We start from the raw sequence: 112,767 nt of genomic DNA, 5'->3' as shown, positions 1-112,767 counted from the left end.
CACGCCCGGGGGCTGGAGCTGCACGCCTGGTTCAACCCCTACCGGGTCGCGAACCACACCGACCCCTCCCGTCTCGTCGCCACCCACCCCGCCCGGGTGCACCCGGACTGGGTGCTGCCCTACGGCGGCAAGCTCTACTACAACCCGGGGCTGCCCGAGGTCAGGAAGTTCGTCCAGGACGCGATGCTGGACGCGGTCAGCCGCTACGCAGTCGACGCGGTGCACTGGGACGACTACTTCTACCCCTACCCCGTGGCCGGCCAGGTCTTCGACGACGACGCCGCCTACGAGCGGTACGGCCAGGACTTCGCCGACAGGGCGGCCTGGCGGCGCGACAACACCGACCGGCTGGTGCGCGAGACCTCCGAACGGATCAAGGAGGTCAGGAGCGGCGTGCGGTTCGGCATCAGCCCCTTCGCGGTGTGGCGCAACGCCAAGACGGATCCGCTGGGCTCCGACACCGCGGCCGGCGTCCAGACCTACGACGACCTGCACGCCGACACCCGCAAATGGGTGAAGGAGGGCTGGATCGACTACATCTGCCCGCAGATCTACTGGAACATCGGCTTCTCCGCCGCCGACTACGCGAAGCTGCTGCCGTGGTGGGCCGAAACGGTCCGGGGCACCGGGGTCGGCCTCTATGCCGGGGAGGCCCTCTACAAGGCCGGCGACCCGGCCCAGCCGGCGGCCTGGCAGGATCCGGCCGAACTCTCCCGGCACCTCGATCTCGCCGCCGGATATCCGGAGGTGGGGGGTCACGTCTACTTCTCCGCCAAGCACGTGAAGACCGACCGCATCGGGGCGATGGCGCGGGTGGTGGCGGACCACTACCAGGCCCGGGCACGCACCCCGCGCTGAACCGGGCGGACCGGCGGCGGTGAGGGGTCGTGCGCCGTGGCGTCCTCCCGGCCGCCGGGCCCACCGCCCGCTCCGGTCACGTCGCCATGACAGTGCTGCCCGGACCCCGGCCGGGCGCTGTCCTGGCAGCACTGTCCGGGCAGCACCGCCCGGACGGACGCGTGCGCCGGGAACCACTCGTGCCCCCGGCGCACGCGCGCTCTACCGCTTCCGGTCCTCCGGGGCGGTGTGCTGGACGACGCTGTCGGGGCCCGGGGACCTGATCGATTCGTGCCCGTCCTCGAAGCGCAGACGGTACGGGGGGCCGCCCCCGTCGCCGAGTACCTCGATGATCTCTGCGACCCGGTCGTGCTGCCCCACGGTCCTGCCGTGCGTCAGCAGCCGGTCGCCGGTGTGTGCCTCCATCGGGAGTGACCTCCTCACGGGTGGCGGTCCATGTCGACAAGTCTATGACCGGACCGGCTTGCCGGCCTCCGTGCCGCGCGCCCCCCGGCCTCCCGCGCGCTGGGTGACGGCGATGCACACCAGGACGGCCACCGCCGCAACCGGCGTGGCGGCGGACACCTCCTCGCCGAGAGCGAGGAACGACCAGACCAGAGTGAGCAGCGGCTGCGCCAGCTGGAGCTGGCTCGCACGGGGAACCCCGATCTCCGCCATGCCCCGGTACCAGACGTACAGCCCGAGGAACGTCGACCCGGCGGCGACCCAGACCAGCCCCACGACCCCGTGCACCGTGAGGCGCACCGGCTCGAACGGCAGGGCCACGGCCGCTCCGGCCACCGCGAGCGGCAGGGAGAGCACGAGGGCCCAGCCGATCACCTGCCAGCCGGGCATCACCCCGGCCAGCCTGCCGCCCTCGGTGTATCCCGCCGCGCAGACCAGCAGCGCCCCGAACAGATAGAGATCGCTCACGGAGAGCTCCCCGCCGCTCTGCTGGACCGTGAACGCGATCACCACCGCCGCTCCGGCGAGGGCCGCGGCCCAGAACGCGCGCGGCGGGCGCGAGCCGGTGCGCAGGGCCGCAAGGAGCGCGGTCGTCAGCGGCAGCAGCCCCACCACGACGGCCGCGTGCGAGCTCGTGGAGGTCTGCAGGGCCAGCGAGGTCAGCAGAGGGAAGCCCACGACGACCCCGCCCGCCACGACCGCGAGACCGGCCCAGTGGCGGCGCTCGGGCACCGGGACCCGTCCGGCCAGCAGGGCGCACCCCGCGATCAGTGCGGCGAGCACGCTGCGCAGCGCCACCAGGGACCAGGGGCCGAAGCTCTCCAGCCCCCACACCGTCGAGGGGAAGGTCAGGGAGAAGGCGAGGACACCGAGCCCGGCGAGCACGACTCCGCTGCCGGGGCCCCGTCGCGAGGCCGGTCGGTCGGCCCTCACCGCTATCGTCATTGTGGATGTAGCGCTATTCTCTGCTGTCATGCATGAGCGTAGCAGTGTGTCCGGACTGGTCACTTGCCTGAAGAGTGAGCTCAACCGCTACTCGCCTGGTGAGAAGCTGCCGTCGAGCCGGGCCCTTGTCGAGCGGTTCAAGGTCAGTCCGGTGACCGTCTCGCGCGCCGTGGCGCACCTCGCCGCCGAGGGGCTGGTCGTCACCCGGCCCGGCTCAGGGGCCTTCCGGGCCGAGGTCCGCGCCGCCGTGCCCGCCCCGGGTGACACCTCCTGGCAGGAGGTGTCACTCAGCGGGGACGCCGGGCCCGAGGTCGTGCCGCGGACCGTCGATGCCTCCGGCGTCCTCGTCACGCTCGCCGCGCCCCCGCCCGGGGTCATCGAGTTCAACGGCGGCTACCTCCACCCCGGGCTCCAGCCCGAACGGGCGCTGGCCGCCGCCCTGGCCCGGGCGGGACGCCGGCCGGGGGCCTGGGGCAGGCCGCCCACCGACGGGCTGGCCGAGCTGCGCGCCTGGTTCGCCCGGGAGATCGGCGGAACCCTCACGGAATCCGACGTCCTGATCACGGCGGGAGGGCAGAGCGCCCTCGCCACCGCGCTGCGGGCGCTCGCCCCGCCGGGAGCCCCCGTCCTCGTCGAATCCCCCACCTACCCGGGCATGCTGGCAGCCGCCCGCGCCACCGGCCTGCGACCCGTCCCCGTGCCGATGGACGCCGACGGGGTGCGCCCCGATCTGCTGGAGGCCGCCTTCGGCGCCACCGGGGCCCGCGTGTTCGTCTGCCAGCCGCTCTTCCAGAACCCCACCGGCGTGATACTCGCGCCGGAGCGGCGCGAGCGGATCGTGCGGGCCGCCCGGGCCGCGGGCGCCTTCGTCGTCGAGGACGACTTCGCCCGCCGCCTCGCGCACGCGGACGCGGGCCCGCTGCCCGAACCGCTCGCGGCCCACGACCCGGACGGTGTCGTCGTGCACGTGCGCTCCCTCACCAAGATCACGTCGCCCAGTCTCCGCGTGGGCGCGCTGGCCGCCCGTGGCCCCGTCCTGGAGCGGCTGCGCGCCATCCAGGTCGTCGACAGCTTCTTCGTGCCGCGCCCGGTCCAGGAGGCCGCCCTCGAACTTGTGGGCTCCCCGTCCTGGGAGCGTCACCTGCGTACCGTGGCCGCCGAACTCGGCAGCCGTCGCACCGCGACGACGGCAGCGGTGCGCGAACGGCTGCCCGAACTCGCCCTCCCGCACGTGCCGTCCGGCGGAGGCAGTATCTGGCTCCGGCTCCCGGGCCCGGTGGCGGGCGAGCCCGCCCTGGTCTCCGCCGCGCTGCGGGCCGGCGTCGCGGTCGCGCCCGGCCGCCCGTACCACTGCGCCGAACCCCCCGCCGGACACGTCCGGTTGAGCTTCGCCGCCGTGTCGGGACCCGCCGAGATCGCCGAGGGGGTGCGCAGGCTGCGCATCGCCGTGGACGAGCTGGGGATGCCGGGCGATAGCCTCCCGGGATGAACGACGACACCTCCGTGCGGCGCCACGAGATCTCCGACGACCCCTCCCGGCTGGACGCCGCCCGTATCCACCACTGGCTGTCCACGGACGCCTACTGGGCTCTCGGCCGCACCCGCGAGCAACAGGACCTGATGATCGCGGGCTCCCTCAACTTCGGCGCCTACGACCCGGCCTCGGGTGAACAGGCCGCCTACGCGCGGGTGGTCACCGACCGCGCGTCCTTCGCGTGGATATGCGACGTGTACGTCGACCGCGAGGCCCGCGGCCAGGGCCTCGGCACCCGGCTCGTCACCGCCGTCCGGGACGAGCTGGCCCCCCTCGGCGTACGCAGGTTCCTGCTGGCCACCAAGGACGCCCACGGTGTGTACGCGAAGCTCGGGTTCACCCCGCTCGCCGAACCGGAGATGTGGATGGCCCTCCAGATCGGCTGAGGCGCGGGCGGCGGCCCCGCGACCGCCCTCTTGACCGGCGCGTCGCCGGGCCCCACGATCGCGCGCATGAGTGTTCGGGTGTCCCTGGTCGCCGCAGCACGCAGCTCCGCCCTCCTCTCCGAGCGTTTCGACGACGACCGGCCGCTGGACCACGCCGGCTGGCGCGAGGTCCAGCTCGCCGCCCACACGCTGGTGCACCTCGGCGCCGCCGAACTGCGCTACTGCTCGCCCACCCCGCGCAGCCGTGCCACGGGCGACGCCCTCGGCTTCGCCCCTCTCGTCCAGCCCGCGCTGCGCGACTGCGACATGGGCCGGTGGCGGGGCCTGACCCTTTCCGAGGTGGCGGCCGGAGAGCCGGCCGGTGTCGACGCCTGGCTGGCGGATCCGCGCTCCGCCCCGCACGGCGGCGAATCCCTGCTCGCCTTCATATCCCGGGTGGGAGGCTGGCTCGACACCCGTCCCCTCCGCGACGGCGCGCTCGTCGCCGTCGCCGAGCCCGCCGTCGTCCGCGCGGCTCTGGTGTACGCCATCAACGCCCCGCCGGCGACGTACTGGAACATCGACGTCCGCCCGCTCTCCGCCGTGACGATCACCGGACTGCCCGGCCGCTGGAGCCTCAGCCTGGAAGCGCTCACGCGCCGGCCCTGACCGCACACCGGGAACAACCCGCCGTACAGCGTCTTCCCGCCAGTCCGACCAGTCGGTATGGTGCGTGGCACCTACGACGAGGAGAGTCTTCCGTGCCGCAGATCCAAGGCCACTGTGACGACCGGTTCACTGCGGTGCGCGACGCGTTCGCGGCGAACTTCGCCGAGCGCGACGAACTGGGCGCGGCGGTCACCGTGCTGGTCGACGGCCGTCCGGCGGTGGACCTCTGGGGAGGCTGGGCCGACGGTGGACGGACCCGCCCGTGGGAGCGGGACACCGTGGTCAACGTGTGGTCCACGACGAAGGGCCCGACCGCGCTCTGCGCCCACGTCCTCGTCGACCGCGGTCTCCTGGACCTGGACGCCCCGGTGGCCGCGTACTGGCCCGAGTTCGCCGCGGCCGGCAAGGGTTCCGTGCGCGTACGCCACCTGCTGTCGCACCGCTCGGGGGTCGTGGGTCTGCGTGATCCGCACACCCTGGCCGAGCTGTACGACTGGGAGCTGACCACGGCCCGGCTCGCCGCCACCGAGCCCTGGTGGGAGCCGGGCACCCGCTCCGGCTACCACGCGATCTCGTACGGCTTCCTCGTCGGCGAGGTCGTCCGCCGGATCACGGGGCTGCTGCCCGGGGAGTTCCTGCGGCAGGAGATCACCGGGCCGCTCGGCATCGACTTCACCGTGGGCCTCCCGGAGAAGGACGCCGGCCGGGTCGCCGAGCTCGTCCAGCCGAAGGCCGTCTCCCGCGCACAGGCCGCGCTCTTCGCCGCCATGGAGCCGATGGCGGTCGCCTCCCTGCTCAACCCGGGCACGGGCACGGCAGCCGCCAACACCCCCGAATGGCGTGCCGCCGAGATTCCCGCCGCCAACGGCCACGGCACCGCCCGCGCGGTCGCCTCCCTCTACGGCATCCTCGCCGGGCGGGGCACCCTCGACGGACGCCGGGTCCTGTCCGAGGAAGCGGCCGAGCGGGTCCGTGAGGGTCAGGGGAGCTGCCGTGACCTGGTGCTGGGAGCGGGCTTCACCCACGAGACCGAGCTGGGTCTGGGTCTGTGGCTGAGCGGCCCGAACGCCTCGTACGGCCCGAACCCGCGCGCCGTCGGGCACGACGGCGCGGGCGGCTCCTGCGGTCTCGCCGACCCGGAGGCCGGGATCTCGCTCGGCTACGTCATGAACAGGATGGGCCCGAACATCGCCGACGACCCGCGCAAGATGGCGCTGATCGACGCGGTCTACGGAGCTCTGTGAGCCGTCGTCTCCAGCCGGCCGGGCGCGCCGGCTCCGGCCGGTACGCGCCGGCCGCGGCCCGGGACCGGTCGCGCGGGCCCGCATCGGCGGACGCGTCTCGTCGCTCCGGCCCCGGCCGTCTGCGGTACCGAGTTTCCTTCGGTACCGGGCCGACTCGGGAACCGGAGCGGGGGCCGAGCTGTGCGGTCGGCGCCTCGTCCGGGAGCCCGCCCGCGGGTAGCTCCCGAGACGACGGGCAGGGGGCGTCCGCTACGGCCGGCGGCGGGGCTTGCCACGCTTGGCGGCGCCGCCCTTGGGGTTCTTGGCGGCGCCTCTGGACTGCTGGGCGCCGGCGGAGCCGCCCCGGGAGCTCTTGCCCGCCGCGGGCTTGCGCGGGGTGCCGCCCTTCTTGTCCGTCCGTCCGGCCTTGGGCTGCGGCGGTGTCGGCGGGCGGCCACGGGTGCTGTTGACGGTCCGCCCGCGGACGATCCCGATGAACTCCTCCACCAGGTCCGTGGTCTTCTCCTCCGGCCAGGACAGCGCGATCCGCGACTCGGGGGCACCGGCCAGTGGCCGGTAGGTGAGGTCCTTGCGGTGGTTCAGCCGGGCCAGCGACTGCGGGACGACCAGCAGGCCCACCCCCGCCGCCACCAGTTCGACGGCGTCCTCGGTCGTGGCGGGCCGTTCGTAGGCGGGCCTCCCCGGCGGACGCTCCCAGCCGAGGGTGTCGTCGAGGGGGTGCAGCACGATCTCCTCGGCGAGGTCCCCGGTGGACAGCTCCTCGACGGCCGTCGCCGCGTGGTCCTTCGGGAGGACGACCACGGTCGTCTCCGTGTACAGGGGGATGGCGCTGAGGTCCGTGCGGTCGACGGGCAGCCGCACGAAACCGGCGTCCGCTCCGCCGTCGCGCAGGAGGCCGGCGGCCTCCGCGGCGGGCACGCCGACGAGGGTCAGAGGAGTGCCGGGCAGCCGCTCGTTCCAGATCCGGACCCACTTGGTGGGGGTCACGCCCGGGACGTAGGCGAGCCGGAACGCGGGGGGTACTTCCGAGCCTGTCACTCCGCCAGGTTACCGGCCGTGGTCGGAGGCGGCGCACACGCTCGATACCCTGGACACCATGACGTCGCACCAGACCACCCAGACGATGAAGGCCGCCACCGCGGCGAAGAAGCTGGGTGTGTACCTCGAAGCCACCCCCGCCGAGTTCCAGGAGGGCGTCGTCTCGCGCGCCGAGCTGAACGCGCTGCAGTCCGACCCGCCCCAGTGGCTGCAGGACCTGCGGCGCAACGGCCCGCACCCGCGGCCGGTGGTCGCCTCGAAGCTGGGTGTCTCCATCGCCGGTCTCGCGCGCGGCGGGGTCACGGAGCCCCTCACCACCGAGCAGATCGACGCACTGAAGCAGGACAGCCCCGAGTGGCTGCTGAAGGAACGCGCCACCCAGGCCGAGGTCCGCGAGGAAGCGGCACGCATCAAGGAGCGCAACGCGGCCCGCTCCGAGCAGGCCGACCGCGACTGAGGTGTCCGCCGGGGCTGCCCGGCCCACGGCCGGGCAGCGGCTGCCGGCTTCTCGGCGCCGGGCATCGCCACCGGCACCCGGCCGTACGGGCGGTGGTCGATGGATCGGGGCGGTGCGGCGGCCGTGCGTGGGGGACGGGACCGGGCAGCACCGTGACGGGTGCGGGCTACTCCCCGATGTAGGCCGCGACCGCCGCCACCGTCGTCGCGGTCACGGTCTCCGGGTCCGCTCCGGATGCGGCGAACGCCCGTCCCCACTCCTCGCCCGAGCGTGCCACGAAGGCCTTCGCCTCGGACGAGAGCTGCCACTGCGCGGCGTCCTCCGGGCTGAGCCCTCCGCCGGCGAGGTGCCATCCGAGCCCCAGGAGCGCCAGGTCCCAGCCGATTCCGACCGCTCCGGGCCCGTACCGGCTCCGGAACTCCTCCGGGACCACGGCCGCGTGCTCCAGCTCGAACACCGTCCGTCCGGCACCCTCCGGCGCCAGGCGGACCTCGACCTCACCGAAGCCGGTGCCGGGACCGGACAGCCAGGACACGCGCAGCCGCTCCGGGGGCACGCACTCGAGGATCTCGCCGTCGGCGTTCCCCTCCAACCGGTAGCTCCCGCCTTCCCGGAGGTCACCGGCCACCGGGAAGAACCAGCGGGCGACGCGCTCCGGTGAGGTCAGCGCACCCCAGACATCGTCCGTTCCGGCCTCGAAGGTGCGCCGCAACAGCACCGTGCCCGCCTCGCCCGACGCCACCCGGCGCGTGCCGACCTGCCGGTGCACGCGGTCGATCACGTCGACGATGTCGCCCACGGCCGTCCACCTCGCTTTTCCGCCTGTCCGCCGTACCCGGTGGGCACTCAGGTCATGTAACCGGAGTTCCGCACGACCCGCCTCGCCGGGCACGCGTGACCGAGTGCCTCAGCCGCCCCGGCCGGCCATGCGGAGCGCTCAGCTCGCGAGGCCCTGCCCGGGTAAGCGTCCAGCGGCGGCGTCACGCGGGGACGCGGAGCGGCGGGTGCTCGAGCACGCGGGGCGTGTACTCGACCAGCTGGATGCGGCCGTCGAAGGTGCGGTGCCCGATCATCTCCAGGGCGACGTCCGGATAACCGTCGTAGACGCGTTCCTCGCCCGTGGCCCCGGTGATCACCGGGAACATCACGACGCGGAAGCGGTCGACGAGTCCGGCTCGCAGCAGGGACCGGCACAGGCTGAGGCTGCCGATCGTGCTGAGGAGCCCCGAGCCGCTCGACTTCATGGCGCGGACCGCCTCGACGGCGTCGTCGCGGACGAGCGTGGAGTTGGCCCACGTCAGCGGCTCCTCGAGTGAGGAGGAGAACACCACCTTGGACGCTTGTGTGAGCTCGTCGACGGACGCCTCCTCCTCGGGCCTGAACTCGTCCTGGCCATCGGGGACCTCGCCTGCGGCGAAGCCCGACATGAGACGGTAGGTGTTCGCCCCCATCAGGTAGGTGGCCCCGGGCTGCTCACCGAGCCACGCGAGGTACTCCGGTCCCTCGAGGCCCCAGAACCCGGGCCACCCCTCTCCCGACGCGTGGCCGTCGAGGGAGGTGATGAAGTCGACGAGAAGCTCCGACATGGTGGTGTCCTTTCCTGGGCTCCTGGGTGTCACGAGCTTGGACCGGCCGGGTGCCACGAACTCATCGGCCGCGCTGTGGGCTAACGAGAAGACCCATGACACCGCACCCGACCGGACCGGCGGAGCGGCACCCGGGAGCGGCCCGGGCCGGCCGTCACGCTCAGCCGGGCCGAGCACGGGGCCCAGGGGCCGACCGAGACGCTCAGTCACAGGACGGCGGTGGGACGGCCGGGAGTGATCTTTGCATAAAACTGCATTGGTGCGTATAGTCATGCCATCGATGAGGAGGAATTCCGATGGTGGTACGTGCGGCAGTGGCGGGAGCGAGCGGTTACGCCGGCGGGGAGCTGCTCCGCCTGCTCCTCACCCACCCACAGGTCGAGATCGGGGCCCTCACCGGCCACTCCAACGCCGGGGAGCGGCTCGGCGCGCTGCAACCGCACCTGAGGCCGCTCGCTGACCGCGTCCTGGAGCCGACCACGGCAGAGGTGCTCAGCGGACACGACGTCGTCTTCCTGGCCCTGCCGCACGGGCAGTCCGCCGCCGTGGCCGGTCAGCTCGGTGACGAGGTGCTGGTCGTCGACATGGGCGCCGACTTCCGGCTGCGGGACCCCGCCGACTGGGAGAGGTTCTACGGCTCGCCGCACGCCGGCACCTGGCCCTACGGCCTGCCGGAACTGCCCGGGGCCCGCGCGGCGCTGGAGGGGTCCAAGCGGATCGCCGTGCCGGGCTGTTACCCGACGGCCGTCTCCCTCGCGCTCTTCCCGGCGTACGCCGCCGGTCTCGCCGAACCGGAGGCCGTCGTCGTCGCGGCGTCCGGGACCTCCGGCGCGGGCAAGGCGGCCAAGCCGCACCTGCTCGGCTCCGAGGTGATGGGCAACATGTCCCCGTACGGCGTCGGGGGGACCCACCGGCACACCCCCGAGATGATGCAGAACCTCGGTGCCGCCGCCGGTGAGCCCGTCTCGGTGTCCTTCACACCGACCCTCGCTCCCATGCCCCGCGGCATCCTCGCCACCTGCAGCGCGAAGGCCAGGCCCGGGGTGAGCGCCGGGTCGCTCCGCGCCGTGTACGAGAAGGCCTTCGCCGACGAGCCGTTCGTCGACCTGCTGCCCGAGGGGCAGTGGCCCGCCACCGCGGCCGTGTACGGATCCAACGCGGTGCAGATCCAGGTCGCCCACGACGAGGGGGCGGACCGGATCATCGTGATCAGCGCCATCGACAACCTCGCCAAGGGCACCGCCGGAGGCGCCCTGCAGAGCATGAACATCGCCCTCGGCCTGCCCGAGGAAACGGGACTCTCCACGATCGGAGTCGCACCGTGAGCGATGCACGCGCAGCCGCCGGGCTGCTGACAACGGCGAGAACCGCGCCGCCGCGCCGCGCGGGCGGAGAAGCGAACGAGGAGATCCAGTGAGCGTCACGGCAGCCAAGGGGTTCACGGCGGCGGGCATCGCCGCCGGAATCAAGGAGAGCGGCAATCCCGATCTGGCCCTCGTGGTCAACAACGGGCCCCGCCGCGCCGCCGCGGGCGTCTTCACCTCCAACCGCGTCAAGGCGGCCCCCGTCCTCTGGTCGGAACAGGTGCTCAAGGGGGGCGAAGTGACCGCCGTCGTCCTCAACTCCGGTGGGGCCAACGCCTGCACGGGGCCGCAGGGCTTCCAGGACACCCACGCCACCGCGGAGAAGGCCGCAGAGGTCCTCAGCGGGCACAGCGCAGGCGAGATCGCGGTCGCCTCGACCGGTCTGATCGGCCTGCTGCTGCCCATGGACAAGCTGCTGCCCGGCATCGAGCAGGCCGCGAAGGCGCTCAGTGAACACGGCGGCGAGAAGGCCGCCATCGCGATCAAGACCACCGACACGGTCCACAAGACCGCGGTCGCGGGCGGCGAGGGCTGGACCGTCGGCGGCATGGCCAAGGGCGCGGGCATGCTCGCCCCCGGTCTCGCCACCATGCTGGTCGTCCTGACCACCGACGCCGACGTCGAAGGCCCCGCGCTCGACGCCGCGCTGCGCGCCGCCACCCGCACCACCTTCGACCGTGTCGACTCCGACGGCTGCATGTCGACGAACGACACCGTGCTGCTGCTCGCCTCGGGGGCGAGCGGAATCACCCCTGAGCCGGCCGACTTCGACCGTGCCGTGCAGAGCGTCTGCGCCGACCTCGCCCGGCAGCTGATCGGGGACGCCGAGGGCGCGTCCAAGGACATCCGGATCGAGGTGATCAACGCGGCGACCGAGGACGACGCCGTCGAGGTCGGCCGGAGCATCGCCCGCAACAACCTCCTCAAGTGCGCCATCCACGGCGAGGACCCCAACTGGGGCCGCGTGCTCTCCGCGATCGGCACCACGAGGGCCGTCTTCGAGCCGGACCGGCTGAACGTCGCCATCAACGACGTCTGGGTGTGCAGGAACGGCAGCGTCGGCGAGGACCGGGACCTGGTGGACATGCGCTACCGGGAGGTCAGGATCACCGCGGACCTCGCGGCGGGAGACGAGTCCGCCGTCATCTGGGCCAACGACCTGACCGCCGAGTACGTCCACGAGAACAGCGCGTACAGCTCATGAGCGCCGCGAGGAAGCACACCGCGCTGCCCAAGGCACAGATCCTCATCGAGGCGCTGCCCTGGCTCACCCGCCACAACGGAAAGACCGTCGTCATCAAGTTCGGCGGCAACGCCATGGTCGACGAGGAGCTGAAGGCCGCCTTCGCCCAGGACGTCGTCTTCCTGCGGCACGCCGGTCTCAAGCCGGTCGTGGTGCACGGCGGTGGCCCGCAGATCAGCGCCCAGCTCGACAAACAGGGTCTGGTCAGCGAGTTCAAGGCCGGGCTGCGCGTCACCACGCCCGAGGCGATGGACGTCGTACGCATGGTGCTGGCCGGGCAGGTCCAGCGTGAGCTCGTCGGGCTGCTCAACCAGCACGGACCTCTCGCCGTCGGTATGACCGGTGAGGACGCCCACACGATCACCGCCACCCAGCACCGCCCCGTGATCGACGGCGAAGCCGTCGACATCGGCCGTGTCGGCGAGATCACCGGCATCGACACCGGAGCGATCCAGGCGCTGCTCGACGACGGCCGGATCCCCGTCATCTCCTCCATCGCCCGCTCCGCCGAGGACAACCACGTCTACAACGTCAACGCCGACACGGCGGCCGCCGCACTCGCCGCCGCGCTGAACGCCGAGACGCTGATGGTCCTCACCGACGTCGAAGGCCTCTACGAGGACTGGCCGAACAGCGACGACGTCATCAGCCGGCTCACGGCCACCGAGCTGGAGAAGCTGCTGCCCGACCTCTCCAGCGGCATGGTGCCCAAGATGCAGGGCTGCCTGCACGCCGTACGCAACGGTGTCGAGACCGCCCGCGTCATCGACGGCAGGGTCCAGCACTCGATCCTGCTGGAGATCTTCACCGACGAGGGAATCGGCACGATGGTCGTGCCCGACACCGCACCCGCCACGGACCACGACGCGAAGGGGGAGTCATGACCGGCAACGAGGAGTTCGCACAGCGCTGGCAAGGCGCGCTGATGGACAACTACGGCACCCCTCAGCTGCCTCTGGTGCGCGGCTCCGGCGCCCGGGTGTGGGACGCGGACGGCACCGAGTACCTCGACTTCGTCGGGGGTATCGCGGTCAACGCGCTCGGCCACGCCCACCCCGCGGTGGTCGAGGCGGTCTCCGCGCAGATCGCCTCCCTCGGGCACGTGTCCAACCTCTACACCGCCGAGCCCCCCATCGCGCTCGCCGAGCGGCTTCTGACGCTCTTCGGGCGGACGGGCAAGGTCTTCTTCTGCAACTCCGGCGCGGAGGCGAACGAGGCGGCCTTCAAGATCGGCCGGCTGACCGGGCGTACGCACATGGTCGCCACCGACGGCGGCTTCCACGGCCGGACCATGGGCAGCCTCGCCCTTACGGGCCAGCCCGGCAAGCGCGCCCCGTTCCTGCCGCTGCCGGGCGACGTCACACACGTGCCGTACGGCGACGTCGAGGCTCTCCGCGGAGCGGTGACGACCGACACCGCGCTGCTGGTCATCGAGCCCGTGCAGGGTGAGAACGGCGTAGTCGTACCGCCGAAGGGCTATCTGGAGGCGGCCAGGGAGATCACCCGGGCCACCGGCACGCTGCTCGTCCTGGACGAGGTGCAGACCGGGATCGGCCGCTGCGGCCACTGGTTCGAGCACCAGGCCCACCAGGGTGTCGAGCCCGACCTGGTGACCCTCGCCAAGGGGTTGGGCGGCGGACTGCCGATCGGCGCCACCGTGGCGTTCGGAGCCGCGGCCGACCTGCTGAAGCCGGGGCAGCACGGCACGACGTTCGGGGGTAACCCGGTTGCCTGCGCCGCCGGCCTCGCCGTGCTGGACACGCTCGCGGCCGACGGGACCCTGGACACCGTGAAGCGGCTCGGTGAGAGGATCAGGGACGGTGTCGAGGGCCTGGGGCACCCCCTGGTCTCCCACGTCCGCGGCTCCGGACTGCTGCTGGGTATCGTGCTCACCGGGCCCCTCGCACCGAAGGTGCAGCAGGCGGCTCAGGGAGCCGGACTCCTGGTGAACGCGCCCGCCCCCGACGTCGTACGGCTCATGCCGCCGCTGATCATCGGTGACGCCGAGGTGGACGCGTTCCTGCGGATTCTGCCGGGAGCTCTCGACGCGGCTTACCGGGACGGACGGTCCGGGGAGTGACGATCCGGAGAATGAGGCGACGACGATGACCGAGGCGCAGGAAACCGACCACGGCGGGCCGTCGGTGCCACAGACCCGCACGGCACGCCACCGCAGGATCGTGGACATCCTGAACCGCCGGCCGGTGCGCTCGCAGAGCCAGCTGGCCAAGCTCCTCTCCGACGACGGGCTGAGCGTCACCCAGGCGACGCTCTCCCGCGACCTGGACGAGCTCGGGGCGGTGAAGATCCGCAACACCGGTGGCGAGCTGATCTACGCGGTGCCGAGCGAGGGCGGATTCCGTACGCCGCAGGCGCCGCTCGGAGGGTCGGCCAAGGAGGAGCGGATGCGCAGGCTCTCGGCCGAGCTGCTCATCTCCGCGGAGGCGTCGGCCAACCTCGTGGTGCTGCGTACGCCTCCGGGTGCCGCCCAGTTCCTCGCCTCGGCCATCGACCAGGCCGAGCTGCAGGCGATCCTCGGCACGATCGCGGGGGACGACACGCTGATGCTGATCAGCCGTGACCCGAACGGCGGCCAGGCACTGGCCGACCACCTGCTGCGGCTGGCGCAGAACGACCGCGGCCCTCAGTAGCGGGTGATCGCGGTCCGACCGGTCGCCGTCCCGACCGCGATGTGCGGACGGCGGGCCGGGTCGGCCCAGGCCAGGATCCGGTCCATGGCGGACGCCGGCACGGACACGCAGCCGGCGGTGGCGCCCCTCCCGTCGACGTGGAGGAAGATCCCGGCACCCCTGCCCCGCACCGGCCGGTGGTAGTTGAAGCCGATGACGAGTGCCCGCGCGTACTGGACGGCGTAGGTCGCGAGGTGCTCGGCCTCGTCGGCGCGGCAGTCGGAGGGCAGCGGGTCCACCCAGCGGTTGTAGGCCCGTGACGCGTTGTCCTGGCACCACCACGCGTCCCCGCCGACCCGGCGGTACGGGTAGCGGGTCCCGGGCGGGGCGGCCTCGATGCCGAAGGCGTACGGCAGGTCGTACAGCCCGGTCGGCGTGGTGTCCGTGCCCTGGGTGCGGGTGGCTCCCTCGGCCAGGCCGTTCGCCCCGAAGCGGGCGGGCGCCGAACCCGCCTCCACCCAACCGCCGCCGCGCCTGTCCCACCAGGTGACCGTGCCCGTGACGGAGTCCGTGCCGGCGGCCTCGGCGGTGATCAGCTGGGTACCGCCGCCCGTGTCGGCCAGCCGCTCCGGAAGAGGCGGCGGACCGGCGGGCCGCGCCGCGAGAGAACCGGCCAGGGCCAGCAGGACCGACACGGCCACCAGGAGTCTGCGCATGCTCCGGACGCTACGGGGCGCGGCGTCCGGCCCCCACCGCGCCTGCTCCGTACGGCCCAGTGCCGAGGCCGCGGACCGTCGCGGGCGTGGTGGCCGGCGTCGGCGGCAGCGCAGGCCCGGCAGCCGTCGCCCCTCGTGGCGAAGTCCGGCCGCGCGCGTGGGGTTCACGGGCCGGGGTACAGCCCTCGCGCGTGAGCGTGCTCCCGCGCCCTCAGAAGCCGTAGTGCCGCGACCCGGGTGGGCCGCGGTACGTCCGGCGTCAGCCGCGCGCGCAGCAGGTCCGCGTCGAGCGTGGCGGCGTACGGCCGCAGGGCGCGGCCCGCGGCACGGACCACGGCGGCCGACGGGTCGTCGAGCAGGGGGCGTATCCGCTCCGGCCGCACCGCGTCGAGCGCGCACAACGCCGACACGGCGTGGGCGCGCACCGCCGGCAGCGGGTGGGCCGTCAGGGGCCACAGCGTCCCGGCGTCCGTCCGCGAGCCGCACTCGCCCAGCCCGGCTGCCGCGGCCGGGTGCCGGGCGGGGTCGGCGCACATCGATCGGTACAGCGGGAGCGGGTCGGTACCGCCCTGCCGGAGCACGTAGCGGGCGCAGGCCCGCACGAGGGCCGACCGGTCGGTGAGGAACGCGGCCGCCTGTCCGTGGCGTCCGGTCCGGCGCAGGCCGGTCACTCCGGCGGAGCGGACCTGGGGCGGCCGCGCGGCCAGGAGGGGCGCCACCACGGTGTCGTAGTCCTCCTCGCCGGCCCCGGCGAGCGCCGCCTCGGCGCAGTGGACCTGGACGCGGCCGTCGTCGTCGGTGGCCGCCCTGCGGGCGAGCTCCGCCCGGGTCAGCAGGCCGCGGCCGACGGCGATGCGGCAGGCCAGCCGGCGCACCGCGCGCTCCTCGTCGGCGAGCAGCGCCACGACGACGGGACCCGGCCCGTCACGCAGCACGTGTTCCAGCAGATCCAGGGTGAAGCCGCCCCGGTCCCGCCGGGACAGGCGAAGGACGAGAGCGGCTGCCGAGGCGAGTTCCGGGCCGGCGGTGTCCGCGAGCACGGCGCGGGCACGGTCGCGCACCGGTGCGGCCCAGTCGGCGCATCGCACCACCAGGAGCGGCAGCAGCCCCGGAGCTCCGGCCGCCCGTCCCAGGGCGGCCTCACGCACCCTGCCGTTGGGGTGGCACAGGGCGAGCGCGAGACGGGACTCGACGGCGGGGGAGGCCGGACCGGCTGCGGACCCCCGCAGCTCGTTGCGCGTCGGGAGCCGGTTGGCGGGGCGCGAGGCCAGAATCCGTACCTCGGCGTCCAGCGCGAGCCAGGCCTCCGGGGAGGCGGTGTCGAGGGCCTCGCGCAGCGGCACCCCGGAGGCGAGCCGTGCGGCCGGTCCTTGCCCGTCACTCATGCGGTCCCCCCGGAGGTGCGTGTGCGTGGAGCCGATCGTAAAGGGCCGCAGCCCTGCGCGTACACGCGATTTCCCTTACTTGACCAGCAGCTTTGACAATCCATACGGTGCACCGCATAGTTATGCTATTCGTGATCGCGCCGTGAGGCGGACGCACACCCCTTGCACCCCCCGAGGAGCACCGCAGTGAGCAACGGCACCGGTAACAGCGACGTACGCCTGTGGGGCGGCCGTTTCGCCGACGGCCCCGCCGAGGCGCTGGCCAAGCTGTCCGCCTCCGTCCACTTCGACTGGCGGCTCGCGCCGTACGACATCGCGGGCTCCCGTGCTCACGCACGCGTGCTGAACAAGGCGGGGCTGCTCACCGACGACGAGCTGTCCCGCATGGCCGACGGGCTGGACTCACTCGAAGCAGCCGTAGCCGACGGCTCGTTCACCGGCACCGTCGCCGACGAGGACGTCCACACCGCCCTCGAGCGCGGACTCCTGGAGCGTCTCGGCCCGGACCTCGGGGGCAAGCTGCGGGCCGGCCGGTCCCGCAACGACCAGGTCGCCACGCTCTTCCGCATGTACCTGCGCGACCACGCCCGGATCATCGGCGGACTGGTCGCCGGACTCCAGGACGCGCTGGTGGGGCTGGCCGAGGCGCACCCCGACGTGGCCATGCCCGGCCGCACACACCTCCAGCACGCCCAGCCCGTGCTCTTCGCCCACCACGTCCTGGCGCACGTCCAGTCCCTGTCCCGGGACGCGGAGCGGCTGCGCCAGTGGGACGAGCGGACAGCCGTCTCCCCCTACGGCTCCGGCGCGCTGGCCGGGTCCTCCCTCGGCCTGGACCCCGAGGCGGTCGCCGCGGACCTGGGCTTCGAACGTGGTTCCGCCGCCAACTCCATCGACGGCACCGCGTCCCGTGACTTCGTCGCCGAGTTCGCCTTCATCACCGCGATGATCGGCGTCAACCTCTCCCGCATCGCCGAGGAGATCATCATCTGGAACACGAAGGAGTTCTCCTTCGTCACCCTCCATGACGCCTTCTCCACGGGCTCCTCGATCATGCCGCAGAAGAAGAACCCGGACATCGCGGAGCTGGCCCGCGGCAAGTCCGGCCGCCTCATCGGCAATCTGACCGGGCTGATGGCGACGCTGAAGGCGCTCCCGCTCGCGTACAACCGCGACCTGCAGGAGGACAAGGAGCCGGTCTTCGACTCCTGCGACCAGCTCGAGGTCCTGCTCCCCGCCTTCACCGGCATGATGGCCACGCTCACCGTCAACCGGGAGCGCATGGAGGAACTGGCCCCGGCCGGCTTCTCGCTCGCCACGGACATCGCCGAGTGGCTGGTCAGGCAGGGCGTCCCGTTCCGGGTGGCGCACGAGGTCGCCGGCGAGTGCGTGAAGGTGTGCGAACAGCAGGGCATCGAGCTCGACGAGCTGACGGACGAGCAGTTCGCCAAGATCTCCGAGCACCTCACCCCGGAGGTGCGCACCGTCCTGAACGTGCCCGGTGCGCTGGCCTCCCGGAACGGGCGCGGCGGCACGGCCCCCTCGGCCGTCGCCGTCCAGCTGGCCGAGGTGAAGGCCGACCTGGTGACGCAGCACGCCTGGGCGACCGCACGCGGCTGATTCCCGGGCATCGCGGGCTACGTTGACGGGAAGGCGTTCGGAACCGACCCAGAGGAGCCCGCGATGCCCTTCGCCCGCCTGAACCGAGCGACCACCCCGACCTCCCACATCGGGCTCGGCCTGGCCGCCGTCGGCAGGCCCGGCTACATCACTCCGCACCGGGACCGCGATCTGCCCGGTGACCGCGGCGCGGACGCCCTGCGCGCCCGCACCCACGAGCTCCTGGACGCGGCCTACGCCCAGGGCGTGCGCTACTTCGACACGGCCCGGTCCTACGGGCGCGCCGAGGAGTTCCTCGCCGAGTGGCTGACCGCCCGCCCCGACGTGACGGACGTCGTCGTCGGCAGCAAATGGGGTTACGCCTACACCGGCGACTGGCGCGTCGACGCCGAGGTGCACGAAGTGAAGGACCACGGAGTCGCCGCCTTCGAACGCCAGCACGCCGAGACGGCCGCGCTGCTCGGCGAGCGGCTGGACCTCTACCAGGTCCACTCCGTGACCGCCGGCAGCCCGGCGCTGAGCGACAAGGGCCTGCACGCGCGTCTCGCCGAGCTGGCCGCCGGGGGCACGACGGTCGGCTTCTCCGCGAGCGGACCCGGCCAGGCCGACGCCATCAGGGCCGCCATGGCCGTGACCGTGGACGGCGAGCCCCTCTTCCGCACCGTCCAGGCCACCTACAACGCCCTGGAGACCTCCGCCGGAGCCGCACTCGCCGAGGCGCACGACGCCGGGCTCACCGTGATCGTCAAGGAGGTCATGGCCAACGGCCGGCTCGCCGGTACCGAGGCACCCGCCGTCGTGCGGGAGATCGGCGCCGAAGCCGGACTGGACGCGGACGCCGTCGCCCTGGCCCTCGTGCTCCACCAGCCGTGGGCGGGAGTCGTCCTGTCCGGCGCGGTCACCGCCACCCAGCTGGCGGCCAATCTGCACGCGCCCCTGCTCGACCTGGACCCGGACCGGCTGGACCGGCTGGCCGCCCTGGTGGAGGAGCCCGAGGCGTACTGGCGCCACCGCGCCTCGCTTCCCTGGACCTGAGCGGCCGTACCCCGGGGCCTCCGGGTCCGCGCCGGTTCACGGGGAGCGGGGTGCCCGCTTCACGCCCAGTCGGCCAGCACCTCGAAATCCGTTCGCACCAGCCCGGCCCAGGGGTCGATCCTCCGCAGCAGGGCCCGCCCCGGATGGTGCGCTGCGACCCAGGAGGAGTCGAGCCCGGTGATCTCGTCGTCGACCCAGGCGAACGGCCTCCCGTCCGCGTAGTCCACGATGTGGCGCGTCTTCCAGTACGTCCCGTCCACCGTGGCGGCGTGCATGGCGGGCCAGTCGATGTACGGCAGCGGGGGAAGGCCCAGGCGCGGGCCGATCCACTCGTTCGCCTCCTCCTTCCAGGTGGTCGCCCAGACCAGTTCGTACCGGTTCGCGAGCGCCAGCAGCTCCTCACCGTGGCCGGGGCGCAGGAGTACGGGCAGCGCCACTCCCGACTTCCACCCGGTCGGCCGCATCCGGTGGACCAGGTAGCCCGCGGGAGGGGTGGCACGGGACAGGGCCGCGTACGGGTTGAGCGGACCGTCGACGTCGATCAGCAGCAGCGGCTTCATGCCGCCATGGTGCCTCCTGGGACACCCGGCGCCCAGGGATGCGCGTGGGACTCTGATGTCTCAAATGGGTTAGTGTCGTCTCATGTCTCTTGATCGCGAGAAGGTGCTGCGCAGTGCCGCCGCTCTGCTGACCCGAAAATCCACGGCGACCATGGACGAGGTCGCCCGGGCCGCGGGAATCGGCCGTGCCACCCTGCACCGGCACTTCGCCGGGCGGGACGCACTGGTCGGAGCGCTGGAAGACCTCGGCATCCGGGAGTTCGAGGCCGCTCTGGACGCGGCAGGGCTCGGCGAGGGCAGCGCCGAGGACGGGCTGCGGCGGCTGATCACAGCCGTCCAGCCCAGCGCGGGACTGCTGTCCTTCCTCGTCACCGAGAACCAGCTCTTCGAGGGCGACGACGTCAACGAGGGCTGGAGCCGCCTCGACGCCCGGGTCTCGGCCTTCTTCAGGCGTGGCCAGGAGCGCGGCGAGTTCCGGATCGACCTCACCCCGGCCTGGCTGACCGAGGCCCTGTACGGCCTGATCGGCAGCTGCGCGTGGTCGGTACAGACCGGCCGGGTCGCCGCGCAGGACTTCCCCCACATGATCGTCGAGTTGCTCCTGGGCGGAGCACGCCGGAGCGTGGAGAAATGAGCAGCACCTTCTCGAGGGCCGGCGTCACCGGCGATCCGCACCATCCGGGACGGTGGATCGCCCTCACCGTGCTCGTCCTGGCCGTGCTGCTGGTCGCCGTCGACGCGACCGTACTCGGCCTGGCCACCCCGTTCCTCAGTGAGGACCTCGAGCCGACCGGCACCCAGCTGCTCTGGATCGGCGACGTCTACTCCTTCGTCATCGCCGGACTCCTGGTCTCGATGGGCAGCCTCGGCGACCGCATCGGCCGCAAGAAGCTGCTGCTGACCGGCGCCACCGCGTTCGGCGCGGTCTCCGTCCTCAACGCCTACGCGTCGAGCCCCGAGATGATGATCCTGGCCAGGGCGCTGCTCGGCGTCGCGGGCGCCACCCTGATGCCGTCCACGCTCGCGCTGATCCGCAACCTCTTCCACGACCCGCGCGAACGAAGCCTCGCCGTCGGCATCTGGGGCGCGATGGCGGCGGCGGGCGCCGCTGTCGGGCCGGTCGTGGGCGGGCTCCTGCTGGAGCACTTCTGGTGGGGATCGGTCTTCCTGATCAACCTCCCCGTGATGGCGGTGCTCGTCGCCGTGGGCATCAGGATGATCCCCGAATCGAAGAACCCGGCGCCGGGCCCCTGGGACCTGCTCAGCGTCGGACTCTCCCTGGTCGGCATGATCGGCGTCGTGTACGCCATCAAGGAGCTGGCCGCGCACGGGGTGAGCCTGCCGACCGCCCTGGTGGCCGTCGGCGGCGCGCTGGCACTCGCCTGGTTCGTACGCCGTCAGCTCAAGCTCCCGGCCCCGCTGCTGGACATGCGGCTCTTCCACCACCGGGGGTTCTCCGGCGCGGTACTGGCCGACCTGCTGACGATCCTCGGCCTGTCCGGCATCGTCTTCTTCCTGTCCCAGTTCCTGCAGCTGGTCCAGGGGCGGGGCCCGCTCGAGGCCGGGCTCGCCGAACTTCCCGCGGCGGTGGGCGCGGTGACCGCCGGTCTGCTGGCGGGGAGGGTCGCACGCCGCTACTCCGTACGGTCCGTGGTGGCCGTCGGGCTGGGCGCCATCGGTGTGTCGCTCGCCGTGGTCACGGTGATCCACAAGGAGACCGGCTACCCGCTGATCGGGATCCTGCTCCTGGTCGTGGGCGTCGGCGCGGGATTCGCCTTCACCGTCACCTCGGACGTGATTCTCTCCAGCGTCCCGAAGGAGCAGGCGGGCTCCGCCTCAGCGGTGTCCGAGACGGCCTACGAGCTCGGCGCCGCCCTCGGCATCGCTCTGCTCGGCTCCATCGTCACGGGCGTCTACAAGGACTTCGGGACCCCCGGCGGCATCCCCGTCAACGCCGCGACCGCGGCCCACGAGTCGCTCGGCGGAGCCGTGGAGACGGCGGAGCACCTTCCGGCGCGCCAGGGGGAAGAGCTCGTCGCCGCGGCTCAGGAGGCCTTCGTCAACGGCCTGCGGGTGTCCGCGGCGGTCGGCGCGGTGGTACTGCTCGCCACCGCCGTCGCCGCGTGGTTCCTGCTCCGGGACCAGAAGCTGGAGGACGGCATCATCCCCGACGAATGAGCGGCCCGGGACGCCGACGGGGGAGCGGGGCCCGGATCCGCCGCGGACGAGCGGCCCCGGCGCGCACGCGCCGGGGCCGGAGTCACCCGTCCGGCTCAGGCGGCCTTGGCCTTCGTGGCGTACATGTCGACGTACTCCTGGCCGGACAGCCGCATCACCTCGGCCATGACGGAGTCGGTGACCGCCCTCAGGACGTAGCGGTCGCGGTCCATGCCCTCGTAGCGCGAGAACTCCATCGGCTCACCGAAGCGGACGGTGACCTTGCCCGGGCGGGGGAGCCCGGCGCCGCCCGGCTGCAGCTTGTCCGTGCCGATCATCGCGAAGGGCACGACCGGAGCACCGGTCATCAGGGTCAGCCGCGCGATCCCGGTGCGACCCCGGTACAGCCGGCCGTCGGGGGAGCGGGTGCCCTCGGGGTAGATGGCGAAGGCGTGCCCCTCCTCCAGCACCCGGCGTCCCGTCATCAGCGCCGCGACACCCCCGCGGCCGCCGTCCCGGTCCACCGGGATCATGCCGCAGCCGGTGAAGAACCAGGCCATCAGACGGCCCTTGAGGCCCTTGCCGGTGACGTACTCGTCCTTGCCGATGTAGTACACCGGCCGGTCGCAGCAGATCGGCATGATCATCGAGTCGATGAACGTCAGGTGGTTGCCGGCGAGGATCACCGGACCGTTCCCCGGGATGTTCTCGACGCCTTCCACCTGGGGCCGGAAGAGCAGGCGCAGGATCGGTCCGAGCACTGCCTTGATGACCGTGAGTCGGGACAACGCATCCTCCGGTGTCGTGGCCGGGCGGCCGGGGCGGGAATTCGCGAGGGTCTGTGCAGGTGAGGACGATACTCGCGGGTACTGCCTCTCCGCACATCGGGTTCACCCAGTGGATACGCGGTGTTGACGTGTGTTTCCGCCATGTTCGTCCACGGGATGCCCCTCCGATGGCGTAGCTGCCTACGATCGAGCCCCCCGAAGGTGCCGTACATCACACGCGAGGAGCATTCATGACAGAGCGCGCGCAGACAGGGCCCGCCCGGCGGGCACTCCTCGGGGCGGCCGTCCTCGGCACCACGGCCCTCGGAGGCGCCGGCGCGGCCCAGGCCTCCGGGCGTGTCGCCCCGGAGGGACGCGGCGCCGCCGGCAGCTCCTACCGGAGCCTGCCCGTGCCCACCGTCATCGGCCACCGGGGCGCCAGCGGCTACCGCCCCGAACACACCCTCGGGTCCTACCAGCTGGCCCTGGACATGGGCGCGCACATCGTCGAACAGGACCTCGTGCCGACCAAGGACGGCCACCTGGTCTGCCGCCACGAGAACGACATCACCGGCACCACCGACGTCGCCGACCACCCCGAGTTCGCGAGCCGCAGGACCACCAAGCAGGTCGACGGGGTGTCGCTCACCGGCTGGTTCACCGAGGACTTCACCCTCGCGGAGCTGAAGACCCTCCGGGCGAAGGAGCGGATCCCCGGCAACCGCCAGGAGAACACGGTGTACGACGGCCGCTGGGAGATCCCCACCTTCGAGGAGGTACTGCGCTGGGCCGACAAGGAGGGCCGCAGGCGGGGCCGGGCCGTCTGGCTCTACGCCGAGACCAAGCACCCCTCCTACTTCAGGGGTCTCGGACTCGGCCTGGAGGAGCCGCTCGCCAGGCTGCTGCGCCGTCACGGCCGGCACCGGGCGAACTCCGCACTGATACTCCAGTCCTTCGAGCCGACTTCCATGCGGCGCATGTCGGAGCTGGTCGCCACGCCCCGCGTCGTCCTGCTGTCCGGCCCGAAGGAGCGGCCCTGGGACTTCGTCGAAGCCGGTGACCCCAGAACCGTCGCCGACCTGGTGAAGCCCGCCGGCCTGAAGTGGATCGCCTCCTTCGCCCAGGGCATCGGCCCCACCCTGGACCTGGTCATCCCGAGGGACGGCGCGGGACGGCTGACCTCCCCCACCGCACTGGTGGCCGACGCGCACGCCCGGGGGCTGGTCCTGCACCCGTACACGATGCGCAACGAGAACACCTTCCTGCCCGCGGACTTCCGGCGCGGCACGGACCCGAACGCGTACGGCGACGTGTTCGGCGCCCTCCGGACGTACTTCGAGACGGGCATCGACGGCATCTTCTCCGACCACCCGGACACCGCCCTGCTCGCCGCGGCCGACTTCGCGCGGGACTGACCGAGGTCCCGGGGCAGGAACGGGCGCGTCAGCCGCCCGGCACGCGTACCCCGGTCGGGTGGAGCTCCCCGTGCGCGGCAACCCGCCGCACATGGGGGGCGTTGACGGGGCATGACTCTTCTTGATCATGCTCCCGCGGTCCCGGCCGAGGACCCGGGCGGTCACCGGCGGGAGGCCGTGCGCACCCTGCACGCGCTGGTCCGCGCGGAGGCGGCGGCCGAAGCCCAGGCCGCCGGGACCGAGGCCGCGGACCTCGAACAGGCGGTGTGGCTGCGCCTGCTGGAGCGCCGGACATGGCCGGACGTGCCGGCCGACCCCGCCCGCTGGGTCCGCACCGCCGTGCGGGCGGAGGCGCGCATGGCCCGGCGCAGGGCGAGGCGCGAACGCCCTTTCACCGCCGGCGAGTCCCCCGGTGACTGGGCCGGCTGTCCCGAGCGGATCGCGGTGGGGACCGACGAACGCCGCGCGCTGCGCGTCGCGGTGGGGCGGCTGCCCGGGAGGTGCCCGCGCTTACTCGCGGCGATGCTGGCTCCCCACGATCCGACGTACCGGGAGATCGCAGGGGAGTTGGGTATGTCACAGGGGAGTTTGGGCCCTATGCGTTCCCGATGCCTTGGATGTCTGCGCAGAATGCTCGCGGCGGAGGTTGTAGCTCCTGAACTGCGGGGAAAGGAGCGGTAGACAACCGGTGGATCAGGTGAGCGGGAGGCATGCACACATGGGCATGAGTGTGACCATCTCGGCGGCGACGGCACAGGACGTCGAGCAGATCTTCAGACTCCAGTACCTCTGTTTCCAGAGCGAGGCGGAGCTCTACGGCAACTACCGGATCGATCCGCTCGTCCAGACCCTCGAATCCGTCCGGGACGAAGTCGCCTCGGACCTGGTGTTCGTGGCCCGGCTCGGCGACGAAGTCGTGGGCTCGGTACGCGGCTTCACCGACGCGGACGGCGCGGGCCGGATCGGCAAGCTCTGCGTGCACCCCAGGCTCCGCAACCACGGCCTCGGCACGCGTCTCCTGCGCGCCGCGGAATCCGGGCTCGCGGACGGGCGTTCGGCCACCCGGTTCCGCCTGCACACGGGGGAGCGCAGCGAGGGAAATCTGCGCCTCTACCGCAGGGCCGGCTACGCCCGGGTCGGCAACGCCACGGGAGGCGACGGCGTCCGGATGGTCCTCCTGGAGAAGGACGCAGCCGCGCCGGCCTACGTGGCCAGCGCCTGAACCGTTCCCGCGAGCCCGGTCTCAGTCGTTCCGGGCGCGGCGAAGCCAGATCATCCCGGTGACCGGCAGGATCACCGGGATGAACAGGTAACCCATGCCGAATCCCGACCACACCGTGCTGTCCGGGAAGGCGGAGGGTTCCAGCAGCGTCCAGGTGCCGACGACCAGCACCCCCGCGAGCTCGCCCGCGCAGCACACCAGTGCCGCCCTGCGCGCCTTCTCGCCGCCCCGTACCAGGGAGTACGTGATGAACCCGTACACCAGGGCGGCGACGGCCGACAGGGTGTACGCGAGCGGGGCCTTGCCGAAGTCCATGATCATCTCGACGATCGCGCGGGACGCGGCGGCCACCGTGAAGACCCCGTAGAACCAGACCAGTAGCCGGCCCGGTCCGGTGCCGAGCTCGAAGCGCTGCTTGCCCCCCGGGGCCGTGTCCGGGGAGACGGGTGCCTCCGTGCGGTCGGTGTCGCGCATGGTCAGCTTCCCCAGATGTCGTAGAGCCGCACTTCGAGGACGGCGAGCACGACCGCGCCGGCCGCCACCGTCGCCGAACCCCAGCGGGTCCGTTCCGACAGCGACAGGAAACCCGCCGCGGGCACGGCCGCGAAGGCGCCGATCAGATAGGCGATGAAGATGGTCATGCCCTGGTCGGGCCGCTCACCGCGCGCCAGCTGCACGATCCCCACGAGCAGCTGTGCCGACGCCAGCACGGTGACGACCGCCATGCCGATGAAGTGCCAGTCCTTCGTGGGCTGGTCCCGGTAGGCGGCGAATCCGCACCAGGCGGCGAGGGCGAGCGCGGTCACGGCGACCGCGACCGTCAGGGCGTCAAGCATGCAGTGAGGGTATTACGGACGGGCCGGACAACGGCGTGCGGGCCTCCTCGCCGGGCCCGTGGAGGCGCGTCCAGGAATCGTGGCCTTTGCCACAGGGCGTCCCCGGCACGCTCGCGTCGCCGTCTGCGCGGTGATCCGAGAGGACTCGTGTTTACGCAGGTCAAAGCGGTGAGTGCGGGAAGGCCGACGCGGCGGCGCGCCCGTCCATCTCCGTCCGCTATACGGACACGGTGGGCTGCTGGAACGTTACGTCTGTTTTACTTGGGGCATGACCACGACGAGCTACCGCAGCCCTGCGACCGAGGCGATCCCGACGCCCGGTGCTCGTTGTATGTGTCGAATGCGCGCCTTCTGAGGGCCCCCGCCTGAGCCTCGCGCCCCGAAGCGAGACCGAGCCAGTGCCGTCCGCACCCAGCGGACCGAGCAGGCACGGGCATGCCCCGCGCCCGGCGCCCCCGCCGGAACCGGGCCATGCCGAGACTCCCACCGGTCGACCACTGAGAAAAGTCTCACCAGACGAATGCCCCGTGCCCGGCGGACACCGCGCCGCGCACTCGACAGTGACGGAAACCCTGTGATCACCACTTCGGGCCTCACGAAGGTCTACCAGTCACGAGGCCGTGAGGTCACCGCCCTGGACGGCGTGGACCTGCACGTCCGCGAAGGAGAGGTGTACGGCGTCATCGGACAGAGCGGCGCCGGCAAATCCTCCCTCATCCGCTGCGTCAACCTCCTCGAACGCCCCACCTCGGGCACCGTGACCGTCGCCGGACAGGACCTCACGGCCCTCGCGGGCCGGGGCCGCCGCGCGGGCAGGGAGCTCCGACGGGCCCGCAGCCGCATCGGCATGGTCTTCCAGCACTTCAACCTCCTGGACTCGCGCACCGTCCGCGACAACGTGGAGCTCCCCCTGGAGATCCTCGGACTGTCCGGGCAGGCACGCACCCGCAAGGCGCTGGAGCTCCTCGACCTCGTCGGTCTCGCCGACAAGGCGAAGGCCTACCCCGGTCAGCTCTCCGGCGGACAGAAGCAGCGCGTCGGCATCGCCCGCGCCCTCGCGGGCGACCCGCAGGTGCTCCTCTCCGACGAGGCGACCTCCGCGCTGGACCCGGAGACCACCCGCTCGGTCCTGCAGCTGCTGCGCGACCTCAACCAGGAGCTCGGCCTCACCGTCCTGCTCATCACGCACGAGATGGAGGTCGTCAAGACCGTCTGCGACTCGGCGGCCCTGATGAGGAAGGGCCGGATCGTCGAGTCGGGCACCGTCGGCTCGCTCCTGGCCACCCCGGGCTCCGAGCTGGCGCACGAGCTGTTCCCCGTCGGCGGCACCGCGGCCGCCCCCGGCTCCACCGTCGTCGACGTGACCTTCCACGGCGAGGCCGCGGCCCAGCCGGTGATCTCGCAGCTCTCCCGCACCTACAACATCGACATCTCGATCCTCGGTGCCGCGATGGACACCGTCGGCGGCAAGCAGATCGGCCGCATGCGCATCGAGCTGCCCGGCCGCTTCGAGGAGAACGTCGTACCGATCGGCTTCCTGCGCGAGCAGGGACTCCAGGCCGAGATCGTCGAAGGCGCCCCCGCCGAAAACGCCGGCATCCCCGCCCAGACCACCAAGGAGGTGGCGAAGTGACCTGGTCCGAAATGCAGCCACTGCTCTCGCAGGGCACCATCGACACCCTCTACATGGTGCTCTGGTCCACCCTCGTCACCGTCGCCGGCGGACTGCCGCTCGGCCTTCTGCTGGTCCTCACCGACAAGGGCGGACTGCTGCAGAACATCGTGGTGAACAAGGTCATCGGCGTGATCGTGAACATCGGCCGCTCCCTGCCGTTCATCATCCTGCTGATCGCCCTGATCCCCTTCACGACCTGGGTCGTCGGCACCTTCATCGGCCCGTCCGCGATGATCGTGCCGCTCGCCGTCGGAGCCATCCCGTTCTTCGCGCGGCTCGTCGAGACAGCGGTGCGTGAGGTCGACCACGGGCTCGTCGAGGCCGTCCAGTCGATGGGCGGGTCCATCCCGACGATCGTCCGCAAGGTCCTGCTCCCGCAGGCACTGCCCTCGCTCGTCTCCGGCGTCACGACCACCGTCATCGTCCTCATCGGCTACTCCGCGATGGCCGGCGCGGTCGGCGGCGAAGGGCTCGGCTCCAAGGCCGTCACCTACGGGTTCCAGCGGTTCGACGACCAGTTCATGCTCATCACCGTCGCGCTGCTCATCGTCATCGTGACCGTGGTCCAGCTGATCGGCGACGGAGCCGTACGCCTGCTGACCCGCCGGGGACGCACCACCTCCTGAAACCTCATCCCCCAGGTCCGGACTCCTTGTCCGGGCGCACCATCATCACCACCGGAAAGAGGCACTCTTCGTGCGCAGGAACATCAAGATCACCGCTGCCGCGGCAGCCACCGCCGCCCTCGCCCTCGGCCTCAGCGCCTGCGGCACCGACTCCGACCCGGCCGCCAAGGGCGGGACCGGCGCGGACGCGGACACCTCCAAGGCCCTGGTCGTCGCCGCGTCCCCGACGCCGCACGCCGACATCCTGAACTACGTCAAGAAGAACCTGGCGGACAAGGCGGGCCTCAAGCTCGAGGTCAAGGAGTTCACGGACTACGTCCTGCCGAACACCGCCACCGAGAACGGCCAGGTCGACGCCAACTTCTTCCAGCACAAGCCCTACCTGGACGACTTCAACCAGAAGAACAAGACCCACATCGTCCCGGTGGTGAACGTCCACCTCGAACCCCTCGGCCTCTACTCCAAGAAGGCCAAGGACATCAAGGACATCAAGGCCGGCCAGACCGTCGCCGTCCCGAACGACACCACCAACGAGGGCCGGGCGCTCCAGCTGCTCGCCGAGAACGGGCTGATCACCGTCAAGGACGGCGTCGGCACCAACGCCAAGCTCAGCGACATCACGGACAAGAAGGGCCTGGAGTTCAAGGAGATCGAGGCCGCGACCGTGCCGCGCGCCCTGGACGACGTCGACGCCGCGGTCATCAACGGCAACTACGCCATCGAGGCCGACCTCCAGCCCGGCAAGGACTCCCTGGTGCTGGAGAAGGCGGAGGGCAACCCGTACGCCAACCTCCTGGCCGTCAAGGCGGGCAACGAGGAGGATCCCCGCGTCCAGAAGCTCGTGAAGCTCCTGAACTCCGACGAGGTCAAGAAGTTCATCGAGGACACCTACAAGGGCTCGATCATCCCGGCCTTCGGCGCGCCCGCCAAGTCCTGACTCCCGGACGTCACTTGCACGACGAGCCCCGCACGCCCGCACCAGGGTGTGCGGGGCTCCGCCGTGCGGACCCGGCCATGCACATCCACGGCCCGATGCTGCATGCTGGTGCCTTTACACGGTCTTCGGCATGGAGCTGCGCATGACTACCACCTTCCCGTCCATCTCCATCAGCACGGACAGGTTGGTGCTGCGCCCCTTCGACATGGCCGACGTCCCGGCGTACATCGAGATGATGAACGACGAGCTGGTCACCGCGTGGACCGACGCACCGCACCCCTACACCCAGGTGGACGCCGAACGCTGGGTCCGCAGGATCGCGCCGGCCGAGCGCACCCAGGGCAACGGGATCGTCCTCGCCGTCACCGAGTTCCTCACCCAGCGCCTCGTCGGCTCCGTACGGCTCCTCAACACCGACCGGCGCACCCTGGCCACCGAGGTCCGCTACATCACCGCCCCCTGGGCGCGCGGTGAGGGATACGCCACCGAGTCCGTGCTGGCCCTCGCCGAATGGCTCTTCCGCGACCAGGGCTTCGAGCGGATCGAGCTGCGCACCCCCGCCGGCAACACCGCCTCCCAGCAGGTCGCCCAGAAACTGGGCTGCATCAGTGAGGGAGTCCTGCGCAACGCCCGCATAGCCAGGACCGCCACCGAGGACGGAGGCTGGGCCGACATCAGGACCGACCTCATCGTCTGGGGCCTCCTGCCCGAGGACCTGGAGGGCGTCGCGGAGCAACTGGCCGACGCCGGCGGCTACGGCACGTACAACGACTGGAACTGACCTCCGCCCGGCTTCGGGAGCCCCCGGCGGGGCGTTGGTACGGACCGGATACGCTCACCCTTGCCCCGCCCATCCCGCGGGGAGCCCCGCCTGCTGACATCCAGGAGACTGACGACGATGGCCGACCGGGTCACGGTGATCGGCTGGGACGGTTCGCCACTGACCAGAGCGGCCACGGCCGCGCTCTCGGCCGCCACGCTCGTCGCCGGCGCCGGCCACCACCTCGCGCTGCCCGAAGTGCCCGAGCGCGCGGAACGCATCCGTCTCGGCAGCGTCGACCTGGCCGCCCGCAGGATCGCCGGGCACCGGGGGAGCGCCGTGGTCCTCGCCGACGGCGACCCGGGCTTCTTCGGCGTCGTACGCACCCTGCGCAAGCCCGAACACGGTCTCGAGGTCGAGGTGGTCCCCGCCGTCTCCTCCGTCGCGACCGCCTTCGCCCGCGCCGGAATGCCGTGGGACGACGCACAGATCGTCGTCGCGCACCCCCGCACCCTGCGCCGCGCGGTCAACGTCATCCGCGCCCACCACAAGGTGGCCGTGCTCACGTCCCCCGGCGCAGGGCCCGCCGAGCTCGCCCTGCTGCTCGAAGGCGTCCACCGCACCTTCGTGATCTGCGAGGAGCTCGGCACCGTGCGCGAGCGGGTCACCGTCCTCACGTCCGACAAGACGGCCGACCACACCTGGCGCGACCCCAACGTCGTCATCGTCATCGGCGGCGGTCCCGAGACGACCGCCCACGGCGCCTGGATAGCCGGCCGGCGCCCCGACCACCCCGAGGGCGTGCGGGGCTGGGGGCTGCCCGCCGCTTCGTACGGCGGCGCGGGCGAGGGCGGCGAAGGGGAGTCACCCGGCCTGCGCGCCGCCCAGCTGGCCCGCCTCGGGCCACGCACCGGTGACCTCGTCTGGGACATCGGCTGCGGCAGCGGAGCACTCGCCGTCGAGGCCGCCCGCTTCGGCGCCGCCGTGCTCGCCGTGGACAAGGACCCCGACGCCTGCGCGCGTACGGTGACGGCCGCCCGCACCTTCCAGGTGGGCGTCCAGGTCGTCAGGGGTACCGCACCGCACGTGCTGGAGCGTCTTCCGGAGCCCGATGTCGTACGCATCGGCGGGGGAGGCGTGCCCGTGGTGACGGCGGTGGCCGACCGGCGGCCGGAACGCATCGTCACCCATGCCGCGAACCGGGACGAGGTGGAGGCGCTGGGTGCCGCACTCACGGAGAACGGGTACACGGTCGAGTGCGCGCTCCTGCAGTCCGTCGAGATGGACACCTCCGCCTGGGCGGAGCGTGAACGCTCCGTCGTGTTCCTGCTTTCCGCGGTGCGTCCCGGCCTCGCCCCCTGAAGCGTTGCGGGGGAGCGCGAGGTAGGCTGACCGATTGTTGTACCGCGCCCGGCTGTTCGACGGTTCGTTCGTCAATGTCCGGAAAAGTGGACCGTTTTGTTCCGCGACGTGGTACGGCGTAACCGGGGGACGCGCAACGTGGCGCAGTCCACAGCGAGCCGAGGCAGAAGTGTCTGTCGCGGCGGCGAACGGCCGCGAGAATGTACACCTGCGCGCGCGTTTCGTGCCGCGCGGGGAGCCCGCTCGTTCTTGTTGACGAGCACCGGCGTGCCGTGGTTCGGGCATCCCGGGCGAAGGGCGAAGGAGCACTGACGATGGGCGAGGGGTACGCATGACTGACACCGGCCAGATCCCGGGCGAGGGACTGCCGGAGAACGCAGGCATGGTGGAGCAGCCGGGCGTCCCCGCCCCGGACGCCTACACCTACCTCGAACCCTCCGAGCACACAGCCGAGGACGACGACCTCCTCCTGATGCCCGCGTCCCAGGGCGCGTGGAGCGATGCTCCGGCCGCGCAGGCGGGGCTCCCCGAACAGTTCCCGGCGTACGACCAGAGCGCGAACGGCACGCACGCGCCCGGCGCCGCCGGACTCAACGGCGCACAGACCCCGGCACACACGCCCGTACAGGTCCCGGCTGCCGCCGCTCCGGCCCGGCGTCCGCTGCACCGGGGCCCCGCGTCCACCGAGGCGCCCTCGTACGGGGGCACGCCCACCGGCGGAGTGGTCCGCTCGCTCGCGGACCGGGGGCCGGCCGGTCCGCAGCATCAGGTGCCCGTGCGACACGCCGGACCGCCCACGACGGGGCCGGAGTACTTCGACGTCCCGGCGGATGACGCCTCCGCGCTGCCGGGCCCGCAACTGGGCGAGATCCCGCCGCAGGGCGCGCCCGCGTGGGGACCGCCCCCGCCGGCCCCGGCTCCTGAGCCGGTGACCGCTCCCGAGCCGGCCGCTGTTCCCGCGCCCGCCCCGGCTCCTGAGCCGGTTTCCGTTCCTGAGCCGGCCGCTGACTCCGCGCCCGCGCCGCAGCCAGAGGTCCCCGACGCGCCGCTGGAGCCCGTCGTCCCTGTCGAGCACGTCGCGCCGGCTGAGCACGTCGCGGCGGCTCAGCACGTCGCGGCGGCCGAGCACGTCGCGCCGGCTGAGGAAGTCGGAGCCGTCGAGCCGGTCGCGCCCGAGCCGTCCGCAGAAACGGTCGCCCCGGAGCCGACGGCGGAAGCGGCCGAGGAGCCTGAGGCTGATGTCCTGACCGAGGTACCGGCTGCGGTACCGGCGGAAGCCTTCACCGAGGCACCCGTTGCCGCACCGGCGGAAGCCCTCACCGAGGCACCCGTTGCCGCACCGGCGGAGCCGCCCGCCGAGATCCCCGTCGAACCGCCTACCGATACCGCCGACACGGCCGCGCCGACGGGGCAGTTCGTGCCCGTGGCGGCATCAGTGCCGACGGCGCCGCACGATGCCCCGACGCCTGCGGCCGAGACGGACGCCCCCGCCACTGAACCCGGGCAGGCCGCCGAACCCGCGCCGGAGCCCGCGCCGTTCGTCGCCGAGCCCGTACCGCCCACGCCGGAGGCCACGGTGGCCCCGGAGGCCCCGGAACCGGTCGCCGTCCAACAGCCCGGTGCGGCGCCCGAGATCCAGGCCGGGCCCGTCGCGGAGTCCGAGCCGGCTCCCGAGCCCGTCGCCGTGCCGCAGCAGGCCCCTCAAATGCCCGTCGAGCCGGAGGCCGGCACCGGGCCGGAGATCATCGAGACCCCGGAGGCCGGGGTTGCGGAGGTTCAGCCCCTGCCGGCGGAGACTCCGCCGGCCGAGGAGCCGGCCCTCCCCGAGGGCGCTCCCGTGGAAGCGCCGGCCGAGGACGTGACGGAAGAGGCCGCCGCAGAGGATGCCGCGGCCCACACCGAGGCCGAAGTCTCCCCCGAGGCCGAGGCCGAGGCCGAAGCCGAAGCGCACGCCTCCGCTCCCGCTCCCGCTCCCGGTTACGCCGACGCCGAGCGCGAAGCCGTCCTGCGGGTGATGCGTGAACGGCGCGACATCCGCAACGGATTCCGCAGCGACCCCATCCCGCACGAGGTGCTCCTGCGGGTCCTGGAGGCCGCGCACACCGCGCCGAGCGTCGGCCATTCGCAGCCCTGGGACTTCGTCGTCATCCGCTCCGCGGAGACGCGCCGCTCCATGCACGAACTGGCACAGCGCCAGCGCGAGGCGTACGCCAAGTCGCTGCCCAAGGCCCGCGCCAAGCAGTTCAAGGAACTGAAGATCGAGGCCATCCTCGACACGCCGGTGAACATCGTCGTCACCGCCGACCCCACCCGTGGGGGCCGCCACACCCTCGGCAGACACACCCAGCCGCAGATGGCCCCGTACTCCTCGGCGCTCGCCGTCGAGAACCTCTGGCTCGCGGCACGCGCCGAAGGCCTCGGCGTCGGCTGGGTCAGCTTCTTCGACGAGCGGGAGATGGTCCGCGCGCTGGGCCTGCCCGAGCACCTCGAGGTCGTCGCCTACCTCTGCGTCGGATACGTCGACGAGTTCCCCGAGGAACCCGAGCTCATGAAGGCGGGCTGGTCCAAGCGCCGCCCGCTGTCCTGGGTCGTCCACGAGGAGACCTACGGCCGTCGCGCGCTCCCCGGTGAAGAGCCGCACAGCCTCCTCCAGGAGACCGTCGCGGGCATCCGGCCCCTGGACGCCAAGGCGCTCGGCGAGGCCTGGGAACGCCAGAAGCGGATGACGAAGCCCGCCGGCGCGCTCGGCATGCTGGAGATCATCTCCGCGCAGCTGTCCGGACTCTCCCGGCTCTGCCCGCCGCCGATCCCGGAGCCCGCCGCCGTCGCGATCTTCGCCGGTGACCACGGTGTCCACGCCCAGGGTGTCACGGCGTGGCCGCAGGAGGTCACCGGCCAGATGGTCGCCAACTTCCTCGGAGGCGGCGCCGTCTGCAACGCCTTCGCCGCCCAGGTGGGTGCCGAGGTCTGCGTCGTCGACGTGGGTGTGGCGGCCGAACTCCCCGCGACACCCGGCCTGCTGCCCAGGAAGGTCCGGCCCGGAACAGCCGACTTCACCACCGGACCCGCACTCACCCGCGAAGAGGTGCTCGCGGCCGTCGAGGTGGGCATCGAGACCGCCCGCGACCTCGTGGCGGCAGGCAACAAGGGCCTGCTCACCGGCGAGATGGGCATCGCCAACACCACCGCGTCAGCAGCGCTGATCTGTGTCTACACCGACATGGACCCCGCTGAGGTGACCGGCCGCGGCACCGGGATCAACGACGAGATGCACGCCCGCAAGGTCGACGTGGTGCGCCGCGCCCTGGACCTGCACGAGCCCGACCCGGCCGACCCGATCGGCGTACTCGCAGCGGTCGGCGGCCTGGAACACGCCGCCATGGCGGGATTCCTGCTGGGCGGTGCCTCCCTCCGCACTCCCGTGATCCTCGACGGCGTCAGTGCCGGAGCGGCGGCGCTGGTCGCCCGCGCCATCGCCCCCGAGGCGCTCGCCGCGTGCATCGCGGGGCACCGCAGCGCGGAACCCGGCCATGTCGCGGCCCTCAACAAGCTGGGCCTGCGCCCGCTCGTCGACCTGGACCTCCGCCTCGGCGAGGGCACGGGCGCACTCCTCGCGCTGCCCATCGTGCAGAGCGCGGCCCGCGCCATGCACGAGGTGGCGACCTTCGACTCCGCGGGTGTCACGGAGAAGTGACCGCCACCGTGCCCGGACGCGCCCACCGGCGCGTCCGGGCACCACGGCCTCCCGGCCGCCCGGGCCCGGCACGGAAGGGCGGGCAGGACGCCGAAGCCCGGCCGAGGCGGCCCGCGAACCCGTCGGACCGCCCCGGCCCCGGGGCCCACCACCCCGTATCGTGGTCCCACGCCTCACCGCCCCACCCAGCCCACGTCACCGCCGCTCCACCGCCGCAGCGGCCCGCAGCACACCGCACCCTGCACGAGGAGCCCGCACGACCATGGCCGAGTATGACGATCACCCTGCCTACCCCGTCGGACTGCGCCTGAACGGGCGCCGCGTCGTCGTCGTCGGCGGTGGCCAGGTCGCGCAGCGGCGGCTGCCCGCCCTCATCGCGGCCGGGGCCGACATCACGCTAATCTCCCCTTCCGCGACCGCGTCCGTCGAAGCGATGGCCGACACCGGTGAGATCCGCTGGGAGCGCCGCAGGTACCAGGAGGGCGACCTCGCCGACACCTGGTACGCCCTCGTCGCCTCCTCCGACGCCGCCGCCAACGACGCCGCGTCCGCCGAGGCGGAGCGGACCCGTACCTGGTGCGTCCGGAGTGACGACGCGGAGGCCGCCACCGCGTGGACCCCGGCCACCGGGCGCAGTGCGGGCATCACGGTCGCCGTCCTCACCACCACCTCACAGGGCCGCGACCCCCGGCACTCCGCCGCGGTCCGCGACGCCATCGTCGAAGGGCTGCGCGACGGCACGCTCGCCGCCCCGCACCACCGCACCCGCGCCCCGGGCGTGGCGCTCGTGGGCGGCGGTCCCGGTGACCCCGACCTGATAACGGTGCGGGGCCGTCGTCTCCTGGCCGAGGCCGACGTGGTCATCGCCGACCGGCTCGGCCCGCGCGACCTGCTCGACGAGCTCCCGCCGCACGTCGAGGTGATCGACGCCGCGAAGATCCCGTACGGCCGGTACATGGCGCAGGAGGCGATCAACCAGGCACTGATCGACCACGCCAAGGCCGGCAAGTCGGTGGTCCGCCTCAAGGGCGGCGACCCGTTCGTCTTCGGCCGTGGCATGGAGGAGGCGCAGGCCCTGGCCGCCGAGGGCATCGCCTGCACGGTCGTCCCCGGGATCTCCAGCTCGATCTCCGTGCCCGGAGCGGCCGGGATCCCCGTCACCCACCGAGGGGTGGCACACGAGTTCACGGTGGTCAGCGGCCACGTGGCGCCCGACGACCCGCGCTCGCTGGTCGACTGGAAGGCGCTCGCGCAGCTGCGCGGCACCCTGGTCCTCCTGATGGCCGTCGACAAGATCGGCGCCATCGCCCAGGCTCTCATCGCCCACGGCAAGTCCCCCGCCACTCCGGTGGCGCTGGTCCAGGAGGGCACCACGGCAGCCCAGCGCAGGGTCGACGCGACGCTCGCGGACGTCGGGGAGCGCGTCGTCGCGGAAGAGGTAAGGCCCCCGGCCGTCATCGTCATCGGCGACGTCGTCGCCGTCGGCGCGGACCCGGCCGGCCGGCTGGAAGGCTGAGCGGCCCGCCGCCCGGCGGGCCCCCTCGACACCGCACACCACTCCCCGACAAGGCAAGTAGCACCCGTGGCTGAACTCATCACCGTCGACGACCCGGACGACCCGCGTCTGGGCGACTACACCGGCCTCACCGACGTCGAGCTCCGGCGCCGGCGGGAGCCCGCGGAGGGCCTCTTCATCGCGGAGGGCGAGAAGGTGATCCGCCGCGCGGTGGACGCCGGGTACCGGATGCGGTCCATGATGCTCTCCGCCAAGTGGACCGGCGTCATGCGCGACGTGATCGACATGACCACGGCACCGGTGTACGAGGTCACGCCGGCCCTCGCCGAACAGGTCACCGGCTACCACGTGCACCGCGGGGCCCTCGCCTCCATGGAGCGCGAACCGCTCCCGGACGTCGGCACGCTGCTGAGCCCCGAGCGGGGGAGCGTACGCCGGGTCGCCGTGTTCGAGGACATCGTCGACCACGCCAACGTCGGAGCGGCCTTCCGCAACGCGGCCGCTCTCGGCGTCGACGCCGTCCTGCTCACCCCGCGCTGCGCCGACCCGCTCTACCGGCGGGCGGTCAAGGTGTCGATGGGGTCCGTCCTCCACGTCCCGTGGACCCGTCTGACGTCCTGGCCCCAGGACCTGGACCTGCTGCGAGAGGCCGGCTTCACCACCGCCGCGCTCTGCCTCAGCGACACGTCGATCACCCTGGACGAACTCGTCGCACGCCGGCCCGAGAAGCTGGCTCTGGTCTTCGGAACGGAGGGCGACGGCCTCACCCCCGGCGCGCTCGCCGCCGCCGACGCACACGTGCGTATCCCGATGGACGCCGGAGTCGACTCCCTCAACGTCGCCGCGGCATCCGCCGTGGCCTTCTACGCCACCCGGACCGCGTCCGCCTGACCGGGAGGCGCCGCGCTCCCAGGGCCGGCCGCACCCCGCTCCGGCCGGACGGCCGCCCCGTCGTACGTCTGTGACGGCGTGCCCCCCAGCCCGCGTGCGGGGCCCTGGCAGCCCTGAGCGGCCGCGATCCCCAGGGCCACCAGCAGGGTGACCACGACGAAGACGACGAGCCGCTGACGCAGCAGTCGCGGATTCGCGGGCCGCCTCTTACCGCCCTTCCCGGCCGAGGTCGTCCGGACGCCGGACCGGGAGGCCTGCCTGCTGTTCGTGCCGTTCGTGTGCGCACCCTTCGGCCCCCGGGGCTGCTGTCCGGAGCGCGGCCCGCCCCGCGACGCCCGGGGCTGCGAGCCGCCGGTGCGGGGGGCCGCCGGGCGGGACGAGGACGGGCGCCGCCCGGGGGTGCGGGACGCCGAAGCGGGTCCACCTGCGCGCCGGGTCGCCTGTTCGGTGTAGGGGCCTTCCAGCCGGCCCGTCGGCCGGTCGAGCTCCTGCGCGCTCCGCTGCGCGGGCGGCCGGCGCTCCTGCAGCCCCTGCGCCTCACGCGCGGCGATCTCCTTCAGGCGCATGGAGAGCTGCAGCGTGCTCGGCCGCTCCTCCGGGTCCTTCGCCAGGCACGCGCGTACCAGCGGGGCGAGTGCGTCGTGCACATCGAGGAGATGCGGTTCCTCGTGCACCACGCGGTACAGCATCACCTCGGAACTGCCGTGCCCGAAGGGCGAGTCGGCCGTCGCCGCATAGGCCAGGGTGGCACCCAGCGAGAACACGTCCGTCGCGGGCGTCACCACCGCGCCGCGCACCTGCTCGGGTGCCAGGAAACCGGGCGAGCCGACGGCCGTCCCCACATGGGTCAGCGTGCTGGCCCCGGTCGCCCAGGCGATGCCGAAGTCGATGATCCGGGGGCCCTTGGGCGACAGGAGGATGTTCGACGGCTTCAGGTCGCGGTGGACGACACCTGCCTCGTGCACCGCCACCAGGCCCTCCGACAGCGCCGCGCCGATCGAGGCCACCTCGGCGGCCGGCAGGGGGCCCTCCTCGATGACCTTGTCGTGCAGCGAGGGGCCCGGCACGTACTGCGTCGCGAACCAGGGCCGGTCCGCCTCGAGGTCGGCGGCCACCAGCCGGGCCGTGCAGCCGCCGCGGATCCTCCGGGCGGCGGACACCTCGCGCGCGAAGCGCGAGCGGAACTCCTGATCCTCCGCCAGGTCCGGCCGGATCACCTTCAGCGCCACCCGCTGGCCCCGGCGGTCGGAACCCAGATAGACGACGCCCATGCCACCCGCGCCGAGCCGCCGGTGGAGTCTGAACGAGCCGACGACACGCGGGTCCTCGCGCCGGAGCCGCATCATCGCCATCGTCTGCCCATCCCCGCTGCCGGTCCGCCTGACGAGGCACAGCTTACGTACCCGTGGCGCGGCGCGCTCAGAGGCCGCGCCCTCACCGGCCCATCGATTGTCAGTGCCCGGTGGGAGGATGGAGAAGTGGTCAGGGAGCTGCGGATCCAGGCTCCCTGGCCCGTGCGAGATCTCAAAGGTCCGTCGCAGAAGGGGGATTGGATCAATGAAGGGCGATCGTGTGGAAATAGTCGTGGACGCGGGTGACACGACCAGGACGTACGAAGTGGTGGCCTCCAGGGCAGGCCGGCGGGTGGAGACAGCGGTCCGCCGGGGTGTGGTGGAAGTGAGTGAAGTCACCCGAAGTGGATCAGTTGTCCGTACCGCCCGCTTCATGGCGACCAGGGTGCTCGCCCTGGTCGAACAGCCCGTCCCCCGGGAGGACGCCTCCGAGCGTCCGCCCACCGGTGACCGGGACTCCTAGCCTCCCTCCGGGCTCGTGCCGGCCGGGCTTCCCGGTGCGGCCGGGCCCGGTCCGGAGATCCTCCGCCCGCCGCGCCCCGGGTCGCACGGCGTGGACCGGAGAGCACCCTGCACGCGCCGGGGTCTGAGGACACCCCCTAGGTGCCGGGTGCCGGAATCGGCACCGCATCTCCACCCAGGGGAGTACGCCGGAGTCCGCCGGCTCATCCTCCGGGAGGCCCGGCATTCGGTACGCGGGCATGACGCCGGATGCCTCCCGCCTCCCTAGTGTTGAGGTCAAGCGGCGGGCGTGGAACTCGTCCCCCGAGGCCAGACGCCCGCCGCTCCGGAACAGGTCAGGAGAGGAACCATGGCGGACACGGCAACGCGGACCATGATCCGCACGCAGGGACGCAGGGCATACACCTCGTTCGGCGTACGCCCGTCCGGCAGGCGCCACCCGCTGGTGGCGACAGCCATGGTTCTTCCTCTGGCGGCCCTGCTGGTCGTCGTCTTCGGCGGCTGGGACGCAGTGGTCACACAGGCGTCGTCCGTAGGCGTGATGCTGGGGCGCTGAGCGGCGCCCCGGGTCCGGAAGAGCGGTCCGGACCGGGACATCCGGCCAACAGCCCCGTGGGGACGGGGGTGCGGCGGACGGCAGCGTTTGTCCGGCCAGCTGGGGAGCTGGCCGGACATCGCGCTGTCCGGCCCCTGGTGCGGGCGGCCGCGTACGATCGCCGCCGGGACCGGCCGGAAGGCCGGCCGATCACCTTCCGGGAGCCGAGCCGATGACCACCTCCTCCGTCGTGCGCGTGCTGGGCGATCTCGCGCACGACAGCGCGCACTCCGGCGCGAGGGTGTGCGCGTGCGCCCCGCCCCAGGTGCTCGCGGACCGGCCGGACGGCACGGTGGTCCGCAGCGGTCCGGTCGTCGCCAAGGCCCACGCCGCCGACTCCGAGCTGCCCGCCCTGGCCGCGCGCCTGGCGCTGGCCGCCTCCCCCCGGCTGGCGGGAGTCCTGCTCCCGGCGCTCCCCGCCCCGGGCGGTGCTGTTTCCGGCAGCGTCGAGGGCCGCACCGTGAGCCTCTGGCCGTACGGCGTACCCGTCGACCCCGCCGACCCCGACGCGGCGCCCTGGGAGGAGGCCGCCCTCCTCCTGGCGCGGCTGCACCGCACCCGTCCGCCCCATCCGCTTCCCCCGATGCGCGGACCGGCCAAGGCGGCCCGGGCGGTGGCACGGATGTGCGCGGCCCGCCCCGGTGATCCGGCTGTCGCGCCCGTACTGGCCGCCTGGCGCGGGCTGCCCGGCTGGGCACGCGGGGAGACACCGGTGCCAGGGCGCCGGGGCGGCTTCCTCTGCCACGGCGATCTGCACCTCGGTCAGCTCGTACGCCATCCCGCCCAGGACGGTCCCTGGCTGCTGATCGACCTGGACGACGCGGGCCTCGGCGATCCCGCATGGGACCTGGCACGACCCGCCGCGTGGTACGCGGCAGGGCTGCTGTCGCCAGGGACCTGGCTGCGTTTCCTCGACGCCTACCGGGCGGCGGACGGCCCAGCCGTACGAGCCGGGGACGACCCGTGGCCCGACCTGGACGTGGCGGCACGGGCGCTCACCGTGCAGACGGCGGCCCTCGCCCTCGCCAAGTCCATGGCGGAGGACCGCAGTCCGGATGAGGTGGAACAGTTGATGATCGACGCATGTGTCCGCATTGCGTCCCTCCCACCCGAGTTGGCGTCCGACGACGCGCCGTAGGGTGAACCGTGTGCCGCCGGGCATGTATCCGGCGACGCCGCCACGACCTGAGGAGTCCACCCGATGATCCAGTGCCCCAAGTGCCACGCGCAGATGAACACGTACAACCGCAACGGTGTGCAGATCGAGCAGTGCAGCGGCTGTCGCGGGATATTCCTCGACTACGGCGAGCTGGAGTCCCTGACCCGCCTTGAGTCGCAGTGGGCGCAGCAGGCCCCGCCCGCGCCGCCCGCCCCGCAGCAGGGCTACCCCGCCGCTCAGCAGCCGTACCCCGCGGCGCCGGCCCCCGCGTGGGGAGCGCCGCACCAGGGTGGTCACTACGGCGGCCACCACCGTCAGAAGAGCTTCGGCCGGATGCTGTTCAGCTCCTGACCGCGTCTTCCGGGCGGGTAGTGCCGCAGGGCGGGTCCGGGTCTGTGCCCGGGCCCGCATTGCATACGGTCGACCGACTTCCCCTCATGATCTAGTCATGGCCATGACTGATGCCTAGAGTGCGGATCCATGAACTTCCTCGACAGGTCCCGGACTGTCGCGCCCCCGGGGTGGAGCCGCTGGCTCGTACCGCCCGCCGCGCTCGCCGTGCACCTCTCCATCGGACAGGCCTACGCGTGGAGCGTGTTCAAGCCGCCGCTCGAATCCGCTCTCGGCCTCTCGGGCACCGCCAGTGCTCTCCCCTTCCAGCTGGGCATCGTCATGCTCGGCCTCTCGGCCGCCTTCGGTGGCACGCTCGTCGAACGCAACGGCCCCCGCTGGGCGATGTCCGTCTCCCTCGTCTGCTTCTCCTCGGGCTTCCTCGTCGCCGCGCTCGGCGCCGCAACCGGCCAGTTCTGGCTCGTCGTTCTCGGGTACGGCTTCATCGGCGGCATCGGCCTCGGCATCGGATACATCTCCCCGGTGTCCACTCTCATCAAGTGGTTCCCGGACCGCCCCGGCATGGCGACCGGCATCGCCATCATGGGATTCGGTGGTGGCGCCCTCATCGCCTCGCCCTGGTCCACCGGGATGCTCGAGAGCTTCGGCACCGACCGGTCGGGCATCGCCACGGCGTTCCTCGTCCACGGAGTCGTCTACGCCGTCTTCATGGCACTCGGCGTCCTCCTCGTACGGGTGCCGCCGGACGGCTGGCTCCCCGACGGCTGGGCGCCGAAGCAGGAGACGCGCCGGCTCGTCACCAACGCCCAGGTCTCCGCCCGCAACGCCCTGCGCACGCCGCAGTTCTGGTGCCTGTGGGTGGTCCTGTGCATGAACGTCACGGCGGGCATCGGCATCCTGGAGAAGGCCGTGCCCATGATCCAGGACTTCTTCGCGGACACGACGGCCCCGGTCTCGGTCTCGGCGGCGGCGGGTTTCGTCGCCCTGCTCTCGCTGGCCAACATGGGGGGCAGACTCCTGTGGTCCTCCACCTCGGACCTGATCGGCCGCAAGAACATGTACCGGGTCTACCTCGGCGTGGGTGCGCTGATGTACGTGGTCATCGCCCAGCTGGGCAACGACTCGAAGCCGCTCTTCGTCTGCTGCGCGCTCGTGATCCTGTCCTTCTACGGCGGAGGTTTCGCGACCGCTCCCGCCTACCTGCGGGACCTCTTCGGCACGTACCAGGTGGGAGCCATCCACGGCCGCCTGCTGACCGCCTGGTCCACGGCCGGGGTGCTCGGACCGCTGATCGTCAACCGGGTCGCCGACGCGGGGGAGCGGGCCGGGCACAGCGGCCCCAGCCTCTACACGACCTCGCTGACGATCATGATCGGGCTGCTGGCCGTCGGCTTCGTCGCCAACGAATGCATACGCCCGGTCCACGCCCGCTTCCACGAGGCACCGGAAGGGAGCCCCCGTGTCCGCCAGCAGTCGTAAGCCCCTCATGGTGTTCGTCTGGCTCTGGGTCGCCGTGCCGTTCGCGTACGGCCTCTACGAGCTCGCCCGCAAGGCCACCCAGCTCTTCACCGGCTGAACCGCGCCGCCCACGACGAAACCCCCGGTCGTCGAGACGACCGGGGGTTTCGGCTGGTGCGCGATACTGGGATTGAACCAGTGACCTCTTCCGTGTCAGGGAAGCGCTCTCCCGCTGAGCTAATCGCGCAGGGTGAACCTGCGTGTACTGCGTGCGCGATACTGGGATTGAACCAGTGACCTCTTCCGTGTCAGGGAAGCGCTCTCCCGCTGAGCTAATCGCGCGGGGATCCTTGCGGATCAGTGGACGATACTGGGATTGAACCAGTGACCCCTTCCGTGTCAGGGAAGTGCTCTCCCGCTGAGCTAATCGTCCTTGGAGGTGGAGACGGGATTTGAACCCGTGTAGACGGCTTTGCAGGCCGTTGCCTCGCCTCTCGGCCACTCCACCAGGGGTGGGGGTTCGGGAAGATCCCCCACCTTCTGCGAGCGGACGACCAGGTTCGAACTGGCGACCTCAACCTTGGCAAGGTTGCGCTCTACCAACTGAGCTACGTCCGCTTGTCTTTCCCGGTCCGCTTGCGCGTCCCGGCGACGTGTTGAACTCTAGCGGATTCCCGGGCCAGCACAAAAACGCGTTTGCGCAGCGTGCTGCGCCGCCGTCGCCCGACGCAGGTCATCGCGTGCCGCCCTAGACTCGGTCACGTGCGCGACCTCACCCCTCTTGCCCGCTTCGGTGGCCTCGTCGCCTCCGGTCTGCGGGATGTCACCAGCGATCCCACAGCTCTCGAATCATCCGGCTTCTGGGCGGTGTGCGCGGATTTCGAAGGCCGTCTGGTCTGCGCCCGCTTCGCCACCGTGCGGTCCGAGGAGGTCCCCCTCCCCGTTCCCGGGGCCTGGCAGGGTCCGGGAACGGAGGACTGGACGTCCTCACTGGACAGGGACGCCTACATGGCCGGTGTGCGCCGGATCCGTGCACACATCGCGGCGGGCGAGGTCTACCAGGCCAACCTCTGCCGGGTCCTCTCCGCTCCGCTGCCCGGCCCGCGGGCCGACGTGGACGCCCTCACCGCCCTGCTCGCCCGAGGCAACCCGGCTCCGTACGCGGGCACGGTCCGGCTGCCGGAACACGGCGTGGAGATCGCCACCGCCTCGCCCGAGCTCTTCCTCTCCCGGAACGGCCGGACCGTCGAATCGGGACCGATCAAGGGCACCGGGCGCACGGAGGCGGATCTGCTGGAGAAGGACCACGCGGAGAACGTGATGATCGTGGACCTGGTCCGCAACGACCTGGGCCGGGTCTGCGCCCCCGGCAGCGTGGGTGTGCCCGACCTCTGCGCGGTGGAGAAGCACCCGGGACTCGTCCATCTCGTCTCCACCGTGCGCGGACGGCTCGCCGACGGCGCCGGGTGGCCCGAGCTGCTCACCGCGGCCTTCCCGCCCGGTTCCGTCACCGGCGCGCCCAAGTCCAGCGCGCTGCGGATCATCGACGCCCTGGAGACGTCGCCGCGAGGCCCGTACTGCGGAGCGGTCGGCTGGGTGGACGCCGACCGGGGCACCGCGGAACTGGCCGTCGGCATACGGACCTTCTGGATCGACCGCACCGGGCCCGCCCCGCTCCTCCGCTTCGGTACCGGAGCCGGCATCACCTGGGGATCCGACCCGGCGCGCGAATGGGCGGAGACCGAGCTCAAGGCGTCCCGGCTGCTCGCTGTAGCGTCGGGCGCCCACGAGGAAACAGGAAGGACCGCGTCATGAGGATTTGGGTCAACGGCGGACTCCGGGACGCCGATGACGCCCGGCTGTCCGTGCTCGACCACGGGCTGACCGTGGGCGACGGCGTCTTCGAGACGATCCGGGTTTCCGGGGGCCGCCCCTTCGCCCTCACCAGGCACCTCGACCGGCTGACGCGCTCGGCCAGGGGCCTCGGCCTGGCCGGCCCCGACCACGACGAGGTCCGCCGTGCCGTGCGGGCGGTCGTCGACGCGAACCCCGTGGAGCTCGGCCGGCTCCGGATCACCTTCACCGGTGGTCTCTCACCGCTCGGCTCCGACCGCGGCGACGCCGGCCCCAGCCTGGTCGTCGCCCTCGGCGAGGCGGCCCGCCGTCCCGACAGCACCGCCGTGGTGACCGTCCCCTGGACGCGCAACGAACGCGGCGCGGTGACGGGCCTGAAGACCACCTCGTACGCCGAGAACGTCGTCGCTCTCGCCCGGGCCCATGAACAGGGCGCCTCGGAGGCACTCTTCCCCAACACGGTGGGGCAGCTCTGCGAAGGCACCGGCTCCAATGTCTTCGTCGTCCTCGACGGCCGGATCCACACGCCTCCCGTCACCTCGGGATGCCTCGCGGGGATCACCCGCGCCCTGGCCGTCGAGTGGACGGGAGCGCAGGAGACCGATCTTCCGCTGGACGTGCTGACGCGGGCCGACGAGATCTTCCTGACCTCCACACTCCGCGACATCCAGGCTGTCCACCGGATCGACGGGCGTGCGCTGCCCGGCGCCCCCGGACCCGTGACGGCCAAGGCGATGCGGATCTTCGACGAGCGCGCGGCGGACGACCTCGATCCGTGAGGAGGGCCCGCCGGGAGGTCCTTCAGCGGGACCGGAATCCGTAAAGAGGGTGACGGCCCGCCGTCCAGCGGATAGAAAGCCCTGATGACCACGACCATCCGGCCGGCCGGGCCGGTCCAGCAAGGCGCCGACGGCGCGCGGGCACGCACGTACGACGTGTGCGACAACGGGCGGCAGGTGGGCACCGTCGGCATCTCCACCGACCCGGCGTTCGGTGCCTCCGCGGGCGTCCTCCACTCACTCGGCATCGAGGAGGCGCACCGCAGGCGAGGCCGGGGGACCATCGCCGCGCTCGCCGCCGAGGAGGTGCTGCGCGGCTGGGGCTGCACCCAGGTCCGCCTGGTGGCTCCCGCGGACAACCACGCGGCCCGGACCCTGGCGACGGTGCTCGGCTACACCGAGCGCAGCCGCAACATGCTGAAGACCCTTCCGGGGACCGCCCCCGCGCTGCCCGCCGGGCTCACGGGACGCCCCATGACGGAGCAGGAGTACGCCGAGTGGGCCGCCACCTGCGTCGAGACGTACGCGCAGGAGTGGACGGAGCGCGGCGTCCCGGAGGAGCAGGCCCGGCTCAAGTCCGAGAACGACCACGCCGCGAACCTGCCGGACGGACTGGCAACCCCCGGCATGTACTTCCACGTCCTCGTCCACGACGGAGCGGTCGTCGGCTATGTCTGGGTGGCCCGGCGCGAGACCCCGGACGGCGAGGAACTCGGCTACGTGTTCGACATCGAGGTGCGCGAGCAGCACCGGGGGCACGGCTACGGCCGCGCGCTGATGCACCTCGCGGAGCACATCACGCTCGGCGCGGGCCTCGGTCTGCTCGGCCTGCACGTCTTCACCTCGAACACCCCGGCGCTGCGCCTGTACGAGTCGCTCGGCTACGAGGTCACGCAGTACAACCTCGCGAAGGCGCTCTAGCCGGACGCCCGGCGGTCAGCCCTGGCCGGCGAGCAGGCGGTCGGCGATCTCCTCGACGCGGGCGCGCAGCCCTTCCTGGCTCTTCCCGCCGTCCAGCCGCTCGTCGCCGATCACGTACGTCGGGGTCCCGGTGACGCCGATCGCCTTCCCCTCCGCCTGGTCGGCGTCCACGATCAGCAGATGGCGGCCGTCGATCAGCGCGGTGTCGAACTCCTCCGCGTCCAGGCCCATTTCGCCGGCCACCTCGAGCAGCAGGGGCTCGCCCGCACGGGCGAGGTCGGCGGTGCGGGCGAGGACGGCCTCGACGTACGGCCGGCCCTTGCCCTGGACGAAGGCCTCCTCGGCGGCCTGTGCTGCCGCGTACGCGTGCTTGTTCTTCTCCAGCGGGAAGTGGCGCAGCCGGACCTCCAGCCGGTCGCCGTAGCGGGCACGGAGGGCGTGGACGTCGGAGAGGGCCCGGTGGCAGTCGGGGCACTGGAGATCGCACCAGACGTCGAGGACGAGGGGTGCTGTGGAGGTGGAATCGCTCATGGCATCAGTCTTCCAGGCGGGTCCGGGGCCTCCCACTCGGGACCTGGGGAGGACCATGGCCCTGAAATGTCCCTGATGCGGTCCCGCACCGTGGCACCTCCGGCAGGGTCCGGTGCAGGATGGAAGGGACGTATCCCGATCGCTGGAGGCCCTGATGCTTGCCGAGACCATCTGTTCCGCGGTGTCGGCGGCCGGTCTGGGCATCGCCGCGATCACCGCGTACCGCAAGCGGTTCCTCACGGCGGCCCGGATCGCCGCCTACTCGCTGGTGCCCGTCGGCCTGGTGATGACCGGTGTCGTCGAGTGGCTGTCGGGCATCGTCTTCAAGCCGACGGTCTGGATCGGCTTCGGGCTGCTCGCCGCGGCCTGGCTGCTCTTCCTGACCACACGCGCCGTGGAGCGCCGCGGCGGCTCGAGCCGCAGGGAACGCAAGGCCGCACGGGCCGCGGAGCGGGACGCCGCCGTCGCGCCGGGGGTCTCGTCGCCCTCCCTGACGTCCGGAGCCGGTTCCTCGGCCCCGCAGGCGCAGAACAGGCCGAAGAAGAAGCCGCAGCAGACCGGCGGATCCGGTGACGACTTCAGTGACATCGAGGCCATCCTGAAGAAGCACGGGATCTGACCTGCCCTCCGGCGCCGCCTGCCCCCATGGGCGGGCAGCGTCACGCGGAGGGTATGAATCGATTCATGGCCGCGCGGTGGGTGGGGAGGTGCTCGCCCACGCCCCGCGCGTGGGTATATTCAGCTCGCGCCGCTTCGACCTTGACGGTATTCCGGGGATGCGGTTGGCGTCCCGGCGGATTGAAACAGTTCAATCCGCCGGACGCGGTGAGGTGACGGCGGGCCGGACCGTGCCGTACGCCCGTCCGCGGACCAGGGACCCCGCGCCGGGCGCGGCGGCCGAACGCATCAGTGGGGCAGGGCAAGTGGGGCGTGTGGCAGGGATCAAGGACGTGGCCCGGCAGGCGGGAGTCTCGGTGGGCACGGTCTCCAACGTGATCAACCGTCCCGAGGCGGTGCTTCCCGACACCCGGGCCCGTGTGCTGGCGGCCATCGAGGACCTCGGATACGTACGCAGCGAGTCCGCCAGGCAGCTCAGGGCGGGACGCAGCCGCATCATGGCCCTGCTCGTGCTGGACATGGGCAACCCGTTCTTCGTCGACATCGCCCGCGGCGCCGAGCGGGCGGCCCGGGAAGCCGGTCTCGGCGTGATGGTCTGCAACAGCGGCCAGAGCCAGGAGGAGGAGGCCGAGTACCTCGGGCTCTTCGCCGAGCAGCGGGTCTGCGGGGTGCTGGTCACGCCGGCCGACGCCAGCGGCGGCAATCTCGAGGCCTTCGCCCGCCACCGGATCCCCTATGTGCTGGTGGACCGGGTGGCGGCCTCCACCGACGTCTGCGCCGTCTCCGTGGACGACGTGCGCGGCGGCATGCTCGCCGTCGGGCATCTCGTCACGGCCGGCCACCGTTCCGTCGCCTATGTGAGCGGCCCGGGCGATCTGCACCAGATCAGGGACCGCCGCGAGGGCGCCCTCGCGGCGCTCGCCGAGGCGGGGCTCGGCCCTGAGGCACTCGTCGAGATCCCCTCCGACCGCCTCGACGTGGCGGCGGGCCGCGACGCCGGGGCCAGGCTGCTCGGCCTCGTCCCGAGGCCCACGGCGGTGTTCTGCGCCAACGACCTGCTGGCGCTCGGTGTCCTGCAGTCGCTGTACGCCGCCGGTGTGCGGGTGCCGCAGGACGTCGCCATCGTCGGTTACGACGACATCGAGTTCGCCGCGGCCGCCGCGGTGCCGCTCACCTCGGTCCGGCAGCCCGCCGTGGTGATGGGGAGGATGGCGGCCGAGCTCCTCCTGGAGGAGGCGGACGACGAGGACGGCACCCACCGGCACCGGAGCGTGGTGCTCCAGCCGGAACTCGTCGTACGCGCCTCCAGCGCGGCTCCGCGCTGACCCCGGAGACCGGCCGGCCGCAGGGGCGCCCGGACGGCCCGGTGGGAGGCATCGGGGCGAACGCCCGGCGGGGTTTCGGACGGGGGAGCGAATCCGTTGATCCGGAGTGGGTGAACTCGCCCTGCGAAAGGCTCTGTTGATCGCCAACACGGGCCGCTCTGAGTCATGATCGCTACGAGATGGTGGACACATCCCGGGGCGAAGCCCCCGCACCCCCCGCCGAAGAGCCCCGTGGCTGCCTCTTCGCGCTTTCCCAGCCGCCCCTGATGATCTTCCTGACGGTCGTCGGCGGCCTGCTGCTGATGGCCGCACTGCACGATCTCTTCCTCCTGTGAGCGGGCGCCCGGCGCGGACGCCCCCCGCTCCGCTGGGCCGCCCCCCTCCCGGGGCCGCGGGAGGGGGGGTCCCCCGCTCGGCGGGACGGTCAGCCCGCCGCCTCCCGGCGCCGGGCCCGGTACGCGGCGACGTGGAGCCGGTTGCCGCAGGTGCGGCTGGAGCAGTAACGCCGGGAGCGGTTGCGCGACAGGTCGACGAAGGCGTCCCGGCAGTCCGGGGCCTCGCACCGACGCAGCCGTTCCTGTTCACCCGCCACCACGATGAAGGCCAGTGCCATGCCGCAGTCGGCCGCGAGGTGGTCCGCGACGGAGGCGTCGGGCGCGAAGTAGTGGACGTGCCAGTCGTAACCGTCGTGGTTCGTGAGCTGTGGAGTGGTCCCGGCGGCGGCCACCAGGCCGTTGACGAGATCCGCGGCGGTGCGCGCGTCGGGCGCCGCGAAGATCTCGGCGAAGCGTCCGCGGACGTCCTGCACGGCCCGCAGGTCCTTCTCGCCGAGTACGCCCACCCCGCTGATGTCGTGGCGCTCCGCGAAGTCGTAGAGCGCGGCGACGTCGGCGAGCCCGTCGTCCGTGTCGCTCTCCGGTGCGGTGTTCACCAGATCGACCACCGTTTCGAGGGCGATCCGGGTGTCGTGAGGGATCAGCACGCTTCGCTCCCTGGCCTCCGGCGGACGGGCGTCCGCCGATGCGGGCTGACTCTACTGGCTCGGCGAGGGCGCTCAGGGCCCGGTGCGGGCTCAACGGGAGGCGCAGGCCCCTTTTCCCGGCCCGGTGGCATCGACGGAACCTGCGGCCCTCCTGGTGGCCTCGGACGGGGCATCGGCGGGAGCGGTGAGGTGCATGATGCGGCTGATGCCGGTGTGACGAGGACTGCCGGCCATCCCCTGCGGCTCCCCCCGCGCTGGCCGGCCGCCTCCGCCCGCGCCCCGGCCGCTGCCGCCGCCCCGCCCGCCGTCACCCTGCCGGGCCGCCGCCCGCCCCGGCCCGCACGCGGCGCCGCCGCCGCGGTGGGTTCCGCGGCGACGGCGCCGGTGCCTGCCCTATGAGGTTGTCCGCGCGACGCCGTCTCCCCGAGTCGGACGGCGTCCCGCAGCTGTCGGCCTGGCTCAGCTCTCGGCCAGGATGTGTGAGAGCTCCGTATCGAGGTCGAAGTGACGGTGCTCGGTACCGGGCGGGACCGCGGCGTCGGTCCTCTTCAGGAACGACTCCAGGGCCCTTGCCGGGGCTTCCAGCAGGGCTTCGCCCTCCGGGGAGCTCAGTGCGATGCAGACGACGCCTTGGCCGTGACTACGTGATGGCCAGACGCGGACGTCTCCGGTGCCGGTGGGCCTGTGCAGCCCCTCGGCAAGGAGGTCACGGGCGAAAACCCATTCGACCGTCTCCTCCGCTCCGGTGTGGAAGGTGGCGTGCACGGCATAGGGATCGGCCGTGTCATACCGCAGGCCCGCGGGTACAGGCAGTGAGGACTCGCTCGACACAACGAGGCGCAGGTGCAGCTCGCAGCTGACCGTGGTGTTCATAAGCGCCAGGGCCTTTCGCTCAGTGTGCGCTCGGGGATTCGCACGTCGGCGAAATCGACATGCCACCTACGGTGGCGTTGTAAACCCCTCTGACCTATTTGTGCTGCTTCAGGTCGCTCGTCCGGCGGTGTGTAACTTTGGGTCATGCGTCCATTCCGGTGACGCTCACGGTTCCGGTAGGTTGGGCCCCATGAACGCGGAGAGTGACGAGCGGAGAGAGGTCGCCGCCACGGTGGCCCCTGAGCCCGCTGCGGGGGACGAGCGGGTGGCGGAGCGCGAGCTGGGGTCGCGGGCACCCGGGTTCATCAAGGGATCGAGGGTGCTCCACCTCAGCTGGCAGGTCGGGATCTTCATCGTCGGCCTCGCCGTGGTCGGGGCGGGCATCGTGATGCTGCCGCTGCCCGGCCCGGGGTGGCTGGTGATCTTCGGCGGCATGGCGATCTGGGCGACCGAGTTCGTCTGGGCGCAGCTCGTCCTGCGCTGGACCCGGCGCAGGGTCACCGAAGCCGCCCAGCGCGCCCTCGACCCCAAGGTCCGGCGTCGCAACATCATCCTCACGACGGTGGGGCTGGTGATCATCGCGGTGCTGATGGGGATCTATGTCTGGAAATTGGGCCTGGTGATGCCGTGGGACATCGAGCAGTGACCCGGTGATGGTCCTGAGGCGCCGCTGACATGGGGTAATGTAAGCCGTGCGCCGGGGCGATTAGCTCAGTGGGAGAGCGCTTCGTTCACACCGAAGAGGTCACTGGTTCGAACCCAGTATCGCCCACCCCGGACCGATGGCCCGGAAGCTTCTGAGAAGCTTCCGGGCCATCGGTGTTTCCGTGTGTGCGCCACGCTGCCGCCCGGGCCCCGCCCGCGGTGCCGTTCGGCCCGTCGTCAGGCCACCGAAATTTCGTCCTAACCGTTGACGCGCCCGGTGCCGCTCCTTACTTTTGCCCAGCAAGCGCTTTCTAAAACGATTCAATGCGAACGGTGGGGGCGAGCTATGTCTCGGAACAACGGCATGGACAGGCGGCAGCTGCTGAAGCTGGCCGGCCTCTCGGCGGCCGGTCTCGGGCTGACCGCGGCCGGCTGCGGTTCGGGCGGCAGCGGTTCCGGCGGTCCGGTCACCATCCGGCACTCGTGGTGGGGCGCCGACGACCGCGCCAAGAAGATCCAGCAGTGCGTCGGCCTCTTCGAGAAGAAGCATCCGAAGATCAAGGTGAAGACCGACTTCCAGCAGTACCCGGACTTCTGGAAGAAGTTCAACACCCAGGCGGCCGGTGGCAACCCGCCCGACGTCATCCAGAACGCCGTGACCTTCCTGCGCAAGTACGAGGCGAAGAGCGTCCTCCTCGACCTCAGCCCCCAGGTGGAGAAGGGCAACCTCGACCTCACCGGCTTCCGCTCCGGCCTGGAGAAGTTCGCCGAGATCGACGGCAAGCTGCTCGGCGTGCCGGTCGGCAGCAACTCGATGGCCCTCGTCATCGACGAGAGGGTGTACGAGAAGGCGGGCATCACACCCGAGATCGGCTGGACGTGGGACGACTGGCTCGCCGGCCTCCGGAAGATCAGGAGCGGGCAGAAGATCGCCGGTGACGCCGGACCGCACGGCGTGATGTACCTCTACGACCTGGTCCTGCGCCAGAACGGCAAGGCCTTCTTCACCGAGGACGGCATGGGCTTCGGTGAGGCCGAGCTGCTGCCGTACTGGACCGAGGCCCTCGAGCGGGTCAAGTCGGGTCTCTACGCGGACCCCGGCAAGGTCGAGCAGATCAAACCCGCGTCGGCCACCGCCAAGGGCCTGTCCGCCGGAGAGTTCACCTGGGACAACTTCTCCGTCCGCTACAGCGCGGAGGGCAGGAGCAGCTACGGCCTCGCGCCCATCCCGAGCACCGACGGCAAGAGGACCGGGCAGTACCTCGGATCTCTGATGCTGAGCGGCTCGGCGCGGACCAAGCACCCCGCCGAGGTGGCCACCTTCATCAGTTTCATGACGCACGACCCGGAGGTGGCCCGGATCATGGGGTACGACCGCGGCGTGCCCGCCACCACCGCGCAGTTCGAGGCCTACCAGCCCGGCGACGCCCCCAGCAAGGCCATCGGCGCGTACGAGACCGCGATCGCCGACGCGGGCGTCCTCGAGCCCATCACCCCGCACCCGGCCGGCGCCGACGTCATCGAGGCGGCCTTCCTGCGTATCGGTGCCGACCTCGCCCTGGGCAAGACCTCGCCGAAGGACTCCGTGAAGCAGTTCTTCTCCGAGGCGAAGACCGCCCTCGCCTCGAACTGAGAGGACCGTGGTGACCCACATCCACACCTCCCCGGGCGTGCTCGACGCCGGGGACGGCCGCTCCGTCGGCAAGCGGAACGGTCCCGGAGGAAACGCGCCGCCCGCCGCCCCGAAACGGCGGGACCGTCGCGAGAACGTGGCCGGCTACCTGTTCATGTCGCCCTGGATCGCGGGCTTCCTGTTCCTGATCGCCGGGCCGATGGTGTTCTCGCTGTACCTGTCGTTCACCGAGTACAACTTGTTCGAGGCGCCGCGCTGGATCGGTCTCCAGAACTTCACCGACATGTTCGCGGACCCCCGCTGGCGCCAGTCGGTCGAGGTCACCTCCTGGTACGTGCTGATCGGCACCCCGGTCAAGCTGGCCGCGGCACTCGCCGTCGCCATGCTGCTCGCCCAGAAGAGGTGGGGCCAGTCGTTCTACCGTGCCGCCTTCTACGCCCCGTCCCTGATCGGTGCGAGCGTCTCGGCGGCCATCGTCTGGCGTGCGCTGTTCTCGGACGACGCGATCGTGGACCGTACGCAGAAGGTGTTCGGCGTCGAGGCCGGCGGCTGGATCGGCGACCCGGCGATGATCGTCTACGCGCTGATCGCTCTCACCGTCTGGCAGTTCGGCGCGCCGATGGTCATCTTCCTGGCAGGCCTCAAGCAGGTACCGCGTGAGCTGTACGAGGCCGCCGAGGTGGACGGGGCCGGCCCTTGGCGCAGGTTCTTCCACATCACCCTTCCGATGATCTCGCCGGTGCTGTTCTTCAACGTCCTGCTGGAGACCATCCACTCCTTCCAGATCTTCGGATCGGCCTACATCGTCAGCAACGGCACCTGTGGACCGGCCGACGCGACACTCGTCTACACCTGTTACCTGTACGAACAAGGCTTCGTGAACAGCCGCATGGGATTCGCCTCGGCCATGGGATGGCTGCTGCTCGTCGCGGTCGGCCTGGTCACCGCCGTGCTGTTCTGGTCCCAGAAGCGCTGGGTGCACTACGAGGAGGGCGGCCGATGAGTCTCCGGTACGCAGCCGTACGGCGCCGGGGGCCCGGCGCACTCGCCTGGCACATCGGTGCGCTAGCCATCCTCGCCGTGGTCCTCTACCCGGTGGCATGGACGATCGGGGCCTCGTTCAAGCCCAGCGCCGAGATCATCGGTGCCCTGGACCTGTTCCCGGCCGACCCGATCGGAGACAACTACACCCGGCTCACCGAGGGCATCGCGGACATCCCGATCTCGACGTTCTTCCTGAACTCGGCCTACATAGCCGTCGGTTCCGTGATCGGTGTGGTCCTGTCCTGCTCGCTGACCGCCTACGCCTTCGCGAAGGTGCGGTTCGCCGGCCGCAACGCCATGTTCGCCATCATGATCGGCACTCTCCTGCTGCCGTACCACGTGCTGATCATCCCCCAGTACGTCCTGTTCCAGAAACTGGAGCTGATCAACACCTTCACCCCGCTGCTGATCGGCAAGTACCTCGCCACCGACGCCTTCTTCGTCTTCCTGATGGTGCAGTTCATGCGCGGGCTGCCGAAGGAACTCGACGAGGCGGCACGGCTGGACGGCTGCGGGCACCTGCGGACCTACTGGTCCATCGTCATGCCGCTGTGCCGGCCGGCGCTCGTCACCAGCGCGATCTTCACGTTCATCAACGCCTGGAACGACTTCATGGGCCCCCTGCTCTATCTCAACGAGCCGGACAAGTACACCGTCTCCCTGGGGCTGAAGATGTTCATCGACCAGGACGCGGTGGCGGACTACGGCGGCATGATCGCCATGTCGCTGGTGGCCCTGCTCCCGGTGCTGGCCTTCTTCGTGGCCTTCCAGCGGTACCTGATCGACGGCATGGCCACCTCGGGCCTGAAGGGCTGACGCGCCGTGGCGACGAAGACCCGTGTCCCGGCGAGGCGTTCGCGCGTCATGGACCGCTTCGCCCTGTTCTCCGAATGTCTGCTCGCCGGCGTGTGGATCGCCGTCGCCGCGCTGCCCCTGTTCACGTTCCCCGCGGCCTTCGCCGCGGGGACCCGGCACCTGCGCCGCTACCTCGCCGGTGAGCACGGCGGCCTGCGCGAGTTCGCCGCCGACGCCCGGGCCGCCGCCCGCGGGGGGTGGGTCGTCGGCGCGGCCGTCTGGGCCGCGGCGGCCCTGCTCCTGCTCGACCTGGCCGCTGTCCGGGCCGGTCTGCCAGGGGGCCCCTTCGTGGGGGCGGTCGGCATCCTCGCCATGATCGGCTTCCTGGTCGCCGTGGTGCGCGCCGCTTCCTGCTGGGAGCCCGGCGCCCTGTGGCGCACCCTCCTCGCCGAGGCCGGCCGCGACACGGTCCGCGACCCGGCCGGCTCCCTCCTGCTGGTCTGCGGGATGGCCGTCGTCGTCCTGTCCGGCGCCCTGGTGCTGCCGCTGGCCGTCCCCGTCGTCGGGGCCGTCGCCGCCGCCGCCACCGCGGTACGGGCGCGCCGGCTCTCCCGCTGACCCGCTACCCGTCCCTGTTCCGTTTCCTGTCCCCATCCGCACGGAGAGAGGCACAACCATGTCCAGGATGCCCCGCAGAACGCTCCTGAAGGCCGCGGCAGCGGCCGGTGCGGCCGCACAGTTCAGCTGGTCCTCCGGGGCCGCTCCCGCGTCGGCCGCGGGGAGCACGGAGCGCAGCGACGAACCGGTCACCCTGACCTGGCTGGAGTCCGGCGGCCTCGGCGCCGCCCCCGGTTCCACGCTCGGCGTGCCCTGGCCCAAGGGGCGGTACGCGAAGGGCCAGACGTTCGCCCTGTCCACTCAGGACGGCAAGGACGTCCCCGTGCAGACCTGGCCGATCGGCTACTGGCCGGACGGCTCGCTCAAGTGGACCGCCCACGCGGTGGGCCCCGAGGCCACCGCCGGGAAGTTCTCCCTGGCACCCGGAACCCCGGCCGCGCCGTCGAAGAAGGTCACGGCGGTGCGCAGAGGGGGCACCATCACCGTTTCCACCGGGGTGATCACCGCGAAGCTCGGTACGAACGGCTCCGCGCTCGTCAAGACGGTCACCCGCGGTTCCACCGAGATCGCCCGTGACGGCCGGCTCGTCCTCGTGCGCCAGGGTGAGATCGAGGACGGTGACCAGGGCAGCGAGAAGTACGAACGCTTCGAGAGCGTCGTCGAGGAGGCCGCGGTCGAGCAGGACGGGCCCGTCAGGGCCGTCGTCCGCATCGACGGGAAGCACCGCAGGGGCTCACGGTCCTGGATGCCGTTCTCCGTGCGCCTCTACTTCTACGCCGGCGCCGATTCCTTCCGCATGGTGCACACCATCACCTACGACGGCACCCAGGAACCCGGCAAGGCGAGCGGTGACTTCGTGCGGGGCCTGGGCGTCCGCTTCACCGTGCCCATGCGCGACGCGGCGTACGACCGCCACATCCGCATCGGCGGTGACGGCACCGGACTGCTGCGCGAAGCCGTGAAGGGCGTCACCGGGCTGCGCAGGGACCCCGGGGCAGCGGTGCGCGAGGCGCAGTTCGCCGGCCGCGAGCTTCCCGATCCCGCCACCTGGGACCAGCGGGTCACCACCCGGCTCCCGTACATCCCCGAATGGGGCGACTACACGCTCTCCCAGCTCTCCGCGGACGGCTTCGGCCTGCGCAAGCGCACGAAGAAGGGGCACGGCTGGATCGGCGCGGGCGGCGGCAGGAGGGCCTCCGGGTTCGGATACGTCGGTGGCCCCAGCGGGGGATTCTCCTTCGGGCTGCGTGACTTCTGGGAGAAGCACCCCGCCCAACTCGACATCCGCGACGCGCACACCGACGAGGCCGAGGTCACCCTCTGGCTCTGGTCCCCCGAAGCCCAGCCCATGGACCTGCGCTTCTACCACGACGGGATGGAGCAGGACACCTATCCCGAACAGCTCGAAGGCCTCAACATCACGTACGAGGACTACGAGCCCGGCTTCGGCACCCCGTACGGCATCGCCAGGACCAGCGAACTCCTGTTCTGGGCCAACGAGTCCACGCCCGCCCCCGAGACCCTCGCCCAGCAGGTCGACGCCGTACGCACACCCCCGCAGCTCGCCGCCCCGCCCCGGCAACTCGTCGAGGCGAAGGTCTTCGGCGGCCTCTTCGCCGAACCCGACCGCTCCACGGCCGCCAAGTCGAAGATCGAGGACCACCTGGACTTCCTCTTCACCTACTACAAGGACCAGGTGGAGATGCGCCGTTGGTACGGCTTCTGGGACTACGGCGACATCATGCACACCTACGACCCGACCCGCCACCAGTGGTGCTACGACGTCGGCGGCTACGCCTGGGACAACTCCGAACTCTCGCCGGACCTCTGGCTGTGGTACGCCTACATGCGTTCGGGCCGCGCCGACATCTACCGCTTCGCCGAGGCGATGACCCGGCACACCGGTGAGGTCGACGTCTACCACCTCGGGAAATGGGCGGGCCTCGGCACCCGCCACGGCGTCCAGCACTACGCCGACAGCGCCAAGCAGCAGCGCATCGCCAACACCACCTACCGGCGCATGTTCTACTTCCTCACCGCCGACGAACGCGTCGGCGACCTCATGCACGCCAACGTCGACTCCGACGAGACGTTCCTCGCCCTCGACCCCATCCGCAAGATCCGCACCGAGCCCTACACCCCCGACCGCCACGCGCTGTCCATCGGCTTCGGCACGGACTGGAGCGGCCTGGTCTCCGCCTGGCTCACCGAGTGGGAGCGGCGCGGACCCAAGTGGGAGAAGGCCAGGGACCGCGTCCTGTCGACCATGGAGACCATCGCGGCCCAGCCCAACGGCTTCGTCCAGGGCGTCGGCCTCTACGACCTCGACACCGGGAAGTTCGCGGTGGCCGAGAAGCCCGCGGTCGGTGTCTCGCACCTGTCGGCCATGTTCGGCCTGGTCGAGCTCAACGCGGAGCTCATCGACATGATCGACATGCCGGCCTTCGAGGCCGCCTGGATCGACTACTGCCGCTACTTCAACGCCACGAAGGCCGAACAGGCCGCCCGCTACGGCAGCAACTTCGGCACCCTTCTGCTGTTCCAGGGCCACTCCCGGCAGGACGCCTACGCCGCCGTGCGGACCGGTGACGTCACCCTGGCGACCCGGGCGTGGAAGCAGTTCTACAGCAGCGCCGACCCGTGGGACTACAAGGAGAGCACCGACTGGAGCACCAGGAAGGTCGAGGGCCCCACCGGGCCCGTACCGGGCAGTGAAGCGGCCTGGGTCAGCACCAACACCACCGCCCTGTACGGCCTCGCCGCGATCCAGAACCTCGCACTCGTGGGCGACAGGATGCCCTAACGCATCCGGCCGAAGCTCTCCCGCACCCGGCGCGCGTCACGCAGCCGCTGCTCGTAGGTCGCACCGACCGCGAGCAGCAGCAGCCCGGCGAGCGCCGGGGGCGCCCAGCGCGGAAGCGCGTCGAAGACCTGGACCACATGCGGGGCCAACTCGTGCAACCCGTCCAGCGCGAGGACCGTTCCGCCCAGCACCAGAGGAGCCTGGAGCCGCAGACGGGCGCCCACCAGCGTGATGACGAGTGCCGCCGTCCCCAGCGCCAGCGGCCGCATCCAGTGCGGGTCGGCCCACGCCACCACGAGGCTCGGGACCAGCGTCATGGACAGCGCGGGACCGTACGCCGCCCACGACGAGGCGGCCGGCTCCCTGCGGCGGCGCAGGTGACCCACCGCGAACGCGGCCACGGACACCGGCAGGGTGTACGCCTCGGGGTCCGTGACCCCGGAAGCCGCCAGTCGCACCCACGCCGCCGCCACGAACAGCGCCACCGCCGGCCAGCCCGCGGCCCGACGGCGCTCCGGCCGCAGTGCCGTGGCCGCGGCCAGCACCCCGCACAGGCCCAGCACCAGCGCCAGGAACGGCGCGTCCGGCACGGCGAGAGCCACGGCGACCACGGCCGCGAACGCCCCCGCGAGCTCCAGGGCCACCGCCACGACCGGCTCCCGCACCCGTGCCCCGAGCAGCACCGTCACCGCCGTCACCACCAGCACCAGCGGTGCCGTGTGCGGGGCGCCCCATCCGAGCGACGCCCCCGCAGCCGAGGCCACGGCGATCGCGGACAGCACCGAGGCACAGGCGAGCACCGACCGCACCACGGGCACCTGGGACGCCGCCGCGGCTCCGGCGCACAGGACGAGCAGCGTCCCGAGGACCGCGTACGTCGCAGGTTCCGCGGCCAGGCCCAGCACCGCCACGCTCACGGCCCCCACCAGCGCGCACACCAGGCAGGTCACCGCGACACAGTCCGCCCCGCGACGCGCCGCCAGGGCCAGAAGCACGGCGACCAGCAGCAACTCCCCGGCCACGGCGACCCCGTACGGAACATCCGCCACCACCAGCAGCGACAGCACCGCGCCCCACCCCAGGACCACCCCGGCGGCCGCCGCGGCGCGACGCCCAGGCTCCGGGAGCACCCGCGGCCGTCCGAAGTGGAGCGCGGCCGCCAGAACGGCCGCCACCGCCAGCACCACCGGGGAGGAAGCCGACTCCGACCACGCGATCGAGGGCCCCACCGCGTCCCGTAGACCCCCCGGTGCCCCGGACCACACCCTCGCCGTCACCGACGCGGGTCCCAGCAGCGCCGCGGCCACCACCGGCGCCGCCCACAGCACCGCGCCGGCCACGACCGAGGCCGACGCGCCCAGGACCCCTCGCACGACCGGCCGCGGGACGCCGGGCAGCGTCGCCACCGCCGACAGGACCGCACCGCTCAGCAGATACACCACGACCGACCGGTCCCACGACAACGGCGCTCCGAGCACGCCTCCCACCGCGGCCACCGTGGCGAGCGCCGCCACGGCACCACCGAGTACGGCCATCCCCTTCGGCGCGCGCCACGCCCCGGCGGCAGCCACCACCGCACCCGCCAGCAGCAGGGCGCCCGGGCCCACGGCCCCCGGCACACCGTGGGCCGACACGGACAGCCCCAGCCCCAGTGCCAGCGAGACCAGCCCGGTCAGCAACGCCCCGGCGCACGCCGTGACCCGCACCGCGTACCCGCGGCCCCACGACGCCACCGCGACATCCGCGGCCGCCGTCACCAGGAGCGCCCAGCCGAAGCCGGTCGCGGACGCTCCCGACGCCCAGGCGGTGAGCACCAGCGGCAGTTGGCCCGCCACCACGGCCGCGGGCAGCGGCGTCCTCAGACGGCCGAGCAGCAGCCCGTACAGCGTCCACGCCGCCACCAGCACCGCCGACGCGCCCGCCGCGAACGCGAGCCCGTCCGTCCCGGGCGCCGCGACCGCGTGCAGCGCGACCGCGTCCAGCACCGTCAGCACCAGGGCCAGTACGGCCACGGCCTCCGCCGTCGAGGGCAGGGCGCGGCGCAGCAGCGTGGCGGGCGTGACGAGCGCGCCCGCGGTCACCGCCGCCAGGACCGCCGAACGGCCGGCGATGCCCATCTCGCCCCAGCTGAACAGGGTGAACGCGATCGCCGCGACCGTCAAAAGCAGGCCGCCGAGCACCAGCAGGACATTCTGCGTCCCGTGGGCGGGCGCGGGTCCCGACGGGGGCGGAGCGTACGGCCCGGAGACCGGTGCCGGGGCGGGGGACGGCACGGCCGGGGCGCGCAGCACGCTCAGCAGCCAGGCACGACGGTTCAGCAACTGCAGCCGGCGGGCGTCCAGCCGGGCGAGTTCGTGATCGAGGAGGGCCAACTCCTCCGCGGGCGGCGGCACATGTCTCATGCACCGGAGTGTGGCGCCGGCCACACCCGTCTGCATGGGTCCGGATACTCAGTTCCGCACCTGAGTAGGTCCGTGCGCGCAGACTGGGCACATGGACTGGAACCACTACCGCTTCACCAGTGTCTGGGAAGTGCCCGCCCCGCCCGGCACCGTCTACGCCGCCCTGGAGCGCGCCGAGGACTACCCGCGCTGGTGGCCACAGGTCCGCGAGGTCCACCGCGTCGACGGTGCCACCGCCAGGGCACGCTTCCGCTCGTCCCTGCCGTACGACCTCGTCGTGACGCTGCGGCAGCGCCGCAGCGACCCGGTCGCCCGGATCCTCGAAGCGGCGATGAGCGGCGATCTCGAAGGCTGGGCACGCTGGACCGTCGCCCCGCACGAGGGCGGCAGCCGGATCGTGTACGAGCAGGAGGCCGTCGTACGCAGGGCGCTGCTGCGCAGGCTGGCCGTGCCCGGGCGCCTCGTCTTCCGCGCCAACCACGCGCTGATGATGCGCGCCGGACGCCGCGGACTGAGGGCGTGGCTCCGAGCGGTTTGAACGCGGACCGCCGAGCCCTGTATGGTTCAACCCGTTCCCGGGCGATTAGCTCAGTGGGAGAGCGCTTCGTTCACACCGAAGAGGTCACTGGTTCGAACCCAGTATCGCCCACCCGGGAAGAGCCGGTCCGTCGGAGTCACCGACGGACCGGCTTTCGCGTGTCCGCCGCCCGGGTCAGGCCGCCGCAGGCAGATCCGGGCGCAACGGCCACGCCGGGTCCACCGCCTCCGCCGCGCCGTTCTTCTCGAACCAGGCCTGCAGCCCGCGCGCCTGAGCGGCGTGCCACACCGCCTGGAGCGAGTGCACCTCCGCCGGTGACAGGTGCTCCAGCCGGGCGGAGAACCGCCGCCCCACCGCCCGCACCAGCTCCAGGGAGGCCGCCGCGTCGGCCGCCGCGTCGTGCGCGCCGTCCAGGGGCACCCCGTACAGCTCGCACAGGTCCGTCAGCGTGCGACGGCCCTTGCGGTAGCGGTCCAGATGCTTGTCCAGCACCCGCGGATCCAGCACGCACAGCGGCTTGTCGCCCAGGTATCCGGCCAGTGACGACGCCCGGTGGCGCCTCAACTCCCGGTCCAGCAGTGTCAGGTCGAACGGCGCGTTCATCACGACCAGCGGCCGTCCCGTCGCGCACTGCTCGGCCAGCGCCCGTGCCATCTCCTCGACGACCGGCGAGGGCCACCGGCCGTTGCGCTGGAGATGGTCGTCGGTCAGACCGTGGATCTCGGTGGCGCCGGGCGGCACCGGGATCCCCGGATTGACCAGCCAGCGGGTGACGCGGAGCCGCCCGCCCGCCGCGTCCTGGACGACGAGGGCGGCCGAGACGATCCGGTCCTCCTCGACGTCCACGCCTGTTGTCTCGGTGTCAAAAGCCGCCAGCGGCCCCTCGAACCAATGCGTCATCCCCGAACTCCTCGCGCCTGCGCGGCAGATGACGGGATTCCTCTGCCCGGTTCGGTGATACCCGCACCGTATGCCTGGTACGCCGTTTACGGCCGGGCTCCTGCGGTGACAACACCATTGACGGGTACGGAAGTCGACCAGCCCGCCAGCGGAGACCGGGCAACCGGTCGGCACAGCCCGGAAGGCACGGAGCCATGGCGCTCGCGCAGCCGAACCCAGGGAGTCCCGCCCGTACCGAGGACCACGGGGGAAAGCCGCCGCAGCAGCGGAGCACACCACCGCTGCGCGGCACACTCGCCACCACCGCCTGCATGGAGACCCTCCAGGTGGGCTACCTCCACGCGGTGGCGGCCGCAGCGGGCTGCTCGCTCTCGCAGCCCTTTCCCGACAACGGCATCGACTGGCACGTCAGCCACGGTGCCCCCGGCCACACCGTCGACGACGAGGTGACCATCAAGGTGCAGCTCAAGTGCACCTACCAGATCCCACCGCACCCACCCGGCGCCGCGTTCTCCTTCACCCTCGACAACGCACATCTGGTGAAGCTCGCCCGCGATCCCGTGTCGGTGCACAAGATCCTCGTCGTGATGCTCGTGCCCCGCAGCCAGGACGACTGGCTGCGGGCCGGGCACGAGCGGCTGGACCTGCGGCACTGCTGTTACTGGACGAACCTGGCCGGCCATCCGGTGACGGGCAGGCACCGGACCACCGTGCGGATCCCGACCTCGCGGATCTTCGACGACCGCGCGCTCTGCGACATCATGGCCCGAGTCGGGGCGGGAGGGAGACCCTGATGCACCGGTCGACGGACGAACCCACCGGAGGGACGGTCCCGGCAGGCGGCCGGGCACAGTCCTGTGCCGACGGCCCCGGCCCCGGACAGACTCCTGATCCCGCACGCGTCGACCCCGCCGTTCTCACCGCCCTGCTGCGGCGGCACGGGTGGCACCGGCACGGCGGCGCCCGGGGCCGGTACAGCCGCTGGCTCCCGCCCGGCCCCGCCGCAGGCGGCACCAGCCTGCTGGTGCCGGACAGCACCGCCCACCCCGACGGCGAGGACCTGCTCGCCGAGGCCCTGACCGCGCTCACCCGCAGCGCCGCGCCCTCGGCCCGCGACATCCTGGTCGCCCTCACCGTGCCGAGCGACGAGATCCGCTGGTGGCGCGACGTCCCCGAGGGCGCCGCGGGGGCCGCCGACTGGACGGGCGCCGACCAGCTGCGCACGGCGGCCCGGCAGATACTCCTCGCCGGATCCCTCGCCGTGCGCGGCAGGGCGGGCCATCACGGCGCCCGGCGCAGGAGGAAGGCCAAGAGCGCCCTGGACGACACCCTGGTCGGGCCGGCGGCCGACGGCCGCAGCCTCACCGCCTTCGTCCCCGTCACCTCGGGACGGGCCGTCGCCGTCCAGCTGTACGCGGCGCTGCACGCCGCCAGGGAAGCCGTCGACTACCAGCGGGCCACCGGTGGGACGGACGCGTTCGACGCCGCGGTCGCCGCCGGGGTGAGCCGGGAACTGACCCGGGCGGTCGTCGACCTCGTCCGTGGGGCGGAAGGCGCCAGGATCACCCTCGCCTGGGCTCCCGCCGCCGGGACCCCCGAAGGCTGCCCCGCGAGCCCCGAGCCCGTCGAGTTCTCCCCCGGCGACCTGCCCGCCCTCCGCCTGGCCGGAGCGCGCTACTTGCGGGACGAGCCCGACGTGCCCGTACGGATCACCGGTGCCGTCGTGCGGCTGCGCCGTGCGGGGCCGCGCGGCCCCGGCATCGTGCGGCTGCGGGTGCTGGCGGGGGCGGAGGTCGCGCACGTACGGATCCAGCTCGACGAGGAGGCCTACCGGATCGCCGGTCACGCCCACCTGGTCGGCCTGCCGCTGCGGGTGGAGGGGAGGCTGGAGAACCGGGGCGGGTTCCGGCGGCTCGCCGGCGCCTCGCAGGTCGCGCCGGTCCAGGTGGACGAGGCGGAGAGGGACCGGCTCATGAAGGCGCTCCACGAGAACGTCGACTTCTTCGAGGAGGCCTGCGCGGGCGAGGACACGGGGGAGTAGGGGGCCGCGGTATCCCTTTCGCGTCGAGGCCCCCCGGCTCGGTACGATTCCTCTTGCGCGCGCAGAGGAAAGCGACGCACCCCCTCAGTCAGGAGAGACCGGTGTCAGACGTCCGTGTGATCATCCAACGCGATTCCGAGCGGGAAGAGCGCGTGGTGACGACGGGCACGACGGCCGCCGAGCTCTTCCCCGGGCAGCGCACCGTCGTGGCCGCGCGGGTCGAGGGCGAGCTGCGGGACCTCGCGTACGAGCTCCGGGACGGCGAGGTCGTCGAGCCCGTGGAGATCTCCTCCGAGGACGGCCTGAACATCCTGCGGCACTCCACCGCGCACGTCATGGCGCAGGCCGTGCAGGAGCTGTTCCCCGAGGCCAAGCTGGGCATCGGGCCCCCGGTCAAGGACGGCTTCTACTACGACTTCGACGTCGAGAGGCCGTTCACGCCCGAGGACCTCAAGGCCATCGAGAAGAAGATGCAGGAGATCCAGAAGCGGGGCCAGAAGTTCTCCCGCCGCGTCGTCACCGACGAGGCCGCCCGCGAGGAGCTCGCGGGCGAGCCGTACAAGCTGGAGCTCATCGGCATCAAGGGCTCGGCCTCCACGGATGACGGCGCGGACGTCGAGGTGGGCGGCGGCGAGCTGACCATCTACGACAACCTGGACGCCAAGACCGGCGACCTGTGCTGGAAGGACCTCTGCCGGGGCCCGCACCTGCCCACCACCCGCTTCATCCCCGCGTTCAAGCTGATGCGGAACGCGGCGGCGTACTGGCGCGGCAGCGAGAAGAACCCGATGCTCCAGCGCATCTACGGCACCGCCTGGCCCACCAAGGACGAGCTCAAGGCGCACCTGCTGTTCCTGGAGGAGGCCGCCAAGCGCGACCACCGCAAGCTCGGCAACGAGCTGGACCTCTTCTCCTTCCCCGACGAGATCGGCCCCGGCCTCGCGGTCTTCCACCCCAAGGGCGGCGTCATCCGCCGGGCCATGGAGGACTACTCGCGGCGCCGCCACGAGGAGGAGGGCTACGAGTTCGTCTACAGTCCCCACGCGACCAAGGGCAAGCTCTTCGAGAAGTCCGGCCACCTGGACTGGTACGCCGACGGCATGTACCCGCCCATGCAGCTCGACGACGGGGTGGACTACTACCTCAAGCCGATGAACTGCCCGATGCACAACCTGATCTTCGACGCGCGCGGCCGCTCCTACCGTGAACTGCCGCTGCGCCTCTTCGAGTTCGGCACGGTCTACCGGTACGAGAAGTCGGGTGTCGTGCACGGCCTGACCCGCTCGCGCGGCTTCACCCAGGACGACGCGCACATCTACTGCACCAAGGAGCAGATGGCGGAGGAGCTCGACAGGACGCTCACCTTCGTCCTGAACCTCCTCCGCGACTACGGCCTCACGGACTTCTACCTGGAGCTCTCCACCAAGGACCCGGAGAAGTTCGTCGGCAGCGACGAGGTCTGGGAGGAGGCCACCGAGACGCTGCGCCAGGTCGCCGAGAAGCAGGGTCTGCCCCTGGTCCCGGACCCGGGCGGCGCCGCGTTCTACGGGCCGAAGATCTCGGTGCAGTGCAAGGACGCCATCGGCCGCACCTGGCAGATGTCGACCGTGCAGCTCGACTTCAACCTGCCCGAGCGCTTCGACCTGGAGTACACCGGCCCGGACGGCACCAAGCAGCGACCGGTCATGATCCACCGCGCGCTGTTCGGCTCCATCGAGCGCTTCTTCGCCGTGCTGCTCGAGCACTACGCGGGCGCGTTCCCGGTCTGGCTGGCCCCGGTCCAGGCGGTCGGCATCCCGATCGGCGACACCCACATCCCGTACCTCCAGGAGTTCGCCGCCCAGGCCCGGAGGAAGGGGCTGCGCGTCGAGGTGGACGCCTCCTCCGACCGGATGCAGAAGAAGATCAGGAACCACCAGAAGGCCAAGGTCCCGTTCATGATCATCGTCGGGGACGAGGACATGAACGCGGGCACGGTGTCCTTCCGGTACCGCGACGGGTCGCAGGAGAACGGCATCGCCCGCGACGAGGCGATCGCCAAGCTCGCCGATGTGGTGGAGCGCCGCGTACAGGTGTGATCCTCGCCTGAGCGGAGGCCCCCGGGGAGCTAGGCGCTCCCCGGGGGCCTCTTCTCGTCCTCCCGGGCGAACACCTGGAGGAGCCACGACGAGAACGACCCCGTCACCGCCCCCAGCAGAGCCAGCCCGCACGCCATCAGGCCCGCCGCGACGAGGCGCCCGCCGAACGTCACCGGCACGGCGTCGCCGTACCCGACCGTCGTGAGCGTCGCGCACGCCCACCACACCGCGTCCCCGAACGTACGGATCGTGGTGCCCGGGGCGCCCCTCTCCTGGTGGTACACCGCGAGGGCCGCGGAGAAGCCGAGAAGGAGCGTCGTGAGTCCCGCATACGTCATGACCCGGGCGTAGAGGCTCATCCGGGGACGCGCCCGGCGCCTCTGGACCGCCGTGTAGATCCGGACCACGCACAGCGGGCGCAGCAGCGGCAGCAGGAGGACGACCGTGTCCAGCCAGTGGCTGCGGACGAAACGCCGGCCCTGGCCGCTGAGGCGGAGCCGTACGCCGTAGTCCACGGCGAAGAGCAGCCAGGTGGCGGCCACGAGAGCGAGGGCGACGTCACGCCATGGCTGGGCGCCGAGAGGGGCGAGCACGCGGACCGCGTAGCCGGCCAGGAAGACCAGCGACGCGGCGAAGAGGGGCACCTCGGTGCGTTGCTCCCATTCCTTCAGCCGGTCGGGGGCGGGGGCCGCGGGACGGTCGCTCATGGCGTCAGCATCGCGGTGCGCGGGCGGCGTCGGCCCCGGCGACACGCGCGGGGGGAGTGACGCAATATGCTGACCGGCATGACGAGTGAGCCGGAGCAGCAGATCGGAGTGGGGACGCCCGACGCGTTCCAGCGCCTGTGGACGCCCCACCGGATGGCCTACATCCAGGGTGAGAGCAAGCCGAGCGGCCCGGGAGCGGGGGACGGCTGCCCGTTCTGTGAGATTCCGTCCAAATCCGACGAGGACGGGCTGGTCATCGCGCGCGGCGAGAAGGTCTACGCGGTGCTCAATCTGTATCCGTACAACGGCGGGCACCTGATGGTCGTGCCCTACCGCCACGTGGCCGACTACACGGAGCTCGACGGCCCGGAGACCGCGGAGCTGGCCGACTTCACCAAGCGGGCCATGGTCGCGCTGCGGGCCGCCTCAGGGGCGCACGGCTTCAACATCGGGATGAACCAGGGTGCCGAGGCCGGCGCGGGTATCGCCGCGCACCTCCACCAGCACGTGGTACCGCGCTGGGGCGGGGACACCAACTTCATGCCGGTCGTCGGACACACGAAGGTGCTCCCGCAGCTGCTGGGAGACACCCGGACGATGCTGGCCGACGTGTGGCCGGCGGGACTGCCGTCCGCCTGACCTGACATCCTCCGCCCCGTGTGGTGCCTGCCCGGGCGGGTCCGGCCCCGGGCTGGCTCACGCGTCGTAGACGTCGGCCTTCCTGGGGGCGGGGTCCTGCACCAGTCCGCTGAGGATCATGGAGCGGTTGTCGAAGCGCTCGGTGTCGACGCCGTGTTCCTTCAGCACCCGCATCGTCGCGGAGTGGACGACACGCAGGACCGGGGTGGCCGTCCGCATGGCGTCGTCTGCCATGAAGCGGTGGCCCCACGGCTTGGCGGCCCAGGCGTGGCGCAGGCCGAAGGGCTCGGGCAGGACGATCTTCCCGCCCAGGTAGTCCAGCAGCGGCGGGTACCAGGTGAAGGGCGCGCGCAGGGAGAGCCGCACGACCTCGCTCGCCTTGACCAGGGGGAGCGTGATCTTCCGGGTCTCCCAGAACCTGACCGCCTTCTTGACCGTCTTGGTCGCGGCCTCCGGCTTGGTGAGGAAGAGCGAGTGGACGGGCCCCAGCGCGTGTCCGGTGACCTCGATCCGCAGCGTCTCGTGGAGCACGGTGACGGTGATCAGCATCGTGATGACCAGCTGGCCGTCCCAGAGGGTGAACTGGACGCCCAGGTAGTGCCGGTTGCCACTGCCGAACTGCTGGTGGTTGCAGATGCGCTGTATCTCGTGGGGCTTGATCTGGAAGGTGGCGACGTCCTCGCCCTCGGGACGCGAGACGGTGTCCGCGTTCTCGCCGACGGGCGAGACGATCCAGTGCTTGACGGACGGCGTGGGGAAGCCACCGGTGTTCAGCGGGCCGCGCTCCAGCATCTTCAGCTGGTCGTGGATGGCCCGTACGACGTCCCAGCTGCGGAACTGGTGGATCTCCCTGGTGGGGTCCTCCGGCTTGAGCTCCTCGGCGAGCTGCCAGCTGCCCCAGCGGGTACCCATGCCGAGGATTCCCTTGGGGCCCGCGTAGAAGACGGCGTTGGACTGCTGCTCGGCGGAGAGCTTCTCCAGGCCCTGGCGCAGCGCCTCACGGGCGGTCTCGCTGGGGTTCTTGGGTACCGCCTCGGGGATCTTCGCACTGACGCCGCCGCCGGAGAGGAGCCCCTCCCAGCGGGCGCGCAGGTCCTTGACGGAGGCCTCCGCGATCCTTTTGGCGAGCAGCCAGCCGATCAGGGGGGCGATGGCGGCGGCCCGCAGGTAGAGGCCGAGGAAACCGGTGAGCGGCATCGTGATCAGGAAGAAGGCGGCGGCGGCGCCGAGCGCGACGAGCAGGATTCCGCCCAGCGCCTGGAAGAGCTTGTCCTTGGACTTGTTGAGGAAGTCCCGCAGCCGGAAGGCCAGGACCCAGAGGACCAGGCCGGGCAGGAAGGCGAAGCCGAACACGGCGGTGACCAGGGTCAGCTTCGTGTCGCGCGCCTTGCGCAGCCGGGTCGCGGACAGGCAGTGCTCGACGACGGTCTGCGGGTCGGTGCCGAAGGACTGGATGAGGGCGTTGCGGCCACCGCCGAGCATGCGTTCCTGGACGGCCCTGGAGAACGCCTCGCCGAGATTCGGCTTGAAGTAGTCGGACTTGAACAGCGTGGACTCGCCCGGTTTCACCTCGGACTTGTGCCACTCGCTGTTGGCCTTGAGGATCTCCGTCACATCGCTGTCGCGGTACGCGGCGGAGGCGAGGGCGTTGGTCGCCACCGCCTGTCCGCCCGTTCCCTGGAGCGGGATCTGCGCTCCGGGAGAGAAATCGAATCCGTCGTTGGCCACTGTCGCCCCCACTCGCCCGCACGGCCTGCTCCTGCGGCTGTTCCCAACTACCGTACGTCGCACACCTTCTGAGCTGGGCCCACAGACTATCGTCCGGGCCGCGCGCCCGCCCGCCGACGAGGCCGACGGGCGGGCGTAAGGGGCCATATCCAGTCAACTAGCTCACCTTTGCGCCGCTTTGCTGCGGTTCGCGGAGGCGCTCGGCGAGTTGCCGGGGCATCGGTTCGTGCCGGGCGTACGCCCGGTCGAAACGGCCGGTCCCGTGCGTCAGGGAGCGGAGGTCGACGGTGTACCTGCCCATCTCGGCCTCCGGCACCTCGGCGCGTACGCGCGTGCGCTGCTCAGATGCCTGTTCGGTGCCGACGACCCGGCCGCGCCGGCCCGCGAGATCGCTCATGACGGCCCCCACGTAGTCGTCGGGAACCAGGACACCGACCTCCGCGACGGGTTCGAGGAGCTGGACGCGGGTCCCCGCCGCCGCCTCCCGCAGTGCCAGCGCGCCCGCGGTCTGGAAGGCGGCGTCGGAGGAGTCGACCGCGTGGGCCTTCCCGTCGAGCAGGGTGACGCGTACGTCGACGAGCGGGTGGCCGGACGCGACACCGCGTGCCGCCTGGGCACGGACGCCCTTCTCCACGGACGCGACGAACTGCCGCGGCACCGAGCCGCCGACCACCTTGTCGACGAACTCGATGCCCGCTCCCGGTGGCAGCGGCTCCACCTCGATCTCGCAGACGGCGTACTGGCCGTGGCCGCCGGACTGCTTGACGTGCCTGCCCCGCCCGACGGTCCGGGAGGCGAACGTCTCGCGCAGCGGCACCCGATGGGGTTCGGTGTCGACCTGGACGCCGTACCTGCTGCGCAGGCGTTCCAGCGCGACGTCCGTGTGCGCCTCGCCCATGCACCACAGCACGACTTGGTGGGTGTCCTGGTCGTGCTCCAGACGCATGGTGGGGTCCTCGGCGACCAGGCGTGCGAGGCCCTGCGAGAGCCGGTCCTCGTCGGCCTTGCCGTGGGCGCGGACCGCCAGCGGGAGCAGCGGGTCGGGCATGGCCCACGGCTTCATCAGCAGCGGGACGCCGTTAGCCGAGAGGGTGTCACCCGTCCTGGCCCCGCCGAGCTTGGAGACGCAGGCCAGGTCTCCGGCGACGCAGCTCTCCAGCGGGTGCTGCTGCCTTCCGAACGGCGCGGAGAGGGCTCCGACGCGCACATCGGCCTCGTGGAAGGACCCGGCACCGACCCCGGGGCGGTCGAGGCCGTGGCCGCACACGTGCACGGTGTCGTCCGGGCGCAGGGTGCCGGAGAAGACCCGGACGAGCGAGACCCGCCCCACGTAGGGGTCGGAGGTGGTCTTCACGACCTCGGCGACCAGCGGCGCCGCGGGATCACAGACCGGGGCGGGGCGCGGGGCGCCGCCCGGGGTGGTGACGACGGGCGGTGTGCGTTCCTCGGGGGAGGGGAAGCCCCGGGTGATCAGGTCGAGGAGCTCCACGGTGCCGACCCCCTGGCGGGCCCCCTCGGCGGCGGGTGCGGCGGTGAGGACGGGATGGAAGGAGCCGCGTGCGACGGCCCGTTCCAGATCCGCGACGAGGGTGGTGACGTCGGTCTCGCCACCACCGAGGTAGTGGTCCATCAGCGTCTCGTCCTCGCTCTCCGCGATGATCCCCTCGATCAGCCGGGCCCGGGCCTCCCGGAGGGGCCCGCGCCGGTCACCGTCCGCCGGCCCCTCCCGCCGCTCCCCCGAGGAGTAGTCGAGGACGCGCTGGGTGAGCAGCCCGGTGAGTCCGGTGAGCGGGGCGTGCCCGTCCGGCCCCTCGGGCCCCTGCACCGGCAGGTACAGGGGGAGCACCGCGTCCGGGTCGCCGTGCCCGAAGATCCGGCCGCAGACCCGGGTCATCTCCTCGAAGGACGTCCGCGCGGTGTCCAGGTGGGTGACGACGACGGCCCGAGGCATCCCGACCGCCGCGCACTCCTCCCAGACCGGACGGGCGGTGGCCGCCACCGCGTCCGCCTCCTGGGCGGCCGAGACGACGAAAAGGGCCGCGTCCGCCGCACGCAGACCGGCCCTGAGCTCCCCGACGAAGTCCGCGTAGCCGGGGGTGTCCAGGAGATTGACCTTGTGACCCTCCCATTCGACGGGAACCAGCGAGAGCTGCACGGAGCGTCGCCGGCGCTGTTCGATCTCGTCGTGGTCGGAGACGGTGGCGCCGTCCTCGACCCGGCCGGCCCGGTTCAGCGCCCCGGCCGTCAGCGCGAGCGCCTCGACCAGAGTGGTCTTGCCCGCGCCGCTGTGGCCGACCAGCACCACGTTCCGTACGGAAGCGGGCCGGTCGGCCGTCGCCGCCCTGCCGGCGGCTCCGGTGTGCGTGTGTGTCCTGTCAGCCATGACGCGTGCCTCCCGATCGGTGGCGCGGTGCCGCGAGAGCGGACGCACGGGCGGAGGGGAGCCGTCACGGCGGCTTCGGGGACGCCCGCGGTCATTCGAGCTTTTCACCGGTCCCGGACGCCGTCCATACGTCACGCACGGCGAAGCAGGGCTTCCGGGACGTCCGGCGGACGGGGTGCCCCGCCATTGCCCGGCACGGCTCGTGACTACGATGGGCCAGCCGGTGGCCGAAGGGGCCGCACGGCGCCCACCGAACCTCGGGAAGGCCATGCTGAACAAGTACGCGCGTGCATTTTTTACGCGTGTCCTCACACCGTTCGCCGCTCTGCTGCTCCGCCTCGGGGTCAGCCCCGACGCGGTCACTCTCGTCGGTACGGCCGGAGTGATGGCAGGTGCGCTGGTCTTCTTCCCGATGGGGGAGTTCTTCTGGGGCACGATCGTGATCACGGTCTTCGTCTTCTCGGACCTGGTCGACGGCAACATGGCCCGGCAGGCCGGGATCTCCAGCCGGTGGGGCGCGTTCCTGGACTCGACGCTCGACAGGGTGGCGGACGGGGCGATCTTCGCCGGGTTCGCGCTCTGGTACGCGGGCGGCGGCGACGACAACGTGCTGTGCGCCGTCGCGATCTTCTGCCTGGCCAGTGGCCAGGTGGTCTCGTACACGAAGGCGCGCGGTGAGTCGATCGGTCTGCCGGTCGCGGTGAACGGACTGGTGGAACGGGCCGAGCGGCTCGTCATCTCGCTCGTCGCGGCGGGCCTCGCGGGGCTGCACGGCTTCGGGGTGCCGGGAATCCAGATCCTCCTGCCGATCGCCCTGTGGATCGTCGCCGTGGGCAGCCTGGTGACGCTGATCCAGCGGGTGGTGACCGTGCGCAGGGAGTCGGCCGAGGCCGACGCCGCCGCGGGCGCCGTCCAGGGCGGGGCGGCCGGCCGGGGGAGCGGGGCCGCGCAGTGAGCGGTACCGGATCCGATCTGCGGGGACGTCTGACCGACGGGCTCTACGGCCTCGGCTGGGGCGCGGTCAAGAAGCTCCCCGAGCCGGCCGCCGCCGCGCTCTTCCGCACCCTGGCCGACCAGGTGTGGAAGCGGCGCGGGAAGTCCGTCCTGCGCCTGGAGTCCAACCTCGCCCGGGTGGTGCCCGACGCCGACGCCGCCCGCCTCGCCGCGCTGTCGAAGGCCGGCATGCGCTCGTACATGCGCTACTGGATGGAATCCTTCCGGCTGCCGACCTGGAGTCCGCAGCGGATCAGGGCCTCCATCAACGTCCGGGACGTCCACCGGGTCACCGAGGCGCTCGACGCGGGTCAGGGGGTCGTCATAGCACTGCCGCACCTGGGGAACTGGGACCTGGCGGGGGCATGGGTCACCACGGACCTGAAGGTGCCGTTCACGACGGTCGCCGAGCGGCTCAAGCCGGAGACGCTGTACGACCGGTTCGTGGCCTACCGGCAGGGCCTGGGCATGGAGGTCCTGCCGCACAACGGAGGGGCCGCGTTCGGGATCCTGGCCAGGCGGCTGCGGGCGGGCGGAATGGTCTGCCTCGTCGCCGACCGCGATCTGTCCGCCTCCGGCGTCGAGGTGGAGTTCTTCGGCGACACCGCGCGCATGCCCGCCGGTCCGGCTCTCCTGGCCCAGCAGACCGGTGCCCTGCTGCTGCCCGTCACCCTCTGGTACGACGGCACGCCCGTCATGCAGGCGCGGATCCATCCACCCGTCGCCGTCCCGGAGACAGGTACCCGTGCGGAGAAGACGTCCTCCATGACACAGGCGCTGGCCGATGCCTTCGCCACCGGGATCGCCGAGCATCCGGAGGACTGGCACATGCTGCAGCGGCTCTGGCTCTCCGATCTGGACCCCCAGGGGGAAGCTCCGTGAAGATCGGCATCGTGTGCCCGTACTCCTGGGACGTTCCGGGCGGCGTGCAGTTCCACATCCGCGACCTGGCCGAACACCTGATCCGCCTGGGCCACGACGTGTCGGTGCTCGCGCCGGCCGACGACGAGACCCCGCTGCCGCCGTACGTGGTGTCCGCGGGCCGGGCCGTGCCCGTCCCGTACAACGGCTCCGTCGCCCGGCTGAACTTCGGCTTCCTCTCCGCCGCGCGGGTCCGGCGCTGGCTGAACGACGGCACCTTCGACGTCATCCACATCCACGAGCCCACCTCGCCCTCTCTGGGCCTGCTCACCTGCTGGGCGGCCCAGGGGCCGATCGTGGCCACGTTCCACACGTCCAATCCCCGCTCCAGGGCCATGATCGCGGCGTACCCGATCCTCCAGCCGGCGCTGGAGAAGATCAGCGCGCGGATCGCGGTGAGCGAGTACGCGCGGCGGACCCTCGTCGAGCACCTCGGCGGGGACGCCGTGGTCATCCCCAACGGTGTCGACGTGGACTTCTTCGCCCGGGCCGAACCGAAGGCCGAGTGGCAGGACGGCACGCTCGGCTTCATAGGGCGCATCGACGAGCCCCGCAAGGGGCTGCCCGTCCTGATGAAGGCCCTCCCCGCGATCCTGGCCGCCCGTCCGGGGACCCGGCTGCTGGTCGCCGGGCGCGGGGACGAGGAGGAGGCGGTCGCCTCGCTGCCGGAGGACATGCGCTCGCGCGTCCAGTTCCTCGGCATGGTGAGCGACGAGGACAAGGCCAGGCTGCTGCGCAGCGTCGACGTCTACGTCGCGCCGAACACCGGCGGCGAGAGCTTCGGCATCATCCTGGTCGAGGCGTTGTCGGCGGGCGCCCCGGTTCTCGCCAGCGATCTGGACGCCTTCGCGCAGGTGCTCGACCAGGGAGCGGCGGGCGACCTGTTCGCCAACGAGGACGCGGACGCGCTGGCCACGGCCGCAATCCGGCTCCTGGGCGACCCGGAGCGGCGTGCGGGGCTGCGCGAGCGGGGCAGCGCGCATGTGCGCCGGTTCGACTGGTCGACCGTCGGCGCGGACATCCTCGGGGTGTACGAGACGGTCACCGAGGGGGCCGCCTCCGTGGACACCGACGAACGCACGGGGCTCCGCGCGCGCTTCGGCCTCGCCAGGGACTGAGCGGGGCCCGGCCGGTACGCCCGCGCCGGTACGCCGCCCGGTGAGCGGCCCGGGAGCGCACCGGCGGGCTCGGACCGCCGCCCCCGACGGTAGCCTTGCCGTCCGTGATCGAAATCCTCATCTGGACCGTCGTCGCCCTGGTCGCGATCGGCCTGTACCTCAGCTGGACCGCCGGGCGGCTCGACCGGCTCCACGCCCGCATCGACGCGGCGCGGGCCGCGCTGGACGCCCAGCTGCTGCGCCGCGCATCGGTCACCCAGGAACTGGCCACGGCCGGAGTCCTCGACCCCGCCGCGTCGATCGTGCTGTACGAGGCCGCGCACGCGGCACGGCAGGCCGAGGAGGACCAGCGCGAGGTCGCCGAGAGCGAGCTGAGCACCGCCCTGCGGGCCGTGTTCGGCGAGGTGGCCCAGGTCGAAGCGGTGAAGGAGGTCCCGGGCGGCGAGGACGCGGCCCGGGAACTGGCCGCCGCCGTACGCCGCGTACCGATGGCACGCCGCTTCCACAACGACGCGGTCCGCGCCGCCCGCGCGCTGCGCAGGCACCGGACGGTGCGGCTGTTCCGGCTCGCGGGTCACGCCCCGTTCCCGCTGGCGTTCGAGATGGACGACGAGCCCCCGGTCGCCCTGGCCGACCGGCCCGGCACCTGAGGGCGATGTCCACGGGCGCGGGGTGGACGTCACAGGTGTGAGGTGACGGAGCGGCCCGGCGCCCGTCGGTGGACGGCACGGGTGCGCGTGACGGACGGGCCCGGAGGCCCGGCGACGCCCGGAGCGGTCCACGGGGTGTGCATTGGCCCTTGCTGTGGACTGCTCCCGGAGCGTTTGCTCGGGGCTGCAGTATCCCGTGTCTTTCCACCCCAGTGAGGTCGATCCGTGTCCACGCTTCCCAGCACCCCGCAGTCCACCGAGACCCCGGCCACCGGCACCGCCCGAGTCAAGCGCGGCATGGCCGAGCAGCTCAAGGGCGGCGTGATCATGGACGTCGTCAACGCCGAGCAGGCGAAGATCGCCGAGGACGCGGGCGCCGTGGCCGTCATGGCCCTGGAGCGGGTACCGGCCGACATCCGCAAGGACGGCGGCGTGGCCCGGATGTCGGACCCCAACATGATCGAGGAGATCATCGAGGCCGTCTCCATCCCCGTCATGGCCAAGTCCCGTATCGGTCACTTCGTCGAGGCCCAGGTGCTCCAGTCCCTCGGCGTCGACTACATCGACGAGTCCGAGGTCCTCACCCCGGCCGACGAGGTCAACCACAGCGACAAGTTCGCCTTCACCACACCGTTCGTCTGCGGCGCCACCAACCTCGGTGAGGCCCTGCGCCGCATCGCCGAGGGTGCCGCGATGATCCGTTCGAAGGGTGAGGCGGGCACGGGCAACGTCGTCGAGGCGGTCCGGCACCTGCGCCAGATCAAGAACGAGATCGCCCGGCTGCGCGGCTACGACAACAACGAGCTGTACGCCGCCGCCAAGGAGCTCCGCGCCCCCTACGAGCTCGTCAAGGAGGTCTCCGAGCTCGGCCGGCTGCCCGTCGTCCTGTTCTCGGCCGGCGGCGTGGCCACCCCCGCGGACGCGGCTCTGATGCGGCAGCTCGGCGCCGAGGGCGTCTTCGTGGGCTCCGGCATCTTCAAGTCGGGCGACCCGGCCAAGCGCGCCGCCGCCATCGTGAAGGCCACCACCTTCTACGACGACCCGAAGATCATCGCGGATGCCTCGCGCAACCTCGGCGAGGCCATGGTCGGCATCAACTGCGACACGCTGCCCGAGGGCGAGCGCTACGCCAACCGCGGCTGGTAAGCACCGATGAACGACACCCCTGTCATCGGAGTCCTGGCGCTCCAGGGCGACGTGCGGGAACACCTCATCGCCCTGGCCTCGGCGGACGCCGTGGCCAGGCCGGTCAGGCGGCCCGAGGAACTCGCGGAGGTCGACGGGCTCGTCCTGCCCGGTGGCGAGTCCACCACGATGTCCAAGCTCGCCGCCCTCTTCGGCATGCTGGAACCGCTGCGCGCACGGGTGGCGGCCGGAATGCCCGTCTACGGCACCTGCGCCGGCATGATCCTGCTCGCCGACAAGATCCTCGACCCGCGCTCCGGCCAGGAGACGGTCGGCGGTATCGACATGATCGTGCGCCGTAACGCCTTCGGGCGGCAGAACGAGTCCTTCGAGGCGGCCGTCGAGGTGGCCGGGGTGCCCGGCGGACCCGTGGACGGCGTCTTCATCCGGGCCCCCTGGGTGGAGTCGGTCGGCGCCCGCGCGGAGGTCGTCGCAGTGCACGGCGGGCACATCGTGGCCGTACGCCAGGGAAACGCACTGGCCACCTCGTTCCACCCGGAACTGACGGGCGACCACCGTGTGCACGCGCTCTTCACCGACATGGTGCGCTCCGTGGGCTGATCCGACCCCGGTAGGATCTCTCGGGTTCGGATCGATTTTGGTGACGCGAAGGAGAAGGCAGATGTCCGGCCACTCTAAATGGGCTACGACGAAGCACAAGAAGGCCGTGATCGACGCCAAGCGCGGCAAGCTCTTCGCGAAGATGATCAAGAACATCGAGGTCGCCGCCCGCACGGGTGGCGCCGACGTGTCCGGCAACCCGACCCTCTTCGACGCCATTCAGAAGGCCAAGAAGAGCTCGGTCCCGAACAAGAACATCGACTCGGCGGTCAAGCGCGGCGCCGGCCTCGAGGCCGGCGGTGCCGACTACGAGACGATCATGTACGAGGGCTACGGCCCGAACGGCGTCGCGGTGCTCATCGAGTGCCTCACCGACAACCGCAACCGTGCCGCGTCCGACGTCCGTGTCGCCATGACCCGCAACGGCGGTTCGATGGCGGACCCGGGATCGGTCTCGTACCTGTTCAACCGCAAGGGCGTCGTGATCGTCCCCAAGGGTGAGCTGACCGAGGACGACGTGCTCGGAGCGGTGCTCGACGCGGGTGCCGAGGAGGTCAACGACCTCGGTGACACCTTCGAGGTGCTCAGCGAGGCCACCGACATGGTCGCGGTCCGCACGGCGCTGCAGGAGGCCGGCATCGACTACGACTCGGCCGAGGCCAACTTCGTGCCGACCATGCAGGTCGAGCTGGACGAAGAGGGCGCGCGCAAGATCTTCAAGCTGATCGACGTGCTGGAGGACAGCGACGACGTGCAGAACGTCTTCGCCAACTTCGACGTGTCCGACGAGGTCATGGAGAAGGTCGACGCCTGAGGCGGCGGCACGTGGCGCACCGACGGGCCGACGGGACACACCCGTCGGCCCGTCGCATTGTCAGCGGTAGCCGATAACCTGCGGGAACAGATGACCGAGCGGCGGAGGGGGCCCATTCATGCGGGTGCTGGGCGTGGACCCGGGGCTGACCCGGTGCGGTGTCGGAGTCGTCGAGGGAGTGGCCGGCCGGCCGCTCACCATGCTCGGCGTCGGCGTCGTGCGGACCCCGGCCGACGCGGAGCTCGGCCACCGGCTCGTCGCCATCGAGCGGGGCATCGAGCAGTGGCTCGACGAGCACCGCCCCGAGTACGTCGCCGTGGAGCGGGTCTTCAGCCAGCACAACGTGCGCACGGTGATGGGCACCGCGCAGGCCAGCGCCGTCGCCATGCTCTGCGCGTCGCGTCGCGGCATCCCGGTCGCCCTGCACACCCCCAGCGAGGTCAAGGCCGCCGTCACCGGATCGGGACGCGCCGACAAGGCCCAGGTCGGAGCCATGGTGACCCGGCTGCTCCGGCTGGCCGAGCCACCGAAGCCCGCCGACGCGGCCGACGCCCTCGCCCTCGCCATCTGCCACATCTGGCGCGCGCCCGCGCAGAACCGACTGCAACAGGCCGTCGCCGCCCACCGCACGCTGAAAGGCCGTACCGCATGATCGCCTTCGTCTCCGGCCCGGTGGCCGCCCTCGCTCCGACCACGGCCGTGATCGAGGTCGGCGGCGTCGGGATGGCCGTCCAGTGCGCCCCCGGCACACTGGCGGGCCTGCGGATCGGCCAGGAGGCCAAGCTCGCCACCTCCCTCGTCGTCCGGGAGGACTCGCTCACCCTCTACGGCTTCGCCGACGACGACGAGCGGCAGGTCTTCGAGCTCCTCCAGACCGCCAGCGGCGTCGGGCCGCGTCTCGCCCAGGCCATGCTCGCCACCCACAGCCCCGACGCCCTGCGCATCGCCGTCGCCACGGGGGACGAGAAGGCGCTCACCGCCGTGTCGGGCATCGGCAAGAAGGGCGCGCAGAAGCTCCTCCTCGAACTCAAGGACCGGCTCGGCGAACCGGTGGGCGCGCACATCGGCCAGCAGGGCGTCGGAACCGCCGTCAGCAACTCCTGGCGCGACCAGTTGCAGGCCGCCCTGATCGGCCTCGGCTACGCCACGCGTGAGGCCGACGAGGCAGTGACCGCCGTGGCCCCGCAGGCCGAGGCCGCGATCGCCGGCGGCGGCCAGGCCCCCGTGCCCCAGCTGCTGCGCGCCGCGCTGCAGACGCTCAACCGCGCACGCTGACCCCCGGGCCCACACGCCCCCTACGCCGGCCGGAACACCGCACGGACCGGCACCGAAGAACCCGAGGCGGGACTGACGAGATGAACTGGGACGAGACCGGAACCGACACCGGCGACCTCACGGACGAGCGGCTGGACGACCGGCTGGTCGACGCCGGGGCGGACGGTGAGGACACCGCGGTCGAGGCCGCCCTGCGCCCGAAGGACCTCCACGAGTTCGTCGGCCAGGAGAAGGTGCGCGAACAGCTCGACCTGGTCCTCAAGGCCGCCCGGGCCCGAGGCGCCACCGCCGACCACGTGCTGCTCTCCGGCGCCCCCGGCCTGGGCAAGACCACCCTCTCCATGATCATCGCGGCCGAGATGGGCGCGCCGATCCGGATCACCTCCGGCCCCGCGATCCAGCACGCCGGAGACCTCGCCGCGATCCTGTCCTCGCTCCAGGAGGGCGAGGTCCTGTTCCTCGACGAGATCCACCGCATGTCCCGGCCCGCCGAGGAGATGCTCTACATGGCGATGGAGGACTTCCGGGTCGACGTCATCGTCGGCAAGGGCCCGGGAGCGACGGCCATCCCGCTGGAACTGCCTCCCTTCACCCTCGTCGGCGCCACCACCAGGGCAGGACTGCTCCCGCCCCCGCTGCGCGACCGCTTCGGCTTCACCGGGCACATGGAGTTCTACGCCCCCACCGAGCTGGAGCGGGTCATCCACCGCTCCGCCGGACTGCTCGACGTCGCCATAGACACGGCGGGCGCCGCCGAGATCGCCGGCCGCTCCCGGGGCACGCCCCGTATCGCCAACCGGCTGCTGCGCCGCGTCCGCGACTACGCCCAGGTCAAGGCCGAGGGCAGGATCGACCGGGACATCGCCGCCGCTGCCCTGCGGGTGTACGAGGTCGACGCGAGGGGGCTCGACCGGCTGGACCGCGCGGTGCTGGGGGCCCTGCTGAAGCTCTTCGGCGGAGGCCCCGTCGGGCTCTCCACCCTCGCGGTGGCCGTGGGGGAGGAGCGCGAGACGGTCGAGGAGGTCGCCGAGCCCTTCCTCGTGCGGGAAGGGCTGCTCGCGAGGACCCCGCGGGGCAGGGTCGCCACCCCCGCGGCATGGGCCCACCTCGGACTCGTACCGCCCCAGCACGGCGCAAAGGGACAACAGGGCCTGTTCGGGGCCTGATCAAGGACGGGCTGGCCAGCAGGGGAACCACGGTGCGATGCTGGACGTTGTTCCAATGATGCGGACTCGCTTAGACTCCGCCGATGCCGCCCGTACAGGTCGGTGTACCCACCCCCGTAGACCAGGCCGCGTGCACCCAGCGTGGTCGTGCGAAGGAAGTTCCGTCCCGTGAGTCTCGTGACCCTCCTCCCCTTCATCGTGCTCATCGGGGCCATGTTCCTGATGACCCGGTCCGCCAAGAAGAAGCAGCAGGCGGCTGCGCAGATGCGCAACGACATGCAGCCCGGCACCGGCGTCCGGACGATCGGGGGCATGTACGCCACCGTCAAGGAGATCCAGGAGGACACGGTTCTCCTCGAGGTCGCTCCCGGCGTGCACGCCGTCTACGCCAAGAACGCCATCGGCGCCGTCCTGGACGACGCGGAGTACAACCGCATCGTCCACGGCGACGACGAGCTGGAGAGCGACGGCACGGTCGTCCCCGACGACGCCTCCTCCCTCACGGCCGGCGAGACGGCGGACGCCGACGCCGACGTCGCGAAGATCGACCTGGGCAAGAAGGCCGAGGACGCCGACGCGCCGAAGGACACCGCGGCCAACAGCGCCGAGGCCAAGGCCGACGGCGAGGGCGACGCGAAGTAGTTCCACGACCCACAGACGCCGGGCACCCACGGGTGTCCGGCGTCTCACGGGCCGTGCGGTCTTCTGCGGGGGCGGGTCCCCACAACACTTCGTGGCCGCTCGGGCGCGTACCCGGCGCGGGGCGGTTGGACAGGGAGAAACGAAAAGGTGGCAGCACCGAAGAAAGGCCGGGGCTCAACCGGTGGACAGGGCAGGCCGGGGCGTGCCCTGGCTCTGATCCTCATCGCCATGGTCGCCCTGACCGGCGGGATGTTCCTGTCCGGTCACACCACGCCCCGGCTCGGTATCGACCTCGCGGGCGGCACGTCGATCACCCTCAAGGCGAAGAGCCAGCCCGGCAAGCCCGAGGCGATCAACGAGACCAACATGAACACCGCGGTCAGCATCATCGAACGCCGTGTCAATGGTCTGGGCGTCTCCGAGGCCGAGGTTCAGACCCAGGGCGCATCGAACATCATCGTCAACATCCCCAAGGGGACGAATTCGAAGCAGGCCCGGGAGCAGGTCGGTACGACCGCCCAGCTCTACTTCCGGCCCGTGCTCACCGTCACCGGCGGCGAACCGACGCCCGAAGGTTCCGCCAGCCCGTCAGCGAGCGGTTCCGGGAAGCCGAACGCCACGCCCAGCGCGAAGGCGAGCGACCCGGAGACCGCCTCCGACCCGAAGACGACGCCCTCGGCGAGCGCCACCACCCAGGGACGCGCCGTCACCGGCGCCCTGACGAAGGACACGACGCCGACACCCAGCGCCCCCGGTGCCGCGGAGACGCCCGCGGCCACAGGAACGCCCGACCCCGCCACCGCGGCGCTCGAGAAGAAGTTCACCGCGCTGGACTGCACCGACAAGCCCGCCCGTGCAGCGGCCGGCGACGGCGTCAAGCCCGAGGAGCCGACGGTCGCGTGCAGCTCCGAAGGTGACGCCAAGTACCTCCTCGGCCCGGCCGAGGTCTCCGGCACGGACGTCGACGACGCCAAGGCGCAGTTCGACCAGCAGCGCGGCATCTGGCTCGTCTCCATGGAGTTCACCGACAAGGGCTCCAAGAAGTTCCAGACGATCACGAAGAAGCTGTCGACCCAGCAGTCCCCGCAGAACCAGTTCGCGATCTCCCTCGACGGCGAGGTCGTCTCCGCGCCCCAGGTGAACGAGACCCTCAGCGGCAGCGCCGAGATCTCCGGCAGTTTCACCCAGCAGTCGGCTGAGGACCTGGCCAACGTCCTCTCCTACGGCGCGCTCCCGCTGTCCTTCAGTGAGGACACGGTGACCACCGTCACCGCGGCTCTCGGTGGCGAGCAGCTGGAGGCCGGTCTCATCGCCGGTGCCATCGGTCTGGCCCTGGTCGTCATCTACCTGGTGGCCTACTACCGCGGGCTGGCGCTCATCGCGCTGCTCAGCCTCCTGGCCTCCGGCATCCTGACCTACACGATCATGGCGCTGCTCGGCCCGGCCATCGGCTTCGCGCTGAACCTGCCCGCCGTCTGCGGCGCCATCGTGGCGATCGGGATCACGGCGGACTCGTTCATCGTCTACTTCGAACGCATCCGGGACGAGATCCGGGAGGGCCGCACGCTGCGCCCGGCCGTCGAGCGCGCCTGGCCCAGGGCCCGGCGCACCATCCTCGTGTCCGACTTCGTGTCGTTCCTGGCCGCGGCCGTGCTCTTCCTCGTCACCGTCGGCAAGGTCCAGGGCTTCGCGTTCACGCTGGGCCTCACGACCCTGCTCGACGTGGTCGTGGTGTTCCTCTTCACCAAGCCCGTGATGACACTGATGGCCCGCACGAAGTTCTTCGCCAGCGGTCACCCGTGGTCCGGCCTGGACCCGAAGCGGCTTGGCGCCAAGCCGCCGCTGCGCCGCTCACGCCGCGTCAACGTCCGCACCGACCACCCGAAGGAGGCGTGAGATGTCGCGACTCGGCAATCTCGGCGCCCGGCTCTACCGTGGCGAGGTCGGTTACGACTTCATCGGCAAGCGCAAGATCTGGTACGGCGTCTCGATCCTGATCACTATCACGGCCATCCTCGGTCTCGCGGTCAGCGGTCTGAACATGGGCATCGAGTTCAAGGGCGGAGCCGTCTTCACGACCGACTCGAAGGCCCAGGTGTCCGTCTCCCAGGCACACGAGGACGCGGTCGAGGCGTCCGGCCACGAGGCGATCGTCCAGGAGCTCGGCAACGGCGGACTCCGGATCCAGATCACCGAGGTCGACACCCAGAAGGCCGACGAGATCAAGGCCCAGCTCTCGCAGGACCTCGGCATCCCCGAGGCGGAGATCAACGCGGACCTCGTCGGCCCCAGCTGGGGTGAGCAGATCGCCAACAAGGCCTGGGCGGGCCTCGGCATCTTCATGGTCCTCGTGGTGGTCTACCTGGCCATCGCCTTCGAGTGGCGGATGGCCGTCGCCGCGCTCATCGCGCTGATCCACGACATCACCATCACCGTCGGTGTCTACGCCCTCGTCGGCTTCGAGGTCACCCCGGGCACCGTGATCGGTCTGCTGACGATCCTCGGTTACTCCCTCTACGACACGGTCGTCGTCTTCGACAGCCTCAAGGAGGGCCAGAAGGGGATCACCAAGCAGACCCGCTGGACCTACAGCGAGATCGCCAACCGGTCCATCAACAGCACGCTGGTGCGCTCCATCAACACCACCGTCGTCGCGCTGCTGCCGGTCGCCGGCCTGCTCTTCATCGGCGGCGGTGTCCTCGGGGCGGGCATGCTGAACGACATCTCGCTGTCGCTCTTCGTCGGCCTCGCGGCCGGTGCGTACTCCTCCATCTTCATCGCCACCCCGCTGGTCGCCGACCTCAAGGAGCGCGAGCCGCAGATGAAGGCACTGAAGAAGCGGATCCTGGCCAAGCGGGCCGCGGCGGCGGCCAAGGGCGAGTCCGTCGAGGACGAGCGCGACGACCGGGCGCAGGACCTCGACGACGACACCGAACACGCCGGTGCCGTCGTGGGCCAGCGCCGGGAGGCCGGAGGCCACGGCCGCACTCCGAGGAACCGCCGATGACCGGCGCGGACGTCACCGACGCGACCCGGGAGCTGCTGCTCAGCCGCATCCGGGACGTGCCGGACTACCCGAAGCCCGGGGTGGTCTTCAAGGACATCACCCCGCTGCTGGCGGACCCGGCGGCCTTCAGCGCGCTCACCGACTTCTTCGTGGAGCTGTGCGTCAGGCACGGCGCCACCAAGATCGTCGGCCTGGAGGCGCGTGGCTTCATCCTGGCCGCGCCGGTAGCGGTCCGCGCCGGGATCGGTTTCGTCCCCGTCCGCAAGGCGGGGAAGCTGCCCGGGGCCACCCTGGGGCAGGCGTACGAGCTGGAGTACGGCACGGCGGAGATCGAGATCCACGCCGAGGACCTGGCCGCCGACGACCGGGTGATGGTCATCGACGACGTCCTGGCCACCGGCGGTACCGCGGAGGCCTCGCTGGACCTGATCCGGCGGGCCGGAGCGCAGGTCGCCGGGGTGGCGGTCCTCATGGAACTCGGCTTCCTCGCGGGCCGCACCCGCCTGGAGGCCGGGTTGCGGGACGCTCCGCTGGAGGCTCTGATCACCCTCTGACCTGCATCGCGTGGCCGCCCCACGCTCAGGGACCTACAGGACGGGCACCCGGGAACATCCGGGTGCCCGTCCCGCGTTGTGAGGGGTTCCACACTCCCCGGGCGAGGACCCGCCCAGGGGTCGATACGATGGGCATTCCGGTAGCCCGGATCCGCACGAGGAGCGCTCTTGCCAGACGAGGCCCAGCCAGTCGCCGCCCCGCAGCCCGATAGGCCCGCGGCGGCCTCCGCCACGCCCGGAAAGGCGCAGCCCGACCGGCCGGGCACGTCCGGGCCCGCACAGGGCCCCGCCCAGGCTCCGGCCTCCGAGACGCCCGCCGCCGCGGCGAAGCCGACCCCGCCTCCCGGGACGAAGCCGGCTCCCCCTCCCGGCGCGAAGACCGCACCGTCCTCGGGCGCGGAGCCGGCAGCCCCGGCGAAGCCCGCTTCCGGGGCAGCGGCGCCGACGCCCCCCGCGGCGAAGCCCCCGGCCCGGTCCGCCGCCCCGCCGGCTCCGACCGCACGCTCCGGCGGCTCCTCCAACCGGGTCAGGGCCCGCCTCGCCCGGCTGGGCGTGCAGCGCTCCAGCCCGTACAACCCGGTCCTCGAACCCCTCCTGCGCACGGTCCGCGGCAACGACCCCAAGATCGAGTCCGCCACCCTGCGCCAGATCGAGAAGGCGTACCAGGTCGCCGAACGCTGGCACCGGGGGCAGAAGCGCAAGAGCGGCGACCCCTACATCACGCACCCGCTGGCGGTCACCACGATCCTCGCCGAGCTCGGCATGGACCCTGCGACCCTGATGGCGGGGCTGCTGCACGACACGGTCGAGGACACCGAGTACGGCCTGGACACCCTGCGCAAGGACTTCGGCGACCAGGTCGCCCTCCTCGTCGACGGCGTCACCAAACTCGACAAGGTCAAGTTCGGAGAGGCCGCCCAGGCGGAGACCGTACGCAAGATGGTCGTCGCCATGGCCAAGGACCCGCGCGTCCTCGTCATCAAGCTCGCCGACCGGCTGCACAACATGCGCACCATGCGCTACCTCAAGCGGGAGAAGCAGGAGAAGAAGGCCCGCGAGACCCTCGAGATCTACGCGCCGCTGGCACATCGCCTGGGCATGAACACCATCAAGTGGGAACTGGAGGACCTCGCCTTCGCGATCCTCTACCCCAAGATGTACGACGAGATCGTCCGCCTCGTCGCCGAACGCGCGCCGAAGCGGGACGAGTACCTCGCCATAGTGACCGACGAGGTCCAGGCCGACCTGCGCGCCGCCCGGATCAAGGCCACCGTCACCGGGCGGCCGAAGCACTACTACAGCGTGTACCAGAAGATGATCGTGCGGGGCCGCGACTTCGCCGAGATCTACGACCTGGTGGGCATCCGCGTCCTCGTCGACACCGTCCGCGACTGCTACGCGGCGCTCGGCACCGTCCACGCCCGGTGGAACCCGGTCCCCGGGCGGTTCAAGGACTACATCGCGATGCCCAAGTTCAACATGTACCAGTCGCTGCACACGACGGTGATCGGTCCCAGCGGCAAGCCCGTCGAGCTCCAGATCCGTACGTTCGACATGCACCGCCGCGCCGAGTACGGCATCGCCGCGCACTGGAAGTACAAGCAGGAGGCCGTCGCCGGCGCGTCGAAGGTCCGCACCGACATCCCCAGGAACACGGGTGGCGGCCGCGGGCAGGACACCGTCAACGACATGGCGTGGCTGCGCCAGCTCCTGGACTGGCAGAAGGAGACGGAGGACCCCAGCGAGTTCCTGGAGTCCCTGCGCTTCGACCTGTCGCGCAACGAGGTCTTCGTCTTCACGCCGAAGGGCGACGTGATAGCGCTGCCCGCCGGGGCGACACCGGTCGACTTCGCGTACGCCGTCCACACGGAGGTCGGCCACCGGACCATAGGGGCACGGGTCAACGGACGGCTCGTCCCGCTGGAGTCGACGCTCGACAACGGTGACCTGGTGGAGGTCTTCACCTCCAAGGCGGCAGGCGCGGGGCCCTCCCGTGACTGGCTCCAGTTCGTCAAGTCGCCCCGGGCGCGCAACAAGATCCGCGCCTGGTTCTCCAAGGAGCGGCGCGACGAGGCGATCGAGCAGGGCAAGGACTCCATCGCGCGTGCCATGCGCAAGCAGAATCTGCCGATCCAGCGGATCCTGACCGGCGACTCCCTGGTCACGCTGGCGCACGAGATGCGCTACCCCGACATCTCGTCGCTGTACGCGGCGATCGGCGAGGGCCATGTCGCGGCTGCCGGCGTCGTCCAGAAGCTCGTCCAGGCACTCGGCGGCGAGGACGCGGCCAACGAGGACCTGGCGGAGAGCTCACCGCCCTCGCACGGGCGCAGCAAGCGCCGGGCCAAGGCGGATCCGGGTGTGGTCGTCAAGGGTGTCGAGGACGTCTGGGTCAAACTGGCCCGCTGCTGCACGCCCGTGCCCGGCGACCCGATCATCGGTTTCGTCACGCGGGGCAGCGGCGTCTCCGTGCACCGTGCGGACTGCGTCAACGTGGACTCGCTCTCCCAGCAGCCCGAGCGCATCCTCGACGTCGAGTGGGCGCCCACCCAGTCCTCGGTCTTCCTCGTCGCCATCCAGGTCGAGGCGCTGGACCGCTCCAGGCTGCTCTCCGACGTCACACGGGTCCTGTCCGACCAGCACGTGAACATCCTGTCGGCCGCCGTGCAGACCTCGCGGGACCGGGTGGCGACCTCACGCTTCACCTTCGAGATGGGCGACCCCAAGCACCTGGGACACGTCCTGAAGGCCGTACGCGGCGTGGAGGGCGTGTACGACGTCTACCGGGTCACCTCGGCGCGCCGGCCGTAAGGCGCGCCGCCCGTAAGGCGCACCCGCGCCCGGCATCCGCCCGCCGGCGACGAGACCCTGTCGCCGGCGGGGCACTGCGGGCGTCCACCTCGTACCGCCGCGCTCCGGCCGGCGCCGTCGCCGTCCGGACATGAGAGGGGCCCCCGCACGCGTCGCGTACGGAGGCCCCTCTCGCAGGGCTCGGTGACCGGCTCAGCCGCCGAACTCCTCCAGGCCCTTCAGGGCCTGGTCCAGCAGAGCCTGCCGGCCCTCCAGCTCACGGGAGAGCTTGTCGGCCCTGGCGTTGTTGCCGGAGGCGCGCGCCGTGTCGATCTGCGTGCGCAGCTTGTCCACGGCCGCCTGGAGCTGACCGGTCAGACCCTCGGCGCGTGCCCGCGCCTCCGGGTTCGTCCGGCGCCACTCCGACTCCTCGGCCTCCTGGAGCGCGCGCTCCACCGCCTGCACCCGGCCCTCGACCTTCGGGCGGGCGTCGCGCGGGACGTGGCCGATGGCCTCCCAGCGCTCGTTGATGGAGCGGAACGCTGCCCTGGCCGCCTTCAGGTCCGTCACCGGGACGAGCTTCTCGGCCTCGGTCGCGAGCTCCTCCTTCAGCTTGAGGTTCTCGCCCTGCTCCGCGTCCCGCTCGGCGAAGACCCCGCTGCGTGCGGCGAAGAAGACGTCCTGGGCTCCGCGGAAGCGGTTCCACAGCTCGTCCTCGGCCTCGCGCTGCGCGCGGCCCGCGGCCTTCCACTCGGTCATCAGGTCGCGGTAACGCGCGGCCGTCGCCCCCCAGTCGGTCGAGCCGGAGAGGGACTCCGCCTCGGCGACCAGCTTCTCCTTGACCTTGCGGGCTTCCTCACGCTGGGCGTCCAGCGCGGCGAAGTGCGCCTTCCGGCGCTTGGAGAAGGCCGAGCGGGCATGCGAGAAGCGGTGCCACAGCTCGTCGTCGGACTTGCGGTCCAGACGGGGCAGCCCCTTCCAGGTGTCGACGAGCGCCCTCAGACGCTCACCTGCCGACCGCCACTGCTCGCTCTGCGCCAGCTCCTCGGCCTCGACGACGAGCGCCTCCTTGGCCTGACGGGCCTCGTCGGTCTGCTTCGCCTTCTGGGCCTTGCGCTCCTCGCGGCGTGAGTCGACCGTCGCGACGAGCGCGTCCAGCCGCTTGCCGAGCGCGGCGAGGTCGCCGACGGCGTGGTGCTCGTCGACCTGCTGACGAAGGTGCTCGATCGCCGCCGTGGCGTCCTTCGCCGACAGGTCGGTGGTCTTCACCCGCCGCTCGAGGAGGCCGATCTCGACCACCAAGCCCTCGTACTTGCGCTCGAAATAGGCCAGAGCCTCCTCGGGGGAACCGGCCTGCCACGATCCGACGACCTGCTCGCCCTCGGCTGTACGCACGTACACGGTGCCTGTCTCGTCGACACGGCCCCACGGGTCGCTGCTCACAGCGCCTCCTCCACCTGATGCATCGAGGGGGTTCGCCCCCCGTGCATCGTCCACAGTTTCCTGGGGCGGGCAGCGCCCGCCCTGCACAACGCCAATCTAGGCGACCGGCCACCCGGCTGTCCGCACTCAGCGCGGCTGAAATTCTCCCGTGCGCTCCACGAGCCCGTGCCGGGCGGCCGTGCGATCGGTCAGGCCTTCTCGACCGTCGCCTTCTCGACCGTGACGGCCTTCTTGGGAGCCCCGTCGCCTGCCCCGCCGGCGACGCCCGCCTCGGCGATCTTCTTGACGGCCTTCAGGCCCGCGGCGTCCATGGTGCCGAACGGCGTGTAGCTGGGCGGCAGTTTGGTGTCCTTGTAGACCAGGAAGAACTGGCTGCCGCCCGTGCCGGGCTGGCCGGTGTTCGCCATCGCGACGGTGCCCGCCGGATACGTCACCGCTCCGTCGGCTCCCGGCTTGCCCAGCGCCGTCAGGTTCTCGTCCGGGATCGTGTAACCGGGACCACCCGTCCCGTCACCCTTCGGGTCACCGCACTGCAGGACGAAAATGCCCTCCGTGGTGAGCCGGTGGCACTTCGTGTCGTCGAAGTACCCCTTGTCCGCGAGGGCCTTGAACGAGTTGGTGGTGCGCGGGGTCTTCGCCGCGTCCATCGCGATGCCGATGTCACCCTGGCTCGTCGCGAGCGACATCGAGTACTTCGCCTTCTTGTCGATCTTCATCGCGGGTTCGGGAGCCTTGCTCTCGCTCTCCGAGGGCGACGCCGACGGGTCGGCGCTCGCAGCCGCGTCCGCGGGCTTCTTCGTGTCGTCGCCGTCGAGCGAGACGTACGCGCCGGCGCCGATGAGCGCCACGACGGCCACCGACGAGGCGATGATCACCGTGAGACGCCTGGTCCTCCGGCGCGCTTCCTCCCGGCGCTGCTGCTGCCGCTCGAACTTCTCCCGGGCGAGCTGCCGCCGCCGCTGATCGCTGCTGACCACCGGATGGTCTCCTTGTACGTCGTGTGATCGGACCTGGAATGCCCGTACGGTATATGGGTTAGCTGTGGAATGAGGAGCGCCGGTAGTCTCTGGTCTGCCGCATGTCCCTCCGCGGCCCTCCTCGTCGGACGAACACTAAGGACGATCGTGCTCATTGCCGGGTTCCCCGCCGGGGCCTGGGGGACCAACTGCTACCTGGTCGCCCCTGCCGCCGGTGAGGAGTGCGTGATCATCGACCCCGGCCACCAGGCCGCCCAGGGCGTCGAGGAAGCGCTGAAGAAGCATCGGCTCAAGCCCGTCGCCGTCGTCCTCACCCACGGCCACATCGACCACGTCGCCTCGGTCGTCCCCGTGTGCGGCGCCCACGACGTCCCCGCCTGGATCCACCCCGAGGACCGCTACATGATGAGCGACCCGGAGAAGGCGCTCGGCCGCTCCATCGGCATGCCGCTCATGGGGGAGCTGACCGTGGGCGAGCCCGACGACGTCAAGGAGCTGGCCGACGGCGCCCGGCTGGAACTCGCCGGCCTGGAGTTCGGCGTCGCGCACGCGCCCGGCCATACCAAGGGGTCGGTGACGTTCAGGATGCCCGAGGCCGCGGATGTCCCGCAGGTCCTCTTCTCGGGCGACCTGCTCTTCGCCGGCTCCGTCGGACGCACCGACCTGCCCGGCGGCGACCACGCCGAGCTGCTCGAGTCGCTGGCCCGCGTGTGCCTGCCGCTCGACGACTCGACCGTGGTGCTGTCCGGCCACGGCCCCCAGACGACCATCGGCCGCGAGCGCGCCTCCAATCCGTACATGAACGGTCTGGCCGCGCCCCGCCGAGGAATGTGACGAGAGAAAAGAACCGTGAGTACCTTCCAGGCCCCCAAGGGCACGTACGACCTGATCCCGCCGCGCTCCGCGAAGTTCCTCGCCGTGCGCGACGCGATCTCCGCACCCCTGAAGAACTCCGGCTACGGCTACATCGAGACCCCCGGCTTCGAGGACGTCGCCCTGTTCTCGCGCGGCGTCGGCGAGTCCACCGACATCGTGTCCAAGGAGATGTACGCCTTCGAGACCAAGGGGGGCGACCAGCTCGCGCTGCGTCCCGAGGGCACCGCGTCCGTGCTGCGCGCGGCGCTGGAGGCCAACCTGCACAAGGCGGGCAACCTGCCGGTCAAGCTCTGGTACTCCGGCTCGTACTACCGCTACGAGAAGCCGCAGGCGGGCCGCTACCGCCACTTCTCACAGGTGGGTGCCGAGGCCATCGGGACCGAGGACCCCGCGCTCGACGCCGAGCTGATCATCCTGGCCGACCAGGCCTACCGCTCGCTCGGCCTCAGCCAGTTCCGCATCCTGCTGAACTCGCTGGGCGACAAGGAGTGCCGCCCCGTCTACCGGGAGGCGCTCCAGACCTTCCTGCGCGACCTCGAACTCGACGAGGAGACCCGCCGTCGCATCGAGATCAACCCGTTGCGGGTCCTGGACGACAAGCGGTCCGACGTCCAGAAGCAGCTGACCGGCGCGCCGATGCTGCGTGACTTCCTCTGCGACGCCTGCAAGGCGTACCACGAGGAGGTCCGTGAACTGCTGACGGCGGCAGGCGTGGTGTACGAGGACGACGAGAAGCTGGTCCGTGGCCTCGACTACTACACGCGCACGACCTTCGAGTTCGTCCACGACGGCCTCGGTTCCCAGTCCGCCGTGGGCGGCGGCGGCCGGTACGACGGCCTGTCCGAGATGATCGGCGGCCCTTCGCTGCCGTCGGTCGGCTGGGCGCTCGGCGTGGACCGCACGGTGCTCGCCCTGGAGGCCGAGGGCGTCGAGCTCGGGATCCCCGCCACCACCAGCGTGTACGCGGTACCGCTGGGCGACGAGGCGCGCCGGGTGCTCTTCGGGCTGGTCACCGAACTCCGGAAGGCCGGGATCGCCACGGACTTCGCCTACGGAGGCCGCGGCCTCAAGGGCGCGATGAAGAACGCCAACCGGTCCGGCGCCCGCTACGCGATCGTGGCCGGCGAGCGTGACCTCGCCGAGGGGGCGGTCCAGCTCAAGGACATGGAGTCCGGCGAGCAGGAGCCGGTCGCACTCGACGCGCTCGTGGCCACGGTGCGCGACAGACTGACCTGAGTCGTACCCCGCTCGACCCGTGCCCGCCCGGTCCGCCCGGGCGGGCACGGTCCGTGTCGGGCGCGGGTCGTGACCGGCGCGGACCGCGCAGGGCGCTCACGCCTCCCGGCCCTCCTTCCGGCGGGCACCGGGGACCGGGCGCGGGGCGGCCCCCTCCCGGGGCACGTCCACGCGGCCCACGCGCGCCCGGTGCCCGCCCGTCAACCCGGCGGACGCCGATTCACCGTGCCGGAGATTCCGGTTCGGGAGCGCCGGGCGGCCGCTGCCGGTCCGGTGCCGGCCGCGCGCACGGCGGCCCGCCACGACTGCGGGCACCTCGCGAAACGTGCGCCACGGCGGAGGAAGGAGCGTGTCCCAGTGCCCGGATCCCGCTCCTCCTCGCGCACACGTTTATGCCGATCGAACGGTCGGCCGCAACGGTGGTACGGCACAATGTCCATGCCCCGGCCGGCTACACAGTGATGGAACGGCGATATGACGATGGCAGCGGTAGACCACCCCTCCTCCCGGCAGGACGAGGACAGCGGCGCGACAACCTTCGGCGGCAGTCGCGCGCTCGCGCTGCTGCTGGTGATCACCGGCGCCGCCGGGCTGCTCGCCGCCTGGGTGATCACGATCGACAAGTTCAAGCTGCTCGAGGACCCGAGCTTCACCCCGGGCTGCAGCCTGAACCCGGTGGTGGCGTGCGGCAACATCATGAAGAGCGAGCAGGCGTCCGCCTTCGGGTTCCCCAACCCGATGCTCGGCATCGCCACCTACTCGGTGGTCATCGGCATCGGCATGGCGCTCCTCGCCGGTGCCCGGTTCCGCGCCTGGTTCTGGCTGGGTCTCAACGCGGGCACGCTGTTCGGCGTCGGCTTCTGCACCTGGCTGCAGTACCAGTCGCTGTACAACATCAACTCGCTCTGCCTGTGGTGCTGCCTGGCCTGGGTCGCCACGATCGTCATGTTCTGCTACGTCACCACGCACAACGTCAGGCACGGCATCCTGCCCGCTCCCGCCTGGCTGCGGAACGCTCTCACCGAATTCCACTGGGTGCCGCCGGTGCTCTGGATCGGGATCATCGGCATGCTGATCCTGACCCGCTGGTGGGACTTCTGGACCAGCTGACGCGAGGCCGCCCTGTCAGTGGGGTGGCATAGGCTTCCCGCGTGGAGCCCGACCTCTTTACCGCAGCAGCCGAAGACCGCCAGGAGAAGGACCCGTCGAGCAGCCCCCTCGCTGTCCGGATGCGTCCTCGCACGCTGGACGAGGTCGTCGGCCAGCAGCACCTGCTCAAGCCGGGCTCGCCCCTGCGCCGGCTCGTCGGCGAGGGCGGGGGAGGGCCGGCGGGGCCCTCGTCGGTGATCCTCTGGGGCCCGCCCGGCACGGGGAAGACGACCCTGGCGTACGTGGTCAGCAAGGCCACCAACAAGCGCTTCGTCGAGCTCTCCGCGATCACCGCGGGAGTCAAGGAGGTCCGCGCCGTCATCGAGGGCGCGCGCCGCGCCACCGGCGGCTTCGGGAAGGAGACCGTCCTCTTCCTGGACGAGATCCACCGCTTCTCCAAGGCCCAGCAGGACTCCCTGCTCCCCGCCGTGGAGAACCGCTGGGTCACGCTGATCGCGGCCACCACGGAGAATCCGTACTTCTCGGTCATCTCGCCGCTGCTGTCGCGCTCCCTGCTCCTCACCCTGGAGCCCCTCACCGACGAGGATCTGCGCGCGCTCCTGCGCCGGGCGCTGACGGACGAGCGGGGGCTGGGCGGCGCCGTCACCCTGCCCGACGACGCCGAGGCACATCTGCTGCGCATCGCCGGCGGCGACGCGCGCCGGGCGCTGACCGCGCTCGAGGCGGCGGCCGGCGCGGCCCTGACGACGCACGAGCGGGAGATCACGCTCACGACACTCGAGGAGACCGTCGACCGCGCGGCCGTCACGTACGACCGTGACGGCGACCAGCACTACGACGTCGCGAGCGCCCTGATCAAGTCGATCCGTGGATCCGACGTGGACGCCGCCCTGCACTACCTGGCCCGGATGATCGAGGCGGGGGAGGACCCGCGCTTCATCGCCCGTCGGCTGATGATCTCCGCCAGTGAGGACATCGGACTGGCCGATCCCACGGCGCTGCCCACGGCGGTGGCAGCGGCCCAGGCGGTGGCCATGATCGGCTTCCCCGAGGCGGCGCTCACCCTCAGCCATGCCACGATCGCGCTGGCACTCGCCCCCAAGTCGAACGCGGCGACCCTGGCCATCTCCGCCGCACAGGAGGACGTGCGCCGCGGCCTCGCGGGCCCGGTCCCGGCGCATCTGCGGGACGGCCACTACAAGGGCGCCGCCAAGCTGGGCCACGCCCAGGGCTATGTCTACCCGCACGACGTGCCCGGCGGTATCGCCGCCCAGGAGTACGCCCCGGAAGCCGTCCGCGGCAGGCGCTACTACGAACCCACCAGATACGGCGCGGAGGCGCGCTACGCCGACGTGGCGGACCGGGTCCGTGAGCGGCTCGGCCGGGACCAGGGCGGTCCGGCGTCCTCGTGACCGCTGCTCAGCAGGCCGCCGCCTCGAAGAGCACGTGCATGGCGCGGCGCAGCTCACGGATGTCCCGTACGGGCTCGGGAAACTCGAACCTGGCGTCGAAGCAGGCGTCGCCGCCCTCGACGAAGCGCACCCGGAGCCCGAAGCGGTCGAGTGCGACCGGGACCGCGTCGAGCCGGTGCTCCGCGCAGCCGCAGTGGGCCCGGTCACCGAGGAGCGCGGACAGTGTGGCCATCTGCTCGCCGTGAGTGGCGTGCAGATGCTGGAGCAGTTCGGCCTCATGAGCGACCAGGGGGTCGGCCACGGCGTCCCGGAAGGCCTCCGGCTCCACCTCGTCGAAGCCCCACAGATCGTCGACGGACGCTTCGCCGGTCTCCAGCCGGAGCATCATCCGGCCGGGCTGCGCGAGCCCGGGTACGGCGGTGAGCCAGCCGGTGATCCGCGCACGGCCGCGGATCCGGTGCGGGACGGAGACCGGTGCGACGTCGGTGATCTCCAGCACGGCGGTCAGTTCGTCGCCCTGGGCCCGCGTCGCGGCCCGTACGACCGGGGAACCGGTGGGGAAACCGAGGAACAGATCGCCCTCCGGACCGATGCTCCTGCTGTCGGGCATCAGCTGGTCCGGGTGGATCACCGACAGCCCCGGTACGAGCAGCACCGCGGAGCAGGTACTCTGTACGAGAGTTCGTGTGCGTTCGGCTGCTGACGGCATCCGAGTGTTTTCAAGCCCGCTGGGACGCGGCTGACCACGATCAGATCGGCCTTCCGTCGTTACGGCGCCTTCATGTGCGCCGTCGCTGTCTGTGCTGTCCGTGACGTGTGTGGTGTTCCCAGGGCGAGACATGCGATCTCCTTGAGTAAGGTAAGCCTAACCTAACCTACAACGGAGGTCTGGAGAACGTGCCTAACCAGTCGCGTCCCAAGGTCAAGAAGTCGCGTGCCCTCGGCATCGCCCTTACGCCGAAGGCTGTCAAGTACTTCGAAGCCCGCCCCTACCCGCCGGGCGAGCACGGCCGTGGCCGCAAGCAGAACTCGGACTACAAGGTCCGTCTGCTCGAGAAGCAGCGTCTGCGTGCGCAGTACGACATCAGCGAGCGCCAGATGGCGCGTGCCTACGACCGCGCCCGTAAGGCCGAGGGCAAGACGGGCGAGGCGCTGGTCGTCGAGCTCGAGCGCCGCCTCGACGCCCTGGTCCTGCGTTCGGGCATCGCCCGCACCATCTACCAGGCCCGTCAGATGGTCGTCCACGGCCACATCGAGGTCAACGGCGGCAAGGTCGACAAGCCTTCCTTCCGCGTGCGCCCCGACGACGTCGTGCAGGTCCGCGAGCGCAGCCGCTCCAAGGTCCCCTTCCAGGTCGCCCGTGAGGGTGGCTACGACACGGACGGCGAGACCCCGCGCTACCTCCAGGTGAACCTGAAGGCTCTGGCCTTCCGCCTGGACCGGGACCCGAACCGCAAGGAAATCCCGGTCATCTGCGACGAGCAGCTCGTCGTCGAGTACTACGCCCGCTGACGCAGGCGTAGCTCTCAACCGAGCTCGGGCCCGCCCCTCCCTGTGGTACGGGAGGCGGCGGGCCTTCGCGTTCCCCCGTCGGCCTCTCCGGCCGTGCCCTCCGGGGCCGTCGGACCGTCCGCCCCGGCGCGCAGCGCCCGCGCCACCGCTGTCCGCGCGTCCAGCCGGCGGCCCGCACGGCGTTCCGCCTCGTACCGGGCGTCGCCGAGCTCCGTCCTGGCCCGCTCCTCGCACTCGGCCCGCGGCCTGCCGTAGTGGGCGGACCCGAACAGGGGCAGCCCCACCGAGGGCCAGATGCGGTCCGCCGCCCCCTGCAGCACCGCGGCCTCCACCGCGTCGCCCTCCACCACGGTGATGAGGGCCAGCAGCTCCAGCGAGAGGACCGTGCCGAGCAGGTCGTGGAAGGCGTGCGCGATGGAGAGGGACTGCCGGAGCATCCGGCGCGCACGACCGCCCGGCCCGGACCGCAGCGCCGCGTAGCCCAGGACGTACAGGGCGTAGGCCAGGGCCCAGCGCTCACCGTGGTCCTCGCAGATCTCCCGGACCTCGTCGCAGATCGCCGCCGCCGCGTCCAGGTCCCCACGGAACGCCACGGCCATGCCCAGTTCGACCTGGGCCATCAGCACGTTGCTGTTCAGCTCGCCGATCTCCCGGTAGCGTCCGAGCGCCTCGCGCAGCAGTTCCTCCGCGCGGACCGGGTCGTCCGTGACGATCGAGAGGCAGCCCGTGCGGTGCACGGCGTAGGCCACGGCGGTGGCGTCCCCCGAGCGCTCGCCCTCCTCGCGGCACTCCTGCAGCGCCGACACGGCGCCGGCCGGGTCCCCCTGCAGCACCGCGACGTAGCCGAGCACCCACAGGGCCTTGAGCCGGGAATGGTCGTAGGGGGTCTCCTCCTCCAGGACGTGGTCCAGCCAGCGGCGGCCTTCCGAGAGCCGCCCGCAGCCCGCCCAGTAGAACCAGAGTGTGCCGGCCAGGTACTGGGCGAGATGGACCTCGTCCGGGCTCTCCATCGAGCACTCCATCGCGCGTCGGAGATTCGGCAGCTCGCTGTCGATCCGTGCCGCCGCCTCCGCCTGCCTGGGGCCGAACCAGTCGAGCTCGCACCAGGTCGCGAGTCCCAGATACCAGTCCCGGTGCCTGCGGCGCAGCCGTTCGGCGTCCCCGGTCGCCTTCAGCCACTCGGCGCCGTACTCCCGCACGGTGTCGAGCAGCCGGTACCGGCTTCCGGCGGCCGAGTCCTCGCGCAGCACCACGGACTGTGCCAGCAGCTCGTCCAGCACGTCGAGCACCGAGTCGGCCGGCAGGTCGGGGCCGCTGCAGATGTACTCCACGGCCTCCAGGTCGAACTGTCCGGCGAACACCGACAGCCGGGCCCACAGCAGTCGCTGCTCCGGGGCGCACAGCTCATGGCTCCAGCCGATGGCCGTACGCAGTGTCTGGTGACGGGGAAGCGCGCTCGGACTGCCGCCGGTCAGCAGCCGGAAGCGGTCGTCGAGCCGGTGCAGCACCTGTTCCGTCGTCAGGGCCCGCAGCCGCCCCGCGGCGAGCTCAAGCGCCAGCGGGATGCCGTCGAGACGGCGGCAGAGCTCCCGCGCGGTCTCCCGGTCGCCGTCCGTCAGCCGGAACCCCGGTCGTACCGCGGCGGCGCGCCGCGCGAACAGTTCCAGGGCGTCGACGTCCGTCATCGGCATGAGCGGGAAGGTGAGTTCGCCGTCCAACCGCAGCGGACGCCGGCCCGCCGCGAGCACCTGGAGGTGCGGCGCCCTGCGGAGCAGTTCCCGCACGAGGCCGGCACACGCGTCGGCGAGGTGCTCGAAGCCGTCGATCACGAGCAGGAGCCGGCGCCCCGCACAGTGCTCGACCAGCGTGGTGCGGGGCGGCCGACTCGTGTGGTCCGTGAGCCCGAGCGCTTCGACCAGTGCGTGTTCCAGGAGGTCCGGATCACGGACGGCCGACAGCTCGGCGATCCACACCCCGTCGCAGTACCGTTTCTCCATGAGGGCCGCCGCCCGGGTCACGAAGCGGGTCTTCCCGACCCCCGCGACACCCGCCACCGTCACGAGCCTGGACTCCCGCATGAGCCGCCTGAGGTGTGCCAGCTCGTCGTCACGTCCCACGAAGGTGTTCAGCTCCGCCGGGAGATTTCCGCGTACGGGGCCGGGATCCGCGTCGTCGGGCACAGGGCGGGGGTGGTGAGGGCGTCGCATGAAACACGCAGAGTACTGGCACATAAGCTCTCCGTACAATCTCCCCGGGCGTGCGACCCGCGCCGCCCGCCCGTAATGCGGTACGGGGCGTGACGCCCGGCGCGATAGGCTCGGGGGACGACGATCGGCAGTGGTGGCAGGACGCGCCGGCCGAGCGGTGACAGGCAGATACCGGCCGGGAGAGGTCCCGGCCGATGCGGGCGACGAGCAGAGAGCGGTGCACTGTGTCCGGTGGAGAGGTGGCCGGCATCCTGGTGGCTGTCTTCTGGGCGATCCTGGTTTCCTTCCTCGCCGTGGTACTGGTGAGGCTGGCCCAGACGCTCAAGGCGACCACCGCGCTGGTGGCGGACGTGACGGAGCAGGCTGTTCCGCTGCTCGCCGACGCCTCCGCCACGCTGCGTTCCGCGCAGACCCAGCTCGACAAGGTCGACGCCATCGCGAGCGACGTCCAGGAGGTCACCTCCAACGCCTCCGCCCTGTCCACCACCGTCGCGTCGACGTTCGGAGGACCGCTCGTGAAGGTCGCCGCGTTCGGCTACGGGGTGCGGCAGGCGATCGGCCGCCGCACCGCCGCCGAGCCGGAACCTGCCCGCCGGACCTCCCGCCGCACCGTGATCGCCGGCCGTACCGTGCCGTCCGCCCGTGACAGGAAGCGGAACGGCCGAAACCTCCGCGGACAGAAGGACTGAGCCAGCGATGTTCCGCCGTACGTTCTGGTTCACCGCCGGCGCAGCCGCCGGTGTCTGGGCCACCACCAAGGTCAACCGCAAGATCCGGCAGCTGACCCCCGAGAGCCTGGCGGCGCAGGCCGCCGACAAGGCGATCGAGGCGGGTCACAGACTGAAGGACTTCGCCCTCGACGTCCGTGAGGGCATGGTCAGGCGCGAGGCCGAACTGGGCGGGGCGCTCGGCATCGAGGCGCCGGCCGAACCCGAACTCGTCGTCCACCGGACGCTCCCCTACAACCCGAACAACCGGAATGAGGACTACTGATGGAGTCGGCTGAAATTCGCCGCCGCTGGCTGAGCTTCTTCGAGGAGCGCGGTCACACCGTCGTGCCTTCGGCGTCGCTCATCGCGGACGATCCGACTCTGCTGCTGGTCCCCGCGGGCATGGTTCCCTTCAAGCCCTACTTCCTCGGCGAGGTCAAGCCGCCCGCCCCGCGCGTCACCAGCGTGCAGAAGTGCGTGCGCACACCGGACATCGAAGAGGTCGGCAAGACCACCCGCCACGGCACGTTCTTCCAGATGTGCGGGAACTTCTCCTTCGGCGACTACTTCAAGGAAGGCGCCATCGAGTTCGCCTGGGCGGCGCTCACGAACTCCGTGGAGGACGGCGGCTTCGGGCTGGACCCCGAGCGTCTGTGGATCACGGTCTACCTCGACGACGACGAGGCCGAGCAGATCTGGCGCGAGAAGATCGGCGTGCCGGCCGAGCGCATCCAGCGCCTGGGCAAGAAGGACAACTTCTGGTCCATGGGCGTCCCCGGCCCCTGCGGCCCGTGTTCCGAGATCAACTACGACCGCGGCCCCGAGTTCGGCGTCGAGGGCGGCCCGGCCGTCAACGACGAGCGCTACGTGGAGATCTGGAACCTGGTCTTCATGCAGTACGAGCGCGGCGCCGGTGACGGCAAGGAGGACTTCCCGATCCTCGGGGACCTGCCGTCGCAGAACATCGACACCGGTCTCGGCCTCGAACGCCTCGCCATGATCCTGCAGGGCGTGCAGAACATGTACGAGACCGACACCCTGCGCGTCGTCATGGACAAGGCCACCGAGCTCACCGGCGTCCGCTACGGCGCCGACCAGGGCTCGGACGTCTCCCTCCGCGTCGTCGCCGACCACATCCGCACGTCGGTGATGCTCATCGGCGACGGCGTCACCCCGGGCAACGAGGGGCGCGGCTACGTCCTGCGCCGCATCATGCGCCGCGCCATCCGCAACATGCGGCTGATGGGCGCCACCGGCCCGGTCGTGCGTGAGCTCGTCGACGTCGTCGTCGACACCATGGGGCAGCAGTACCCGGAGCTGATCACCGACCGCAAGCGCATCGAGACGGTCGCGCTCGCCGAGGAGGCCGCCTTCCTCAAGGCCCTCAAGGGCGGCACCAACATCCTCGACACCGCCGTCACGGAGACCAAGGCCGCCGGCGGCAAGGTCCTGGCCGGCGACAAGGCGTTCCTGCTCCACGACACCTGGGGCTTCCCGATCGACCTCACGCTGGAGATGGCCGCCGAACAGGGCCTCTCGGTCGACGAGGACGGCTTCCGCCGCCTGATGAAGGAGCAGCGGGAGCGGGCCAAGGCCGACGCCAAGGCCAAGAAGACCGGGCACGCCGACCTGTCCGCCTACCGCGAGGTCGCCGACAACTCCGGCGTCACCGAGTTCACCGGGTACACCTCCGTCGAGGGCGAGTCGAAGATCGTCGGTCTGCTGGTCGACGGCCTGCCCTCGCCCGCCGCATCCGAGGGCGACGAGGTGGAGGTCGTCCTCGACCGCACCCCCTTCTACGCCGAGGGCGGCGGCCAGCTCGCCGACCAGGGCCGGATCAGGCTCGACACCGGCGCCGTCATCCAGGTCCGCGACGTCCAGCAGCCGGTCCCGGGCGTCTCCGTCCACAAGGGCTCGGTCCAGGTCGGCGAGGTGACGGTCGGCGCGTCCGCCTACGCGGCCATCGACAACACCCGCCGCCGCGCCATCGCCCGCGCCCACAGCGCCACGCACCTCACGCACCAGGCACTGCGGGACGCCCTGGGCCCGACGGCCGCCCAGGCCGGTTCGGAGAACTCGCCCGGCCGCTTCCGCTTCGACTTCGGCTCGCCCGCCGCCGTACCCGGCACGGTCCTGACCGACGTGGAGCAGAAGATCAACGAGGTCCTGGCCCGGGAGCTCGACGTCCAGGCCGAGGTCATGTCCATCGACGACGCCAAGAAGCAGGGCGCCATCGCCGAGTTCGGCGAGAAGTACGGCGAGCGGGTCCGCGTCGTCACCATCGGCGACTTCTCCAAGGAGCTGTGCGGCGGCACGCACGTCGGCAACACCGCCCAGCTGGGTCTGGTGAAGCTGCTCGGCGAGTCGTCCATCGGTTCCGGCGTACGCCGTATCGAGGCCCTCGTCGGCGTCGACGCGTACAACTTCCTCGCCAAGGAGCACACGGTCGTCGCCCAGCTCCAGGAGCTGCTCAAGGGCCGCCCCGAGGAGCTCCCCGAGAAGATCTCCGGCATGCTCGGCAAGCTGAAGGAGGCCGAGAAGGAGATCGAGAAGTTCCGCGCGGAGAAGGTCCTCGCGGCCGCCGCCGGGCTCGTGGAGTCGGCCAAGGACGTACGCGGTGTCGCCCTGGTCACCGGCCAGGTGCCGGACGGCACCTCGGCCGACGACCTGCGCAAGCTCGTCCTCGACGTGCGGGGCCGCATCCAGGGCGGCCGGCCTGCCGTCGTGGCCCTGTTCACCACGGCCAACGGGCGCCCGCTCACGGTCATCGCCACCAACGAGGCCGCCCGCGAGCGCGGTCTCAAGGCCGGTGAGCTGGTGCGCACCGCCGCCAAGACCCTCGGTGGCGGTGGCGGCGGCAAGCCGGACGTCGCCCAGGGCGGCGGCCAGAATCCGGACGCCATCGGTGACGCCGTCGCCGCTGTCGAACGCCTCGTCACCGAGACGGCGTGACGCCGGACATGACGCAGATGCGCCGTGGACGCCGACTCGCCGTCGATGTCGGTGACGCCCGTATCGGGGTCGCCTCGTGCGACCCCGACGGGATCCTCGCCACGCCGGTGGAGACCGTGCCGGGACGTGACGTCCCGGCCGCCCACCGGCGGCTCGGCCGGATCGTCGAGGAGTACGAGCCGATCGAGGTCATCGTCGGGCTGCCCCGGTCGCTGGGCGGCGGCGAGGGCCCGGCGGCGGAGAAGGTCCGTGCCTTCGCCCAGGTGTTCGCCCGCGCCATCGCACCGGTCCCCGTGCGTCTCGTGGACGAGAGGATGACCACAGTGACGGCCACCCAGGGGCTGCGCGCTTCGGGCGTGAAGTCCAAGAAGGGCCGTTCTGTCATCGACCAAGCTGCCGCTGTGGTGATCCTCCAGAACGCTCTGGAGTCCGAACGGGCGTCAGGCACTGCTCCGGGCGAGGGCGTCGAAGTGGTTGTCTGATCGCGATACGGTAACGTTCCGCGCGATGCGCCGGTGTTCGAACAGACACCGCACAGCAAAGCGAAGAGACGGAGCGTCGTCTCGCGGCTCAAGGGGATCGATGACTGAGTATGGCCGGGGCTCCGGCTCCGAACCGTGGCATCCCGAGGACCCCTTGTACGGGGACCGGGGATGGGGAGGCCATCAGGCCGCCCACGGCCAGGGCCCGTACGAAGGCCAGCAGCAGCCCTACGCGCAGGACCCGTACGCCCAGCAGGGCTACCAGCAGGACCCTTACGCGCAGCAGCACCAGAACCAGCAGCACGACCAGCACCAGCAGCCGTACGGCGCGCCGCAGGACCCGTACGCCCAGCAGCCCCAGCAGCAGCCGCAGTACGACGGCGGCTGGGACACCGGCCAGCAGGCGGCGATGCCGTACGCGGCCCAGCAGCCCCGGTACGGCAACGACCCCGGTGGCCACGGCGAAGAGGCCGACTACTACGGCACCCCAGAGGCCTACCCTCCGCCGCAGCCCCCGGGCCACCGTGAGCAGGAGCCCCGGCAGCAGGCACAGGACTGGGACCCCGACGTGCCGCACGAGGAGACGCATCCTTTCTTCACCGGCGCGGACGAGCCCTCCGACGACCGTGACACCCGTTCCCGTTCCCGTTCCCGCTCCGACGAGGACGGCGCACACGACGACGACCCGCGTGAGTCCCGCAGGGGCGGCGGCGAGCGCCGGGGCAAGGGCAAGAAGAAGAGCCGCAACGGCTGTGCCTGCCTGGGCGTCGCGGTGGTCCTCGTCGGCGGCCTCGGCGGGGTGGGCTACCTCGGCTACTCGTACTTCCAGAACCAGTTCGGCGCGGCGCCCGACTACGCGGGCAGCGGCACGGGCTCGGTCGAGGTGGAGATCCCCGAGGGCGCCCTGGGCAACGAGATCGCGAACATCCTGAAGAAGGCCGGCGTCGTGAAGTCCGTGGACGCCTTCGTCTCGGCACAGCAGGGGAACCCCAAGGGGGGGTCCCTCCAGGCCGGCGTCTACCTCCTGAAGGAGAAGATGTCCGCCGACAGTGCCATCGAACTGATGCTGGACCCGAAGAGCCAGAACGCACTCGTCATTCCCGAGGGAACCAGTACCACGGGTATCTACGCCGCCATCGACAAGAAGCTGGGTCTGAAGGCCGGTACCACCGCCGGTGTCGCCAAGACGAAGGCCGAAAGCCTCGGGCTTCCCGAATGGGCGGACGACAATCCGGGGATCAAGGATCCGCTGGAAGGTTTTCTCTTCCCCGCCGCGTACGCGGTCTCCAAGGGTTCGAAGCCCGAGGAAGCCTTGAAGAAGATGGTCACGCGGGCCAACAAGGAATACGGGAAACTCGACCTCGAGCAGAACGCGAAGAAGCTGAATCTGGACTCGCCGCTCGACCTCGTCACGGTGGCGAGCCTCGTCCAGAAGGAAGGCAAGTACAAGCACGACTTCGACAAGGTCGCCAGGGTCGTGTACAACCGGCTCGAGCCGGACAACCTGGAGACGGTCGGACGACTCGAGTTCGACTCGACGGTCAACTACATCCGGGCCGAGAGCACCCTGGACGTGGGAGCCGTCGACGACCTGCGGAAGATCGACGATCCGTACAACACGTACCGCGTCAAGGGCCTCCCGCTCGGCCCGATCTCCAATCCCGGCGCGGAGGCACTGCACTCGGCCATCAGTCCGGCCTCCGGCCCCTGGTACTACTTCGTCTCCGTGACCGAGGACAAGACACTGTTCGCCGTGACGAACGAGGAGCACGAGCGCAACCGCGAGAAGTACCAAGAGGAGCAGGCGAAGCAGTGAACACCGCTCACCGGGCGGCCGTCCTCGGCTCGCCCATCGCCCACTCCCTCTCCCCGGTCCTGCACCGGGCCGCTTACGCGGAGCTCGGCCTCGGCACCTGGTCGTACGACCGCTTCGACGTGGACGAGGCGGCGCTCCCCGGGTTCATCGAGGGCCTGGACTCCTCCTGGGCCGGGCTCTCCCTGACGATGCCACTCAAGCGGGCCGTCATCCCGCTGCTGGACGGGGTCACCGACACCGCGGCCTCCGTCGAAGCGGTCAACACCGTCGTCTTCACCGAGGACGGCCGAAGGGCCGGCGACAACACCGACATCCCCGGCATGATCGCGGCCCTGCGCGAACGGGGCGTCGGCACGGTGGAGTCCGCCGCGATCCTCGGCGCCGGCGCCACGGCGTCCTCCGCCCTGGCCGCCCTGGCCCAGATCTGCACCGGGCCGGTCACGGCCTTCGTACGCAGCCGGGAGCGTGGTGACGAGATGCGCGGCTGGGGCGAGCGCCTCGGTGTGGACGTCCGGACCGCCGACTGGTCGGCGGCCGGCGAGGCCCTGCACGCCCCCCTCGTGATCGCCACCACGCCGGCCGGCGCCACCGACGCCCTGGCCACCGCCGTTCCCGCGGCCCCCGGCACGCTGTTCGACGTGCTGTACGAGCCCTGGCCGACCGCCCTCGCCTCCCGCTGGTCGTCCACCGGCGCCCCCGTGGTGGGCGGCCTCGACCTCCTCGTCCACCAGGCCGTGCTCCAGGCCGAGCAGATGACCGGGCTGGACGCGCCCCTCGCGGTCATGCGCGCGGCGGGCGAAGCGGCGCTGGCGGCGCGCGGGCACTAGTCGCGAGAGGTCCCTGCCCGCCGGAGACCGCTGCCCGGGCCGGGGAGAGCGGCCCCCGCGGGCGTCCTGAGCGCCCGACGGCCGGGACGGAGCGTCCGTCTGCTGGACCGACGGCAGGCCCGCCCTCCCGGTCGTGGGAGGATCGGGGGTGGCGGGCCAGGGCCGCGCACCCGGTCGCGCCGTTGCAGTTACAGGCGCGAGCATGAGGGAGCACCGTTGAGCAGGTTGCGCTGGCTGACCGCCGGAGAGTCGCACGGCCCCGCACTGGTGGCGACGCTGGAGGGTCTTCCCGCCGGTATCCCCGTCACCACGGAGATGGTGGCGGACGCGCTCGCCAGGCGACGGCTCGGATACGGGCGCGGCGCCCGGATGAAGTTCGAGAGGGACGAGGTCACCTTCCTCGGCGGCGTCCGCCACGGCCTGACCATGGGATCGCCCGTCGCCGTCATGGTGGGCAACACCGAGTGGCCCAAGTGGGAACAGGTCATGTCGGCCGACCCGGTCGACCCCGAGGTGCTGGCCGCGCAGGCCCGTAACGCCCCGCTGACCCGCCCCAGGCCCGGCCACGCCGACCTGGCGGGGATGCAGAAGTACGGCTTCGACGAGGCCCGGCCGGTCCTGGAGCGCGCCAGTGCCCGGGAGACCGCGGCCCGGGTCGCCCTCGGCGCCGTCGCCCGCTCCTACCTCAAGGAGACCGCGGGCATCGAGATCGTCTCCCACGTCGTCGAGCTGGCCGCGGCCAAGGCGCCCTACGGCGTCTACCCCAAGCCCTCCGACGTCGAGCGGCTCGACGCCGACCCGGTGCGCTGCCTCGACGCCGACGCGTCGGAGGCGATGGTCGCGGAGATCGACCAGGCGCACAAGGACGGCGACACCCTCGGTGGCGTCGTCGAGGTGCTCGCCTACGGCGTCCCCGTCGGCCTCGGCTCCCACGTGCACTGGGACCGCAGGCTGGACGCCCGGCTGGCGGGTGCGCTGATGGGCATCCAGGCCATCAAGGGCGTCGAGGTCGGTGACGGTTTCGACCTGGCCAGGGTGCCCGGCTCCCAGGCGCACGACGAGATCCTCGCCACCGAGAACGGCATCCGGCGTGCCTCCGGCCGCGCGGGCGGTACCGAGGGAGGGCTCACCACCGGTGAACTGCTCCGGGTCCGTGCCGCGATGAAGCCCATCGCCACGGTGCCCCGCGCGCTCGCCACGGTCGACGTGGTGACGGGCGAGGCGGCCAAGGCCCACCACCAGCGTTCCGACGTGTGCGCCGTGCCTGCCGCCGGGATCGTCGCCGAGGCCATGGTCGCCCTGGTCCTGGCCGACGCGGTCGCGGAGAAGTTCGGCGGCGACAGCGTGGCCGAGACCCACCGGAACGTGCAGTCGTACCTCTCCCACCTCCAGATCCGGTGAGCGGCCCGCTGATCGTCCTGGTCGGCCCGATGGGGGTGGGCAAGTCCACCGTGGGTGAACTGCTCGCCGGCCGCCTGGGCACCACCTACCGCGACACCGACGCGGACGTCGTGGCCACGGCGGGCAAGGCCATCCCGGACATCTTCTTCGACCACGGCGAGGAGCACTTCCGCGCCCTGGAACGGCAGGCGGTGCGGGACGCGCTCGACCGGCACACCGGCGTCCTCGCCCTCGGCGGCGGCGCGGTGCTCGACGCGGGGACCCGCGCCCTGCTCACCGGCCGCCCGGTCGTCTATCTCTCCATGGACGTCGACGAGGCCGTCCGGAGGGTCGGGCTGAACACCGCCCGCCCCCTGCTCGCCGTCAACCCGCGGCGGCAGTGGCGCGACCTGATGGACGCCAGGCGTCCCCTCTACGAGGAGGTGGCAGCCGCCACGGTCGCCACCGACACCCGCACTCCCGACGAGGTCGCCCAGGCGATCATCGAGGCACTGGAACTGCCGGAGGGCACGGATGAGCCCGTACCCGCCGGCCAGGAGAAGACACGCATGACCGAGCAGGGCACCACGCGCATCCAGATCGCCGGCACGGCAGGCACCGACCCGTACGAGGTGCTCGTCGGCCGCCAGCTCCTCGGCGAGCTGCCGAACCTCATCGGCGACCAGGCCAAACGGGTCGCCGTCCTGCACCCGGAGGCGCTGGCCGAGACCGGCGAGGCGGTCCGCACGGACCTCGCCGCCCAGGGCTACGAGGCCATCGCGATCCAGCTCCCGAACGCCGAGGAGGCCAAGACCGTCGAGGTCGCCGCCTACTGCTGGAAGGCGCTCGGCCAGACCGGCTTCACCCGCACCGACGTCGTCATCGGTGTCGGGGGCGGCGCCACCACCGATGTCGCGGGGTTCGTCGCCGCGTCCTGGCTGCGCGGGGTCCGCTGGATCGCCGTCCCGACGACCGTGCTCGCCATGGTCGACGCGGCGGTCGGCGGCAAGACCGGGATCAACACCGCCGAGGGCAAGAACCTCGTGGGCGCCTTCCACCCGCCGGCCGGGGTGCTCTGCGACCTCGCCGCACTGGACTCGCTGCCGGTCCACGACTACGTCTCCGGCATGGCCGAGATCATCAAGGCCGGCTTCATCGCCGACCCGGTCATCCTCGACCTCGTCGAGGCCGATCCGCAGGGCGCCCGTACGCCGGCAGGACCGCACACCGCGGAGCTGATCGAGCGGTCCATCCGGGTCAAGGCGGAGGTCGTCTCCAGCGACCTCAAGGAGTCCGGCCTCAGGGAGATCCTGAACTACGGCCACACCCTGGCCCACGCCATCGAGAAGAACGAGCGCTACAAGTGGCGCCACGGGGCCGCCGTCTCGGTGGGCATGGTCTTCGCCGCCGAGCTGGGCCGGCTCGCGGGACGCCTCGACGACGCCACCGCCGACCGGCACCGCACCGTCCTGGAGTCGGTCGGGCTGCCGCTCACCTACCGCGGCGACCAGTGGCCCAAGCTCCTGGAGAACATGAAGATCGACAAGAAGTCCCGCGGCGACCTGCTGCGCTTCATCGTCCTGGACAGCATCGGCAAGCCCACCGTGCTGGAGGGCCCCGACCCGGCCGTCCTGCTCGCCGCCTACGGGGAGGTCTCCGCGTGACGGTCCGGAGGGTCCTGGTGCTCAACGGCCCCAACCTCGGACGCCTGGGCTCCCGCGAGCCCGACGTCTACGGGGCGACGTCCTACGCAGGTCTGGTCGACACCTGCCGGGCCCTCGGCAAGGAGATCGGTTTCGACGTCGAGGTCCGCGAGACCAACGACGAGGGCGAGCTGATCCGCTGGCTGCACGAGGCGGCGGACGGTTCGATTCCGGTCGTTCTCAACCCGGGCGCGTTCACGCACTATTCGTACGGGATGCGTGATGCGGCAGCCCAGCGCACCGCTCCGCTGATCGAGGTCCACATCTCGAATCCGTACGCGCGGGAGGAATTCCGCCACACGTCGGTGGTCGCCCCCGTGGCCACCGGCACCGTGGCAGGCTTCGGGATCGGTTCCTACCGGCTCGCCCTGCGGGCCCTGGCCGACGAACTGACGGACTGACACCGGGCACTTCGTGCCTTCCCCGCCCGTTCACCGCATGGCGGCCGGGGAAGGTACGGTTGCCGTTCGACCAGCGCCAGTTGCCTGTACGAGACGGAGTGGCACCGGATGCAGCACGCAGTGGGGGCCCCGCTGCCGCCGCCCCACAGTCCCGGAAACGGACCGTGGACGCACCAGGCCCAGCACTCAGGCCACCCCGGACCCCCGGGGCCGCCTCTCCCGCCCATGGCTCCCGGGACACCGCCTCCCGCGCCCCCGCACGTCCCGGCCCCGCCCTCCCGGGAGACCACCGGACACGTCCAGCTGCCGCCGGGCGGCCCCGTCCCGCTGCCCGCCCCGCCCGCGGAGGCGGGCACCGGCTCGGCGACCCTGGCGGTGCTCCTGATCGGACCCGCGGGAGCGGGCAAGACCACGGTCGCCAAGCTCTGGGCCGGCCGCCGCCGGGTCCCCACCGCGCACGTGTCCCTGGACGACGTCCGCGAATGGGTCTGCTCCGGGTTCGCCGACCCGCAGGCCGGCTGGAACGACCACTCGGAGGCCCAGTACCGCCTGGCCCGGCGCACCTGCGGCTTCGCCGCGCGCAACTTCCTCGCCAACGGCATCTCCTGCATCCTCGACGACGCCGTCTTCCCCGACCGGCCCGTCGTCGGCCTCGGGGGCTGGAAGCGCCACGTGGGCCCCGGGCTGCTCCCCGTGGTCCTCCTGCCGGGCCTGGAGGTCGTCCTCGAGCGCAACGCGGCCCGCAGCGGGAACCGCCGGCTCTCCGACGAGGAAGTCGCCCGGATCCACGGCCGCATGGCAGGCTGGTACGGCTCCGGCCTGCCGATCATCGACAACTCCACCTACGACGTCGAGACGACCGCGCGGGTCCTCGACGACGTCCTGGCCCGCTCCATAGCCAGCCCGCCGGCCTGGTAGCCGGCCATGCCGTCCCCGGGTGGGTGCGCTGACCGGGCGGGGCTCCGCCCGCGCTCGTAGGCTCGGGGACATGTCAGAGGTGTACGCCGTCCGACGCGGGCTGCTGCGTGACCGGTACGCCGCCGCCGGATCCGCGGCCGCCCTGGTCTCCCGCCCCGCCAACGTCCGCTATCTCGCGGGCGGGGCCCCGCCCGGCGCCGTGCTGCTGCTCGGCCCCGGCGAGGACGTCCTGCTCTGCCCGCGGGCGCCGACCGGGGACCCCGCCCACGGGCGACCCGACGAGCAGCTCCGGCTGACCGTCCTGCCCGAGGCAGACGGCGACCCGGCCGTCGCCGCGGCCCGTCTCGTCGGCGGCTCACAGGCGGACTCCCTGGCGGTCGAGGAGCACGATCTGACCGTCGCCCGCCACCGCGCCATGGGCTCCGTCGCCCCGCGCCTGCTCCTGTGCGACCTCGGCAGCACGGTGGAACAGCTGCGCCTCGTCAAGGACGAGGAGGAGATCGCCTGCCTGCGGATCGCCGCCGAGATCACCGACCAGGCGCTCGGCGAGCTCCTCGAATCCATCCTGGTGGGACGGACGGAGCGCCACCTCGCCCTGGAGCTGGAGCGCCGACTCGTGGACCACGGAGCCGACGGCCCCGCCTTCGCCACCTCCGTGGGCACCGGACCCCACTCGGGCCAGGGCCGTCACCGGCCCACCGACCGCAGGGTCGAGGAAGGTGATTTCCTTTCCGTCTGCCTGGGCGCGAACTACCGCGGGTACCGCTGCGAGATCGGCCGGACGTTCGTCATCGGAACCAGTCCGGCGGACTGGCAGATCGAGCTCTACGACCTTGTTTTCGCCGCTCAGCGGGCCGGACGGGAGGCTCTCGTGCCCGGAGCCGCCTACCGTGACGTGGACCGCGCGGCCCGCCATCTCCTGGACTCCGCGGGTCACTCGGAAGGCCTCCAGCCGAGCACCGGGCACGGGGTCGGGCTCGAAATCGACGAGGACCCGCAGTTGGCACCGACAGCCATGGGTAAACTGGACGCTTGTGTGCCGGTCACCGTCGAACCGGGGGTCCACCTCCCGGGCCGGGGCGGTGTCCGGATCGATGACACGCTCGTCGTGCGCCCCGAGGCGGACGGCGGACCCGAGCTACTCACCATTACGACCAAGGAGCTGCTCGCGCTCTAGGGATCTCCTCGCGGAGACGCCGGCGCGCATCCTCGGTCGTCCACCAGCTTCAGTCCAGGAGATTCCGCAACCGTGGCTTCCACGAACGACCTCAAGAACGGCCTGGTGCTCAAGCTCGACGGAGGCCAGCTCTGGTCCGTCGTCGAGTTCCAGCACGTCAAGCCCGGCAAGGGCCCCGCCTTCGTGCGCACCAAGCTCAAGAACGTGCTCTCCGGCAAGGTCGTCGACAAGACGTTCAACGCCGGCGTGAAGGTCGAGACGGCCACCATCGACCGCCGTGACATGCAGTTCTCGTACATGGACGGCGAGTACTTCGTCTTCATGGACATGGACACGTACGACCAGCTCATGGTCGACCGCAAGGCCGTCGGCGACGCCGCCAACTTCCTGATCGAGGGCTTCACCGCCTCCGTCGCGCAGCACGAGGGCGAGGTGCTCTACGTCGAGCTGCCCGCCGCGGTCGAGCTGACCATCCAGCACACCGACCCGGGGGTCCAGGGCGACCGCTCCACCGGCGGCACCAAGCCCGCCACCCTGGAGACCGGTTACGAGATCGGTGTCCCGCTCTTCATCTCCACCGGTGAGAAGATCAAGGTCGACACCCGTACGGGCGACTACCTCGGCCGGGTGAACAGCTAACCGTGGCTGCCCGGAACAAGGCCCGCAAGCGCGCCTTCCAGATCCTCTTCGAGGCCGACCAGCGCGGTGAGTCCGTGCAGACGGTCCTCGCGGACTGGGTACGGCTCTCGCGGACCGACGACCGTCAGCCGCCGGTCGGCGAATTCACGATGGAGCTGGTCGAGGGGTACGCGCAGTACGCGGACCGGATCGACGACCTCATCGTCACCTACGCCGTGGACTGGGAGATCGACCGCATGCCGGTCGTCGACCGGAGCATCCTGCGGCTCGGTGCGTACGAGCTGATCTGGATGGACTCGACTCCCGACGCCGTGGTGATCGACGAGGCGGTCCAGCTCGCCAAGGAGTTCTCCACGGACGACTCCCCGGCCTTCGTGAACGGCCTGCTGGCCCGGTTCAAGGACCTCAAGCCGAATCTCCGCCGGGAGCAGTAACGCCCGGCGGCGTCGAGCCTTTCGAGAAGGGCCCACGGTTCATGCGACCGTGGGCCCTTCGGCGTACCGGCCGGGGGACCACGGGACACGGAAAAGCCGGGCCGGCGGGGTCCTGAGGACCCCGCCGGCCCGGCGGTACGTTTCTTCGGTGGGCGCTCAGCCCTCGTCGTGGGACACCGCGCGACGCGCGTCGGCGTCCAGCACGCCCCAGCTGATCAGCTGCTCCGTGAGCACGGACGGCGACTGGTCGTAGATCACGGCCAGGGTGCGCAGGTCGTCCTGGCGGATGGAGAGCACCTTGCCGTTGTAGTCGCCGCGCTGGCTCTGGATCGTGGCCGCGTAACGCTGCAGCGGTCCGGCCTTCTCCGGCGGCACGTGGGCGAGGCGCTCCAGGTCGAGGACCAGCTTCGGCGGGGGCTCGGCGGCACCGCCGGGAGTCGTGCCGGGCAGCAGCTCCTGCACCGGAACGCCGTAGAAGTCGGCCAGCTCGGCAAGGCGCTGCACGGTCACGGCGCGGTCCCCGCGCTCGTAGGAACCGACCACGACGGCCTTCCAGCGGCCCTGCGACTTCTCCTCCACGCCGTGGAGGGAGAGGCCCTGCTGGGTGCGGATGGCGCGGAGCTTGGCCCCGAGCTGCTTTGCGTATTCGCTGGACATAAGGCTCCCCGGACGCTGGAACATTCTGCGGCTGGGCCGCGTGGCTGGTAACTCACTGTGAGGTTACGCAGCGTTACTTGGCTGCGTCAAGCCGAAAGGTACGGACTGCCACCTCCTGGGGGCGGGGCCAGGGCCTGGCGCAAGCCCTGGTAACGTGGATGACGCAATTTCGACGTCCTTTAACGTCCGTCCAGTGAGGCGGAGAAGGAGGTCCGTTTCTTATGGACGCACAGCATGACCGGACCGGCAATGCGGCACGCCCCGTTCTCGAGGCGCCCGACATCGCCCGGGTACTGACCCGAATCGCCCACGAGATCGTCGAACGCGCCAAGGGCGCCGACGACGTGGTGCTGCTCGGCATCCCGACACGAGGGGTCTACCTCGCCCGTCGGCTCGCCGGAAAGCTCGAAGAGATCACCGGCCGGAAGACGCCGGTCGGGTCGCTCGACATCACGAT

The 112,767-nt window shown here is 71.7% G+C and carries 108 protein-coding genes and 7 tRNA genes (2 of these 115 running past the window's edge); 85 read left to right on the top strand and 30 right to left on the bottom strand.

The features are described 5' to 3' along the window. A protein-coding gene (locus ACHFIV_RS20470; RefSeq protein WP_398970901.1) for a glycoside hydrolase family 10 protein crosses the window boundary here: on the top strand, positions 1–858 show its 3' portion. Its footprint begins 399 nt before the window's first position; the window shows 858 of its 1,257 coding nt (coding positions 400–1,257); its start codon lies beyond the left edge, outside the window; its stop codon occupies positions 856–858. 201 nt (positions 859–1,059) lie between these two features. On the opposite strand, the gene ACHFIV_RS20465 is transcribed toward ACHFIV_RS20470, so the two are convergent. After that, positions 1,060–1,263, bottom strand: coding sequence for a DUF1918 domain-containing protein (locus ACHFIV_RS20465; RefSeq protein ID WP_391772792.1), 204 nt, complete (start codon positions 1,261–1,263; stop codon positions 1,060–1,062). Between the two features lie 42 nt (positions 1,264–1,305). Further along, entirely contained in the window at positions 1,306–2,277 is a 972-nt protein-coding gene (locus ACHFIV_RS20460) for a DMT family transporter (RefSeq protein ID WP_398970896.1), read from the bottom strand. On the opposite strand from ACHFIV_RS20460, the gene ACHFIV_RS20455 reads away from it, so the two are divergent. The 4 genes from ACHFIV_RS20455 to ACHFIV_RS20440 all read left to right on the top strand — a co-directional run bounded on the left by ACHFIV_RS20455 (position 2,276) and on the right by ACHFIV_RS20440 (position 6,059). Next, the gene (locus tag ACHFIV_RS20455; protein ID WP_398970894.1) at positions 2,276–3,736 is read left to right on the top strand and encodes a PLP-dependent aminotransferase family protein; all 1,461 of its coding nucleotides are present in this window, start codon (positions 2,276–2,278) and stop codon (positions 3,734–3,736) included. The genes ACHFIV_RS20460 and ACHFIV_RS20455 overlap by 2 nt on opposite strands. Further along, positions 3,733–4,167 carry a GNAT family N-acetyltransferase gene (locus tag ACHFIV_RS20450; protein WP_398970891.1) on the top strand — a complete coding sequence of 145 codons (435 nt, stop codon included), beginning with the start codon at positions 3,733–3,735 and terminating at the stop codon, positions 4,165–4,167. The genes ACHFIV_RS20455 and ACHFIV_RS20450 overlap by 4 nt, the downstream gene beginning before the upstream one ends. Before the next feature lie 66 nt (positions 4,168–4,233). Continuing rightward, positions 4,234–4,815, top strand: a complete 582-nt coding sequence (locus ACHFIV_RS20445) for a histidine phosphatase family protein (RefSeq protein ID WP_398970888.1) — start codon at positions 4,234–4,236, stop codon at positions 4,813–4,815. A gap of 92 nt (positions 4,816–4,907) precedes the next feature. Next, entirely contained in the window at positions 4,908–6,059 is a 1,152-nt protein-coding gene (locus ACHFIV_RS20440) for a serine hydrolase domain-containing protein (protein ID WP_398970886.1), read from the top strand. 249 nt (positions 6,060–6,308) lie between these two features. Here ACHFIV_RS20440 and ACHFIV_RS20435 read toward each other — a convergent pair whose 3' ends face one another. Then, positions 6,309–7,097 carry a LysR family substrate-binding domain-containing protein gene (locus ACHFIV_RS20435; protein ID WP_398970883.1) on the bottom strand — a complete coding sequence of 263 codons (789 nt, stop codon included), beginning with the start codon at positions 7,095–7,097 and terminating at the stop codon, positions 6,309–6,311. 58 nt (positions 7,098–7,155) lie between these two features. Here ACHFIV_RS20435 and ACHFIV_RS20430 point away from each other — a divergent pair, with 58 nt between their 5' ends. Then, positions 7,156–7,554: a DUF5997 family protein gene (locus ACHFIV_RS20430; protein ID WP_398970880.1), complete on the top strand. Its 399-nt coding sequence runs from the start codon at positions 7,156–7,158 to the stop codon at positions 7,552–7,554. A 166-nt stretch (positions 7,555–7,720) separates the two neighbouring features. Here ACHFIV_RS20430 and ACHFIV_RS20425 read toward each other — a convergent pair whose 3' ends face one another. Beyond that, entirely contained in the window at positions 7,721–8,353 is a 633-nt protein-coding gene (locus ACHFIV_RS20425; protein WP_398970877.1) for an SRPBCC family protein, read from the bottom strand. A gap of 181 nt (positions 8,354–8,534) precedes the next feature. Then, entirely contained in the window at positions 8,535–9,140 is a 606-nt protein-coding gene (locus ACHFIV_RS20420) for a dihydrofolate reductase family protein (RefSeq protein ID WP_398970874.1), read from the bottom strand. Positions 9,141–9,436: 296 nt separating this feature from the next. Here ACHFIV_RS20420 and argC point away from each other — a divergent pair, with 296 nt between their 5' ends. The 5 genes from argC to ACHFIV_RS20395 all read left to right on the top strand — a co-directional run bounded on the left by argC (position 9,437) and on the right by ACHFIV_RS20395 (position 14,398). Continuing rightward, complete coding sequence (argC, locus tag ACHFIV_RS20415) at positions 9,437–10,465, top strand: N-acetyl-gamma-glutamyl-phosphate reductase (RefSeq protein WP_398970872.1); 1,029 nt, start codon at positions 9,437–9,439, stop codon at positions 10,463–10,465. A gap of 88 nt (positions 10,466–10,553) precedes the next feature. Next, complete coding sequence (gene argJ, locus ACHFIV_RS20410; RefSeq protein WP_398970869.1) at positions 10,554–11,708, top strand: bifunctional glutamate N-acetyltransferase/amino-acid acetyltransferase ArgJ; 1,155 nt, start codon at positions 10,554–10,556, stop codon at positions 11,706–11,708. After that, a complete protein-coding gene (argB, locus tag ACHFIV_RS20405) occupies positions 11,705–12,631 on the top strand; it encodes an acetylglutamate kinase (RefSeq protein ID WP_398970866.1) in 927 nt (308 codons plus the stop codon). Before argJ ends, argB begins: the two co-directional genes overlap by 4 nt. Continuing rightward, a complete protein-coding gene (locus ACHFIV_RS20400; protein ID WP_398970863.1) occupies positions 12,628–13,827 on the top strand; it encodes an acetylornithine transaminase in 1,200 nt (399 codons plus the stop codon). Before argB ends, ACHFIV_RS20400 begins: the two co-directional genes overlap by 4 nt. A 25-nt stretch (positions 13,828–13,852) precedes the next feature. Continuing rightward, the gene (locus ACHFIV_RS20395; protein ID WP_398970862.1) at positions 13,853–14,398 is read left to right on the top strand and encodes an arginine repressor; all 546 of its coding nucleotides are present in this window, start codon (positions 13,853–13,855) and stop codon (positions 14,396–14,398) included. Here ACHFIV_RS20395 and ACHFIV_RS20390 read toward each other — a convergent pair. After that, on the bottom strand, positions 14,392–15,093 hold the full coding sequence (locus ACHFIV_RS20390; protein WP_398970859.1) for a L,D-transpeptidase: 702 nt from the start codon (positions 15,091–15,093) through the stop codon (positions 14,392–14,394). The genes ACHFIV_RS20395 and ACHFIV_RS20390 overlap by 7 nt on opposite strands. 164 nt (positions 15,094–15,257) lie before the next feature. Beyond that, on the bottom strand, positions 15,258–16,478 hold the full coding sequence (locus tag ACHFIV_RS20385) for a hypothetical protein (RefSeq protein WP_398970856.1): 1,221 nt from the start codon (positions 16,476–16,478) through the stop codon (positions 15,258–15,260). Between the two features lie 186 nt (positions 16,479–16,664). Here ACHFIV_RS20385 and argH point away from each other — a divergent pair, with 186 nt between their 5' ends. Both argH and ACHFIV_RS20375 read left to right on the top strand, forming a co-directional pair. Beyond that, positions 16,665–18,098 (top strand): argininosuccinate lyase, encoded by a 1,434-nt coding sequence (gene argH, locus ACHFIV_RS20380; RefSeq protein WP_398970853.1) that lies wholly within the window; start codon positions 16,665–16,667, stop codon positions 18,096–18,098. Positions 18,099–18,161: 63 nt separating this feature from the next. Further along, on the top strand, positions 18,162–19,133 hold the full coding sequence (locus tag ACHFIV_RS20375) for an aldo/keto reductase (RefSeq protein WP_398970850.1): 972 nt from the start codon (positions 18,162–18,164) through the stop codon (positions 19,131–19,133). A 59-nt stretch (positions 19,134–19,192) separates the two neighbouring features. On the opposite strand, the gene ACHFIV_RS20370 is transcribed toward ACHFIV_RS20375, so the two are convergent. After that, a complete protein-coding gene (locus tag ACHFIV_RS20370) occupies positions 19,193–19,693 on the bottom strand; it encodes a hypothetical protein (protein ID WP_398970847.1) in 501 nt (166 codons plus the stop codon). Positions 19,694–19,775: 82 nt separating this feature from the next. On the opposite strand from ACHFIV_RS20370, the gene ACHFIV_RS20365 reads away from it, so the two are divergent. Both ACHFIV_RS20365 and ACHFIV_RS20360 read left to right on the top strand, forming a co-directional pair. Continuing rightward, complete coding sequence (locus tag ACHFIV_RS20365; protein ID WP_398970845.1) at positions 19,776–20,327, top strand: TetR/AcrR family transcriptional regulator; 552 nt, start codon at positions 19,776–19,778, stop codon at positions 20,325–20,327. Further along, positions 20,324–21,871 (top strand): MFS transporter, encoded by a 1,548-nt coding sequence (locus ACHFIV_RS20360; RefSeq protein WP_398970842.1) that lies wholly within the window; start codon positions 20,324–20,326, stop codon positions 21,869–21,871. The genes ACHFIV_RS20365 and ACHFIV_RS20360 overlap by 4 nt, the downstream gene beginning before the upstream one ends. A 95-nt stretch (positions 21,872–21,966) precedes the next feature. On the opposite strand, the gene ACHFIV_RS20355 is transcribed toward ACHFIV_RS20360, so the two are convergent. Then, entirely contained in the window at positions 21,967–22,638 is a 672-nt protein-coding gene (locus ACHFIV_RS20355; protein WP_203185106.1) for a lysophospholipid acyltransferase family protein, read from the bottom strand. 230 nt (positions 22,639–22,868) lie between these two features. Here ACHFIV_RS20355 and ACHFIV_RS20350 point away from each other — a divergent pair, with 230 nt between their 5' ends. The 3 genes from ACHFIV_RS20350 (at position 22,869) to ACHFIV_RS20340 (ending at position 25,254) form a co-directional block, all read left to right on the top strand. Beyond that, positions 22,869–24,032 (top strand): glycerophosphodiester phosphodiesterase, encoded by a 1,164-nt coding sequence (locus ACHFIV_RS20350; protein ID WP_398970839.1) that lies wholly within the window; start codon positions 22,869–22,871, stop codon positions 24,030–24,032. 111 nt (positions 24,033–24,143) lie between these two features. Next, on the top strand, positions 24,144–24,713 hold the full coding sequence (locus ACHFIV_RS20345) for a sigma-70 family RNA polymerase sigma factor (protein WP_398970837.1): 570 nt from the start codon (positions 24,144–24,146) through the stop codon (positions 24,711–24,713). A gap of 37 nt (positions 24,714–24,750) precedes the next feature. Further along, positions 24,751–25,254: a GNAT family N-acetyltransferase gene (locus tag ACHFIV_RS20340; protein WP_398970834.1), complete on the top strand. Its 504-nt coding sequence runs from the start codon at positions 24,751–24,753 to the stop codon at positions 25,252–25,254. Positions 25,255–25,275: 21 nt separating this feature from the next. Here ACHFIV_RS20340 and ACHFIV_RS20335 read toward each other — a convergent pair whose 3' ends face one another. Then, complete coding sequence (locus tag ACHFIV_RS20335; protein ID WP_398970832.1) at positions 25,276–25,728, bottom strand: hypothetical protein; 453 nt, start codon at positions 25,726–25,728, stop codon at positions 25,276–25,278. Positions 25,729–25,730: 2 nt separating this feature from the next. Next, positions 25,731–26,090, bottom strand: coding sequence for a hypothetical protein (locus ACHFIV_RS20330; RefSeq protein ID WP_398970829.1), 360 nt, complete (start codon positions 26,088–26,090; stop codon positions 25,731–25,733). A gap of 574 nt (positions 26,091–26,664) precedes the next feature. Here ACHFIV_RS20330 and ACHFIV_RS20325 point away from each other — a divergent pair. From ACHFIV_RS20325 to ACHFIV_RS20290, 8 genes are all read left to right on the top strand, one after another. Continuing rightward, positions 26,665–27,723, top strand: a complete 1,059-nt coding sequence (locus ACHFIV_RS20325) for a methionine ABC transporter ATP-binding protein (RefSeq protein ID WP_398970826.1) — start codon at positions 26,665–26,667, stop codon at positions 27,721–27,723. After that, entirely contained in the window at positions 27,720–28,391 is a 672-nt protein-coding gene (locus ACHFIV_RS20320; RefSeq protein ID WP_398970823.1) for a methionine ABC transporter permease, read from the top strand. Before ACHFIV_RS20325 ends, ACHFIV_RS20320 begins: the two co-directional genes overlap by 4 nt. Before the next feature lie 70 nt (positions 28,392–28,461). Beyond that, positions 28,462–29,328, top strand: a complete 867-nt coding sequence (locus ACHFIV_RS20315; protein WP_398970820.1) for a MetQ/NlpA family ABC transporter substrate-binding protein — start codon at positions 28,462–28,464, stop codon at positions 29,326–29,328. A gap of 142 nt (positions 29,329–29,470) precedes the next feature. Then, positions 29,471–30,109 (top strand): GNAT family N-acetyltransferase, encoded by a 639-nt coding sequence (locus ACHFIV_RS20310; RefSeq protein ID WP_398970818.1) that lies wholly within the window; start codon positions 29,471–29,473, stop codon positions 30,107–30,109. Positions 30,110–30,226: 117 nt separating this feature from the next. Continuing rightward, a complete protein-coding gene (gene cbiE / locus ACHFIV_RS20305; protein WP_398970815.1) occupies positions 30,227–31,450 on the top strand; it encodes a precorrin-6y C5,15-methyltransferase (decarboxylating) subunit CbiE in 1,224 nt (407 codons plus the stop codon). A gap of 331 nt (positions 31,451–31,781) precedes the next feature. Next, a complete protein-coding gene (gene cobT / locus ACHFIV_RS20300) occupies positions 31,782–35,144 on the top strand; it encodes a nicotinate-nucleotide--dimethylbenzimidazole phosphoribosyltransferase (RefSeq protein ID WP_398970813.1) in 3,363 nt (1,120 codons plus the stop codon). 262 nt (positions 35,145–35,406) lie between these two features. After that, positions 35,407–36,660, top strand: coding sequence for a uroporphyrinogen-III C-methyltransferase (gene cobA, locus ACHFIV_RS20295; protein ID WP_398970810.1), 1,254 nt, complete (start codon positions 35,407–35,409; stop codon positions 36,658–36,660). Between the two features lie 66 nt (positions 36,661–36,726). Continuing rightward, complete coding sequence (locus ACHFIV_RS20290; RefSeq protein ID WP_398970807.1) at positions 36,727–37,551, top strand: TrmH family RNA methyltransferase; 825 nt, start codon at positions 36,727–36,729, stop codon at positions 37,549–37,551. Here ACHFIV_RS20290 and ACHFIV_RS20285 read toward each other — a convergent pair. Continuing rightward, positions 37,524–38,903, bottom strand: coding sequence for a serine/threonine-protein kinase (locus tag ACHFIV_RS20285; protein WP_398970805.1), 1,380 nt, complete (start codon positions 38,901–38,903; stop codon positions 37,524–37,526). The genes ACHFIV_RS20290 and ACHFIV_RS20285 overlap by 28 nt on opposite strands. A gap of 205 nt (positions 38,904–39,108) precedes the next feature. Here ACHFIV_RS20285 and ACHFIV_RS20280 point away from each other — a divergent pair, with 205 nt between their 5' ends. The 6 genes from ACHFIV_RS20280 to ACHFIV_RS33210 all read left to right on the top strand — a co-directional run bounded on the left by ACHFIV_RS20280 (position 39,109) and on the right by ACHFIV_RS33210 (position 43,046). Continuing rightward, complete coding sequence (locus ACHFIV_RS20280) at positions 39,109–39,366, top strand: hypothetical protein (protein WP_398970803.1); 258 nt, start codon at positions 39,109–39,111, stop codon at positions 39,364–39,366. A 348-nt stretch (positions 39,367–39,714) separates the two neighbouring features. Next, positions 39,715–39,921, top strand: coding sequence for a hypothetical protein (locus tag ACHFIV_RS20275; protein WP_398970800.1), 207 nt, complete (start codon positions 39,715–39,717; stop codon positions 39,919–39,921). Between the two features lie 211 nt (positions 39,922–40,132). Then, entirely contained in the window at positions 40,133–41,098 is a 966-nt protein-coding gene (locus tag ACHFIV_RS20270; RefSeq protein WP_398970798.1) for a phosphotransferase family protein, read from the top strand. A 63-nt stretch (positions 41,099–41,161) separates the two neighbouring features. Further along, on the top strand, positions 41,162–41,470 hold the full coding sequence (locus ACHFIV_RS20265) for a TFIIB-type zinc ribbon-containing protein (RefSeq protein ID WP_362929328.1): 309 nt from the start codon (positions 41,162–41,164) through the stop codon (positions 41,468–41,470). A gap of 129 nt (positions 41,471–41,599) precedes the next feature. Then, entirely contained in the window at positions 41,600–42,949 is a 1,350-nt protein-coding gene (locus tag ACHFIV_RS20260; RefSeq protein ID WP_398970795.1) for an L-lactate MFS transporter, read from the top strand. A 7-nt stretch (positions 42,950–42,956) separates the two neighbouring features. Further along, a complete protein-coding gene (locus ACHFIV_RS33210) occupies positions 42,957–43,046 on the top strand; it encodes an MFS transporter small subunit (protein ID WP_413251899.1) in 90 nt (29 codons plus the stop codon). A gap of 54 nt (positions 43,047–43,100) precedes the next feature. On the opposite strand, the gene ACHFIV_RS20255 is transcribed toward ACHFIV_RS33210, so the two are convergent. The 5 genes from ACHFIV_RS20255 to ACHFIV_RS20235 form a co-directional block, all read right to left on the bottom strand. After that, a tRNA-Val gene (locus tag ACHFIV_RS20255) sits at positions 43,101–43,175 on the bottom strand. A gap of 23 nt (positions 43,176–43,198) precedes the next feature. Beyond that, positions 43,199–43,270 (bottom strand) — tRNA-Val (locus tag ACHFIV_RS20250). 19 nt (positions 43,271–43,289) lie between these two features. Further along, a tRNA-Val gene (locus ACHFIV_RS20245) sits at positions 43,290–43,361 on the bottom strand. A 1-nt stretch (position 43,362) separates the two neighbouring features. Continuing rightward, positions 43,363–43,436 (bottom strand) — tRNA-Cys (locus ACHFIV_RS20240). A 37-nt stretch (positions 43,437–43,473) separates the two neighbouring features. Then, positions 43,474–43,546: transfer RNA gene (locus tag ACHFIV_RS20235), tRNA-Gly, on the bottom strand. Between the two features lie 144 nt (positions 43,547–43,690). On the opposite strand from ACHFIV_RS20235, the gene ACHFIV_RS20230 reads away from it, so the two are divergent. The 3 genes from ACHFIV_RS20230 to ACHFIV_RS20220 all read left to right on the top strand — a co-directional run bounded on the left by ACHFIV_RS20230 (position 43,691) and on the right by ACHFIV_RS20220 (position 46,482). After that, complete coding sequence (locus tag ACHFIV_RS20230) at positions 43,691–44,743, top strand: chorismate-binding protein (protein ID WP_398970792.1); 1,053 nt, start codon at positions 43,691–43,693, stop codon at positions 44,741–44,743. Further along, on the top strand, positions 44,740–45,561 hold the full coding sequence (locus ACHFIV_RS20225) for an aminotransferase class IV (protein WP_398970789.1): 822 nt from the start codon (positions 44,740–44,742) through the stop codon (positions 45,559–45,561). The genes ACHFIV_RS20230 and ACHFIV_RS20225 overlap by 4 nt, the downstream gene beginning before the upstream one ends. Positions 45,562–45,645: 84 nt before the next feature. Next, positions 45,646–46,482, top strand: coding sequence for a GNAT family N-acetyltransferase (locus ACHFIV_RS20220; RefSeq protein ID WP_398970786.1), 837 nt, complete (start codon positions 45,646–45,648; stop codon positions 46,480–46,482). A gap of 15 nt (positions 46,483–46,497) precedes the next feature. On the opposite strand, the gene ACHFIV_RS20215 is transcribed toward ACHFIV_RS20220, so the two are convergent. Next, positions 46,498–47,013: a DsbA family protein gene (locus ACHFIV_RS20215; protein WP_398970783.1), complete on the bottom strand. Its 516-nt coding sequence runs from the start codon at positions 47,011–47,013 to the stop codon at positions 46,498–46,500. A 154-nt stretch (positions 47,014–47,167) separates the two neighbouring features. Between ACHFIV_RS20215 and ACHFIV_RS20210 the strand changes: the two genes are divergently transcribed. The 3 genes from ACHFIV_RS20210 to ACHFIV_RS20200 all read left to right on the top strand — a co-directional run bounded on the left by ACHFIV_RS20210 (position 47,168) and on the right by ACHFIV_RS20200 (position 49,291). Then, a complete protein-coding gene (locus tag ACHFIV_RS20210) occupies positions 47,168–47,632 on the top strand; it encodes a hypothetical protein (RefSeq protein WP_398970781.1) in 465 nt (154 codons plus the stop codon). Positions 47,633–47,945: 313 nt separating this feature from the next. Then, the gene (locus tag ACHFIV_RS20205; RefSeq protein WP_398970779.1) at positions 47,946–48,956 is read left to right on the top strand and encodes a LacI family DNA-binding transcriptional regulator; all 1,011 of its coding nucleotides are present in this window, start codon (positions 47,946–47,948) and stop codon (positions 48,954–48,956) included. Between the two features lie 179 nt (positions 48,957–49,135). Then, positions 49,136–49,291 carry a hypothetical protein gene (locus ACHFIV_RS20200; RefSeq protein WP_167526178.1) on the top strand — a complete coding sequence of 52 codons (156 nt, stop codon included), beginning with the start codon at positions 49,136–49,138 and terminating at the stop codon, positions 49,289–49,291. A gap of 89 nt (positions 49,292–49,380) precedes the next feature. Here the strand turns inward: ACHFIV_RS20200 and ACHFIV_RS20195 are convergent, their stop codons facing one another. Beyond that, complete coding sequence (locus ACHFIV_RS20195; RefSeq protein ID WP_398970777.1) at positions 49,381–49,938, bottom strand: CGNR zinc finger domain-containing protein; 558 nt, start codon at positions 49,936–49,938, stop codon at positions 49,381–49,383. Between the two features lie 459 nt (positions 49,939–50,397). Beyond that, complete coding sequence (locus tag ACHFIV_RS20190) at positions 50,398–50,811, bottom strand: SsgA family sporulation/cell division regulator (RefSeq protein WP_003959770.1); 414 nt, start codon at positions 50,809–50,811, stop codon at positions 50,398–50,400. A 190-nt stretch (positions 50,812–51,001) separates the two neighbouring features. On the opposite strand from ACHFIV_RS20190, the gene ACHFIV_RS20185 reads away from it, so the two are divergent. The 7 genes from ACHFIV_RS20185 (at position 51,002) to ACHFIV_RS20155 (ending at position 58,349) form a co-directional block, all read left to right on the top strand. Beyond that, the gene (locus ACHFIV_RS20185; RefSeq protein WP_398970774.1) at positions 51,002–51,457 is read left to right on the top strand and encodes a TIGR02611 family protein; all 456 of its coding nucleotides are present in this window, start codon (positions 51,002–51,004) and stop codon (positions 51,455–51,457) included. A gap of 54 nt (positions 51,458–51,511) precedes the next feature. Further along, positions 51,512–51,583, top strand: a tRNA-Val gene (locus ACHFIV_RS20180). Positions 51,584–51,802: 219 nt separating this feature from the next. Further along, complete coding sequence (locus ACHFIV_RS20175) at positions 51,803–53,089, top strand: ABC transporter substrate-binding protein (RefSeq protein ID WP_398970771.1); 1,287 nt, start codon at positions 51,803–51,805, stop codon at positions 53,087–53,089. Positions 53,090–53,099: 10 nt separating this feature from the next. Continuing rightward, positions 53,100–54,092 carry a carbohydrate ABC transporter permease gene (locus ACHFIV_RS20170; protein WP_398971128.1) on the top strand — a complete coding sequence of 331 codons (993 nt, stop codon included), beginning with the start codon at positions 53,100–53,102 and terminating at the stop codon, positions 54,090–54,092. Next, on the top strand, positions 54,089–54,949 hold the full coding sequence (locus ACHFIV_RS20165) for a carbohydrate ABC transporter permease (RefSeq protein ID WP_398970767.1): 861 nt from the start codon (positions 54,089–54,091) through the stop codon (positions 54,947–54,949). The genes ACHFIV_RS20170 and ACHFIV_RS20165 overlap by 4 nt, the downstream gene beginning before the upstream one ends. A 48-nt stretch (positions 54,950–54,997) precedes the next feature. Further along, the gene (locus tag ACHFIV_RS20160) at positions 54,998–55,546 is read left to right on the top strand and encodes a hypothetical protein (RefSeq protein WP_398971125.1); all 549 of its coding nucleotides are present in this window, start codon (positions 54,998–55,000) and stop codon (positions 55,544–55,546) included. Between the two features lie 58 nt (positions 55,547–55,604). Then, positions 55,605–58,349 (top strand): exo-rhamnogalacturonan lyase family protein, encoded by a 2,745-nt coding sequence (locus ACHFIV_RS20155; protein WP_398970764.1) that lies wholly within the window; start codon positions 55,605–55,607, stop codon positions 58,347–58,349. Here ACHFIV_RS20155 and ACHFIV_RS20150 read toward each other — a convergent pair. After that, on the bottom strand, positions 58,346–60,751 hold the full coding sequence (locus ACHFIV_RS20150; protein WP_398970761.1) for an SCO7613 C-terminal domain-containing membrane protein: 2,406 nt from the start codon (positions 60,749–60,751) through the stop codon (positions 58,346–58,348). The two genes, ACHFIV_RS20155 and ACHFIV_RS20150, sit on opposite strands and share 4 nt — an antisense overlap. Before the next feature lie 91 nt (positions 60,752–60,842). Between ACHFIV_RS20150 and ACHFIV_RS20145 the strand changes: the two genes are divergently transcribed. Together ACHFIV_RS20145 and ACHFIV_RS20140 are read left to right on the top strand one after the other, a co-directional pair. Next, complete coding sequence (locus ACHFIV_RS20145) at positions 60,843–61,289, top strand: SRPBCC family protein (RefSeq protein WP_398970758.1); 447 nt, start codon at positions 60,843–60,845, stop codon at positions 61,287–61,289. A gap of 39 nt (positions 61,290–61,328) precedes the next feature. Continuing rightward, positions 61,329–61,400: transfer RNA gene (locus ACHFIV_RS20140), tRNA-Val, on the top strand. 63 nt (positions 61,401–61,463) lie between these two features. Here ACHFIV_RS20140 and ACHFIV_RS20135 read toward each other — a convergent pair. After that, positions 61,464–62,189, bottom strand: a complete 726-nt coding sequence (locus ACHFIV_RS20135; protein WP_398970755.1) for a 3'-5' exonuclease — start codon at positions 62,187–62,189, stop codon at positions 61,464–61,466. Positions 62,190–62,383: 194 nt separating this feature from the next. On the opposite strand from ACHFIV_RS20135, the gene ACHFIV_RS20130 reads away from it, so the two are divergent. The 3 genes from ACHFIV_RS20130 (at position 62,384) to thrS (ending at position 66,308) form a co-directional block, all read left to right on the top strand. Next, positions 62,384–62,983, top strand: a complete 600-nt coding sequence (locus tag ACHFIV_RS20130) for a DUF4365 domain-containing protein (protein WP_398970752.1) — start codon at positions 62,384–62,386, stop codon at positions 62,981–62,983. Beyond that, the gene (locus tag ACHFIV_RS20125; protein ID WP_398970749.1) at positions 62,983–64,230 is read left to right on the top strand and encodes a hypothetical protein; all 1,248 of its coding nucleotides are present in this window, start codon (positions 62,983–62,985) and stop codon (positions 64,228–64,230) included. Before ACHFIV_RS20130 ends, ACHFIV_RS20125 begins: the two co-directional genes overlap by 1 nt. Positions 64,231–64,331: 101 nt before the next feature. After that, the gene (gene thrS / locus ACHFIV_RS20120; RefSeq protein WP_398970746.1) at positions 64,332–66,308 is read left to right on the top strand and encodes a threonine--tRNA ligase; all 1,977 of its coding nucleotides are present in this window, start codon (positions 64,332–64,334) and stop codon (positions 66,306–66,308) included. A 29-nt stretch (positions 66,309–66,337) separates the two neighbouring features. Here thrS and ACHFIV_RS20115 read toward each other — a convergent pair whose 3' ends face one another. Further along, complete coding sequence (locus ACHFIV_RS20115; RefSeq protein WP_398970744.1) at positions 66,338–67,015, bottom strand: potassium channel family protein; 678 nt, start codon at positions 67,013–67,015, stop codon at positions 66,338–66,340. Positions 67,016–67,081: 66 nt separating this feature from the next. On the opposite strand from ACHFIV_RS20115, the gene ACHFIV_RS20110 reads away from it, so the two are divergent. Continuing rightward, on the top strand, positions 67,082–67,654 hold the full coding sequence (locus ACHFIV_RS20110; RefSeq protein WP_398970741.1) for an HIT family protein: 573 nt from the start codon (positions 67,082–67,084) through the stop codon (positions 67,652–67,654). Between the two features lie 57 nt (positions 67,655–67,711). On the opposite strand, the gene ACHFIV_RS20105 is transcribed toward ACHFIV_RS20110, so the two are convergent. Beyond that, positions 67,712–69,382 carry a hypothetical protein gene (locus tag ACHFIV_RS20105; protein ID WP_398970738.1) on the bottom strand — a complete coding sequence of 557 codons (1,671 nt, stop codon included), beginning with the start codon at positions 69,380–69,382 and terminating at the stop codon, positions 67,712–67,714. 157 nt (positions 69,383–69,539) lie between these two features. Further along, the gene (locus tag ACHFIV_RS20100) at positions 69,540–71,765 is read right to left on the bottom strand and encodes an elongation factor G-like protein EF-G2 (RefSeq protein ID WP_398970736.1); all 2,226 of its coding nucleotides are present in this window, start codon (positions 71,763–71,765) and stop codon (positions 69,540–69,542) included. A 268-nt stretch (positions 71,766–72,033) separates the two neighbouring features. On the opposite strand from ACHFIV_RS20100, the gene pgsA reads away from it, so the two are divergent. The 15 genes from pgsA (at position 72,034) to ACHFIV_RS20025 (ending at position 87,462) form a co-directional block, all read left to right on the top strand. Beyond that, complete coding sequence (pgsA, locus tag ACHFIV_RS20095) at positions 72,034–72,720, top strand: phosphatidylinositol phosphate synthase (RefSeq protein ID WP_398970733.1); 687 nt, start codon at positions 72,034–72,036, stop codon at positions 72,718–72,720. Continuing rightward, positions 72,717–73,640, top strand: coding sequence for a phosphatidylinositol mannoside acyltransferase (locus tag ACHFIV_RS20090; RefSeq protein WP_398970730.1), 924 nt, complete (start codon positions 72,717–72,719; stop codon positions 73,638–73,640). The genes pgsA and ACHFIV_RS20090 overlap by 4 nt, the downstream gene beginning before the upstream one ends. Continuing rightward, the gene (locus ACHFIV_RS20085) at positions 73,637–74,797 is read left to right on the top strand and encodes a glycosyltransferase family 4 protein (RefSeq protein ID WP_398970727.1); all 1,161 of its coding nucleotides are present in this window, start codon (positions 73,637–73,639) and stop codon (positions 74,795–74,797) included. The genes ACHFIV_RS20090 and ACHFIV_RS20085 overlap by 4 nt, the downstream gene beginning before the upstream one ends. A gap of 104 nt (positions 74,798–74,901) precedes the next feature. Beyond that, positions 74,902–75,447, top strand: coding sequence for a hypothetical protein (locus tag ACHFIV_RS20080; protein WP_398970724.1), 546 nt, complete (start codon positions 74,902–74,904; stop codon positions 75,445–75,447). Positions 75,448–75,672: 225 nt separating this feature from the next. Next, positions 75,673–76,593, top strand: coding sequence for a pyridoxal 5'-phosphate synthase lyase subunit PdxS (gene pdxS, locus ACHFIV_RS20075; RefSeq protein WP_033304361.1), 921 nt, complete (start codon positions 75,673–75,675; stop codon positions 76,591–76,593). Positions 76,594–76,599: 6 nt separating this feature from the next. Then, positions 76,600–77,193, top strand: coding sequence for a pyridoxal 5'-phosphate synthase glutaminase subunit PdxT (gene pdxT / locus ACHFIV_RS20070; protein WP_398970721.1), 594 nt, complete (start codon positions 76,600–76,602; stop codon positions 77,191–77,193). A gap of 61 nt (positions 77,194–77,254) precedes the next feature. Next, positions 77,255–78,007 carry a YebC/PmpR family DNA-binding transcriptional regulator gene (locus ACHFIV_RS20065; RefSeq protein WP_033304359.1) on the top strand — a complete coding sequence of 251 codons (753 nt, stop codon included), beginning with the start codon at positions 77,255–77,257 and terminating at the stop codon, positions 78,005–78,007. Positions 78,008–78,125: 118 nt separating this feature from the next. Beyond that, positions 78,126–78,659: a crossover junction endodeoxyribonuclease RuvC gene (gene ruvC / locus ACHFIV_RS20060; protein WP_398970718.1), complete on the top strand. Its 534-nt coding sequence runs from the start codon at positions 78,126–78,128 to the stop codon at positions 78,657–78,659. Beyond that, positions 78,656–79,282, top strand: coding sequence for a Holliday junction branch migration protein RuvA (gene ruvA / locus ACHFIV_RS20055; RefSeq protein WP_398970716.1), 627 nt, complete (start codon positions 78,656–78,658; stop codon positions 79,280–79,282). The genes ruvC and ruvA overlap by 4 nt, the downstream gene beginning before the upstream one ends. An 80-nt stretch (positions 79,283–79,362) precedes the next feature. Further along, a complete protein-coding gene (ruvB, locus tag ACHFIV_RS20050) occupies positions 79,363–80,448 on the top strand; it encodes a Holliday junction branch migration DNA helicase RuvB (RefSeq protein ID WP_382090774.1) in 1,086 nt (361 codons plus the stop codon). 168 nt (positions 80,449–80,616) lie between these two features. Next, entirely contained in the window at positions 80,617–81,090 is a 474-nt protein-coding gene (gene yajC / locus ACHFIV_RS20045) for a preprotein translocase subunit YajC (RefSeq protein WP_398970713.1), read from the top strand. A gap of 147 nt (positions 81,091–81,237) precedes the next feature. Next, entirely contained in the window at positions 81,238–82,986 is a 1,749-nt protein-coding gene (gene secD, locus ACHFIV_RS20040) for a protein translocase subunit SecD (RefSeq protein ID WP_398970710.1), read from the top strand. 1 nt (position 82,987) lies between these two features. Next, entirely contained in the window at positions 82,988–84,097 is a 1,110-nt protein-coding gene (gene secF, locus ACHFIV_RS20035) for a protein translocase subunit SecF (protein WP_398970708.1), read from the top strand. After that, positions 84,094–84,651, top strand: a complete 558-nt coding sequence (locus ACHFIV_RS20030; RefSeq protein WP_398970705.1) for an adenine phosphoribosyltransferase — start codon at positions 84,094–84,096, stop codon at positions 84,649–84,651. Before secF ends, ACHFIV_RS20030 begins: the two co-directional genes overlap by 4 nt. A 168-nt stretch (positions 84,652–84,819) precedes the next feature. After that, positions 84,820–87,462 (top strand): RelA/SpoT family protein, encoded by a 2,643-nt coding sequence (locus ACHFIV_RS20025; RefSeq protein WP_398970703.1) that lies wholly within the window; start codon positions 84,820–84,822, stop codon positions 87,460–87,462. 192 nt (positions 87,463–87,654) lie between these two features. On the opposite strand, the gene ACHFIV_RS20020 is transcribed toward ACHFIV_RS20025, so the two are convergent. After that, positions 87,655–88,884, bottom strand: coding sequence for a DUF349 domain-containing protein (locus ACHFIV_RS20020; protein ID WP_398970700.1), 1,230 nt, complete (start codon positions 88,882–88,884; stop codon positions 87,655–87,657). A 188-nt stretch (positions 88,885–89,072) separates the two neighbouring features. Further along, positions 89,073–89,861: a peptidylprolyl isomerase gene (locus ACHFIV_RS20015; protein ID WP_398970697.1), complete on the bottom strand. Its 789-nt coding sequence runs from the start codon at positions 89,859–89,861 to the stop codon at positions 89,073–89,075. A 147-nt stretch (positions 89,862–90,008) separates the two neighbouring features. Between ACHFIV_RS20015 and ACHFIV_RS20010 the strand changes: the two genes are divergently transcribed. The 4 genes from ACHFIV_RS20010 to ACHFIV_RS19995 all read left to right on the top strand — a co-directional run bounded on the left by ACHFIV_RS20010 (position 90,009) and on the right by ACHFIV_RS19995 (position 94,495). Further along, entirely contained in the window at positions 90,009–90,695 is a 687-nt protein-coding gene (locus tag ACHFIV_RS20010; protein WP_398970695.1) for an MBL fold metallo-hydrolase, read from the top strand. A 15-nt stretch (positions 90,696–90,710) separates the two neighbouring features. Beyond that, entirely contained in the window at positions 90,711–91,973 is a 1,263-nt protein-coding gene (gene hisS / locus ACHFIV_RS20005) for a histidine--tRNA ligase (protein WP_398970692.1), read from the top strand. A gap of 474 nt (positions 91,974–92,447) precedes the next feature. Next, positions 92,448–93,083: a vitamin K epoxide reductase family protein gene (locus ACHFIV_RS20000; RefSeq protein WP_398970690.1), complete on the top strand. Its 636-nt coding sequence runs from the start codon at positions 92,448–92,450 to the stop codon at positions 93,081–93,083. 41 nt (positions 93,084–93,124) lie between these two features. Further along, positions 93,125–94,495, top strand: coding sequence for a replication-associated recombination protein A (locus ACHFIV_RS19995; protein WP_398970687.1), 1,371 nt, complete (start codon positions 93,125–93,127; stop codon positions 94,493–94,495). Between the two features lie 7 nt (positions 94,496–94,502). Here the strand turns inward: ACHFIV_RS19995 and ACHFIV_RS19990 are convergent, their stop codons facing one another. Beyond that, the gene (locus tag ACHFIV_RS19990; protein WP_398970684.1) at positions 94,503–95,204 is read right to left on the bottom strand and encodes a DUF2470 domain-containing protein; all 702 of its coding nucleotides are present in this window, start codon (positions 95,202–95,204) and stop codon (positions 94,503–94,505) included. A gap of 188 nt (positions 95,205–95,392) precedes the next feature. Here ACHFIV_RS19990 and rpsD point away from each other — a divergent pair, with 188 nt between their 5' ends. Beyond that, complete coding sequence (gene rpsD, locus ACHFIV_RS19985; RefSeq protein WP_014157362.1) at positions 95,393–96,007, top strand: 30S ribosomal protein S4; 615 nt, start codon at positions 95,393–95,395, stop codon at positions 96,005–96,007. 14 nt (positions 96,008–96,021) lie between these two features. Here rpsD and ACHFIV_RS19980 read toward each other — a convergent pair whose 3' ends face one another. After that, complete coding sequence (locus ACHFIV_RS19980; RefSeq protein ID WP_398970681.1) at positions 96,022–98,214, bottom strand: ATP-binding protein; 2,193 nt, start codon at positions 98,212–98,214, stop codon at positions 96,022–96,024. Between the two features lie 239 nt (positions 98,215–98,453). Here ACHFIV_RS19980 and ACHFIV_RS19975 point away from each other — a divergent pair, with 239 nt between their 5' ends. The 13 genes from ACHFIV_RS19975 (at position 98,454) to nusB (ending at position 111,653) form a co-directional block, all read left to right on the top strand. Further along, entirely contained in the window at positions 98,454–98,903 is a 450-nt protein-coding gene (locus ACHFIV_RS19975; RefSeq protein WP_398971123.1) for a DUF948 domain-containing protein, read from the top strand. Positions 98,904–98,910: 7 nt separating this feature from the next. Further along, positions 98,911–99,207, top strand: a complete 297-nt coding sequence (locus tag ACHFIV_RS19970; protein ID WP_398970678.1) for a DUF6167 family protein — start codon at positions 98,911–98,913, stop codon at positions 99,205–99,207. Further along, positions 99,207–101,876 (top strand): alanine--tRNA ligase, encoded by a 2,670-nt coding sequence (alaS, locus tag ACHFIV_RS19965; RefSeq protein ID WP_398970675.1) that lies wholly within the window; start codon positions 99,207–99,209, stop codon positions 101,874–101,876. The genes ACHFIV_RS19970 and alaS overlap by 1 nt, the downstream gene beginning before the upstream one ends. Next, positions 101,873–102,358, top strand: coding sequence for a Holliday junction resolvase RuvX (ruvX, locus tag ACHFIV_RS19960; protein WP_398970674.1), 486 nt, complete (start codon positions 101,873–101,875; stop codon positions 102,356–102,358). Before alaS ends, ruvX begins: the two co-directional genes overlap by 4 nt. Positions 102,359–102,458: 100 nt before the next feature. Beyond that, positions 102,459–104,174 carry an endolytic transglycosylase MltG gene (gene mltG / locus ACHFIV_RS19955; RefSeq protein WP_398970671.1) on the top strand — a complete coding sequence of 572 codons (1,716 nt, stop codon included), beginning with the start codon at positions 102,459–102,461 and terminating at the stop codon, positions 104,172–104,174. Continuing rightward, a complete protein-coding gene (locus tag ACHFIV_RS19950; protein WP_398970668.1) occupies positions 104,171–105,001 on the top strand; it encodes a shikimate dehydrogenase in 831 nt (276 codons plus the stop codon). Before mltG ends, ACHFIV_RS19950 begins: the two co-directional genes overlap by 4 nt. 216 nt (positions 105,002–105,217) lie before the next feature. Continuing rightward, a complete protein-coding gene (gene aroC / locus ACHFIV_RS19945; RefSeq protein ID WP_398970665.1) occupies positions 105,218–106,402 on the top strand; it encodes a chorismate synthase in 1,185 nt (394 codons plus the stop codon). After that, on the top strand, positions 106,399–108,045 hold the full coding sequence (gene aroB, locus ACHFIV_RS19940; protein ID WP_398970663.1) for a 3-dehydroquinate synthase: 1,647 nt from the start codon (positions 106,399–106,401) through the stop codon (positions 108,043–108,045). Before aroC ends, aroB begins: the two co-directional genes overlap by 4 nt. Next, positions 108,042–108,485 carry a type II 3-dehydroquinate dehydratase gene (gene aroQ, locus ACHFIV_RS19935; protein ID WP_398970661.1) on the top strand — a complete coding sequence of 148 codons (444 nt, stop codon included), beginning with the start codon at positions 108,042–108,044 and terminating at the stop codon, positions 108,483–108,485. Before aroB ends, aroQ begins: the two co-directional genes overlap by 4 nt. Before the next feature lie 108 nt (positions 108,486–108,593). After that, complete coding sequence (locus tag ACHFIV_RS19930) at positions 108,594–109,403, top strand: Pro-rich N-terminal domain-containing protein (RefSeq protein WP_398970658.1); 810 nt, start codon at positions 108,594–108,596, stop codon at positions 109,401–109,403. Positions 109,404–109,473: 70 nt separating this feature from the next. Further along, positions 109,474–110,580, top strand: a complete 1,107-nt coding sequence (locus tag ACHFIV_RS19925; protein ID WP_398970656.1) for a M24 family metallopeptidase — start codon at positions 109,474–109,476, stop codon at positions 110,578–110,580. Positions 110,581–110,652: 72 nt separating this feature from the next. After that, complete coding sequence (efp, locus tag ACHFIV_RS19920) at positions 110,653–111,219, top strand: elongation factor P (protein WP_398970653.1); 567 nt, start codon at positions 110,653–110,655, stop codon at positions 111,217–111,219. Positions 111,220–111,221: 2 nt separating this feature from the next. Further along, a complete protein-coding gene (gene nusB / locus ACHFIV_RS19915; RefSeq protein ID WP_031097763.1) occupies positions 111,222–111,653 on the top strand; it encodes a transcription antitermination factor NusB in 432 nt (143 codons plus the stop codon). 156 nt (positions 111,654–111,809) lie between these two features. Here the strand turns inward: nusB and bldD are convergent, their stop codons facing one another. Then, positions 111,810–112,310 (bottom strand): transcriptional regulator BldD, encoded by a 501-nt coding sequence (bldD, locus tag ACHFIV_RS19910; protein WP_003970358.1) that lies wholly within the window; start codon positions 112,308–112,310, stop codon positions 111,810–111,812. Positions 112,311–112,531: 221 nt separating this feature from the next. Between bldD and pyrR the strand changes: the two genes are divergently transcribed. Next, on the top strand, positions 112,532–112,767 hold the 5' portion of the coding sequence (pyrR, locus tag ACHFIV_RS19905) for a bifunctional pyr operon transcriptional regulator/uracil phosphoribosyltransferase PyrR (RefSeq protein WP_398970649.1). It continues 349 nt past the right edge of the window; the window shows 236 of its 585 coding nt (coding positions 1–236); its start codon is at positions 112,532–112,534; its stop codon lies off the right edge, out of view.

The organism is Streptomyces sp. ALB3, assembly GCF_044385685.1.
Taxonomy (GTDB): Bacteria; Actinomycetota; Actinomycetes; order Streptomycetales; family Streptomycetaceae; genus Streptomyces.
Note: the sequence above shows the minus strand (reverse complement) of the source record. Positions and strands in the feature narration are given on the sequence as shown.

Excerpts from the sequence above, each read along its gene's own strand:
- ACHFIV_RS20465 (WP_391772792.1), bottom strand. The coding sequence starts at position 1,263 with ATGGAGGCACACACCGGCGACCGGCTGCTGACGCACGGCAGGACCGTG.
- ACHFIV_RS20455 (WP_398970894.1), top strand. The coding sequence starts at position 2,276 with ATGCATGAGCGTAGCAGTGTGTCCGGACTGGTCACTTGCCTGAAGAGT.
- ACHFIV_RS20460 (WP_398970896.1), bottom strand. The coding sequence starts at position 2,277 with ATGACAGCAGAGAATAGCGCTACATCCACAATGACGATAGCGGTGAGG.
- ACHFIV_RS20450 (WP_398970891.1), top strand. The coding sequence starts at position 3,733 with ATGAACGACGACACCTCCGTGCGGCGCCACGAGATCTCCGACGACCCC.
- ACHFIV_RS20445 (WP_398970888.1), top strand. The coding sequence starts at position 4,234 with ATGAGTGTTCGGGTGTCCCTGGTCGCCGCAGCACGCAGCTCCGCCCTC.
- ACHFIV_RS20430 (WP_398970880.1), top strand. The coding sequence starts at position 7,156 with ATGACGTCGCACCAGACCACCCAGACGATGAAGGCCGCCACCGCGGCG.
- ACHFIV_RS20420 (WP_398970874.1), bottom strand. The coding sequence starts at position 9,140 with ATGTCGGAGCTTCTCGTCGACTTCATCACCTCCCTCGACGGCCACGCG.
- argC (WP_398970872.1), top strand. The coding sequence starts at position 9,437 with ATGGTGGTACGTGCGGCAGTGGCGGGAGCGAGCGGTTACGCCGGCGGG.
- argB (WP_398970866.1), top strand. The coding sequence starts at position 11,705 with ATGAGCGCCGCGAGGAAGCACACCGCGCTGCCCAAGGCACAGATCCTC.
- ACHFIV_RS20400 (WP_398970863.1), top strand. The coding sequence starts at position 12,628 with ATGACCGGCAACGAGGAGTTCGCACAGCGCTGGCAAGGCGCGCTGATG.
- ACHFIV_RS20395 (WP_398970862.1), top strand. The coding sequence starts at position 13,853 with ATGACCGAGGCGCAGGAAACCGACCACGGCGGGCCGTCGGTGCCACAG.
- ACHFIV_RS20390 (WP_398970859.1), bottom strand. The coding sequence starts at position 15,093 with ATGCGCAGACTCCTGGTGGCCGTGTCGGTCCTGCTGGCCCTGGCCGGT.
- ACHFIV_RS20385 (WP_398970856.1), bottom strand. The coding sequence starts at position 16,478 with ATGAGTGACGGGCAAGGACCGGCCGCACGGCTCGCCTCCGGGGTGCCG.
- ACHFIV_RS20375 (WP_398970850.1), top strand. The coding sequence starts at position 18,162 with ATGCCCTTCGCCCGCCTGAACCGAGCGACCACCCCGACCTCCCACATC.
- ACHFIV_RS20370 (WP_398970847.1), bottom strand. The coding sequence starts at position 19,693 with ATGAAGCCGCTGCTGCTGATCGACGTCGACGGTCCGCTCAACCCGTAC.
- ACHFIV_RS20365 (WP_398970845.1), top strand. The coding sequence starts at position 19,776 with ATGTCTCTTGATCGCGAGAAGGTGCTGCGCAGTGCCGCCGCTCTGCTG.
- ACHFIV_RS20360 (WP_398970842.1), top strand. The coding sequence starts at position 20,324 with ATGAGCAGCACCTTCTCGAGGGCCGGCGTCACCGGCGATCCGCACCAT.
- ACHFIV_RS20350 (WP_398970839.1), top strand. The coding sequence starts at position 22,869 with ATGACAGAGCGCGCGCAGACAGGGCCCGCCCGGCGGGCACTCCTCGGG.
- ACHFIV_RS20345 (WP_398970837.1), top strand. The coding sequence starts at position 24,144 with ATGACTCTTCTTGATCATGCTCCCGCGGTCCCGGCCGAGGACCCGGGC.
- ACHFIV_RS20340 (WP_398970834.1), top strand. The coding sequence starts at position 24,751 with ATGGGCATGAGTGTGACCATCTCGGCGGCGACGGCACAGGACGTCGAG.
- ACHFIV_RS20335 (WP_398970832.1), bottom strand. The coding sequence starts at position 25,728 with ATGCGCGACACCGACCGCACGGAGGCACCCGTCTCCCCGGACACGGCC.
- ACHFIV_RS20330 (WP_398970829.1), bottom strand. The coding sequence starts at position 26,090 with ATGCTTGACGCCCTGACGGTCGCGGTCGCCGTGACCGCGCTCGCCCTC.
- ACHFIV_RS20310 (WP_398970818.1), top strand. The coding sequence starts at position 29,471 with ATGACTACCACCTTCCCGTCCATCTCCATCAGCACGGACAGGTTGGTG.
- cbiE (WP_398970815.1), top strand. The coding sequence starts at position 30,227 with ATGGCCGACCGGGTCACGGTGATCGGCTGGGACGGTTCGCCACTGACC.
- cobT (WP_398970813.1), top strand. The coding sequence starts at position 31,782 with ATGACTGACACCGGCCAGATCCCGGGCGAGGGACTGCCGGAGAACGCA.
- cobA (WP_398970810.1), top strand. The coding sequence starts at position 35,407 with ATGGCCGAGTATGACGATCACCCTGCCTACCCCGTCGGACTGCGCCTG.
- ACHFIV_RS20285 (WP_398970805.1), bottom strand. The coding sequence starts at position 38,903 with ATGGCGATGATGCGGCTCCGGCGCGAGGACCCGCGTGTCGTCGGCTCG.
- ACHFIV_RS20280 (WP_398970803.1), top strand. The coding sequence starts at position 39,109 with ATGAAGGGCGATCGTGTGGAAATAGTCGTGGACGCGGGTGACACGACC.
- ACHFIV_RS20275 (WP_398970800.1), top strand. The coding sequence starts at position 39,715 with ATGGCGGACACGGCAACGCGGACCATGATCCGCACGCAGGGACGCAGG.
- ACHFIV_RS20270 (WP_398970798.1), top strand. The coding sequence starts at position 40,133 with ATGACCACCTCCTCCGTCGTGCGCGTGCTGGGCGATCTCGCGCACGAC.
- ACHFIV_RS20265 (WP_362929328.1), top strand. The coding sequence starts at position 41,162 with ATGATCCAGTGCCCCAAGTGCCACGCGCAGATGAACACGTACAACCGC.
- ACHFIV_RS20260 (WP_398970795.1), top strand. The coding sequence starts at position 41,600 with ATGAACTTCCTCGACAGGTCCCGGACTGTCGCGCCCCCGGGGTGGAGC.
- ACHFIV_RS33210 (WP_413251899.1), top strand. The coding sequence starts at position 42,957 with ATGGTGTTCGTCTGGCTCTGGGTCGCCGTGCCGTTCGCGTACGGCCTC.
- ACHFIV_RS20225 (WP_398970789.1), top strand. The coding sequence starts at position 44,740 with ATGAGGATTTGGGTCAACGGCGGACTCCGGGACGCCGATGACGCCCGG.
- ACHFIV_RS20220 (WP_398970786.1), top strand. The coding sequence starts at position 45,646 with ATGACCACGACCATCCGGCCGGCCGGGCCGGTCCAGCAAGGCGCCGAC.
- ACHFIV_RS20215 (WP_398970783.1), bottom strand. The coding sequence starts at position 47,013 with ATGAGCGATTCCACCTCCACAGCACCCCTCGTCCTCGACGTCTGGTGC.
- ACHFIV_RS20210 (WP_398970781.1), top strand. The coding sequence starts at position 47,168 with ATGCTTGCCGAGACCATCTGTTCCGCGGTGTCGGCGGCCGGTCTGGGC.
- ACHFIV_RS20200 (WP_167526178.1), top strand. The coding sequence starts at position 49,136 with ATGGTGGACACATCCCGGGGCGAAGCCCCCGCACCCCCCGCCGAAGAG.
- ACHFIV_RS20190 (WP_003959770.1), bottom strand. The coding sequence starts at position 50,811 with ATGAACACCACGGTCAGCTGCGAGCTGCACCTGCGCCTCGTTGTGTCG.
- ACHFIV_RS20185 (WP_398970774.1), top strand. The coding sequence starts at position 51,002 with ATGAACGCGGAGAGTGACGAGCGGAGAGAGGTCGCCGCCACGGTGGCC.
- ACHFIV_RS20175 (WP_398970771.1), top strand. The coding sequence starts at position 51,803 with ATGTCTCGGAACAACGGCATGGACAGGCGGCAGCTGCTGAAGCTGGCC.
- ACHFIV_RS20165 (WP_398970767.1), top strand. The coding sequence starts at position 54,089 with ATGAGTCTCCGGTACGCAGCCGTACGGCGCCGGGGGCCCGGCGCACTC.
- ACHFIV_RS20160 (WP_398971125.1), top strand. The coding sequence starts at position 54,998 with ATGGACCGCTTCGCCCTGTTCTCCGAATGTCTGCTCGCCGGCGTGTGG.
- ACHFIV_RS20155 (WP_398970764.1), top strand. The coding sequence starts at position 55,605 with ATGTCCAGGATGCCCCGCAGAACGCTCCTGAAGGCCGCGGCAGCGGCC.
- ACHFIV_RS20150 (WP_398970761.1), bottom strand. The coding sequence starts at position 60,751 with ATGAGACATGTGCCGCCGCCCGCGGAGGAGTTGGCCCTCCTCGATCAC.
- ACHFIV_RS20145 (WP_398970758.1), top strand. The coding sequence starts at position 60,843 with ATGGACTGGAACCACTACCGCTTCACCAGTGTCTGGGAAGTGCCCGCC.
- ACHFIV_RS20135 (WP_398970755.1), bottom strand. The coding sequence starts at position 62,189 with ATGACGCATTGGTTCGAGGGGCCGCTGGCGGCTTTTGACACCGAGACA.
- ACHFIV_RS20130 (WP_398970752.1), top strand. The coding sequence starts at position 62,384 with ATGGCGCTCGCGCAGCCGAACCCAGGGAGTCCCGCCCGTACCGAGGAC.
- ACHFIV_RS20125 (WP_398970749.1), top strand. The coding sequence starts at position 62,983 with ATGCACCGGTCGACGGACGAACCCACCGGAGGGACGGTCCCGGCAGGC.
- ACHFIV_RS20115 (WP_398970744.1), bottom strand. The coding sequence starts at position 67,015 with ATGAGCGACCGTCCCGCGGCCCCCGCCCCCGACCGGCTGAAGGAATGG.
- ACHFIV_RS20110 (WP_398970741.1), top strand. The coding sequence starts at position 67,082 with ATGCTGACCGGCATGACGAGTGAGCCGGAGCAGCAGATCGGAGTGGGG.
- ACHFIV_RS20100 (WP_398970736.1), bottom strand. The coding sequence starts at position 71,765 with ATGGCTGACAGGACACACACGCACACCGGAGCCGCCGGCAGGGCGGCG.
- pgsA (WP_398970733.1), top strand. The coding sequence starts at position 72,034 with ATGCTGAACAAGTACGCGCGTGCATTTTTTACGCGTGTCCTCACACCG.
- pdxT (WP_398970721.1), top strand. The coding sequence starts at position 76,600 with ATGAACGACACCCCTGTCATCGGAGTCCTGGCGCTCCAGGGCGACGTG.
- ACHFIV_RS20065 (WP_033304359.1), top strand. The coding sequence starts at position 77,255 with ATGTCCGGCCACTCTAAATGGGCTACGACGAAGCACAAGAAGGCCGTG.
- ruvC (WP_398970718.1), top strand. The coding sequence starts at position 78,126 with ATGCGGGTGCTGGGCGTGGACCCGGGGCTGACCCGGTGCGGTGTCGGA.
- ruvA (WP_398970716.1), top strand. The coding sequence starts at position 78,656 with ATGATCGCCTTCGTCTCCGGCCCGGTGGCCGCCCTCGCTCCGACCACG.
- ruvB (WP_382090774.1), top strand. The coding sequence starts at position 79,363 with ATGAACTGGGACGAGACCGGAACCGACACCGGCGACCTCACGGACGAG.
- secF (WP_398970708.1), top strand. The coding sequence starts at position 82,988 with ATGTCGCGACTCGGCAATCTCGGCGCCCGGCTCTACCGTGGCGAGGTC.
- ACHFIV_RS20030 (WP_398970705.1), top strand. The coding sequence starts at position 84,094 with ATGACCGGCGCGGACGTCACCGACGCGACCCGGGAGCTGCTGCTCAGC.
- ACHFIV_RS20000 (WP_398970690.1), top strand. The coding sequence starts at position 92,448 with ATGACGATGGCAGCGGTAGACCACCCCTCCTCCCGGCAGGACGAGGAC.
- ACHFIV_RS19990 (WP_398970684.1), bottom strand. The coding sequence starts at position 95,204 with ATGCCGTCAGCAGCCGAACGCACACGAACTCTCGTACAGAGTACCTGC.
- ACHFIV_RS19980 (WP_398970681.1), bottom strand. The coding sequence starts at position 98,214 with ATGCGACGCCCTCACCACCCCCGCCCTGTGCCCGACGACGCGGATCCC.
- ACHFIV_RS19970 (WP_398970678.1), top strand. The coding sequence starts at position 98,911 with ATGTTCCGCCGTACGTTCTGGTTCACCGCCGGCGCAGCCGCCGGTGTC.
- alaS (WP_398970675.1), top strand. The coding sequence starts at position 99,207 with ATGGAGTCGGCTGAAATTCGCCGCCGCTGGCTGAGCTTCTTCGAGGAG.
- mltG (WP_398970671.1), top strand. The coding sequence starts at position 102,459 with ATGACTGAGTATGGCCGGGGCTCCGGCTCCGAACCGTGGCATCCCGAG.
- ACHFIV_RS19930 (WP_398970658.1), top strand. The coding sequence starts at position 108,594 with ATGCAGCACGCAGTGGGGGCCCCGCTGCCGCCGCCCCACAGTCCCGGA.
- ACHFIV_RS19925 (WP_398970656.1), top strand. The coding sequence starts at position 109,474 with ATGTCAGAGGTGTACGCCGTCCGACGCGGGCTGCTGCGTGACCGGTAC.
- bldD (WP_003970358.1), bottom strand. The coding sequence starts at position 112,310 with ATGTCCAGCGAATACGCAAAGCAGCTCGGGGCCAAGCTCCGCGCCATC.